This window comes from Plastoroseomonas hellenica (genome assembly GCF_018129085.1).
GTDB classification, from domain to species: Bacteria; Pseudomonadota; Alphaproteobacteria; order Acetobacterales; family Acetobacteraceae; genus Plastoroseomonas; species Plastoroseomonas hellenica.
In genome coordinates, this window is record NZ_JAAGBB010000022.1 from 1 (window position 1) to 110774 (window position 110774).

The 110774-nt window shown below is 69.2% G+C and carries 104 protein-coding genes and 1 tRNA gene; 48 read left to right on the top strand and 57 right to left on the bottom strand.

Annotated features, from left to right (window positions below; all coding sequences use genetic code 11):
• The 4 genes from GXW71_RS18155 to GXW71_RS18170 form a co-directional block, all read left to right on the top strand.
• A partial coding sequence (locus tag GXW71_RS18155) for a tyrosine-type recombinase/integrase (RefSeq protein WP_211853969.1) occupies positions 1-380 on the top strand: 380 nt, incomplete at its 5' end.
• Between the two features lie 62 nt (positions 381-442).
• Positions 443-1399 (top strand): acetyl-CoA carboxylase carboxyltransferase subunit alpha, encoded by a 957-nt coding sequence (locus GXW71_RS18160; RefSeq protein ID WP_211853970.1) that lies wholly within the window; start codon positions 443-445, stop codon positions 1397-1399.
• On the top strand, positions 1396-2943 hold the full coding sequence (locus GXW71_RS18165; RefSeq protein WP_211853971.1) for an MFS transporter: 1548 nt from the start codon (positions 1396-1398) through the stop codon (positions 2941-2943). Before GXW71_RS18160 ends, GXW71_RS18165 begins: the two co-directional genes overlap by 4 nt.
• A gap of 129 nt (positions 2944-3072) precedes the next feature.
• Positions 3073-3513, top strand: a complete 441-nt coding sequence (locus GXW71_RS18170) for a hypothetical protein (protein WP_211853972.1) — start codon at positions 3073-3075, stop codon at positions 3511-3513.
• Between the two features lie 215 nt (positions 3514-3728).
• Here the strand turns inward: GXW71_RS18170 and GXW71_RS18175 are convergent, their stop codons facing one another.
• The 3 genes from GXW71_RS18175 to secA all read right to left on the bottom strand — a co-directional run bounded on the left by GXW71_RS18175 (position 3729) and on the right by secA (position 7833).
• The gene (locus tag GXW71_RS18175) at positions 3729-4181 is read right to left on the bottom strand and encodes a hypothetical protein (protein ID WP_211853973.1); all 453 of its coding nucleotides are present in this window, start codon (positions 4179-4181) and stop codon (positions 3729-3731) included.
• Between the two features lie 104 nt (positions 4182-4285).
• Entirely contained in the window at positions 4286-5101 is an 816-nt protein-coding gene (gene panB / locus GXW71_RS18180; RefSeq protein WP_211853974.1) for a 3-methyl-2-oxobutanoate hydroxymethyltransferase, read from the bottom strand.
• A 14-nt stretch (positions 5102-5115) separates the two neighbouring features.
• Positions 5116-7833 carry a preprotein translocase subunit SecA gene (gene secA / locus GXW71_RS18185; RefSeq protein ID WP_211854079.1) on the bottom strand — a complete coding sequence of 906 codons (2718 nt, stop codon included), beginning with the start codon at positions 7831-7833 and terminating at the stop codon, positions 5116-5118.
• 185 nt (positions 7834-8018) lie between these two features.
• On the opposite strand from secA, the gene GXW71_RS18190 reads away from it, so the two are divergent.
• From GXW71_RS18190 to GXW71_RS18200, 3 genes are all read left to right on the top strand, one after another.
• Entirely contained in the window at positions 8019-8975 is a 957-nt protein-coding gene (locus tag GXW71_RS18190; RefSeq protein ID WP_211853975.1) for a peptidylprolyl isomerase, read from the top strand.
• A gap of 14 nt (positions 8976-8989) precedes the next feature.
• Positions 8990-10228: a bifunctional glutamate N-acetyltransferase/amino-acid acetyltransferase ArgJ gene (argJ, locus tag GXW71_RS18195; RefSeq protein WP_211853976.1), complete on the top strand. Its 1239-nt coding sequence runs from the start codon at positions 8990-8992 to the stop codon at positions 10226-10228.
• A gap of 363 nt (positions 10229-10591) precedes the next feature.
• The gene (locus GXW71_RS18200; RefSeq protein ID WP_211853977.1) at positions 10592-11161 is read left to right on the top strand and encodes a papain-like cysteine protease family protein; all 570 of its coding nucleotides are present in this window, start codon (positions 10592-10594) and stop codon (positions 11159-11161) included.
• Positions 11162-11215: 54 nt separating this feature from the next.
• Here the strand turns inward: GXW71_RS18200 and GXW71_RS18205 are convergent, their stop codons facing one another.
• Both GXW71_RS18205 and GXW71_RS18210 read right to left on the bottom strand, forming a co-directional pair.
• Positions 11216-12508 carry an SMI1/KNR4 family protein gene (locus GXW71_RS18205; RefSeq protein ID WP_211853978.1) on the bottom strand — a complete coding sequence of 431 codons (1293 nt, stop codon included), beginning with the start codon at positions 12506-12508 and terminating at the stop codon, positions 11216-11218.
• 12 nt (positions 12509-12520) lie between these two features.
• Complete coding sequence (locus GXW71_RS18210; protein WP_211853979.1) at positions 12521-13231, bottom strand: NucA/NucB deoxyribonuclease domain-containing protein; 711 nt, start codon at positions 13229-13231, stop codon at positions 12521-12523.
• A 258-nt stretch (positions 13232-13489) separates the two neighbouring features.
• Between GXW71_RS18210 and GXW71_RS18215 the strand changes: the two genes are divergently transcribed.
• The gene (locus GXW71_RS18215; protein ID WP_211853980.1) at positions 13490-14506 is read left to right on the top strand and encodes a bifunctional GNAT family N-acetyltransferase/(deoxy)nucleoside triphosphate pyrophosphohydrolase; all 1017 of its coding nucleotides are present in this window, start codon (positions 13490-13492) and stop codon (positions 14504-14506) included.
• Positions 14507-14518: 12 nt separating this feature from the next.
• Positions 14519-15283: a competence/damage-inducible protein A gene (locus GXW71_RS18220; protein ID WP_211853981.1), complete on the top strand. Its 765-nt coding sequence runs from the start codon at positions 14519-14521 to the stop codon at positions 15281-15283.
• A gap of 244 nt (positions 15284-15527) precedes the next feature.
• On the opposite strand, the gene GXW71_RS18225 is transcribed toward GXW71_RS18220, so the two are convergent.
• The 5 genes from GXW71_RS18225 to GXW71_RS18245 form a co-directional block, all read right to left on the bottom strand.
• Positions 15528-16466: an esterase-like activity of phytase family protein gene (locus tag GXW71_RS18225; protein WP_211853982.1), complete on the bottom strand. Its 939-nt coding sequence runs from the start codon at positions 16464-16466 to the stop codon at positions 15528-15530.
• A gap of 226 nt (positions 16467-16692) precedes the next feature.
• Positions 16693-18564: a cobaltochelatase subunit CobT gene (gene cobT, locus GXW71_RS18230; protein ID WP_211853983.1), complete on the bottom strand. Its 1872-nt coding sequence runs from the start codon at positions 18562-18564 to the stop codon at positions 16693-16695.
• Positions 18565-18720: 156 nt separating this feature from the next.
• A complete protein-coding gene (locus tag GXW71_RS18235) occupies positions 18721-19347 on the bottom strand; it encodes a glutathione S-transferase family protein (protein ID WP_211853984.1) in 627 nt (208 codons plus the stop codon).
• 164 nt (positions 19348-19511) lie between these two features.
• A complete protein-coding gene (gene cobS, locus GXW71_RS18240; RefSeq protein WP_211853985.1) occupies positions 19512-20519 on the bottom strand; it encodes a cobaltochelatase subunit CobS in 1008 nt (335 codons plus the stop codon).
• 55 nt (positions 20520-20574) lie between these two features.
• Positions 20575-21186, bottom strand: a complete 612-nt coding sequence (locus GXW71_RS18245) for a J domain-containing protein (RefSeq protein ID WP_211853986.1) — start codon at positions 21184-21186, stop codon at positions 20575-20577.
• Between the two features lie 89 nt (positions 21187-21275).
• On the opposite strand from GXW71_RS18245, the gene GXW71_RS18250 reads away from it, so the two are divergent.
• Complete coding sequence (locus GXW71_RS18250; protein ID WP_211853987.1) at positions 21276-21560, top strand: BolA family protein; 285 nt, start codon at positions 21276-21278, stop codon at positions 21558-21560.
• A gap of 64 nt (positions 21561-21624) precedes the next feature.
• On the opposite strand, the gene GXW71_RS18255 is transcribed toward GXW71_RS18250, so the two are convergent.
• Positions 21625-21837: a hypothetical protein gene (locus GXW71_RS18255; protein ID WP_211853988.1), complete on the bottom strand. Its 213-nt coding sequence runs from the start codon at positions 21835-21837 to the stop codon at positions 21625-21627.
• 280 nt (positions 21838-22117) lie between these two features.
• Here GXW71_RS18255 and GXW71_RS18260 point away from each other — a divergent pair, with 280 nt between their 5' ends.
• The gene (locus tag GXW71_RS18260) at positions 22118-22564 is read left to right on the top strand and encodes a hypothetical protein (RefSeq protein ID WP_211853989.1); all 447 of its coding nucleotides are present in this window, start codon (positions 22118-22120) and stop codon (positions 22562-22564) included.
• 64 nt (positions 22565-22628) lie between these two features.
• The gene (locus tag GXW71_RS18265; protein ID WP_211853990.1) at positions 22629-23258 is read left to right on the top strand and encodes an aspartate/glutamate racemase family protein; all 630 of its coding nucleotides are present in this window, start codon (positions 22629-22631) and stop codon (positions 23256-23258) included.
• A gap of 167 nt (positions 23259-23425) precedes the next feature.
• Here the strand turns inward: GXW71_RS18265 and GXW71_RS18270 are convergent, their stop codons facing one another.
• Positions 23426-24415: an aldo/keto reductase gene (locus GXW71_RS18270; protein WP_211853991.1), complete on the bottom strand. Its 990-nt coding sequence runs from the start codon at positions 24413-24415 to the stop codon at positions 23426-23428.
• Positions 24416-24529: 114 nt separating this feature from the next.
• Between GXW71_RS18270 and GXW71_RS18275 the strand changes: the two genes are divergently transcribed.
• The 3 genes from GXW71_RS18275 to GXW71_RS18285 all read left to right on the top strand — a co-directional run bounded on the left by GXW71_RS18275 (position 24530) and on the right by GXW71_RS18285 (position 26825).
• Positions 24530-25489 carry a LysR substrate-binding domain-containing protein gene (locus GXW71_RS18275; RefSeq protein WP_211853992.1) on the top strand — a complete coding sequence of 320 codons (960 nt, stop codon included), beginning with the start codon at positions 24530-24532 and terminating at the stop codon, positions 25487-25489.
• A 271-nt stretch (positions 25490-25760) separates the two neighbouring features.
• A complete protein-coding gene (locus GXW71_RS18280) occupies positions 25761-26444 on the top strand; it encodes a hypothetical protein (RefSeq protein WP_211853993.1) in 684 nt (227 codons plus the stop codon).
• A gap of 42 nt (positions 26445-26486) precedes the next feature.
• On the top strand, positions 26487-26825 hold the full coding sequence (locus GXW71_RS18285) for an NTF2 fold immunity protein (RefSeq protein ID WP_211853994.1): 339 nt from the start codon (positions 26487-26489) through the stop codon (positions 26823-26825).
• Between the two features lie 99 nt (positions 26826-26924).
• On the opposite strand, the gene GXW71_RS18290 is transcribed toward GXW71_RS18285, so the two are convergent.
• Together GXW71_RS18290 and GXW71_RS18295 are read right to left on the bottom strand one after the other, a co-directional pair.
• Positions 26925-28151, bottom strand: a complete 1227-nt coding sequence (locus tag GXW71_RS18290; RefSeq protein ID WP_211853995.1) for an MFS transporter — start codon at positions 28149-28151, stop codon at positions 26925-26927.
• Between the two features lie 195 nt (positions 28152-28346).
• Positions 28347-30494, bottom strand: coding sequence for a malate synthase G (locus GXW71_RS18295; RefSeq protein WP_211853996.1), 2148 nt, complete (start codon positions 30492-30494; stop codon positions 28347-28349).
• Between the two features lie 143 nt (positions 30495-30637).
• Here GXW71_RS18295 and GXW71_RS18300 point away from each other — a divergent pair, with 143 nt between their 5' ends.
• The 3 genes from GXW71_RS18300 (at position 30638) to GXW71_RS18310 (ending at position 33616) form a co-directional block, all read left to right on the top strand.
• Complete coding sequence (locus tag GXW71_RS18300) at positions 30638-31429, top strand: GntR family transcriptional regulator (RefSeq protein ID WP_211853997.1); 792 nt, start codon at positions 30638-30640, stop codon at positions 31427-31429.
• A 64-nt stretch (positions 31430-31493) separates the two neighbouring features.
• Positions 31494-33074: a gamma-glutamyltransferase gene (locus tag GXW71_RS18305; RefSeq protein ID WP_211853998.1), complete on the top strand. Its 1581-nt coding sequence runs from the start codon at positions 31494-31496 to the stop codon at positions 33072-33074.
• Between the two features lie 8 nt (positions 33075-33082).
• Positions 33083-33616, top strand: coding sequence for a nucleoside 2-deoxyribosyltransferase (locus tag GXW71_RS18310; protein WP_211881717.1), 534 nt, complete (start codon positions 33083-33085; stop codon positions 33614-33616).
• A 99-nt stretch (positions 33617-33715) separates the two neighbouring features.
• Here GXW71_RS18310 and GXW71_RS18315 read toward each other — a convergent pair whose 3' ends face one another.
• Positions 33716-34675 (bottom strand): Bug family tripartite tricarboxylate transporter substrate binding protein, encoded by a 960-nt coding sequence (locus GXW71_RS18315; protein ID WP_211854000.1) that lies wholly within the window; start codon positions 34673-34675, stop codon positions 33716-33718.
• Between the two features lie 133 nt (positions 34676-34808).
• Between GXW71_RS18315 and GXW71_RS18320 the strand changes: the two genes are divergently transcribed.
• Positions 34809-34982, top strand: a complete 174-nt coding sequence (locus tag GXW71_RS18320) for a hypothetical protein (protein ID WP_211854001.1) — start codon at positions 34809-34811, stop codon at positions 34980-34982.
• 188 nt (positions 34983-35170) lie between these two features.
• Here GXW71_RS18320 and GXW71_RS18325 read toward each other — a convergent pair whose 3' ends face one another.
• Positions 35171-35995 (bottom strand): hypothetical protein, encoded by an 825-nt coding sequence (locus GXW71_RS18325; protein ID WP_211854002.1) that lies wholly within the window; start codon positions 35993-35995, stop codon positions 35171-35173.
• 250 nt (positions 35996-36245) lie between these two features.
• Positions 36246-38117 (bottom strand): ABC-F family ATP-binding cassette domain-containing protein, encoded by a 1872-nt coding sequence (locus GXW71_RS18330; protein WP_211854003.1) that lies wholly within the window; start codon positions 38115-38117, stop codon positions 36246-36248.
• Between the two features lie 167 nt (positions 38118-38284).
• On the opposite strand from GXW71_RS18330, the gene ndk reads away from it, so the two are divergent.
• Complete coding sequence (gene ndk / locus GXW71_RS18335; RefSeq protein WP_211854004.1) at positions 38285-38707, top strand: nucleoside-diphosphate kinase; 423 nt, start codon at positions 38285-38287, stop codon at positions 38705-38707.
• A gap of 77 nt (positions 38708-38784) precedes the next feature.
• Here ndk and GXW71_RS18340 read toward each other — a convergent pair whose 3' ends face one another.
• The 3 genes from GXW71_RS18340 to purM are packed head-to-tail and all read right to left on the bottom strand — an operon-like array spanning position 38785 to position 40717.
• On the bottom strand, positions 38785-38940 hold the full coding sequence (locus tag GXW71_RS18340; RefSeq protein WP_211854005.1) for a hypothetical protein: 156 nt from the start codon (positions 38938-38940) through the stop codon (positions 38785-38787).
• A 53-nt stretch (positions 38941-38993) separates the two neighbouring features.
• Complete coding sequence (gene purN, locus GXW71_RS18345) at positions 38994-39659, bottom strand: phosphoribosylglycinamide formyltransferase (RefSeq protein WP_211854006.1); 666 nt, start codon at positions 39657-39659, stop codon at positions 38994-38996.
• The gene (purM, locus tag GXW71_RS18350; RefSeq protein WP_211854007.1) at positions 39656-40717 is read right to left on the bottom strand and encodes a phosphoribosylformylglycinamidine cyclo-ligase; all 1062 of its coding nucleotides are present in this window, start codon (positions 40715-40717) and stop codon (positions 39656-39658) included. Before purM ends, purN begins: the two co-directional genes overlap by 4 nt.
• Before the next feature lie 52 nt (positions 40718-40769).
• Between purM and GXW71_RS18355 the strand changes: the two genes are divergently transcribed.
• The 6 genes from GXW71_RS18355 to GXW71_RS18380 all read left to right on the top strand — a co-directional run bounded on the left by GXW71_RS18355 (position 40770) and on the right by GXW71_RS18380 (position 47831).
• Positions 40770-41525, top strand: a complete 756-nt coding sequence (locus GXW71_RS18355; protein ID WP_211854008.1) for a hypothetical protein — start codon at positions 40770-40772, stop codon at positions 41523-41525.
• The gene (locus GXW71_RS18360) at positions 41509-42108 is read left to right on the top strand and encodes a CDP-alcohol phosphatidyltransferase family protein (RefSeq protein ID WP_246526685.1); all 600 of its coding nucleotides are present in this window, start codon (positions 41509-41511) and stop codon (positions 42106-42108) included. The genes GXW71_RS18355 and GXW71_RS18360 overlap by 17 nt, the downstream gene beginning before the upstream one ends.
• Positions 42105-43268 (top strand): AI-2E family transporter, encoded by a 1164-nt coding sequence (locus GXW71_RS18365; RefSeq protein WP_246526686.1) that lies wholly within the window; start codon positions 42105-42107, stop codon positions 43266-43268. The genes GXW71_RS18360 and GXW71_RS18365 overlap by 4 nt, the downstream gene beginning before the upstream one ends.
• Positions 43268-43999 carry a P-loop NTPase family protein gene (locus GXW71_RS18370; RefSeq protein WP_211854010.1) on the top strand — a complete coding sequence of 244 codons (732 nt, stop codon included), beginning with the start codon at positions 43268-43270 and terminating at the stop codon, positions 43997-43999. Before GXW71_RS18365 ends, GXW71_RS18370 begins: the two co-directional genes overlap by 1 nt.
• A gap of 117 nt (positions 44000-44116) precedes the next feature.
• Positions 44117-46303, top strand: a complete 2187-nt coding sequence (locus tag GXW71_RS18375; RefSeq protein WP_211854011.1) for an RNA degradosome polyphosphate kinase — start codon at positions 44117-44119, stop codon at positions 46301-46303.
• Positions 46304-46343: 40 nt separating this feature from the next.
• Complete coding sequence (locus tag GXW71_RS18380) at positions 46344-47831, top strand: Ppx/GppA phosphatase family protein (RefSeq protein WP_211854081.1); 1488 nt, start codon at positions 46344-46346, stop codon at positions 47829-47831.
• Positions 47832-48034: 203 nt separating this feature from the next.
• On the opposite strand, the gene rnd is transcribed toward GXW71_RS18380, so the two are convergent.
• Entirely contained in the window at positions 48035-49219 is a 1185-nt protein-coding gene (gene rnd, locus GXW71_RS18385; protein ID WP_211854012.1) for a ribonuclease D, read from the bottom strand.
• A gap of 112 nt (positions 49220-49331) precedes the next feature.
• Here rnd and GXW71_RS18390 point away from each other — a divergent pair, with 112 nt between their 5' ends.
• From GXW71_RS18390 to GXW71_RS18400, 3 genes are all read left to right on the top strand, one after another.
• Positions 49332-50279: an aldo/keto reductase gene (locus tag GXW71_RS18390; RefSeq protein WP_211854013.1), complete on the top strand. Its 948-nt coding sequence runs from the start codon at positions 49332-49334 to the stop codon at positions 50277-50279.
• A gap of 123 nt (positions 50280-50402) precedes the next feature.
• Positions 50403-52205, top strand: coding sequence for an aspartate--tRNA ligase (aspS, locus tag GXW71_RS18395; RefSeq protein ID WP_211854014.1), 1803 nt, complete (start codon positions 50403-50405; stop codon positions 52203-52205).
• A 33-nt stretch (positions 52206-52238) separates the two neighbouring features.
• Positions 52239-53099, top strand: coding sequence for a cell envelope integrity EipB family protein (locus GXW71_RS18400; protein WP_246526687.1), 861 nt, complete (start codon positions 52239-52241; stop codon positions 53097-53099).
• Between the two features lie 27 nt (positions 53100-53126).
• On the opposite strand, the gene GXW71_RS18405 is transcribed toward GXW71_RS18400, so the two are convergent.
• Positions 53127-53948 carry a tetratricopeptide repeat protein gene (locus GXW71_RS18405; RefSeq protein WP_211854015.1) on the bottom strand — a complete coding sequence of 274 codons (822 nt, stop codon included), beginning with the start codon at positions 53946-53948 and terminating at the stop codon, positions 53127-53129.
• Between the two features lie 154 nt (positions 53949-54102).
• Between GXW71_RS18405 and GXW71_RS18410 the strand changes: the two genes are divergently transcribed.
• On the top strand, positions 54103-54981 hold the full coding sequence (locus GXW71_RS18410) for a Rossmann-fold NAD(P)-binding domain-containing protein (protein ID WP_211854016.1): 879 nt from the start codon (positions 54103-54105) through the stop codon (positions 54979-54981).
• On the opposite strand, the gene GXW71_RS18415 is transcribed toward GXW71_RS18410, so the two are convergent.
• From GXW71_RS18415 to trxB, 4 genes are all read right to left on the bottom strand, one after another.
• Positions 54913-55692: an alpha/beta hydrolase gene (locus GXW71_RS18415; protein WP_211854017.1), complete on the bottom strand. Its 780-nt coding sequence runs from the start codon at positions 55690-55692 to the stop codon at positions 54913-54915. The genes GXW71_RS18410 and GXW71_RS18415 overlap by 69 nt on opposite strands.
• Positions 55689-56864 (bottom strand): fumarylacetoacetate hydrolase family protein, encoded by a 1176-nt coding sequence (locus GXW71_RS18420; RefSeq protein ID WP_211854018.1) that lies wholly within the window; start codon positions 56862-56864, stop codon positions 55689-55691. Before GXW71_RS18420 ends, GXW71_RS18415 begins: the two co-directional genes overlap by 4 nt.
• Before the next feature lie 457 nt (positions 56865-57321).
• A complete protein-coding gene (locus tag GXW71_RS18425; protein WP_211854019.1) occupies positions 57322-58215 on the bottom strand; it encodes a LysR family transcriptional regulator in 894 nt (297 codons plus the stop codon).
• 39 nt (positions 58216-58254) lie between these two features.
• Positions 58255-59244, bottom strand: coding sequence for a thioredoxin-disulfide reductase (gene trxB / locus GXW71_RS18430; RefSeq protein WP_211854020.1), 990 nt, complete (start codon positions 59242-59244; stop codon positions 58255-58257).
• A 146-nt stretch (positions 59245-59390) separates the two neighbouring features.
• Between trxB and GXW71_RS18435 the strand changes: the two genes are divergently transcribed.
• Positions 59391-59873 carry an Lrp/AsnC family transcriptional regulator gene (locus GXW71_RS18435; protein WP_211854021.1) on the top strand — a complete coding sequence of 161 codons (483 nt, stop codon included), beginning with the start codon at positions 59391-59393 and terminating at the stop codon, positions 59871-59873.
• On the opposite strand, the gene GXW71_RS18440 is transcribed toward GXW71_RS18435, so the two are convergent.
• The 9 genes from GXW71_RS18440 to carA all read right to left on the bottom strand — a co-directional run bounded on the left by GXW71_RS18440 (position 59870) and on the right by carA (position 68849).
• Positions 59870-61084 (bottom strand): threonine ammonia-lyase, encoded by a 1215-nt coding sequence (locus GXW71_RS18440; RefSeq protein WP_211854083.1) that lies wholly within the window; start codon positions 61082-61084, stop codon positions 59870-59872. The genes GXW71_RS18435 and GXW71_RS18440 overlap by 4 nt on opposite strands.
• A gap of 59 nt (positions 61085-61143) precedes the next feature.
• The gene (gene greA, locus GXW71_RS18445; protein ID WP_211854022.1) at positions 61144-61617 is read right to left on the bottom strand and encodes a transcription elongation factor GreA; all 474 of its coding nucleotides are present in this window, start codon (positions 61615-61617) and stop codon (positions 61144-61146) included.
• Positions 61618-61832: 215 nt separating this feature from the next.
• A complete protein-coding gene (carB, locus tag GXW71_RS18450) occupies positions 61833-65078 on the bottom strand; it encodes a carbamoyl-phosphate synthase large subunit (RefSeq protein WP_211854023.1) in 3246 nt (1081 codons plus the stop codon).
• Between the two features lie 22 nt (positions 65079-65100).
• Entirely contained in the window at positions 65101-65391 is a 291-nt protein-coding gene (locus GXW71_RS18455) for a hypothetical protein (RefSeq protein WP_211854024.1), read from the bottom strand.
• Positions 65388-65651 carry a hypothetical protein gene (locus GXW71_RS18460; protein ID WP_211854025.1) on the bottom strand — a complete coding sequence of 88 codons (264 nt, stop codon included), beginning with the start codon at positions 65649-65651 and terminating at the stop codon, positions 65388-65390. Before GXW71_RS18460 ends, GXW71_RS18455 begins: the two co-directional genes overlap by 4 nt.
• Positions 65651-66283: a LysE family translocator gene (locus GXW71_RS18465; protein ID WP_211854026.1), complete on the bottom strand. Its 633-nt coding sequence runs from the start codon at positions 66281-66283 to the stop codon at positions 65651-65653. The genes GXW71_RS18460 and GXW71_RS18465 overlap by 1 nt, the downstream gene beginning before the upstream one ends.
• Complete coding sequence (locus GXW71_RS18470) at positions 66283-66693, bottom strand: hypothetical protein (protein ID WP_211854027.1); 411 nt, start codon at positions 66691-66693, stop codon at positions 66283-66285. The genes GXW71_RS18465 and GXW71_RS18470 overlap by 1 nt, the downstream gene beginning before the upstream one ends.
• Complete coding sequence (locus GXW71_RS18475) at positions 66690-67448, bottom strand: SDR family NAD(P)-dependent oxidoreductase (protein WP_211854028.1); 759 nt, start codon at positions 67446-67448, stop codon at positions 66690-66692. Before GXW71_RS18475 ends, GXW71_RS18470 begins: the two co-directional genes overlap by 4 nt.
• A 3-nt stretch (positions 67449-67451) precedes the next feature.
• Positions 67452-68849: a glutamine-hydrolyzing carbamoyl-phosphate synthase small subunit gene (gene carA / locus GXW71_RS18480; RefSeq protein WP_211854029.1), complete on the bottom strand. Its 1398-nt coding sequence runs from the start codon at positions 68847-68849 to the stop codon at positions 67452-67454.
• Between the two features lie 221 nt (positions 68850-69070).
• Here carA and GXW71_RS18485 point away from each other — a divergent pair, with 221 nt between their 5' ends.
• The 4 genes from GXW71_RS18485 to GXW71_RS18500 all read left to right on the top strand — a co-directional run bounded on the left by GXW71_RS18485 (position 69071) and on the right by GXW71_RS18500 (position 74047).
• Positions 69071-69532, top strand: coding sequence for a GatB/YqeY domain-containing protein (locus tag GXW71_RS18485; protein WP_211854030.1), 462 nt, complete (start codon positions 69071-69073; stop codon positions 69530-69532).
• A gap of 157 nt (positions 69533-69689) precedes the next feature.
• Entirely contained in the window at positions 69690-71489 is a 1800-nt protein-coding gene (gene dnaG / locus GXW71_RS18490; RefSeq protein WP_211854031.1) for a DNA primase, read from the top strand.
• Between the two features lie 73 nt (positions 71490-71562).
• Entirely contained in the window at positions 71563-73476 is a 1914-nt protein-coding gene (rpoD, locus tag GXW71_RS18495; protein WP_211854032.1) for an RNA polymerase sigma factor RpoD, read from the top strand.
• Position 73477: 1 nt separating this feature from the next.
• On the top strand, positions 73478-74047 hold the full coding sequence (locus GXW71_RS18500; RefSeq protein WP_367617329.1) for a GNAT family N-acetyltransferase: 570 nt from the start codon (positions 73478-73480) through the stop codon (positions 74045-74047).
• Between the two features lie 200 nt (positions 74048-74247).
• Here the strand turns inward: GXW71_RS18500 and GXW71_RS18505 are convergent, their stop codons facing one another.
• The 4 genes from GXW71_RS18505 to ppa all read right to left on the bottom strand — a co-directional run bounded on the left by GXW71_RS18505 (position 74248) and on the right by ppa (position 80002).
• The gene (locus GXW71_RS18505) at positions 74248-74871 is read right to left on the bottom strand and encodes a redoxin domain-containing protein (protein ID WP_211854033.1); all 624 of its coding nucleotides are present in this window, start codon (positions 74869-74871) and stop codon (positions 74248-74250) included.
• Positions 74872-74903: 32 nt separating this feature from the next.
• Complete coding sequence (locus tag GXW71_RS18510) at positions 74904-76964, bottom strand: protein-disulfide reductase DsbD family protein (protein WP_211854034.1); 2061 nt, start codon at positions 76962-76964, stop codon at positions 74904-74906.
• Positions 76965-77224: 260 nt separating this feature from the next.
• Entirely contained in the window at positions 77225-79351 is a 2127-nt protein-coding gene (locus GXW71_RS18515) for a sodium-translocating pyrophosphatase (RefSeq protein WP_211854035.1), read from the bottom strand.
• 120 nt (positions 79352-79471) lie between these two features.
• The gene (gene ppa / locus GXW71_RS18520) at positions 79472-80002 is read right to left on the bottom strand and encodes an inorganic diphosphatase (protein ID WP_211854036.1); all 531 of its coding nucleotides are present in this window, start codon (positions 80000-80002) and stop codon (positions 79472-79474) included.
• Between the two features lie 130 nt (positions 80003-80132).
• On the opposite strand from ppa, the gene GXW71_RS18525 reads away from it, so the two are divergent.
• From GXW71_RS18525 to GXW71_RS18540, 4 genes are all read left to right on the top strand, one after another.
• Positions 80133-81320: an E22 family MetX-like putative esterase gene (locus GXW71_RS18525; protein WP_211854037.1), complete on the top strand. Its 1188-nt coding sequence runs from the start codon at positions 80133-80135 to the stop codon at positions 81318-81320.
• A gap of 43 nt (positions 81321-81363) precedes the next feature.
• Positions 81364-81436 (top strand) — tRNA-Ile (locus tag GXW71_RS18530).
• A gap of 93 nt (positions 81437-81529) precedes the next feature.
• Positions 81530-83209 carry an energy-dependent translational throttle protein EttA gene (gene ettA, locus GXW71_RS18535; RefSeq protein ID WP_211854038.1) on the top strand — a complete coding sequence of 560 codons (1680 nt, stop codon included), beginning with the start codon at positions 81530-81532 and terminating at the stop codon, positions 83207-83209.
• A complete protein-coding gene (locus GXW71_RS18540; protein ID WP_211854039.1) occupies positions 83206-83751 on the top strand; it encodes a GNAT family N-acetyltransferase in 546 nt (181 codons plus the stop codon). Before ettA ends, GXW71_RS18540 begins: the two co-directional genes overlap by 4 nt.
• On the opposite strand, the gene GXW71_RS18545 is transcribed toward GXW71_RS18540, so the two are convergent.
• The 4 genes from GXW71_RS18545 to GXW71_RS18560 all read right to left on the bottom strand — a co-directional run bounded on the left by GXW71_RS18545 (position 83744) and on the right by GXW71_RS18560 (position 86383).
• A complete protein-coding gene (locus GXW71_RS18545; RefSeq protein ID WP_211854040.1) occupies positions 83744-84349 on the bottom strand; it encodes a hypothetical protein in 606 nt (201 codons plus the stop codon). The two genes, GXW71_RS18540 and GXW71_RS18545, sit on opposite strands and share 8 nt — an antisense overlap.
• A 120-nt stretch (positions 84350-84469) precedes the next feature.
• Positions 84470-84907 (bottom strand): cupin domain-containing protein, encoded by a 438-nt coding sequence (locus GXW71_RS18550; protein ID WP_211854041.1) that lies wholly within the window; start codon positions 84905-84907, stop codon positions 84470-84472.
• A 7-nt stretch (positions 84908-84914) separates the two neighbouring features.
• On the bottom strand, positions 84915-85550 hold the full coding sequence (locus tag GXW71_RS18555) for an MlaC/ttg2D family ABC transporter substrate-binding protein (RefSeq protein WP_211854042.1): 636 nt from the start codon (positions 85548-85550) through the stop codon (positions 84915-84917).
• A gap of 35 nt (positions 85551-85585) precedes the next feature.
• Positions 85586-86383, bottom strand: coding sequence for an MlaA family lipoprotein (locus GXW71_RS18560; RefSeq protein WP_211854043.1), 798 nt, complete (start codon positions 86381-86383; stop codon positions 85586-85588).
• 156 nt (positions 86384-86539) lie between these two features.
• Between GXW71_RS18560 and metF the strand changes: the two genes are divergently transcribed.
• A complete protein-coding gene (metF, locus tag GXW71_RS18565) occupies positions 86540-87481 on the top strand; it encodes a methylenetetrahydrofolate reductase [NAD(P)H] (RefSeq protein WP_211854044.1) in 942 nt (313 codons plus the stop codon).
• 14 nt (positions 87482-87495) lie between these two features.
• On the opposite strand, the gene GXW71_RS18570 is transcribed toward metF, so the two are convergent.
• A complete protein-coding gene (locus tag GXW71_RS18570) occupies positions 87496-88017 on the bottom strand; it encodes a hypothetical protein (protein WP_211854045.1) in 522 nt (173 codons plus the stop codon).
• Between the two features lie 58 nt (positions 88018-88075).
• Positions 88076-88537, bottom strand: coding sequence for a hypothetical protein (locus GXW71_RS18575; RefSeq protein ID WP_211854046.1), 462 nt, complete (start codon positions 88535-88537; stop codon positions 88076-88078).
• A gap of 192 nt (positions 88538-88729) precedes the next feature.
• On the opposite strand from GXW71_RS18575, the gene GXW71_RS18580 reads away from it, so the two are divergent.
• Positions 88730-90964, top strand: a complete 2235-nt coding sequence (locus GXW71_RS18580; protein WP_211854047.1) for an ATP-dependent helicase — start codon at positions 88730-88732, stop codon at positions 90962-90964.
• A complete protein-coding gene (locus tag GXW71_RS18585) occupies positions 90964-91881 on the top strand; it encodes a 50S ribosomal protein L11 methyltransferase (RefSeq protein ID WP_211854048.1) in 918 nt (305 codons plus the stop codon). The genes GXW71_RS18580 and GXW71_RS18585 overlap by 1 nt, the downstream gene beginning before the upstream one ends.
• Positions 91882-91922: 41 nt before the next feature.
• Here the strand turns inward: GXW71_RS18585 and GXW71_RS18590 are convergent, their stop codons facing one another.
• The 5 genes from GXW71_RS18590 to GXW71_RS18610 form a co-directional block, all read right to left on the bottom strand.
• Complete coding sequence (locus GXW71_RS18590) at positions 91923-92855, bottom strand: hypothetical protein (protein ID WP_211854049.1); 933 nt, start codon at positions 92853-92855, stop codon at positions 91923-91925.
• The gene (locus tag GXW71_RS18595) at positions 92855-93799 is read right to left on the bottom strand and encodes a hypothetical protein (protein WP_211854050.1); all 945 of its coding nucleotides are present in this window, start codon (positions 93797-93799) and stop codon (positions 92855-92857) included. The genes GXW71_RS18590 and GXW71_RS18595 overlap by 1 nt, the downstream gene beginning before the upstream one ends.
• A 63-nt stretch (positions 93800-93862) precedes the next feature.
• On the bottom strand, positions 93863-95860 hold the full coding sequence (locus GXW71_RS18600; protein WP_211854051.1) for a hypothetical protein: 1998 nt from the start codon (positions 95858-95860) through the stop codon (positions 93863-93865).
• On the bottom strand, positions 95857-96798 hold the full coding sequence (locus GXW71_RS18605; protein WP_211854052.1) for a hypothetical protein: 942 nt from the start codon (positions 96796-96798) through the stop codon (positions 95857-95859). The genes GXW71_RS18600 and GXW71_RS18605 overlap by 4 nt, the downstream gene beginning before the upstream one ends.
• 344 nt (positions 96799-97142) lie before the next feature.
• Positions 97143-99395, bottom strand: coding sequence for a hypothetical protein (locus tag GXW71_RS18610; RefSeq protein WP_211854053.1), 2253 nt, complete (start codon positions 99393-99395; stop codon positions 97143-97145).
• Between the two features lie 214 nt (positions 99396-99609).
• Here GXW71_RS18610 and GXW71_RS18615 point away from each other — a divergent pair, with 214 nt between their 5' ends.
• Both GXW71_RS18615 and GXW71_RS18620 read left to right on the top strand, forming a co-directional pair.
• A complete protein-coding gene (locus tag GXW71_RS18615) occupies positions 99610-99873 on the top strand; it encodes a hypothetical protein (RefSeq protein ID WP_211854054.1) in 264 nt (87 codons plus the stop codon).
• The gene (locus GXW71_RS18620) at positions 99860-100156 is read left to right on the top strand and encodes a SemiSWEET family sugar transporter (RefSeq protein WP_211854055.1); all 297 of its coding nucleotides are present in this window, start codon (positions 99860-99862) and stop codon (positions 100154-100156) included. Before GXW71_RS18615 ends, GXW71_RS18620 begins: the two co-directional genes overlap by 14 nt.
• Positions 100157-100515: 359 nt before the next feature.
• On the opposite strand, the gene GXW71_RS18625 is transcribed toward GXW71_RS18620, so the two are convergent.
• The gene (locus GXW71_RS18625; RefSeq protein WP_211854056.1) at positions 100516-101037 is read right to left on the bottom strand and encodes a CYTH domain-containing protein; all 522 of its coding nucleotides are present in this window, start codon (positions 101035-101037) and stop codon (positions 100516-100518) included.
• A 103-nt stretch (positions 101038-101140) separates the two neighbouring features.
• Positions 101141-101554: a DUF983 domain-containing protein gene (locus GXW71_RS18630; RefSeq protein WP_211854057.1), complete on the bottom strand. Its 414-nt coding sequence runs from the start codon at positions 101552-101554 to the stop codon at positions 101141-101143.
• A gap of 219 nt (positions 101555-101773) precedes the next feature.
• Between GXW71_RS18630 and ligD the strand changes: the two genes are divergently transcribed.
• Both ligD and GXW71_RS18640 read left to right on the top strand, forming a co-directional pair.
• Positions 101774-102865, top strand: a complete 1092-nt coding sequence (gene ligD / locus GXW71_RS18635) for a non-homologous end-joining DNA ligase (protein WP_211854058.1) — start codon at positions 101774-101776, stop codon at positions 102863-102865.
• Entirely contained in the window at positions 102858-103325 is a 468-nt protein-coding gene (locus GXW71_RS18640; RefSeq protein WP_211854059.1) for a hypothetical protein, read from the top strand. The genes ligD and GXW71_RS18640 overlap by 8 nt, the downstream gene beginning before the upstream one ends.
• Positions 103326-103503: 178 nt before the next feature.
• On the opposite strand, the gene GXW71_RS18645 is transcribed toward GXW71_RS18640, so the two are convergent.
• Together GXW71_RS18645 and GXW71_RS18650 are read right to left on the bottom strand one after the other, a co-directional pair.
• Complete coding sequence (locus tag GXW71_RS18645; RefSeq protein WP_211854060.1) at positions 103504-104340, bottom strand: alpha/beta fold hydrolase; 837 nt, start codon at positions 104338-104340, stop codon at positions 103504-103506.
• 102 nt (positions 104341-104442) lie between these two features.
• Complete coding sequence (locus GXW71_RS18650) at positions 104443-105648, bottom strand: M20 aminoacylase family protein (RefSeq protein ID WP_211854061.1); 1206 nt, start codon at positions 105646-105648, stop codon at positions 104443-104445.
• Positions 105649-105730: 82 nt separating this feature from the next.
• Between GXW71_RS18650 and GXW71_RS18655 the strand changes: the two genes are divergently transcribed.
• A complete protein-coding gene (locus GXW71_RS18655; protein ID WP_211854062.1) occupies positions 105731-106528 on the top strand; it encodes an IclR family transcriptional regulator in 798 nt (265 codons plus the stop codon).
• A 390-nt stretch (positions 106529-106918) separates the two neighbouring features.
• Here the strand turns inward: GXW71_RS18655 and GXW71_RS18660 are convergent, their stop codons facing one another.
• On the bottom strand, positions 106919-107782 hold the full coding sequence (locus GXW71_RS18660) for a diacylglycerol/lipid kinase family protein (protein WP_211854063.1): 864 nt from the start codon (positions 107780-107782) through the stop codon (positions 106919-106921).
• 230 nt (positions 107783-108012) lie between these two features.
• Here GXW71_RS18660 and GXW71_RS18665 point away from each other — a divergent pair, with 230 nt between their 5' ends.
• Complete coding sequence (locus GXW71_RS18665; protein WP_211854064.1) at positions 108013-109035, top strand: LLM class flavin-dependent oxidoreductase; 1023 nt, start codon at positions 108013-108015, stop codon at positions 109033-109035.
• Positions 109036-109179: 144 nt separating this feature from the next.
• Here the strand turns inward: GXW71_RS18665 and GXW71_RS18670 are convergent, their stop codons facing one another.
• Both GXW71_RS18670 and GXW71_RS18675 read right to left on the bottom strand, forming a co-directional pair.
• Positions 109180-109797 (bottom strand): hypothetical protein, encoded by a 618-nt coding sequence (locus GXW71_RS18670; RefSeq protein ID WP_211854065.1) that lies wholly within the window; start codon positions 109795-109797, stop codon positions 109180-109182.
• A gap of 3 nt (positions 109798-109800) precedes the next feature.
• Positions 109801-110550, bottom strand: a complete 750-nt coding sequence (locus GXW71_RS18675; RefSeq protein WP_211854066.1) for a DUF899 domain-containing protein — start codon at positions 110548-110550, stop codon at positions 109801-109803.
• Between the last annotated feature and the right edge of the window lie 224 nt (positions 110551-110774).

Sequence of the window (110774 nt, forward strand, 5' to 3'; positions counted from 1 at the left end):
CCCGCAGCCTGGCGCTGGCGGCGCGGGACGAGCGGCTGGCAGCGCGGGAGGGCAAGCCTGGCGCCGCCCGCGGGGCGCGCTGGCTCTTCCCCTCGCGCGCCGCCGCCGGGCACCTGACCCGGCAGGGCCTCGGGCTGCTGCTGAAGGAGGTGGCACTGGCCGCCGGCATCGACCCAGAGCGGGTCAGCCCGCATGTGCTGCGCCATTCCTTCGCCAGCCACCTGCTCGGGCACGGGGCGGATCTCAGGTCGCTGCAGATCCTGCTCGGTCATGCCGACATCGCGACGACCCAGATCTACACCCGGGTGCTGGAGGAGCGGCTGCGCGCCCTGCTCGCGGCGTATCACCCCCTCGCCGAGGGTGGATCCGCGGGTTCCTGAAACAATTGCTGAGTCCCCGCGCCCTTACGTCCAGCCCGGTTTTCGGCTAACCCGCCCCGGCCATGCGCCATTTCCTTGATTTCGAAAAACCGATCGCCGAGCTCGAGGGCAAGATCGAGGAGCTCCGCCGCACCACCGATGCGGGGGGGATCGATGTCGCCGAGGAGGTCGGGCGTCTCCGCGACAAGGCGCACAAGCTGCTGCAGGCGACCTATGCGAAGCTGACCCCCTGGCAGAAGGCGCTGGTCGCCCGCCATCCGGAACGGCCGCACGCCTCCGACTACATCGCGGCGCTGATCGATGGCTTCACGCCGCTGGCCGGCGACCGCGCCTTCGCCGATGACGCGGCGGTGCTGGGCGGCATGGGCCGCTTCCGCGGCCGCGCCGTGATGGTGCTGGGCACCGAGCGCGGCCACGACACCGAAAGCCGCGTGAAGCATAATTTCGGCATGGCGCGGCCGGAGGGCTACCGCAAGGCTCGGCGCCTGATGGAACTCGCGGGGCGCTTCGGCCTGCCGATCCTCTCTTTCGTCGACACCGCCGGCGCCTTTCCGGGGATCGAGGCCGAGGCGCGCGGCCAGGCGGAAGCCATCGCCCGATCGATCGAGGCCGGGCTCGACGCCCCGGTTCCCTTTATCGCGACCGTCATCGGGGAAGGCGGCTCGGGCGGCGCCATCGCGCTCGCTGCCGCCGACCGCATCCTGATGCTGGAGCATGCGATCTATTCGGTGATCTCGCCGGAAGGCTGTGCCTCCATCCTCTGGCGCGACGCGGCGCAGGCACCGACGGCCGCGGAGGCGCTGCGGCTGACCGCCGACGACCTGAAGCGCCTGGCCTTGATCGATGCCGTGGTGCCGGAGCCGCTGGGCGGCGCGCACCGCGACCGCGACCACATGCTGGCCGCCGTCGGCGACCGCATCGCCGAGGTGCTGGAGCCGCTGACCGCGCTCGACGGCGCCACCTTGCGCGCCCGTCGGCGCGAGAAGTTCTTGGAGATGGGGCGAGTCGGGGCGCTGTGACCGAGCCCGATGACCGGAGCGCCGAAGGGCGCGGAGGTCTGAATCGGGCGTCGGAACGCGGGGACGATACGAGCCCCGACACGGCCGAGGCTCGGCATCGCGCCTTCCTGCGCGGCTTTCCCGCCATCGCGCTGGCGATCTTCGTCGCCGCCGTCGACCAGACGGCCGCCGCCACCGCGCTGCCGGCGATCGCCGCCGAATTCGCCGCCGTCGAGCAAGTGTCCTGGGTGATGGTGGCCTATCTGGTCGCCGGCACCTGCGCCGCCCCCGCCTTCGGGCAATTGGGCGATGCCTTCGGGCGACGGCGGCTGCTCTTCGTCGCCCTCGGCATCACGTTCGCGGGCTGCCTGATCAATGCCATGGCGCCGTCGCTGGCCGTGCTGATCGGCGGACGCATCCTGCAGGGGATCGGCGGCGGCGCGCTGCTGACCATCGCCGTCTCCCTGATCGGGGAAGCACTGCCGCCACGGGAACGCGGGCGCTTCCAGGGCCACATCGCCTCGATCTATGCCTCGGCCGCAACCTTCGGGCCGGTGGTCGGCGGCTTCCTGACCCAGCATTTCGGCTGGCGCATGATCTTTCTGGTGCTGCCGCCGCTCGCCCTCCTGGCCATGGCGCTGGCGACGCGCCTGCCGCGCCAGCCCCCTGCGCGCCAGACGCGGCTGCGCTTCGACTGGCTCGGGCTCGGGCTGTTCCTGCTGGTGGTCGCGCCGGCGCTGGTGGCGCTCGACCAGGCACGGCGGATGGATGCCGCGACGCTGCCGCTGGCCGGCGCCCTCGGCTTGCTGGCGGTCGCGGCGCTGGTGGTGCTGATCGCCTGGGAGAAGCGGGCGCCCGACCCGCTGCTGCCGATCGGGCTGCTGACCGAGCCTTCCATCTGGCGCACCAACCTGCTCGGTGCCTGCGTCTTCGGGGCGCTGGTCGGCTCCATCGCCTTCATGCCGATCTTCCTCCAGGCGGTGCGCGGGTTGTCGCCGGCGACCTCCGGGCTGGTGCTGCTGCCGCTCTCGGTCTGTGGCGCGGTGGGTGCCATGTTCGCCGGGCGGATGATGCTGAAGACCGGGCGCAGCATGGTCTGGCCGGGCTTCGGCCTGACCTGGGCGGCGGCCATGCTGGCCGCCATCGCACTCGTCGCCCATGTCGCGCCGATCTGGCTGCTGCCGGTGATGCTGGGGGCGACGGCGGTCGGCTTCGGCACGTCCTTCCCGGTGGCGCAGACCACGGTGCAGGTGGCGGCGGGGGCGGCGCGGCTCGGTGCGGCGGCCGCGTCCGTCCAGCTCTCCCGCAACCTCGGCGCGGCGACCGGAACGGCGCTGCTGGGCGCGGTGCTGTTCGGCGGGCTGGCGCTGGCCGGTGGTGAAGTGGCGACGTTGTTCTCGCGGGTCGTGGCGGCACCTGGGCTGGTGGCGACCTTGCCGGCCGAGGATGCGGCTGGGCTGAAGGCGGCGCTGTCCGCAGCCTTCCGGGCGATGTTCCTGACCGCCGCCGGCTTCTGTGCCGTCGCGGCCGTCCTGTCGACACGGGTGCCGCTCAGGCGGATCTGAGAAGCGGCTCTCGCGTGACAGGATATTATCTCGACTTCGATTTGTCGTCGCGGCAGGATCCGGCGGTTGTTTATTCTGCCAAAAAAATGAAATCAGGAGGCTGGTAGTGGCGTCATTCGGATCGAGGTGGTGGTCGTGAGCTGGGCGGCGTTGGTGGCCCAGCCGAAACCTGCGGAGACGCCGCAGCAGCAAGCTGCACGTCTGAAGGCCGAGGCAGAGAAGAAGTCGGCCGACGCCGCGAAAGCGCTTGACGAGCGTGCAAAGACGCTGTGCGCCTTGGTCCAGGCCCAATGCGGCAGCGCCTCGTCCGGCGGCGTTTCCGGCAACTACAGCGCCTACCAGCTTGAGGTGAAGGGCGAGTGGACACTCGCCGAGATCAAGCTGGCTTTCACCAAGTGGAAGCAGATCTACGTCAATGCCGGGACCCTGGAATCACTCAACGTCCATATGATGGGACCGGCCGCGAAGTGGACTGGCAGTCGCCAGGGAAATTCGCAGGCGAATTTTATCCGCCTGCTTCAGGCCGGGAAGACCTGGTCGGTCAACGTTCACATCAACCACAACGGTTAGAGCAGCTCCCAATCAGGTGGAATCACCCGATCGGGGAAGATGCGCCAGCCGCCAGAGACCATTTGGGAATGGCTGCGGCGAAGGTGTGGCGGGGATTTTTCGTTCCTGCCGTGGCGACTGACGCAGCCGATGCTGGTTGCATCGGCAAGGAAGCCGGTACGGCAGGGGCGGAAAAGGCCCGCCAGACCGACCCGCAGCTATTCCCAAACGGTCTCTCAGTCACCCTGGCATTGCAGCGCCAGCGCGCCGCGCGGCCCGAACTCCGCGTCGATCTGGTCCGGCCGCGTCCAGGCAAGGCTCTCCTCGCCCTGCTCGGTCCGGCCGCCGCGTGCGGTGGGCTGGCCGTAGCGGCGAATCAACCAAGCGCGCAACGCGATGCCGGCCCCGTCGCCATCGGCGCGATAGCTGATGCAGCGCAGCCCGCCCGGGGAGGCAAAGCCGAAGGCGACGGTGAAGCTGGGGCCGGCATCCGTGCGCTGGCTGGCGGTGACGCGATACTCGATCGCCCCGGCCGAGCGGCGCTCCGGCGCCGGCAGCACCCGCGCCGCGCCGCGGGAAGCGGCGATCACCTGCTGCTCCGTCATGCCCCAGCGGGTGTATTCGAAGTGGGCCTGCGCCGGTGCGGTCGCCAAGAGCGCCGCGAGCAGGGCGTAGCTGGCGCGCTTCATGGTTTCTCGCGCAGCCGCCACGCCAACCCTGCGCGAGTCTTTAGTTTCGCGCGCAGCCGCCACACCAACCCTGCGCGCCGAGGCCCGGCCACGAAAGCCGGGCATCAGTAGCAATGCTCCGGGGCGGGAAAGCGCCCCTCCTTCACCGCTGCGACATAAGCGGCGATAGCGGCGTCGATGCTGCCCGCCCCGGCCAGGAAATCCTTGGTGAAGCGCGCGGTCCTGCCCGGATAGACGCCGATCATGTCGTGCAGCACCAGGATCTGCCCAGCGCAATCCGGCCCGGCGCCGATGCCGATGGTCGGCATGCGCGGGCAGGCGGCGGTGATCGCCGCACCGAGCGCCGCCGGCACCATCTCGATGACGCAGAGCGCGGCGCCGGCCTCTTCCAGCGCCTTCGCATCTGCCTCCAGCCGCGCCGCGCCCTCGGGCCTGGCGCCCTGCACGCGGTAGCCGCCGAGCGTGTTCACCGATTGTGGCGTCAGGCCGATATGGGCGCAGACGGGAATGCCGCGCTCCACCAGGAAACGCACCGTCTCCGCCAGCCAGGCGCCGCCTTCGATCTTCACCATATGGGCGCCGGCGGCCATCAGCCGGGCGGCGCTGCGGAAGGCCTGTTCGCGGCTTTCCTGGTAGCTGCCGAAGGGCAGGTCGGCCATCACCATGGCCCGCCTGGTGCCGCGCAGGACGGATGCGGTGTGGTACTCCACCTGCTCCAGCGTCACCGGCAGGGTCGAGCCATGGCCCTGCAGCACGTTGCCCATGGAATCGCCGACCAGGAACAGCTCGACGCCGCTGCGGTCGAGCAGCGCCGCGAAGCTGGAATCATAGCAGGTGAGGGAGGCGATCTTCTCACCCTTCGCGGCCATGCGGGCGAAATCGCCGAGGCGAATCGGCTTGCCGTCCTGCAGGTAGGCCATGCCCCGGCCGCCTCTCAGTTGCGCCCGTGGCAGTGCTTGAACTTCTTGCCGGAGCCGCAGGGGCAGGGCGCGTTGCGCGGCGTGCTGCCCCAGGTCGTGGGATTGTTCGGATCGACCGCCGCGGCCACCGGCCGCGTCGCCACCGGCGCGCCGTAGCCGCCATCCTCCTGCGCCATCTCGTATTCCTGGGTGGCGGGATCGGGATGGCGCATGTCGAGCACACGGACCGGCTCCGGCGTCGGCAACGGCGCTTCGGGGCGAAGCTCGATGCGCATCAGCAGGCTGGTCACCCGTCCCCGCAGGTCGATCAGCATGGTGTTGAACAGCGTGAAGGCTTCGGCCTTGTACTCGTTCAGCGGATCGCGCTGGCCATAGGCGCGGAGGCCGATGCCCTGGCGCAGATGATCGAGCGCCAGCAGATGCTCCTTCCACACCTGGTCGAAGACCTGCAGCAGCAGCGACTTCTCGACCATGCGCATCAGGTCGGGGCCGATATCGGCGGCCTTGGCGGCCATGTGGCGGTCGGCCGCATCCATCAGCCGCTCGCGCACCGCCTCGTCGTCGATGCCTTCCTCGCGCGCCCATTCGGCGACCGGCAGCGAGAGGCCGAGCGTCTCCTGCACCGCGGCTTCCAGCGCCGGCAGGTCCCATTGCTCGGGATAGGCGTTCTCCGGAATGGCACGGGAGACCATTTCCTCGATCGCTTCGCGACGCATCTCGGCGACGGTCTCGGCGACGTCGTCGGCCATCATGAACGCGCGCCGCTGGGCATACACCTCCTTGCGCTGGTCGTTCATGACGTCGTCGTATTTGAGCAGGTTCTTGCGGGTGTCGAAGTTGCGCGCCTCGACCTTCTTCTGCGCCCGCTCCAGCGCCTTGTTGATCCAGGGATGGACGATCGCCTCGCCTTCCTTGAGGCCGAGGCGCTGCAGCATGCCGCCCATGCGGTCGGACCCGAAGATGCGCATCAGGTCGTCTTCCAGCGACAGGAAGAAGCGCGAGGCGCCGGGGTCGCCCTGGCGGCCGGAGCGGCCGCGGAGCTGGTTGTCGATGCGCCGCGACTCGTGCCGCTCGGTGCCGATGACGAAGAGGCCGCCGGCCTCCTTCACCTTCGGGCGCAGCTCCTCGATCTCTGCCTTGTGGCGCGCGAGTGCCGCTTCGTATTCCGGGCTGTCGGCATTGCCGACTTCCTGCCGCGCCAGCATGTCGGCATTGCCGCCGAGCTGGATGTCGGTGCCGCGGCCGGCCATGTTGGTCGCGATGGTGACCGCGCCCGGGCGGCCGGCCTGGGCCACGATGCCGGCTTCCTGCTCATGGTAGCGGGCGTTCAGCACCTGATGCGGCACGCCCTTCTTCTTGAGCAGCGCCGAGATGATCTCCGACTTCTCGATGCTGGTGGTGCCGACCAGGCAGGGCTGGCCGCGCAGCCGCGCCTCGTCGATCAGGGTCGCGACGGCGGCGTATTTCTCCTCCGCCGACCGGTAGACCTCGTCATCGCCGTCGATGCGCGCGACCGGCACGTTGGTCGGGATCTCCACCACTTCCAGCTTGTAGATCTCGGCGAACTCGTCGGCTTCGGTCGATGCCGTGCCAGTCATGCCGGCGAGCTTCGGGAAGAGGCGGAAATAGTTCTGGAAGGTGATGGAGGCGAGCGTCTGGTTTTCCGGTTGGATGGTGACGCCTTCCTTGGCCTCCAGCGCCTGGTGCAGCCCATCCGAATAGCGCCGGCCTTCCATCATGCGGCCGGTGAACTCATCGATGATGACGATCTTGTCCTGGTGGACGATGTATTCGATGTCGCGGTTGAACAGCGCATGCGCGCGCAGCGACTGGTTGACGTGGTGCACCACGGTCACGTTGTGGATGTCGTAGAGGTTGCCCTCCTCGAGGATCCCGGCCTCGCGCAGCATCTCCTCGACGCGCTCGCTGCCGGTCTCGGTGAGCGAGGCGGTGCGCTGCTTCTCGTCCTTCTCGAAGGTCTCGGGGTCGCGCACCAGCTCCTTCATCACCAGGTCGACCTGGCGGTAGAGGTCGGAGGTGTCGTCGGTGGGGCCGGAGATGATCAGCGGCGTCCGCGCCTCGTCGACCAGGATGCTGTCCACCTCGTCGACGATCGCATAGGCGAAGTCGCGCTGGACCATCTCCTCCAGCCGGTACTTCATGTTGTCGCGCAGGTAGTCGAAGCCGAATTCGTTGTTGGTGCCGTAGGTGACGTCGCAGGCATAGGCGGCGCGCCGCTGGTCGTCGTTCAGCCCGTGCACGATCACGCCGGTGGTCAGGCCGAGAAAGCCGTAGATCCGCCCCATCCACTCGCTGTCGCGGGTGGCCAGGTAGTCGTTCACGGTGACGACATGCACGCCCTTGCCGGGAAGTGCGTTGAGATAGACCGGCAGGGTGGCGACCAGGGTCTTGCCTTCGCCGGTCTTCATCTCGGCGATCTTGCCCTCGTGCAGCACCATGCCGCCGATCATCTGGACATCGAAATGGCGCATGCCGAGCACGCGCTTGGCGGCTTCCCGAACGGTCGCGAAGGCTTCCGGCAGCAGGTCGTCCAGCGTCTCGCCCTTGCCAAGGCGGGCGCGGAACTCGGCAGTCTTGCCGCGCAGCGCATCATCGGACAGGGCCTCGAACGTCGCTTCCAAGGCATTGATCGCCGGCACCTGCGCCTGCAGGCGCTTCAGCGCGCGGTCGTTGGTGGTGCCGAAAATGGCGCGGGCAAGGCCCGAGAACATGGTCGAAAGCATGAGGGCTGGGGCTCTCCGGCCGATATGCGGCGCGGCTCGGGCGCGGCCCCGGACAGATAGGCGGGCAGGGGGGCAAGGTCAATTCGGAGGCACCGTGCGCCATGCCCGGATAGGCGCCTTGTCCCTCCGGGCCGCTTCGGCCATGGTCCGCGCGACCCTGACCAGAGGCCCTGATGCGCCTGTTTGTCCCGTCTTCGCTTCCCCGTGCCGCGCTGATGGCCTTCGCCCTGTTGGCCGCGCCGGCGGCGCTGGCCCAGCAGCCGGCGCCAGGCTCGGCCCCGATCCAGCCGGCGCCCCCCCCGGGGGACCCAGTGGTCGCGCGGGTGGATGGGGAGCCGATCACGCTTTCCGAGGTCACCGCCATGGCCCGGACCCTGCCGGAGGAGCTGCGCGGCGCGCCGCCGCAGGTGGTGCTGCCGCTGCTCGTCGACCAGATGGTGACGCAGCGCGCCATCGTCGGCGCCGCCCGCCGCGCCGGGCTCGACCGCGATCCGACGATCCAGGCCCGGATCCGCCGCGCCGAGGACCAGGAGCTGGCCCAGGCCCTGATCGCGCGCGAGATCGCCGGCCGCATCGATGACGCGGCGATCCGCCGCCGCTACGACCGCGATGTCGGCAGCCGCCCTCCGGAGGAGGAGGTGCACGCGCGCCACATCCTGGTGGCGACCGAAGCCGAGGCACGGGAGGCGCTGCGCGAGGTCCAGGGTGGCGCTGATTTCGCCGCGGTGGCGACGCGCCGCAGCACCGGCCCCGGCGCACAGCAGGGCGGCGATCTCGGCTTCTTCAAGCGCGGCGACCTGGTGCCGGAATTCGCCGCGGCCGCCTTCGCCCTGCAGCCGGGGCAGGTTTCGGAGAATCCGGTCCGCACGCCCTTCGGCTGGCATGTGATCCGCGTCGAGGAGCGGCGCACAGCGCCTCCCCAGCCCTTCGAGGAGGCGCGGGACGCCATTCGCCAGCAGTTGTTCGAGGACGAGGTGAACGCGACGGTCGAGCGCATCCGCGGCGCCGCCCGTATCGAACGCTTCAACCTCGATGGCACGGCCGAGCGCCCGACCGACCGGGCCGAGCCGCCGGCGCCCGCGGCGCCCCCCGGCCGGGGTGGCGCCGTTCCCTCCGTCCCCCGCCGCTGAACGAGGTCCGATCGATGGCCGGCAAGGATTTGCCCGTGTCCCCGCTTGCGTTGCCGCTGCCCGAGATGCCGCCGATCGAGGGGGTGCTGCTCGGCTCCGCTGAGGCCGGCATCCGATACAAGGCGCGCGAGGATGTGACCATGATGGTCTTCCCCGCCGGTACCACCGTTGCGGGCGTCTTCACCAAGAACAAGTGCCCGGGCGCGCCGGTCGATTGGTGCCGGGACGCGCTGAAGGGCGGCAAGGCCCGGGCGCTGGTCGTCACCGCCGGCAATTCCAACGTCTTCACCGGCAAGGCCGGGCGTCAGACCTGCGCCGAGACCGCGCGCGCCATGGCGGAACTGGCCGGCTGCAAGCCGCGCGAGGTCTTCCTGGCCTCGACCGGCGTGATCGGCGAGCGGCTGCCGACCGAGAAGCTGACGGCGGCGCTGCCACCCCTGCATGCCAGGCTCCATGCCGATGGCTGGGGCGCGGCCGCGCGGTCCATCATGACCACCGACACCTTCCCGAAGGGCTCGGTCCGCACCGCGAAGATCGGCGACACCACCGTGACCGTCGCCGGCATCGCCAAGGGCAGCGGCATGATCGCGCCCGACATGGCGACCATGCTGAGCTTCCTCGCGACCGATGCGAAGATCCCGGCTGGCGCCCTGCAGGCGCTGCTGAGCAAGGGCGTCGGCCCCAGCTTCAACGCCGTGACGGTCGACAGTGATACCTCGACCTCCGACACGGTGCTGCTCTTCGCGACCGGGGCTGCCAAGCATCCGCGCGTGCCGGCCGATGGCGGCGCGATGCTCAAGGACTTCAAGCGCGCGCTGAACGAGGTGCTGATGGACCTCGCGCTGATGGTCGCGCGCGACGGCGAGGGCGCGCAGAAGCTGATCCGCATCGACGTGACCGGCGCCGTCACTGCGAAGTCCGCCTATCGTATCGGCATGAGCATCGCGAATTCGCCGCTTGTGAAGACCGCGATCGCCGGCGAGGACGCGAATTGGGGCCGCATCGTCATGGCGGTCGGCAAGGCCGGCGAGCCGGCCGATCGCGACCGCCTCTCTGTCGCCGTCGGCGGCACCTGGATGGCGCGGGAGGGCGGTGTGATCCCGGGCTATGACGAGGCGCCGGTGGTCGCGCACATGAAGGGCCGCGAGGTCGAGATCACCGTCGATATCGGCCTTGGCCGCGGCAAGGCCACGGTGTGGACCTGCGACCTGACGCATGGCTACATCGACATCAACGGCAGCTATCGGAGCTGATGGCGGCGCGGGAGGAACTCCGAGGCGCCGTCTCGGGAATGCTGCCCTGAAGGTAAGGCCGCCGACCAGGCCATCGCGACCTCTACCATTGTCATCGTCGCTCCTGACGCGGACCACCCGGTTCCGCGAAGGGCGCCTCGTCGGCGGGATGCGCCGCAGAGGCTGCAAGTAGTAGCGCGCGGTTTTTTGTTTCGAACTGGGTACGTTTCGTATACCGTCACTCCGTCCTCGAGACTATCAGCCGGTGAATCGGGATCGCCGAGCGTGGCGATGACGACGCTGCGCCGACTTTGCGGCGGCGTCTGATCCGGCTTGTTGGTGGGGAGGCCCCGCGCATCCATCGAAGATCGGAAGGGACGGCAAATGAGCGTTTATCTGGACGTACCGTTTGTGTCGCAGCTGGGCTTCGGGAGCGGCGGCAAGCTGAACGACCCGACCGGATGCTGGTACTGCAGCTGTTGCATGATCGCCTACCATTTCGAGGCAGGACCGCGGCTGGGCGTGCCCGAGCTCTACGTGCCGAACGCGGGCCATCTGCCGATTGGCGGTACGGAAGCGACCGACGCGCTGAAAAAGAAGGGCATCAACACCACCAGCGGCGGCGAGGAGATCCTGGCCAAGCGGGAAGGCCTGGAACCCGTCCCGAACCTCGCGACCGACCGCAAGCTCACGGAGCTGGAGATGCTCCTGCGCAACAACGGCCCCATCTATTTCGCCTGGACCAAGACCCACGGCGGCCAGACCTACGGCCACATCTCCGTCCTGATCGGCACCGATGATGGCCCGGGCCAGATCATCTACCATGACCCGGAGAACGCGGCGAACTCCCGCATGACGCTCGCCACCTACAACACCAAGCGGATGCGCGGGACCTACGACATGCTGCGGCGTATCGGTGTGATTTCCAGCACGGTGCGCATCAAGACGACATAGCGCGCCGGCTGGCGACGGCCTTCGGCCATACCGGGCCGATCGCCCGCCGCCGTGTCAGGAATCGCCGTCCCATTGGTGGAGCACGGTGACGCCGGTCTCCTCGCTCGGCCAAAGATGCACGGTGTAGCGATCCTCGCCTTCGAGCCCGTCCTCGCTCAGCGTGCCGAGGCCGGTGAAGACCACCATGGCGCGGAGATTCCCGGGCGGCACCTTGGCCCGCGCCGCGTCGGGCAGGTAGTCGGTGCAGCCGGCGATGGCCAGCTCGCCTTCGGTGCGCAGGCTGCCGAGGACGACATGGTCGGCGGCCGCCATGTCGATGCGCGGCTCCGCATCATGCAGCTCGACACGCACCGGGACGGTCATGTTGCGCGCAGTGGTGACGACCAGCACGCCGTCGGCGCAGGCGATGCGGTCGCGCAGCGCGTCCTCGGTCCAGTCGGTCGGCAGGTCGCCGCCGCCATCCGTGTCGGTCAGGTAGAACTGGTGGTAGTCGGCGAAGAGCTCGGCGTCGAAGAGTACCGTCATCTCGCGGGCTCCTGATAGGCCGCCGGGAGCCACCTCGCTGCCGGATGGGCGGGCCTTGCGCTTCCTCGTGTCGGGCTTCGTATAGTAGTCTTCCGGCTTTCCGAAGATGAGACGGCTCACCTCGGGGTCCATCTTTATGACGCCGCCGGCGGGCAGCTCATACTCGATTTTGTTCCAGTCGAGGGTGCCGGAGATCAGGTTGGGCCAATAGTCGGCGCGTGGATTGAACGGCCGGATCACGTCCCAGAGCTCCTTTGGATCGTATTCTATCTCGCCGGCTTCCTTCCGCCCCTCACGTTCCGTGCGGTAGCGCAGGATGCCGGCATCCTGCGCGGCGCAGACGGAGCGTAGCATGGCCAGTGTGCTGTCGAAGCCGACATAGTGATTGCGCGACAGGGAGCCCAGCGTCATCACCAATGGCATGGCGCCATCCTGCTCGCCACCGGGGTCGAGCTGCAGGCTCAGCGCGGAGGTGGCGTTGAAAACATTGAGCCGACCGACCAAGGGATTGAGCTTCTCCAGACGCATGATCTTGTTGCCGGTAACCAGCGTCTGGGCCGGATACCACTCGAACTCGAAGAAAACGGTCGCTTCCCACATCGGCATCAGGCCTGGCTCGGTGCCATTGTGGTTGTGATAAAGCGCGCGGAAGTCCTCGGGGATGGGCAGGCCGAACTGCTCAAGCTCTAACAGCCCTTCCCGCCCTTTGCGCGAGCGTTTGATGTGCTTGTGGATGCGACGTCCCTGCGCCTCCTGAAAAACCTTCACTCGACGGACGCAGTCCTCCACCTCCTCGAGGAGTTCTCGGCGGATATCAGCCATGCGATCTTCCCGTCACACGATGAAGCAGCGAATGGTCATGCCGCGCTGGAAGCCTTGCGCCATGGCGGCAGCCCGAATGAAACCGCCTTGAATCCAGTTCTCGCGAAGCGGCACGCGATCGACATGCGCGCCTGTCCGGCCGGGCACCTGGGTCACCGCGAAGGGGTACTCTTCCCAGCTGCCGCGTACAGACGTGCCGTCCAGCAACTTGATGTCTCCCGCTCCTGATCGGCCACGCATAGCCGAGCTGCGCCGGCTGCCCGCCCCATCGGGGTCCCATTGCAGGATGTCGCCATAGATCTCCATTCCGACCGCATCGACCTGCGCGATCATCGGCATGATCTCCGACGGGATCAGGATGTATTTCCATTGGTTATCCCGAGCGATCCGGCCGGCATCGGAGACAACGAAGCTGCGCCGGACCTCTGTGAAGCCCCTTAAGAAGACAGCGAGATCGCCACTGTCATAGACCTCACTCTCCATCTTGGCCCAGTCGACCTGGACCTCGTTATAGGCCTCGTAGGCGGCGTAGAGCGTCGTCCCGATCGTGAAGGCCCAGCCGGCATAAGGGACAAATTTCAGCAGGTTCGGCCTGACGAGAGCGGCGCCGGCGCGGGCGATGATCGCCTCTGTCGCCAGCCCCCTCAGCAGCCGGTGCTCGATGGCCTCCACCGTCATCGCGCTCAACGCCGGCCGCCCCAGGAGCGCGATACCGTCGGTCATCCGCCACAGCCCTTCCGTCTTCCACCTCCGGCACGACGAAGCCCTGCGCTGCCTTTGCAAGCGGCGCGGACCGGGTTGTCCGGAACGATCTTGCAATGGCTATGCCGGCCGCCCTGGCAGGCGGCAAATGACAGCTCCCTGAGATCCCATGACAATTCGCTGACGCCGCAGGATTGGCGCCCGACTGCGGGAGAAGGTGGAGATCGAACAGGCCGCGTTGACACGGCGCCGCTTTCGTCCGTTCCTGCCTTTGCCCCCATGACCGACGCTCTATCCCCGGCCGCAGGATTCGCCCCGCTCCGCACCGAACGCTTCACCTTGCGCGCGCTGCGCGCGGAGGATGCGCCGGCGCTGCACCGCCTGGTGAATGACTGGGAGGTGGCGAAGATGCTGGCGCGCGTCCCCTTCCCCTATCCGCGCGGCCTTGCCGAGGAATGGATCGCCTCGACCGCCGTGCAGATGGAAGAGGGCAGCGCCTGGCACCTCGCGATCACCGGCCACGAGGGTGACCGGGAAGTGCTGGTCGGTTGCGTCGGCATCACCAGGGAGCCGAACGGCACGCGCGCCGAGCTCGGCTACTGGGTCGGGCGGCGCTTCTGGGGGCATGGCGCGGCCAGCGAGGCTGCCGGACGCATGCTGCGCTGGGCTTTGGCGAACCTCCCGATCGAGCGCGTGGTGGCGAGCGCGCTGGCCGACAATACCCGCTCCAATGCCGTGCTACGGCGGATCGGCTTTCGCGAGACCGGCACCGGCATGCAGGATTTCGTCTCCCGCGGCGGCGCCATGCCGGTGCGCCTGTTCGAAGCCGGGCGCGAGGATATGGATGCCCCTGCCGCGTTGCCGGCCGCGGCCGCGCCGGAGGCGGCAGCCACCGGCAAGCGCATCCTGCTGGTCGCCGCCTGCGCGCTGATCGACGCCGATGGCCGTGTGCTGCTGGCGCGGCGGCCGGAGGGCAAGCCGCTCGCCGGCCTCTGGGAATTCCCCGGCGGCAAGATGCATGCGGAGGAGACGCCCGAGGCCGCGCTGATCCGTGAGCTGCATGAGGAGCTCGGTATCGACGTCACCGAGGCCTGCCTCGCCCCCTTCGCTTTCGCGAGCCACGGCTATGAGGCCTTCCATCTGCTCATGCCCCTCTATCTCTGCCGGCGCTGGCGCGGCACGGTGACGGGGCGGGAAGGGCAGGCGCTGGCCTGGGTGCGGCCGGAAAAGCTCGCTTCCTACCCGATGCCACCAGCCGATGTGCCGCTGGTCGCGCTGCTGCGCGACTTCCTGTGAGAGGGGAATGACATGGCCAACCCGATCGCCTGCCTTCTCATCATCGGCAATGAGGTGCTCTCGGGGCGCACCCGCGATGCGAACCTGCAGTTCATCGCGACCGGCCTGGGCGAGATCGGCATCCCGCTGCGCGAGGTGCGCGTCATCCCCGATGTGCGGGAGACGATCGTCGCGACGGTCAACGAGGTGCGGGAGAAATTCGACCACGTCTTCACGACCGGCGGCATCGGCCCGACGCATGACGACATCACCAGCGAATGCGTGGCCGAGGCCTTCGGCGTGCCGTGGGAGCCGCATCCCGTGGCCTGGGAACGCCTCGCCTCGCATTACGCGAAGCAGACGCCACCCGGCGACTTCAACCTGGCGCGGCAGCGCATGGCGACCATGCCGCGCGGCGCCACGCTGATCGACAACGCCGTCTCCATCGCGCCCGGCTTCACCATCGGCAATGTGCATGTGATGGCCGGCGTGCCGCGCATCATGCAGGCGATGTTCGCGACCCTGGCGCCGACGCTCTCCGGCGGCCCGCCCATCACTTCCACCGCCGTGCATGCGAAGGGCGCAATGGAAGGCGCGATCGCCGCCGGTCTCGCCGCCATCCAGGCGCGGTTCCCGGCGCTCGATATCGGCTCCTATCCCTATTACCGCATCGATGGCGGCGGCGTCGCGCTGGTGGCCAAGGGCGCCGACCCCGCCCAGGTGGAGGAGGCCGGGCGCGCCATGTTCGCGCTGCTGGCCGAAGCCGGTGCCGATGCTCGGATGGGCGAACCCGAGTAATATATCGTGCCCTCAGGCGCGTCGTGCCAGAGGCACGCCTTCGGCGTGACGCGCGCGCATCCGCGCACGTGGCTTCCGCGCTGTCGGGTGTGCGCCGGGCGCGGCTGATGGTCGCGCGCGGGCCGCATTCGCGGCCTCGGGATATCGCTTCGCTCACCCCGCAGAGATGTGCGGCGGCCCATGGCCGCATGGTACTTGCTCTCCGAAGCCTCTGCAGGATGGGTGGGTGGCCGGTCCGCGTCTTTCAGCCTTCGAGTGCGAAGACCGCGATCAGACCACGCTGGAAGCTGCGCTCATTGTCGTCGGTGACGAGTGTCACGAGCAGCGCGCCGTTGTGGCGGATGGCTGAAACGCCCTCCCAGTTCTCGCGCGGCAGCGCGTCGCTCGTGGAGAAGAGCACCTCGCCCTGCAGCACCGTGTCCGGGCGCGCGGCGGCGAGCGCCGGCGCCGGCACCCGGGTCAGCCGCGCCTCGAAACCGCCGAAGATCGTGAAGCGCCGCTCCAGCACCAGCGCGCCGCCATCGGGCAGGCCGACGGCATCCACCGGCACGAAATCCGGTGCCGGGCGCCAGGCGAGCGCCATCCAGCGCCCCGGCCCACCAAGCCAGGCGGTGGTGGTGCCCGGCGTTCTGGCCGGCAGATCCTCGGCGATCGCGAACCAGCGGCCGTCGGCCAACACGGTCAGGCTTTCCAGCCCCTGGTTGTCGGGGGCCGCGTCCAGCCCCGGCGGTGCCTGGATATAGCCGCCGGGACCGTCGAGGGTCCGATAGGCGCGGATGCGATGCCAGCGCTCGAAGCCGACCAGCCAGGTGCCGTCCGGCAGGCGCGCCAGGCATTCGGCATCGCCCTCCCGCCGGCGCAGCGGCCGCCCGGCGCCGTCGCGCAGCGGTCCCCGCCGGAGATCGGCAAGGCCGACGGGGCGCATGCCGTCCAGCACCAGCCGCGCGCTCATCCAATGGCCGAGATCACTGACCGCGGTCAGCCGCAGATCGGGGGCAAGATGCAGGCCGGAGAGGCCGCCGAAGCCGATCATCGCGCGATCGAGCTCCAGCCCGCCCGTCGCCCCGAAACCGGCCGGCAGCGCGAAGGGCGTCGCGATGGCGGACCCGCTTGTCGTGGCGGCCGCGCAGCCGGCGGGCAGAAGGGCGGAAGCGAAGGCTGCGCCGAGGGCACGGCGCCGCACCAGCGGCATCACGCCAACCGACCGGTCACCCGCCTCTCCTTCGCTTGGGCTCTGTAGGGCTAACACCCCGCGGCCGCAGGCCGCCACCGGAAAGGCCGGACTGCGAGGCGTCAGCCGAAGCAGGCCTAGGCCGCGAATGCGGCCCGCGCGCGACCATCAGCGGCGCCGGGTGCGCCCTGACAGCGCGAAAGCCAAGCGCGCGTATGCGCGCGCCGGCGCTTGAGGCTCAAGCAACGAGCGGCGCACGCTCGGCCGCCGCGCGTTGCCAGGCAGCCTCCGCATCCTCGTCGAAGAGCTCGGCGAGCTTCTTCATCACGGTGCCGCCCAGCTCCTCTGCATCCACGATGGTGACGGCGCGGCGGTAGTAGCGCGTCACGTCGTGGCCAATGCCGATCGCGATGAGCTCCACGATGTCGCGGCCCTCGATATCGGCGATCACCTTGCGCAGGTGGCGCTCCAGGTAGTTGCCGGGATTGACGGAAAGCGTGCTGTCATCGACCGGCGCCCCGTCCGAGATCACCATCAGGATGCGGCGATGCTCGGTCCGCTGCAGCAGGCGCCTGTAGGCCCAGTCCAGCGCCTCGCCGTCGATATTCTCCTTGAGGAGCCCCTCGCGCAGCATCAGGCCGAGATTCTTGCGCGCGCGCCGCCAGGGCGCGTCGGCGGCCTTGTAGACGACGTGGCGCAGGTCGTTCAGCCGGCCGGGGTTGCGCGGCTTGCCTTCCTGCACCCAGCGCTCGCGCGACTGGCCGCCCTTCCAGGCGCGGGTGGTGAAGCCGAGGATCTCGGTCTTCACCGCGCAACGCTCCAACGTGCGCGCCAGGATATCGGAGCACATGGCGGCGACGGTGATGGGTCGGCCGCGCATGGATCCGGAATTGTCGATCAGCAGCGTCACCACGGTGTCGCGGAAATCCGCCTCCCGCTCCCGCTTGTAGGAGAGGGCGAGGGTCGGGTTCGCGACCACGCGCGCGAGGCGGGAGACGTCGAGCGTGCCTTCCTCCAGGTCGAAGTCCCAGGCGCGCTGCTGCTGCGCGAGCAGGCGGCGCTGCAGCCGGTTCGCGAGCTTGGAGACCACGCCCTGCAGATGCGAAAGCTGCTGGTCGAGCTGCTGGCGCAGCCGCGCCAGCTCCTCGGGGTCGCAGAGGTCGTCGGCCTCGATCACTTCGTCGAAGCTGGTCGTGAAGGCGCGGTAGCGGGAAGCGTCGTCGGTATCGACGACCTCGCGGCGCTGCTGCGGGCCGCCGGGCTTGTCGTCGCCCTCTGCCGCGGCACCTTCCTCCTCGGTCTCCTGGGCGTCTTCGTCGGCGGCCTCGCCCTGCATGGCCTCCGGCTGGGCACCGAGCGTCTGGTCGCTTTCCTTCTCCTGGCTTTCGCCCTCGGAGGACTGGTCCTGGACGGGGCTGCTCTGCTCGCCCTCGTCGCCTTCCTCCTGGTCCTCGGATTCGGCCTCCACCTCGGCCTCGGCGAGATCCATGGCGGCCAGCAGCTTGCGCGCGGCGCGGGCGAAATTGGCTTGGTCGTCCTGCGCCGTCGCCATCTCGACCAGCGCCTGCTCGGCGCCTTCGCCGAGCGTGCCGCGCCAGAGGTCGAGCACGCGCTGCGCCGCCATCGGCGCCGGCTGGCCGGACAGCTTCTCCCGCGCCAGCAGGCCGAGTGCCGCCGGGAGCGGCAACTGGTCCTTGCGGGTCATGCGGTCATAGCCCTCGGCCTCGCATTCCTCGGCGAGGCGGGCGCGGAGATTGGCGGCGACGCCGGACATGTGCTGGCTGCCGACGCTCTCGACGCGCACCTGCTCCAGCGCGTCGAAGATCTCCTTCGCCTCGCGCCGGGCCGGGGCGCGGTTGGCGTGGACGCTCTCGTCATGATGGCGGAGCCGGAGTGCGGCGGCGTCGGCGGCACCGCGCAGCTTGGCCATCTCGGCGGGCGGCAGACTGCGGGTCGGCAGCGGCAGCCGCACCCGCTTGCCGGTGACGCCGCCAGGGCCGGGCTGGTAGGTGACCTGCACCTCGGGCGAGGCATGCGCGATGGCGCGCAGCACGCCGGCGGTGGCGCGCTTGAATTCTTCCTGCCGCGTCAGGTCCTGCTTGCCGCTCATACCGGCCAGCCTTCCGGCTGGGCCGGTATGAGAGTCTTTGTTGCGCGCGCGGCCGCCCCGCCAACACCGCGCGCGATACCGCCAAGCCTCTCCACGGCCGGAGCATCCGCGAACGGGTCAGCAATAAGGCTCGGCGGTATCATGGGCGTGGTTCCGTCATGCATCCACCGCCCTGGCACGCGCCAGGGCAGGGCGGGCGTCGAGCGCCGCGAGGGTGCGGGCAGTCGCGGGGGCGGCCGTCGCCTTTCCCCATTGCACGGCCCATTGCAGCATGCCGCCGACCATGATGTCGGCGGCGGAGAAACGCTCCCCGAGCAGATAAGGGCCGGGCGTCAGCGCGGCCTCGATCCGTTCGAGGGCGGTCGCGAAAGACGGCCAGCCGATGGCGCGCGCCGGCGGTTCCTGCGCGCGGGGGAAGGCGAGGTCGGCGAAGGCCGGTTCCAGCACGGCAGCGCCGAAGCCGAGCCAGGTGGCATAGGCCGCGCGCTCCGGCGTGCCCGGTGGCGGCGCCAGCCCAGCCTCGGGCAGCACGTCCGCGACATAGGCGCAGATGGCGACGCTTTCCGTCACCACCGCGTCCCAGGTGCCGTCCGGGCCGCGATCGACCAGCGCCGGCAGCTTCCCGAAAGGGTTCACCGCCAGGAACTCAGGCCGCTTGTGCGTCGCCTGGTCCAGGTCATGCCGCGCCAAGGCGTAGGGCGCCCCCGCTTCCTCCAGCAACCAGAGGATGCGCGCGGAGCGCGATCTCGGCGCGTGGTGCAGCAGGAAGCGCGGCGCGGTCACTCAGAGCCTGTTTCGGAATGGGGTGGTGGTGAGCGGGCGAGGCATTTTTCGTCCCTGTCGTGTCGGGTGACGCAGCCAATGCTGGTTGCATCGGCGAGGAAGCCGGCGCGGCAGGGGCGGAAAAGGACCGCCGGATCGCCGCCGCGCCATTCCGAAACGGGCTCTTACCCGGCCTTCTTCAGCATGCTGCCCGAGGGCAGCTCCTCGTTGAAGCAGCGCTGGTAGTATTCGGCCACCGTCTGCCGCTCCGCCTCATCGCACTTGTTCAGGAAGGACAGGCGGAAGGCGAAGCCGATATCGCCGAAGATCTTGGCATTGTCCGCCCAGGTGATGACGGTGCGCGGCGACATGACGGTGCTGATGTCGCCGGCGATGAAGCCGGCGCGGGTCAGGTCGGCCAGTGCCACCATCGCCTCGATCTGCTTCTTCATCTTGGCGTCGCCCTCGGCGCCGAGCTTGGCCAGCACGATCTCCGTCTCCTGCGCGTGCGGCAGGTAGTTCAGGGTGGCGACAATGTTCCAGCGGTCCATCTGGCCCTGATTGATCTGCTGGGTGCCGTGATAGAGGCCGGTGGTGTCGCCGAGCCCGACCGTATTGGCGGTCGAGAACAGGCGGAACTGCGGGTGCGGGCGGATGACGCGGTTCTGGTCGAGCAAGGTCAGCTTGCCCTCGACCTCCAGTACGCGCTGGATCACGAACATCACGTCCGGGCGGCCGGCGTCATACTCGTCGAACACCAGGGCGCAGGGATGCTGGAGCGCCCAGGGCAGGATGCCCTCACGGAACTCGGTGATCTGCTTGCCGTCCTTCAGGACGATCGCGTCCTTGCCGATCAGGTCGATGCGGCTGATGTGGCTGTCGAGGTTGACGCGGATGCAGGGCCAGTTGAGGCGCGCCGCGACCTGCTCGATATGGGTCGACTTGCCGGTGCCGTGATAGCCTTGGATCATCACGCGGCGGTTGAAGGCGAAGCCGGCGAGAATCGCGAGCGTCGTCTCCTTGTCGAAGCGGTAGGTGGTGTCGAACTCCGGCACATGCTCGGTGCGCGTCGAAAAGGCGGGCACGTCGAGATCGATGTCGACGCCGAAGACCTCGCGCGCATTCACGGTGATGTCCGGGACATCGATCGCCGAGGTGGGACGGATTTCTGCGAGGTTCGCAACCTTGGTCATTGTCGTCCGGTGCTCTTGTTCGAATGATGATCCTAGGGCGGGATTCCGCGTCCGGCTACCCGGCGGCTGGCGCCGGCGAAGCCTCCATCGCGGCACTCCGCGGCATCAGGCGCTTCCGCAGCAGGCTATAGGCACGGTTGATGTCCTTCAGCCGTTCCTCCGCATCCCGGTTGCCGCCATTGGCGTCCGGGTGGAAGCGCTTGGCCAGCTCCTTGTAGCGGGCGCGCAGCGTCGGCTGGTCGAGCGGCCAGGTCAGGTCGAGTACGTCCAGCGCAGCGCGCAGCTCGGGCGGCGTCTCGTCCCGTGCCGGGCGGCGGGGCGCCTGCCCGGCCCCCTCGCGGAACAGCCCGAGCGGATCGCGCAGCAGCGACGGGTCGATCGGGCGGGCGGAGCCGAGGCGGCCAAGCGGCCAGGTCGGGCGCTGCCAGCCGGCATCGGCCCGTATATGCCCCTCGATCTCGTTCGGACCAAGACCCTTGTAGTAGTCCCAGGCCGCATTGTAGGCGCGCACATGCGCCAGGCAGAACCAGCGGTACTCGCGAAGATGCCGGCGATCGACGGGCGCGCGATACTCACCGGGCTCGGGACAATCCGGCTGGTCGCAGGGACGCGGCGGGGTCTCGGGCTCGGCCGTGAAGCTCCGCGTTCGCTCTCCGCGTCTGGCCATGGACCGGTTATGGGCGTGCCGCCGCAGCTCCGCAAGCGGCTGGAGGATGCTGGACAGCCATGCGTGCCCTTGCCAGATGTGGGGGTGACATGAGCACCCGTGCCGAGCGAATCGAAGATGCCCTGCGCGCCGCCTATCCGGGCGCCGCGATCCGCGTCGTGGACGACAGCGATCGCCATGCCGGCCATGCCGGCGCGCGGCCGGGCGGCGAGACGCATTATAACGTCCTGGTGGTGGCGGAGGGTTTCGCGGGCCTGACCCGCGTCGCACGGTCGCGCGCCGTGCATGCGCTGCTGGCCACGGAATTCGCGGGTGGCCTGCATGCCTTGTCGCTGACCTTGCGCACCCCGGAGGAAACGGCCCGGGCCGGCTGACGCCCCGGTCAGGGCTTCAGAACAAGGACGAAAAAGGAAAGGGGCGCTTGCGCGCCCCGGACCGTCACACCCTGAGGTCGAGCAACGACCCGCGTGGCAGGTTCTGTGCCGGGGGCGGGGGCACCGCCTGCAGCGGCCGCTGCGCCGGGTCGACCGGGCGCGCCGTCTGCGCACCATAGGTCGAGGAGGAGTCCCGAACGCCCTGCACACCACCCTGGATGCCGGCGTTGCGCGAGACCTCCGTGGTGAAGGCCGCGAGGCTGTTGAGGCTGATCATGTCGAGGATCATGAGCCCCAAGGGTGAAGAATTCGTCAACGCGCCGCCCCGGCGCCGTGTCGTGTGGCGCGGCAGCGAACGGGGTGGGGGCACCGGACGAATGCGCATGGCGACAGCATCGGGCAATTGGTTGTTAACACTCTAGCAACCATTGCGTGCAGCTTGTCCGGCCTTATTGCCCGGTATTCCCGCTGGCCCCGGCAGCCAAATCCCGCGACCGGGCGTTTCCCGCCGGCCCCGGCTTGCTCTATGGATGGGGCAACCCGGACGGAGGCACCGAATGAAGCGGTTCTGGCAGATGGCGATTCTGGCCCTGCCCCTGTTGGCGACCGGCGCCGATGCGCAGCAGGCCGGCGGCCCGCCGCATGCCTGGCTTTTTGGCTCCTGGACCGGCGGCACCAACCTGGCGAGCGACACCGGGCCCGCCTGTTTCGGGCAGCCGACGGTGATCTTCACCCGCGATGTCGTGATGCGGGCCGCGGTGCTCGATGTCGGCTATCGCCAGCGCGCGATCGAAACGGTCGCCGGGCGGGCGAACGGGGTCGAGATCCGGCTGGTCCCGGCGGCGCCGACCGGCGCGATCGCCGCCCGGCTGCCGCCCGATATCGGCTTCGGCTGCAGCGGCAACCCGAATCTGCTGGTCGTGGAGCGGCGCGGCGACAACGAGATCACCTTCCCCGGCTGCAACGACTTCCCGCTGACCCTCAAGCGCTGCGGGGTGCCGTGACCCCGCCCGATGATCGGAGCGCCGAAGGGCGCGGAGATCTGAATCGGGCGGGCAAGGGCAAGTCATGCGGATCGCCCTGATCCACGCGCTGCGCCACTCGCCGCCGGCGATCGAGGCCGCCTTCGCGCGGCTCTGGCCAGAGCCGACCCTGATGAACCTGCTGGACGACAGCCTCTCGGCCGACCTGGCGCGGGACGGGGCGCTGACATCAGCGATGTTCGACCGTTTCCTGGCGCTGTCCCGCTATGCGGTCGGAACCGGCACGGACGGCATCCTCTTTACCTGCTCCGCCTTTGGGCCCTGCATCGACGCCGTGGCGCGCGAGTTCCCGAAGATCCCGGTGCTGAAGCCGAACGAAGCCATGATCGAGGAGGCCGAGGGCGCCGGGCGCCGCATCGGCCTGCTCGCGACCTTCGCCGGCACGCTCAGGACCATGCCGGAGGAGTTCCCGGCCGGCACGACGGTGGTGACCAAGCTTGCGGAAGGCGCGCTCGCCGCGCTCGATGCCGGCGACGTCGCGGCGCATGACCGGCTGGCGGCCGAGGCTGCCAGGGACCTCGCGGATTGCGACGCCATCGCCCTCGGTCAGTTCAGCCTCGCCCGCGCCGCCCCGCAGGTGGAGCAGGCCACCGGGAAACGGGTTTTGACGACACCGGACAGCGCAGTATTGAAGCTGAAGAGTCTTTTGAGTTAGGCCTCAGACGCCGGCGCCGGCATCCGCCGGCTTGGCTTGCGCGCCGTCAGGTCGCATTGACGACATCGGTCGGTCGCGCGCGGGGCCGCGTTCGCGGCCCCGGGGTATCGCTTCGCTCACCCCGCAGGAACGGGGGGCGGCCTGCGGCCGCGTTCGTGGGGCGGATTTCAGCCCTTCTCGCTGTCGAGATGGGCCATCTGGGCGGCGGCGTAGCGCTCGCCGGCGGCCGAACCCTTTGGCACCGCCGCTTCGATCGCCGCGATATCGGCCGGTGCAAGCGCCGCCTCGAAAGCGCCGAGCGTCTCCGCGAGCTGGTCGCGCCGCCGGGCGCCTGCCAGGGTCACGATGTCCTGCCCTTGCGCCGCGACCCAGGCGAGGGCCGCCTGTGCGACCGTCAGGCCGCGCGCCTTGGCGACCGCGGCCAGCGCCTCCACCAGCGCCAGGTTGCGCGCCAGGTTCTCGCCCTGGAAGCGCGGGCTGTGGGCGCGGAAATCACCGGCGCCGGCCGGCCTGTAGTGGCCGCTGAGCAAGCCCCGCGACAAGGCGCCATAGGCGGTGATGCCGATGCCGAGCGCGCGGCAGGTCGGCAGGACCGCATCCTCGATGCCGCGCGAGATCAGGGAATATTCGATCTGCAGGTCGGTGATCGGGTGCACGGCGGCGGCGCGGCGGAGCGTTTCCGACCCCACTTCTGACAGGCCGATATGGCGGATCATGCCGGCCTTCACCATCTCGGCCATCGCGCCCACCGTCTCCTCGATCGGCACCGCCGGATCGAGCCGGGCCGGGCGGTAGATGTCAATGTGATCGACGCCGAGCCGCACCAGCGAATAGGCCAGGGCGGTCTTCATCGCCGCCGGCCGCGCGTCGAAGCCGATCCAGCCGCCGGCTGGGTCGCGCTGCGCGCCGAACTTCACGCTGATCACCACCCGGTCGCGCGGGCGGCCCTTCAGCGCCTCCGCGATCAGGAGCTCATTGTGGCCCATGCCGTAGAAATCGCCGGTGTCGAGCAGGGTAACCCCCGCCTCCAGCGCCGCATGGATGGTGGCGATGCTCTCGGCGCGTTCGGCGGCGCCATACATCCCCGACATGCCCATGCAGCCGAGGCCGAGGGCGGATACCTGCGGGCCGGTGCGGCCCAGCTTGCGCTGCTGCATCTGTCTCTCCTGCCGCCGCCATGCGGCGCCTTGTTGCGGTGCGCCCTATCTGCGCCCGACCAGGCTGTGCGATAATCCGCTCATCACGGAACGCCCTGTTCGGATTGGCGCACAATGCCGGAGCCTGACCTCGCCGACCTCCAGGCCTTCGCCGCTGTAGCGGCAGCGCGCAGCTTCCGCGGTGCGGCCTATCGCCGCGGCCTCTCCGCTTCGGCGCTCAGCGAGGCGGTGCGGCGGCTGGAGGCGCGGCTCGGCCTGCGCCTCCTGAACCGCACCACCCGCAGCGTGACGCCGACCGAGGCCGGCCAGCGCCTGCTCGACCGCCTGGCGCCGGCGCTCCGCGAGGTGACGGAGGCGCTGGATGCCGTGAACAGCCTGCGCGACAGCCCGACCGGCACGCTGCGGCTGAACGTGCCGGGCATCGTGGCCCGCGTCGTGCTGCCGCCGATCATCGGCCCCTTCCTCCGCCGCCACCCCGGCATCGCAGTCGAGATCCAGGCCGAGGACAGTTTCATCGACGTGCTCGCCGAGGGCTTCGACGCCGGCGTCCGCTACGACGAGCGGCTGGAGCGGGACATGATCGCCGTGCCGATCGGCCCCCGCACGCAGCGCTTCGTCGCCGCGGCCGCCCCGGCCTACCTCGCCGCGCGCGGCCTGCCCGAGCACCCGAACGACCTGCTGGCGCATGACTGCATCCGCCACCGCTTCCACGGCGGCGCCATGGCCATCTGGGAATTCGAGCGCGAAGGCGAGACCGTGAAGATCAGCCCCGAGGGCCGGCTGACCAGCAACGCCCCCGACCTGCAGATCGCGGCCGCCACACAAGGGCTCGGCATCATCGCCAGCTTCGAGGAATTCCTCGCTCCCGCCCTCGCCGCCGGCGCCCTGGTCCCCGTCCTGGAACCCTGGTGGCAACGCTTTTCCGGCCCCTTCCTCTACTTCCCGAGCCGCCGCCACATGCCAGGCCCGCTCCGCGCCTTCGTGGATTTCCTGCGGGATGGTTCTACCGTAGCGACGCCGCTGGTGGGTTCCGACCGGGGAGGGGACATTCCTCGGCTCTCTTTGTCCACCTGAGGAGGGGGCGACTGGGAAGGGCACCGAGCAGGTCGATCCAGGGGCGCTTGTTTTCGCGCTACCCGTACTCCGCAGCGCGAGAATGGCGAATGTTGCCAGTGCACGCATTCGGATGTTATTGAATTCAGAAATTAATTTGCAATATATTCGGCACATCGCAGGAAATTTATCGACATACTCTTGGATATTTCAGAAAAGAATATCTTTGTTTCTGGATCGCGGCGGCCGAGTTGTGGGATCCACTCAGCCATTCCGGAATGAGGCATCACGAATGATTCTGACAACCGGCATAGCTGAGATCAGCCGGATGTTCCGGCAGCGATTCCTGCCCGGCACCACCGTCCACGTGCTGCCGGGCAATTCGGATCGCATCGCGCAGGCGGCAAGAATGGCGGGGATGAATATTGCGTTCCGGGCCGCCTCGCTCTGGCCGTTCCCCGATCTGATTGATGGTCTCTCCCGCAGGGGTACCCCAGGTGTCGAGCTTGTAGGGCGCGACGAAATCGCCCAGCACAACGCCGTCCGCGACTTTCTCGTTACCGGCATCCGGTCTGCGCCCGGCGGGGCAGCGATCATCGAGGTCCCGCTTCGGGCAACGATGAGCGCGTTGCGCGCGGATGCAGATATCGTCGCGCGCAGCCCGCGTCTTCCCGGCGCGGCGGGGCAGGTCTTCTTCGAAGTCAAGACGGGCAGATTTTCGGAGATCCGGCCCAATCAAGGCTATGTATACTCGCTCGCTTTGATCGGCCAGCACGTGAGGAGTGAACATCCCGGTCTGCAGACGGTCGGCCTCGTGCCGGGTGCGCCATTGCCGCCGATGGACTTCATCCTGGCCCATACCGATCCGCGCGATCGGGACATAAGGTTCGCACTCATTCTTGCATCGCAGGTGGCGCGCGAACAGTCGCTGGCGCAAATCATGGCGCATGTCGAGGCGGTGCGGTCGGCTCCTTAGGATATTCCCGCGTTGCGAAGCACCGGGCTTGGAGGATCAACCATGGCGCTGTTCCCGAACCTCAGCGGAGCCAGCCAGTGGGAAGCCTGGATGGGCACCAACTTCCAACTGCTCGACACGCCGGAGAAGGCGATCGATTTCGCGGAGACCGTCGTGCGCGTGGCTTATGGTCCTGAGCAGGTGGCGCAGGAGCGCCCGTTCGTTGCTGAGGATCTGGGTGACAAATGGAGAGTGCACGGCGAGAACCGGGGTTTGCATGCGCTACCGTTCTTCGCGGTGTCGTCGATTGTCACACTGGTCAAGAAGACCGGTGTCATCGTCGATTTTCAGCTCTCTATGCCTTTGGGCCCGGGCCTCCAAAGGCGACTGAGAAATGAGTAATCTGATGTGACCGTCGGCTCCCGGGGGCTCCTAAAGGGTGTCAACCGCACGGCTTTAAGTGAAGGGGGCCGGGGAATGTCTCCACTCCCCGCGGCACCACTACTCCGCGGGAACCGCGAGGGGCCGCGGCGTGGGGTCGCGCACGGGCAGGTGGATCAGGGCGGCGAAGGCGGAGGCCAGGATGCCGATGATCCACATCTGGTCGTAGCTGCCGGTGCGGTCGAAGACGAGGCCGCCGACCCAGGCGCCGGCGAAGCCGCCCACCTGGTGGCCGAGGAAGACCAGGCCGAAGATCGTCGCCAGCCAGCGGGTGCCGAAGTTGCGCGCCACCAGCGCCACGGTCGGCGGCACGGTGGAGAGCCAGAGCAGGCCCATCAGGGCGCTGAAGACCAGCACGGTGGCCGTGGTCTTCTCGGCGAAGAAGAAAGCGGTCATCAGCACGCCGCGCGTGGCGTAGATCGCGACCAGCAGCTCCCGCCGCCGCCATTTCTGCGACAGCTCGCCCGAGATCAGGGACCCTGCGACGTTGAACAGCCCGATCAGGCTGATGGCGCCGGCGCCCACGTAGAGCGGCAGGCCGCAGAGATGCACGAAGCCCGGCAGGTGCACGGTCAGGAAGCTGACATGCAGGCCGCAGACGAAGAAGCCGAAGAACAGGCACCAGAAGGTGCCGGAGCGCATGGCGCGGGACAGCGCGTGGCTGGCGGTCTCGTTGTCGGCGACGCCGACTTTGGAGGCGGCCGGGGCGTCGGTGAGCGGCAGCGCGAGGGGGATCATGACCAGCGTCAGCCCGGCCAGGAAGAGCAGCGCGCCCTGCCAGCCGAGCAGGCCGATCGCCTGCGCCGCGATCGGCACCACCAGGAACTGCCCGAAGCTGCTGCCGGCGGTGCCGAGCCCGACCGCGCGGCCGCGCAGGTTCTCGGGCAGCAGGCGGGTGAGGGAAGCGATGACCACCGGCATCCCGGCCGCCGAGACGGCGATCCCCATGCCGAGCCCGGCGAAGAGGGTGAAGAGCGCCAGATTGTCGGTCAGCGCCATGCCGAGCGTCGCGAGGCCATAGAGCACCGCGCCGCCCATGATCACCGCGCGGCCGCCAATGCGGTCGGCGATCTGCCCGCAGACCGGCTGCGCGACGCCGTTGACCAGCACCTGGAGCGCGAGCGCGAAGGCGTAGTCGGAGCGGCCCCAGGCATGCGCCTCGGTCATCGGTGCGAGGAACAGGCCGAAGCTCTGGCGTATGCCCATCGCGAGCGCCGCCGCCAGGACGGCGCAGCCGATGAGCAGGCCAGCGGGGACAGCGAGGCTACGGGTGGAGGTGCCGCTCATATCCGACTCCCGGACTTGGAGACCGAGAGTGTCATCCGGGGCGGCCGCCCACCATGGCGCCCGGCGCAGGTCTCCCCGCGCCGGCCATGCGTCAGGCGCGGAGCGCCTTGGCCCCGGTCAGGCGCGAAGCGCCTTGGCCCCGGTCAGGCGCGAAGCGCCTTGGCCCCGGTCAGGCGCGAAGCGCCTTGGCCCCGGTCAGGCGCGAAGCGCCTTGGCCTCCCGACGCCGCGCCGTCAGCACGAACTCGGTATAGCCGTTGGGCTGCTCGCGGCCCTTCAGCACCAGGTCGCAGGCGGCCTTGAAGGCAGGGCCATCGAAGCCCGGGGCCATCGGGGTGTAGAGCGGGTCGCCGGCGTTCTGGCGGTCGACCACGGCGGCCATGCGCTTCATCGTCTCCATCACCTGCGCCTCGGTGCAGATGCCGTGGCGCAGCCAGTTGGCGATGTGCTGGCTGCTGATGCGCAAGGTCGCGCGGTCCTCCATCAGCCCGACATCGTTGATATCAGGCACCTTGGAGCAGCCGACGCCCTGGTCGATCCAGCGCACGACATAACCGAGGATGCCCTGGGCGTTGTTGTCGAGCTCCGCCTGCACGTCGGGCGCCGCCCAGTTGGTGTTCTCCGCGAGCGGCAGGGTCAGGATGTCGGAGAGCTTGGCCCGCTTGCCGCCCTTCTGCAGCGCGTCCTGCACCGCCGCGACATCGACCTGGTGGTAGTGGAGCGCGTGCAGCGTGGCGGCGGTGGGGGAGGGCACCCAGGCGGTGTTGGCGCCGGCCTTCGGATGGCCGACCTTCTGCTCGAGCATCGCCTTCATCGCATCGGGTGCCGCCCACATGCCCTTGCCGATCTGGGCGCGGCCGCGCAGGCCGCAGATCAGGCCGGTGTCGACGTTCGACTCTTCATAGGCCTTGATCCATGCGGTGCCGCGGATGTCGTTCTTGCGGATCACCGCGCCGGCTTCCATGCAGGTGTGGATCTCGTCGCCGGTGCGGTCGAGGAAGCCGGTGTTGATGAACACCACGCGGTCCTTCGCCGCCTGGATGCAGGCCTTGAGGTTGACCGTCGTGCGGCGCTCCTCGTCCATGATGCCCATCTTGAGCGTCGCGCGCGGCAGGCCGAGCGCATCTTCGACGCGGGCGAAGAGCTGGTCCGCCCAGGCCACTTCCTCCGGCCCATGCATCTTCGGCTTCACGATATAGACGCTGCCGGCGCGCGAGTTCAGCCGCTTGCCCCGGATGTCATGCAGCGCGATCGCTGAGGTGATCAGCGCGTCCAGGATCGTCTCCGGCACCTCGGCACCGTCGAGCGTCGCCGCGTCGGTCATCATGTGGTGGCCGACATTGCGCACCAGCATCAGCGACCGGCCATGCAGCGTCAGCCCGCCGCCGCTCGGGCGATGATAGATGCGGTCGGGGTTGAGGCGGCGGGTGATGGTCTTGCCCCCCTTCTCCAGCTCCGCTGTCAGATCGCCCTTCATCAGGCCGAGCCAGGCGCGGTAGACCGCGACCTTGTCCTCGGCATCCACGGCGGCGACGGAATCCTCGCAGTCCATGATGGTAGTGATCGCCGATTCCAGGATCACGTCGGCGATGCCTGCCGCATCCGTCCTGCCGATCGGATGGTCGCGGTCGAACCGGATCTCGAGATGCAGCCCGTTGTTGACGAAGAGCAGCGAGGCGGGCGCATGCGTCTCCCCGGTGTAACCGACGCATTGGCCGGAGCGGGCGAGGCCCGTCGCGCTGCCATCCTTCAGCGAGACGGAGAGCGCGCCCCCCTCCAGCCGGTAGCCTGTCGCTTCCGCGTGGCTGCCCTTGGCGAGCGGCACGGCGCCGTCCAGCACCGCGCGTGCGCGGGCGATCACCAGCGCACCACGCGCCGCATCGAAGCCGCGGGCGGTGGAAGGCGGCGCCAGCGCATCGGTGCCGTAGAGCGCGTCGTAGAGGCTGCCCCAGCGCGCATTCGCGGCATTCAGCGCGTAGCGCGGGTTGGAGACGGGCACGACGAGCTGCGGTCCGGCGATGGACGCGATCTCCGGATCCACATCGGTGGTGCCGACGTGGAAATCCGCGGGCTCCGGCAGCAGGTAGCCGATGCGCTCCAGCATCGCCTTGTATGCGGCGGCATCGACGGGGCGCGCCGGATGGGCGCGGTGCCAGGCATCGATTTCACCCTGCAGCGCATCACGCTTGCCGAGCAAAGCGGCATTCGCTGGCGCTAGGTCGCGCAGGATGGCCTCCATGGCGGGCCAGAAACGCGCCGGCTCGACGCCCGTTCCTGGCAGGGCCTCGGTCTCGATGAAGGCGCGCAGGCTCGGCGCGACTGTGAGGCCCTTGCTGACGGCCATGGCTTGTTCTCCCAGGCTGACGATGTCCTGTTCCCTTATGCGCATTCGCCGGGCAAGCAAAGGGTGGGTCGGGTGAGAATGGTTGACCCGGTGGGCAACTGACATAGACTCGCAGTCGAACGGGATCGACGAGACGTAACCTGATGTCGCGCACGCCTACGGCCGGCATCCAGCCGGAAAGAGCTGTCCAGGCGGATGCGTCGCTATCATTGCGGAAGCCGTCGCGCACCCTCGTCGATCAGGCCGCCGATTCCATCGTCGCGGCCGCGGCGCGTGGCGCCTTCCTGCCCGGCGACCGGCTGGTGGAGGCCGAGATCGCGCGGGATCTCGGCATCAGCCGCGTGCCGGTGCGCGAGGCGCTGCGGCTCCTGGAAAGCCAGGGCATCGTTGTATCCACGCCTTACAAGGGCGTGCGGCTGATGGCGGTGACCAACGATGCGGCCGGCGGGTTTGCGCGCATGCGGATCGCGCTGGAGGCGCTGGCGGTGCGCGAATGCGTGGAACGCGGGCCGGCCGCCGGCATCGTGGGCATGCGCGCCGCCAACGGCGCGCTGCGCATCGCGGCCCGGCGCCGGGACCGCTCCTCGCTGATCATGGCCGACCATGATTTTCATGCGGCGCTGTTCCAGTCCTCCGGCAATCCGGCGCTGATCAATGTCTGGCGCGGCCTGTCCGGCCAGATGGCCGTGCTCTGGGGGCTGGTGTATGGCAACGTGGTGCCCACGGCGATCCTGATCGAGGAGCATCAGGCGGTGCTGGAGGCGATCGAGCGCCGCGACGCGGATCGGGCGGCGGCGGCGGTGGCCTCGCATCTCGAGCGCCTGCCGGGCATCGACTACGAATCGGCGCTGCAGGCCCGGCTGGCGGAGCGATCGCCGGAAGCGCGCCGGCCGGAGCAGGTGCTGAGGCCGCAACGCGCGACCCGGCGGCGCTAGCCACCCTTGCTCCTTCGGTCGGTTGGGCGGAGCATGGCGGGAGTTTCGGAACGGACGTCCTGCCATGACCCTCGCCTTCACCCCCGCGCCGCATACCACTCAGCACTGGCAGGTCACGAAGCCGGCGGCGCGCGGGGCGCGGGGCATGGTCGCATCCCAGGCGCGCGGCGCGGCCGAGGCCGGCGTCGCGATCCTCGAAGCCGGCGGCAACGCCGCCGATGCGGCGGTCGCCACCGCTTTTTCCCTGGCGGCGCTGGAGCCCTGGAACAGCGGCCTCGGCGGCATCGGCTTCGCCCAGGTCATGGCCCCGGGCGGCCAGGCGGAGACGCTGGATTTCGGCCCGGTCTCGCCGCGCGGCCTGAAGCCTTCAGCCTATCCGATGACCGGCACCATGAAGCTCGACCTTTTCCCCTGGCCGGAGGTGAAGGGCGACGTCAACGTCCATGGCCCGCTGAGCTTCGTGATCCCTTCGGCCGTCGCCGGCTATGCCGCGCTCCATAAGCGCTTCGGCAAGCTGCCGATCGCCGATGTGCTGGCGCCGGCCGTCGCCTATGCGAAGCGTGGCCTGGCGCAGGACTGGTTCACCACGCTGAAGGTCGCGAGTTCGGCCTCCGTGTTGCGGCTCTATCCGGAGAGTGCGCGGATCTACCTGCCGAACGGGTTGCCGCCGGTCGGGCCCTATCAAGGCAGCCCGGGTTTCTTCCGGCTCGGCAACCTGGCGCAGACGCTGGAGCGGCTGCAGCAGGCGGGGCTCGAGGATTTCTACAAGGGCGACGTCGCTGCCAGCATCGCCGCCGACGTCGCGGACATGGAGGGCTTCGTCGGCCTCGATGACCTCCGCGATTGCGCGGCGCGATTCCTGCCGGCGCTGGAGGCGGACTGGCGCGGCCGCCGCCTGTTCCTGGCGAACGGCCTGACCGCGGCGCCGACCTTGAAGCGGGTACTGTCCGGGATGCGCGACGCCGATTTCGGCGGCGGCGCGCCGTCGACCGCCTGGTATGCGCAACTCGCGCGCGAACTCCGCGCCGCCTATGCGGAGCGGCTGGCCGGCCTTGGCGATGCGGAGCCGCAGGCGGCGGAGAGCTGCACCACGCATCTGACGGTCGTCGACCGCGACGGCATGATGATCGCGATGACGACGACGCTGCTCTCCTCAATGGGCAGCCGCGTGGTGCTGCCGCGCTCGGGCGTGCTGATGAACAACGGCGTCATGTGGTTCGATCCGCGGCCGGAGGCGGCGAATGCCATCGCGCCATCCAAGCGCCCGCTCTGCAACATGTGCCCGGTGATCGTCGCGGAAGGCGACAAGCCGGTCATCGCCGGCGGTGCCTCCGGCGGCCGGCGCATCATGGCCTCGGTCTTCCAGATGCTCGCCTTCACCGCCGATTTCGGCATGGACCCGGAAGCCGCCGCGCATCACCCGCGCCTCGACGTGAGCGGGCCGGAGGGCGTGACCGCCGACCGCCGCCTGTCGGCCGAAACGCTGGCGGCGCTCGCCGCGGATGCCCAAGTCACGGAGGTGGAGCATGCCACCATGCCCGTGAACTTCGCCTGCCCGAACCTGATCCGGGTGCTGCCGGACGGCACGCGCGTCGGCATCTCCGACGCCATGTCGCCGTGGAGCGCCGCACTCGCCGAAGCATGACGGCGCGCATGATCCGCGCCTACCTCGCCGGGCCCGACGTCTTCCTGCCGGATGCCGCCGCGCATGCGGCGCGGAAGCTCGCGATCTGCGCCCGCCACGGCATCGAGGGGCTGTCACCGCTGAACGAGGACATCGCGACGCTCGCCGCGATGCCGGAGGCGGAGGCCTGGCGCGCCATCTTCGCCAAGGATCTCGCGATGATGGGGGCGGCCGACATCATCATCGCCAACCTGACGCCGTTCCGCGGCGCCTCGGCCGATGCCGGCACGCTGATCGAGCTCGGCTGGTTCCTCGGCCGCAGCAAGCCGGCCTTCGGCTATTCGAACAGCGCACAGCCCTTTGCCGCCCGCAGCGCCGCGCAGATCGCGGCGATCCCGGATCCGATGCCGGGCCTGACCGTGGGCGGTTTTGGACTGCCCGACAATCTGATGATCGCGGGCGCTGTCAGCGCCTTCGTGACGCCGCCGGATGGCCGCGACCGCGCTTTCGATTCGCTCGAGATTTTCGAGGCCTGCGTGGTGCGGGCTGCGGATCGCCTCTAGAGCACGATGCGTTCGCTTCCGCTCACGCACCATGCTCTAGCACTTTGTTTGATCGCGTGATTCAGACTTTTCAGCGATTCCGCCTCAAGCCATCACGCTCTAGTCGTCGATCCTGACGCCGGTCAGCGCGACCATCTCGTTCCAGCGTGCCACCTCCGCACGCTGGAAGGCGGCGAATTCGGCGGGCGGCAGGGCGGAGACGGTGAAGCCCGCCATTGCCAGCCGCTGCGCGATCGCGGCTTCGCCGAGCGCGCCAAGCGCCGCCGCGGCGAAGCGCGCCACCGCGGCCTCGGGCGTGCCACGCGGGGCGAAGAGGCCGAACCAGGCATCGACCGCCATGAAGGGGACATTCGCTTCCACTGCGGTCGGCACCTGCGGGAAGTCGGGCAGCCGCGCTGGCGCGCCGATCTCGAGCGCACGCAGGCGTCCGTCCTGGACCAGCGGCGCGACGGAGGGGAAGGTCGCGACATAGAAATCGACGACGCCCGCAACCGTGTCGGTCGCTGCCGGCGCGGCGCCGCGATAGGGCACATGCGTCGCATCCATGCCGGATTGCCGCACGAAGGTTTCGGCGATCACGTGGCTTGCGGACCCGGCCTGCGACGATGCGTAGGACAGCTTGCCGCCGTCGCGCCCCGCCGCGATCAGCCCCGCGATGTCGCGCGCCCGGTGGTTCGCCGGCACCACAAGGGCATGGTGGACGGTCGCGAGCTTGGCGACCGGCACGAAGCTGTCGATCACGTGGTACGGCAGGCGGGCCATCATCGCCTGGTTGCTGGCATGGGTCTGGTTGTGCCCGAGCACGAAGGTCAGCCCGTCCGGCGCCGCCCGCGCCGCCGCTTCGGTGCCGATCACGCCGCCGGCGCCGGCGCGGTTGTCCACGACCACCGGCTGGCCGAGCACCGGCGCCGCACGCTCCGCGATGGCTCGGGCCAGGATGTCGGTCGGGCCGCCCGGTGGCGCGGGGACGATGATGCGTATGGGGCGTCCATCCTGCGCCCGAGCGCGGCCCGCGATCAGACCGGCACCGGAACCAAGAATCAGGCGGCGAGTGAACATCGGATGCATTCCTCCACCGCCGCTCTCGCAATCCGGCGCCTGCCGGTCAAGTGCGTGCGAGGAAGGACGACTTCCGGTTGCGGACCTACAACCAATTCGGGCTAGGATGGACTTTCCGCAGTGGAGAACGGCAATGCCCGAGCCGATTATCCCGAAGGACAGCGAAGCCACCATAGAACGCCCGCCCGAGGCGCCGCGGCCCCCGGTCGAGCCCTGGACCGGCCGGGCGCTTTGGCCGACCTTCATGCGGCGCACCCTGCCGGCGGACTTGCTGAACGACCCGAAGCTGACCGACCGGATGCAATAGCGAAGCAGATCGCCGAAGGGCGGCATCGCCCGAAGGCGTGAATCTGTTCGCAAAACATACGGGCGAAGCAGGTCGCCGAAGGGCGGCATCGCCCGAAGGCGCGAATCTGTTCGCAAAACATGCGGGCGAAGCAGATCGCCGGAGGGCGGAATCGCCCGAAGGCGTGAATCTGTTCGCGGGTCTGCTGCTCAGCCCAGCTCCAGCCGCAGCCCGATCGCCTCCGCCTTGGACCGGCTGATGCACCAGAGATTGCCTGGCGAGCTGCGATCCCAGGCGATGCCCTGGCCTTCGCCCGGCATCGGCACGGTCTCGACCAGCTCCAGCACCGAACCGGCCCGCGGCAGCCGCAGCCGGTAGACCTCCGTATGGTCGTGGCCGGTGCACCAGAGCAGCCCGTCCGGGCCCCAGGACCCGCCCGAGACGCTCATCGGCTCGGCCCGCCGCAGCACCGCCTGCGGGAAGACCCAGGCCTGCTCCTGCCGGAAGCGGTCGTCGAGCTTCACGAGCGTGGTCCACCAGGTATGGCCATAGGGCCGCTGGCTCGCGCCGAAGACGCGGCTGTAATTCGCGAAGACTGCCCACCAGGCATCCGCGTGCCGGTCGAGCCAGGTCAGGCTGCCCAACTGGATGCCGAAGCTATGGGTACCGACATGGGACAGGTCGCTGGTGTCGAAGATCTCGATGGAACTCGTCATCGGCTCCTGCGGGTAGTTGGAATGCGCGCCGTAGAGCCGGCCGTCCAGGCAGATCCCGCCATCGAGATGGATCACCGGCCCGTCGCGCGGCCCTTCCCAGCGCGCGACCTCCCGCCCGGTGGCCTTGTCCAGCTTGGCGATGCCGCGGTCGGTCACCGGGTAGACGAAGCCCTGGTCCACCGCGATGCCCTGACGTGCGAAGGGGGAGGGGAAGCGGGCGATCTCGATGAAGCGATGGCGCGGCGTCGCCGGCGCCTGGGCGCTGGCGGATCCTGCGAGCGCGAGCCCGCCGAGGGCCAACAGGGTGCGGCGTTGCATGGGGTTCCTCTCCCGAACGCGGCTTGCATGCCGCTGAGGGAAGGAAAGCCCACCGGCGCCCGCCTGGCGACCCCGCATCCCCACCCGCGGCCGCAGGCCGCCACCGGAAGGGCCGGGCTGCGAGGCGTGAGCCGATGCAGACCGAGGCCGCGAATGCGGCCCGCGCGCGACCGACCGCTGTCGACGATGCTGCCCTGACAGCGCGCAAGCCAAGCACGCGGATGCGTGCGCCGGCGCTTGAGGCCGAATATCAAACCACTTCCAGCTTCTCGCTCAGCTCCAGCCACTCCGCTTCCAGCAGCGCCGTCTGATGCGTGATCGCGGCGCGGCGGGTATTGGCCCAGGCGATGTCCTTCGGCTTGAACCGCGCATAGGTCTCGGTATCGCCGAGCTTCGCCTCGATCAGCGCCGCTTCCTTGCCCAGCTTGTCGAGTGTGGCCTCGATCTCCTTCAGCCGCTGCCGCAGCGGCGCCTGGCTGGCGCGGCTGTCGGCGCGGTCCCGTCGCTGCCCGGCACGGCCCGCGCCTTCCTCGCGCGACCCCGATCCTGACGCCGCCCGCGCCCGCTCCCCAAGCAGCGCCCGGTATTCGTCGAGGTCGCCTTCGAATTGCGTCACCGTGCCATCGGCGACCAGCCACAGCCGATCGGCGATCAGCTCCACCAGATGCGGGTCGTGGGTGATCAGCAGCACCGCGCCGGCGAATTCCGCCAGCGCCTTGGTCAGCGCTTCGCGTGCATCGATGTCGAGGTGGTTGGTCGGCTCGTCCAGGATCAGCAACTGCGGCGCGTCCCGCGTCGCCAGCGCCAGCAGCAGCCGTGCCTTCTCGCCGCCCGAGCAGGAGCCCACGGTGGTCGTCGCCCGGTCCTGGTCCAGCCCGAACCGCGCGAGCTGCGCCCGGCACTGGGTCTCGCTCGCCTTCGGCAGCGCCGCCTGCATGTGGCTGAGCGGCGTGCCCGAGAGGTCGAGTGCCTCGGTCTGGTGCTGCGCGAAATAGCCGACCCGCAGGCGGTTGGAGCGGTGGATCTCGCCCGCGATCGGCTCCATCCGCCCCGCCAGAAGTTTGGCGAGCGTGGACTTGCCGTTGCCGTTCGAGCCCAGCAGCGCGATGCGGTCGTCCTGGTCGACGCGCAGGTTGAGCCCGCTCAGCACCGCGCGGCCGTCATAGCCGGCCGAGGCGCGGGTGAGCTGCAGGATCGGCGGCGCCAGGGTTTCCGGCTCCGGGAAGGCGAAGCGGGTGACCGTGTCCTCGACCACCGCCTCGATCGGCGGCATGCGTTCCAGTGCCTTCAGCCGGCTCTGCGCCTGGCGGGCCTTGGTGGCCTTGGCGCGGAAGCGGTCGACGAAGCCCTGGATGCGGGCCCGCTCGGCGGTCAGCCGCGCATTGGCGGCGACCGTCTGCGCCAGGCGCTCCGCCCGTACCCGCACGAAGCGCTCGAAGCCGCCGGTGTAGAGGGTGATCTTGCGCTGATCGAGATGGGCGATGGAATCCACCGCCCGATCGAGGAGGCCGCGATCATGCGAGACCAGGATCACCGCGCCCGGGAAGCGTGCCAGCCAGCCTTCGAGCCAGAGCGCGGCTTCGAGGTCGAGGTGGTTGGTCGGCTCGTCGAGCAGCAGCAGGTCGGGCTCCAGGAACAGCGCCTGGGCGAGTGCCACGCGCATGCGCCAGCCGCCGGAGAATTCCGAGATCGGACGCGCCTGCGCCGCCGCGTCGAAGCCGAGCCCGGCCAGGATGGCCCCGGCGCGGGCCGGGGCGCTGTCCGCGCGGATCGCGATCAGCCGCTCATGCACCTCCGCGAGCCTGGCGCCGTCGGCGCTCTCACTCTCCGCCAGCAGGCTGGCGCGTTCAGTGTCGGCGCCGAGCACCACCTCCGCGATGCTCTGCGGCCCCGCCGGCGCTTCCTGCGCCACATGGCCCATGCGGGCGCGGGAGGAGAGGCGGATCTCGCCGCCATCGGGCTGGATCTCGTTGGTGATGGCCTTGAGCAGGGTCGATTTGCCGGCGCCGTTCTTGCCGACCAGGCCGATCTTGTGCCCGTCATCGACCTGCAACGACGCGCCGTCGAGCAGCACCCGGCCGGCGATGCGGATCGTGATGTCACGGAGGGTGAGGACAGTCATGCGGCGCTATCTAGGGCAGGGAGGCGCATCTGTCATTTGGCGGGGATCCAGCGGACCGGGGCGGCCGGTTTCCGCGGGCCGGCCGGGCGGGAAAGCGCCACATCGGGGTTGCGCTGCGCCCGCTTCCCGCCTATGCGCCCGGCCAGCCAGCACCAGGAAGCACGATCATGGCCACCGAGCGCACCTTCAGCATCATCAAGCCGGACGCGACCCGCCGGAACCTCACGGGCAAGATCAACGCGGTCTTCGAGGCGAATGGCCTGGCCATCGTCGCGCAGAAGCGCATCCAGATGACCCGGGCCCAGGCCGAGGAATTCTACGGCGTCCACCGCGCCCGCCCCTTCTTCAACGACCTGGTGGGCTTCATGATCTCCGGCCCGGTCGTGGTGCAGGTGCTGGAAGGCGAGAACGCGGTGGCGAAGAACCGCGAGCTGATGGGCGCCACCAACCCGGCCAATGCCGCCGAGGGCACCATCCGCAAGCTCTTCGCCGAGAGCATCGAGGCGAACAGCGTCCACGGCTCCGACAGCGCCGAGAATGCGGCGATCGAGATCGCCTATTTCTTCGCCGGCTCCGAGATCGTCGGCTGACACTTCGTTCGGGGGCCATCAGGCCATGAAAAAGCCCTCCGCGCATGGCGCGGAGGGCTTTTTCACAGGCGCTATGCTCAGCCCCAGATCAGGTAGATCAGCACCAGCAGCACGATGACGGCGCCGATGCCCCATTGCGAGGCCTTGGTGAAGGAAGCCCACATGCGGGCGCGGTCGGCCGCGATCGCCGCATTGTCCGTCGTGCCACCCCACTCGAATGTCGGATCGGCCATCGCTGCCCCCAAAGCCTTGCTGGTTCGTCGCTGGCGGTTCTAGGGAAGCCCGTTCAGCCGGGCAAGGGGTTCGCGAGCGCGCCGGATGCGTCCGGCACCGCGATGCGCGCGACATCGCCCTCCAGCCTGACCCGCCCGGCCGCCAGCCAGGCGAGTGCGGCCGGAAACAGCCGGTGCTCCTGCTCCAGCACCCGCGCGGCCAGCGCCGCCTCGGTATCGCCGGCCAGCACCGGCACCGCAGCCTGGGCCAGGATCGGGCCCTCATCCACCCCGGCGCTGACCAGGTGCACCGTGCAGCCATGCAGGCGCACCCCGGCGGCGAGCGCACGGGCATGGGTATCGAGCCCCGGGAAGGCCGGCAGCAGGGCAGGATGGATGTTGAGCATCCGCCCTTCCCATTGGCGGACGAACCATGGCGTCAGGACGCGCAGGAAACCGGCGAGTGCGACCAGTGCGATGTCGTGCCTGATGATCTCGGCCTGCATCGCACGCTCGAAGCCCTCGCGGTCACCCTTGAAGCTGCGGCTTTCGACTGTTGCGGTCGGGATGCCGGCCTCGGCGGCGCGGGCGAGCCCGGCGGCGTCGGCACGGTTCGACAGCACCAGCGCGATCTCCGCCGGGTAGCCCGGCGCGCGGGCTGCCTCGATCAGCGCCGCCATGTTCGAACCGCGGCCGGAGATCAGGACCGCGGTGCGGACGCGCCCGGCTGGTGTGTTCATCCGCGCGGCCAGCCCGCCGGCAGGTTGTCGATGCGGATCGAGGCCGGGCCGGACGCCGCGTCCAGGCGGCCGATGACGGACACCGTCTCGCCGGCCGCCGCCAGCATCGCGGCCGCCTCCTCCGCCTTTTCCGGGGCCACCACGCAGACCATGCCGATGCCGCAGTTGAAAACCCGCAGCATCTCCTCCGGCGCGACGTTGCCCATGCGGGCCAACCAGGCGAAGACCGGCGGCACCGTCCAGGCCTTCGCGTCCAGCACCGCCTGCACGCCTTCCGGCAGCACCCGCGGCAGGTTGCCCGGGAGGCCACCGCCGGTGATATGCGCGGCCGCCTTGAGCAGGCCCGCGCGGTGCAGCGCCAGCAGCGGCTTCACATAGATGCGCGTCGGCGCCAGCAGCGCCTGGCCGACGCTCTGCCCCGCGGCGAAGGGCGCCGGATCGCCGAAGCCGGCGTTGCCGGCCGCCAGGATGCGCCGCACCAGGGAGAAGCCATTGGAATGCACGCCGCTGCTGGCGAGGCCGAGCAGCATGTCGCCCGGCGCGACGCCCGCCGGCAGCAGCGCGCCGCGCTCCGCGGCACCCACCGAAAAGCCCGCCAGATCATAATCCTCGGCGGCATACATGCCCGGCATCTCCGCGGTCTCGCCGCCCACCAGGGCGCAACCGGCCTGGGTGCAGCCTTCCGCAATGCCCGCGATCACGTCGCGCGCCTGCTCGACGCGCAGCTTGCCGGTGGCGAAATAATCCAGGAAGAACAGCGGCTCGGCGCCCTGCACCACCAGGTCGTTCACGCACATGGCGACCAGGTCGATGCCAACAGCGGTGTGGATCCCGGCCTCGATCGCGACGCGCAGCTTGGTGCCGACCCCATCGGTCGAGGAGACCAGCACCGGATCGGTGAAGCCCGCGGCCTTCAGGTCGAACAGTGCGCCGAAGCCACCAAGGCCGCCCATCACACCGGTGCGGCCGGTCGCTTTTGCCAATGGCTTGATCGCCTCGACCAGCGCATCCCCGGCGTCGATATCGACGCCGGCGTCGCGGTAGGTGAGACTGGTCATGACGGGCTCCGATACGCTATGGGCTGAGGCCCGAGAGAGGGGAGACGCAGCGATGCGGGGCTTGGCCCAGCGCAACAGGTCCTGGTTCACCCCCGGATCGGGCGCAAACCACCATGGCGCGCGGCGCAGCGCAATCCCGATCCTATTGGCCCTGATGCTCGGCCTGAGCGGGGCGGCGCGGGCCCAGGATGCGCCGGTGGAGTATTCCCAGCGCGGCGTTCCCGCCGAAGCCAGCGCCGAGAACGGCGTGATCGCCCGCGACCGCGCCCTGGCCTCGGCGCGCCGCATTGCCTGGGACCGGCTGGCCGGCGCGCTCGGCGGCGGCGCCCGGTCCATCTCCGACGGCGCGCTCGAGGGGATGGTCGAATCGATCGTCATCGAGCAGGAGCGCACGGCGCCCACCCGCTACACTGGTCGCGTGACCGTGAACTTCAGCCGGTCCCGCGTGCAGGCGGCACTCGGCACGGCCGATCCCGGCGCCGCCGGTGGCGGTACGGCCGGCGGCGCGACCGCCGGCCTCAATACGCCCGCCGTGGCTTCCGTGATCGCGGTCGCGCGCTATGGCGGCATGTCGGAATGGCTGGAACTGCGCCGGCGCCTGGCGACCGCGCCGCAGATCGCGCGCATCGACGTGGTGGCGATCGCGACCGATCGTGCCCGGCTCCGTCTGTCGCTGCGCGCCCCCGCCCCGGCGGCGGCGGAGCAACTGGCGCAGTCCGGCATCATCCTTGCTCCCCAAATCGGCGGGCCGCAGGTCGGGGCGTCGGCCGCCGATGCCTGGCGCGTGGGCCTTGCCGGCCGCTCCTGATCGCGATGCTGCGCCGGAGGCCCAGCAGGGCGCCCTGCAGGGCGGCGTCTTCACGCTGCCCAACATCATCACCCTGGCCCGGCTCTGCGCCGTGCCCACGGCCGTGTGGCTGATCCTGCAGCATCGCCTCGACATCGCCTTCCTGGTCTTCGTGGGCGCCGGCATCTCGGACGCGATCGACGGCTGGCTGGCGCGGGTGCGCAACGCGCGCTCGGTGCTCGGCGCGATCCTCGATCCGGTGGCGGACAAGACCCTGCTGGTCTCGGTCTATGTCACGCTGGCGGCGATCGGCGCGCTGCCGGACTGGCTGGCGATCCTGGTGGTGTTCCGGGACGTGCTGATCGTCGGCGGCTACCTCGTGCTCTGGCTCGCCGGGCTCAGGGTCCATATCCGCCCGCTGCTGGTCAGCAAGATCAACACGGCGACGCAGATCACCCTGGCGGCGCTGGCCCTCGGGCTGCTGGGCTTCGGGCTTTCGGCGCCGGGGCTGCTCGACGCCATGGTCTGGCTGGTGGCGACGACGACGCTCGGCTCTGGCGCCGCCTATGTCGTCGCGGCGGCACGGCAGGGGACAGCGCCATGACGCTGCCCGCCGTGCGGCCGCCATCGCCTGCCGCGCCGCCACCACCCGGGCGCGGCAGCTTCCCGCCGCCATCCGCCCCGCGCACTGCGACGCGCAACCAGCGCCTGGCGCTGATCCTGGGCTTCCTCGGCGGCCTCGTCTTCGCGCTCTGGCTGTTCCAATCGATCCTGACGCCTTTCGTGCTGGCCGCCGTCATCGCCTATTTCCTCGATCCGCCGACCTCGCACCTGGCACGCCTCGGCGTGCCGCGCGGGCTGGCCGCGGGGCTGCTCATCCTGCTGTTCGCGACCGTCGTGCTGCTGGCGCTGCTGCTGCTCTATCCGCTGCTGATCGCGCAGATCGGCGTGCTGGTGAACCAGTTGCCCACCTATGTCGCCGGGATCGGCACCGCGCTCCGCGACGTGCTGACATCCATCGAGCAGGCGCTCGGGCCGGAGCTGGTGGATGGCCGCCTCCGGGAACTCGCGGTCGGGCAGGCGGCCGCCTTCCTCTCCTATCTCGGCGGCTCCGCGACCCGGCTGATCGGCGGCGGCTTCGCGGTGTTCAGCATCTTCATGCTGGCGATCGTCACGCCGATCGTCGCCTTCTACATGCTGCGCGACTGGCCCGGCATGATGGCGCGGATCGAGAGCTGGCTGCCGCGTCGGTCGAGCGCCACCCTGCGCGCACTCGGGCGCGACATGGACCGCGTGCTCTCGGCCTGGCTGCGCGGGCAGCTCATCTGCTGCGCCATCCTGGCGCTGATCTATGGCGTCGGCCTGCAGCTCGTCGGGCTGGAGCTCGGGCTGACCGTCGGGCTGCTCAGCGGCGTGCTCTCCTTCATCCCCTATGTCGGCTCGCTCACCGGCTTCATGGCGGCGGTGCTGCTGGCGATCGGGCAGTTCGGCCATTGGAACGGCGTGCTCTGGGTGGTCAGCGTCTTCGTCGTGGGCCAGATCGTGGAAGGCTACATCATCTATCCGCGCCTGCTCGGCGATCGGGTGGAACTGCATGCGGTCTGGGTGATCTTCGCGCTTTTCGCCGGCGGCGTCGCCTTCGGCTTCGTCGGCGTGCTGCTGGCGGTGCCGATCGCGGCGGCGATCGGCGTGGTCGCGCGCTACTGGCTCAGGCGCTACCTGGAGAGCCCGCTCTACCTCGATCCGCCGAGGACGGGACTCTGATGGGCGCGCGCCAACTCGCGCTGGCGCTGCCGGTGCCGGTGTCCCGCCATCGCGCCGACCTGATCGAGGATTCCTCGAACGCCGAGGCGCTCGCCTGGCTCGACCGTCCCGGCGACTGGCCGCTCGGGCGCTTCGCCATTCACGGGCCGGCGGGCGTCGGCAAGTCGCACATGCTGGCGGCGGTGGCCGATGCCTGGGGCTGGGCGATGCTGGACGCGACGGCTTTACGTGGCATGCCGGAACTGCCTGGTGCCGGCGTGGTGCTGGACGATGCCGATTGCGTGGCCGAAGAAGCGGCGCTGTTCCACCTCATCAACCTCTGCGCCGAGCGCGGCGCCGGCCTGCTGATGGCCGGGCGCCAGGCGCCCGCGCGTTGGCCGGTCGCCCTGCCGGACCTGAAGTCCCGATTGCGCGCCACCGCCGCCGCCGGGATCGGCCCGCCTTCCGATGCGCTGCTCGGGGCGCTATTGGCAAAGCTCTTCGCCGACCGGCAGCTCCGCGTGGCGCCCGACCTGCAAGCCTGGCTGCTCACCCGCCTGCCGCGGGAAGCGGCAGCGCTGGCCGAGGCCGTGGCACGGCTCGACCGCGCGGCGCTGGCCGCACGGGTGCCGGTGACGCGGGTGCTGGCGCGCGCCGTGCTCGGGGACTGGGACGGTTTCAGAGGCGCTGCAAATGACGGTTTCGAGGCATCCGCTTCCGGTGCCTCGCCTGCCCTCCCGGCCCTGCTGTAGTGTCCGGCCAACTGGACGGCTCCGCTTCGCGTTACCGTTCCAGCCTTCTATTTGGCGAGCATCTTCACCCATTCGCGTGATTCCACCCGAACGGGACCTGCTCTAGGGAGAGCCAGTATGGACGCGCAGACCACGACCCTTCCGGCGATCGCGCCCGACAGTCCTGACCGTTTCATCAACCGCGAGCTCTCCTGGCTCGCCTTCAACGGCCGCGTGCTGGAGGAGGCGGCGAATACGCGTCATCCGTTGCTGGAACGGCTGCGCTTCATCTCGATCTCCGCCTCCAACCTCGATGAGTTCTATTCGGTGCGCGTCGCCGGCCTGGTCGGGCAGGAACGCGCGGGCCTCACCAAGGTCTCGCCCGATGGCCGCACCCCGGGCCAGCAGCTCGCCGCCATCCACGCCGAGGCGGAGATCCTGATCGAGGAGCAGCAGCGGAGCTGGACCGAGCTCAGCGCCCAGCTCCGCACCGCCGGCATCGCCGTCGTGCAGCCGGAGGAGCTGGCGCAGGCCGATCGCGACTGGCTGCAGGACTTCTTTATGGAGCGCGTCTTCCCGGTGCTGACGCCGCTCGCCGTCGATCCCGCGCATCCCTTCCCCTTCATCTCGAACCTGGCGCTCTGCCTGGTGTTCAAGCTGGTGCGGGAGGAGGATGGCGGCACCATGCGCGCGCTGTTGCCGCTGCCGCCGCAGATCGAGCGCTTCATCCGCCTGCCGGCCGACCCCGCCGCCGACGTCACGCGCGGCCAGCCGGCGATCCGCTTCGTGATCCTGGAAGACCTGATCGGCCTGTTCCTGGACCGCCTCTTCCCCGGCTTCCTCGCCGCCGAGCAAGGCCAGTTCCGGCTGATCCGCGACACCGACGTCGAGTTCGAGGAAGAGGCCGAGGACCTGGTCCGCAGCTACGAGAGCGCGCTGAAGCGCCGCCGCCGTGGCCTCCCGATCCGCCTCTCGGTCACCGCCGACACGCCGCACGACGTGCTCGCCTTCGTCTCCGAGGAGCTGGACGCCGACCGCGCCAATGTGTTCGCGGTCGACGGCCTGCTCGGCGTCGCTGACCTCAAGCAGCTCATCGTCGATGACCGGCCCGACCTGCTGTTCACGCCCTATACGCCGCGCTTCCCGGAGCGGATCCTGGATTTCGGCGGCGACTGCTTCGCCGCGATCCGCGCCAAGGACATCATCGTCCACCACCCCTATGAGAGCTTCGACGTGGTGGTGCAGTTCCTGCGCCAGGCGGCGCGCGACCCGAGCGTGGTGGCGATCAAGCAGACGCTCTATCGCACCACCCGCGACAGCCCGATCGTCAAGGCGCTGATCGAGGCGGCGGAGATGGGCCAGAGCGTGACCGCGATGGTCGAGCTGAAGGCGCGCTTCGACGAGGAGCGCAACATCGCGCTGGCGCGGGAGCTGGAAGCGGCCGGCGTGCAGGTCGTCTATGGCTTCGTCGAGCTGAAGACCCACGCCAAGGTCTCGCTGGTGGTGCGGCGGGAAGGTGCTGCACTGCGCAGCTACGCGCATTTCGGCACCGGCAATTACCATCCGGTGACGGCGCGCATCTATACCGACCTGTCCTTCTTCACGACCGACCCGGCGCTGACCCGCGATGCGCAGAAGCTGTTCAACTACATGACCGGCTATGCGCGGCCGGAGACGATGCAGGCGCTCGCCTTCGCGCCGCTGACCATCCGCCCGACGTTGCTGGCGCTGATCGAGCGCGAGATCGCCTTCGCGGGCGAAGGCAAGGCTGCGGCGATCTGGCTGAAGATGAACAGCCTGGTCGACGAGGCGCTGATCGACGCGCTGTATCGCGCCGGCCAGGCCGGCGTGAAGGTCGAGTGCATCGTGCGCGGCATCTGCTGCCTGCGGCCGCGCGTGCCCGGCCTCTCCGAGAACATCCATGTGAAGTCGATCGTCGGGCGCTTCCTGGAGCACAGCCGCGTCTACGCCTTCGGCAACGGCAACAAGCTGCCCAATCGCCGGGCGAAGGTTTACATCTCCTCGGCCGATTGGATGGCGCGCAACATGGATTGGCGCGTCGAAACCCTGGTGCCGATCGAGAATGCCACCGTGCACGCCCAGGTGCTGGACCAGATCATGGCGGTGAACCTGAAGGACACCATGCAGAGCTGGGAACTGGGCGCCGACGGCACCTATCGCCGCCTGGAAGCGGGGGCCGACCCGGTCTCCGCCCATGAGTACTTCATGACCAACCCCTCCCTCTCGGGCCGCGGCAGCGCGCTGAGCCGCGCACCGCGCACCGCGGCGCGGCGCGGTCGCCAGGACCGGGTGAACCAGGACTGACGTGGCGCCGAAGAAGCACAAGAACCAGCCCGCGCCGACGATGCCGGCGCAGCCCGACAATGCGCGCTGCGGGATCGTCGATCTCGGCTCCAACTCCGTGCGCCTCGTGGTCTTCGAGGGGCGCGGTCGCAACCCGGTCGCGATCTTCAACGAGAAGGCGGTGCTGGGCCTCGGCCGCGGTCTGCAGGCCTCCAGCCGGTTGAACGAGGAGGCGATCGAGCAGGCGCTGACGGTCATGCAGCGCTACTACGCCGTTGGCCAGGCGATGGGCGCCAACCCGTTGCAGGTGCTGGCGACGGCGGCGGTCCGGGATGCGGAGAATGGCGGCGAATTCGTGAAGGGATTGCAAGCCCGGCTGCCGGGCGTGCCGATTCGCGTCCTGAGCGGCGATGACGAAGCCCGGTTCTCGGCTGCCGGCGTGCTGCTGGGCTTCCCCGAGGCGGACGGCATCCTGGGCGATCTCGGTGGCGGCTCGCTCGAACTCGTGGAGCTGAAGCACGGCCGGGTCGGCCATACCGCCAGCCTGCCGATCGGCGCCATCCGCCTGGCCGAGCGCGCCAATGGCGAGGTGGTGCGAGCCCGCGCGGTGGTCGAGAAGGAGCTCTCGACCGTGCCCTGGCTGAAGAAGGGCGAGGGGCGCGATCTCTATCTGGTCGGCGGCGCCTGGCGCGCGCTGGCGCGGATGCATATCGCGCAGACCGCCTATCCGCTGTTCATCGTCCATCACTACGGGCTGCGGCGGGAGGAGGCGCGCGACCTCTCCGGCGTGGTGATGGCCGCGACCCGGCGCACGCTGGAACGCATGGCGGGCGCCCCGGCCAAGCGCCTCGGCGACCTCCCCTTCGCCGCCGTGGTGCTGCGCCGGCTGCTGCGCGCGACCGGCGCCACCCGGGTGGTGTTCAGCGCCAATGGGCTGCGCGAGGGCTGGTATGCCGGGCTGCTGGGCGAGGCGACGCGGGGACAGGATCCGCTGCTCGCCGCCGCCTCCGACCTGGCGGCGCGCTTCGGCCGCGATGCGCGCCTGCCGCCGGCACTCTTCGACTGGACCGATGCATTGTTCCCTGAGGAATCGGAGGCCGAGCAGGCACTGCGCGAAGCGGCTTGCTGGGTTTCGGACACCGGCAGCCACGACCATCCGGACTACCGCGCCGAGCAGGCCTTCCTTCGTGTGCTACGTCAGCCCGGCGTCGGGCTCGATCACCACGCGCGCGCCTTCCTCGCACTCGTGGTCGCGCTGCGCTACGAGGCGGAGGCGGATGCGCCTTACCTGCCGACCGGGCGCCTGCTGCTCGACAGTCGCGCGATGCGGCGGGCGGAGGTGCTGGGGGCGGCGCTGCGCCTGGCCTATACGCTCTCGGGCGGCACGCCGGAGCTCCTGCGCGGGACCGAGCTCACGCGGCGCGGCGGCCAGCTCGTGCTGCGGCTGGTGCATGGCGGCGGCGTCTTCGCCGGCGAGAGCGTGCAGCGCCGGATCGAAGCCCTGGCCGCAGCGCTCGGCATGGAATCGGTCGTCGAGGTCACGAAGTAGAACGGGCGGCGCAAACCAACCCACATTCCCGCGGCCGCAGGCCGCCGCCCATCCCTGCGGGGCGAGCGCAGCGATGCCCCGGGGCCGCGAATGCGGCCCCGCGCGCGACCGTCAGTCGAGCCGGGCGTGACCTGACAGCGCGTAAGCCAAGGCCGCGGATGCGGCCGCCGGCGCTTGAGGCGCAAAAAGACTCAGGCGGGCTTTCAGCCCGCCTGGATCAGCTTGATCCGCTTGCCTTCGACGCCAAGCGCCAGCTTGCCGCCCTTGAGCGCCAGCGCGGCTTCCCCGAAGACGGTGCGGCGCCAGCCATGCAGGGCCGGCACCTCGGCATCGCCTGCGGCCAGCCGGTCCAGGTCCTCGGAATTAGCCAGCAGCTTCGGGGCGACGTCATGCTCCTCGCTCTTGGCGGCGAGCAGCACCTTCAGCAGCGCGACCAGCGCGGGGGAGGGCGGCGGGCCGCTCCGCTCCCGCGCCGGTTCCGGCAATGCGTCGTCCGGTACTTCGCGGCCGGCGGCGACGGCGGCGAGCAGGGTGACGCCGGACTTGCCCTTGGCGAAGCCCTCGCTGATGCCGCGGGCGCGCGCCAAGCTGGCCGCATCGGCCGGCATGGTCGCCGCGATCTCCAGCAGCGTCTCGTCCTTCACCAGCCGCTGGCGGGGGATGTTGATGCGCTGCGCCTCGCGCTCCCGCCAGGCGGCCAGCACCTGCAGCATGCCGAGGAAGCGTCGGTTGGTGGTGCGCGGCCGCAGCCGCTCCCAGGCGGTGTCCGGATCCTGGCGATAGGTGGCGGGATCATGCAGCGCCGCCATCTCCTCGGCGACCCAAGCGTCCCGCCCCTCGCGTGCCAGCTTGTCGCGCAGCGCCACATAGATGCGGCGCAGATGGGTGACGTCGGCCGCGGCATAGGCAATCTGGCTGGCCGAGAGCGGCCGCGCCGACCAGTCGGAGAAGCGGTGCGCCTTGTCGATCTGGGCATTGGCCAGCGCGCGGCAGAGCGCGTCGTAGCTCACCTGGTCGCCGAAGCCCGCGACCATGGCGGCGACCTGGGTGTCGAACATCGGCGTAGGGACGGCGCCGTATTTCAGCAGGAAGATCTCGATGTCCTGCCGGGCCGCGTGGAAGACCTTCACGACGGCCGGGTCGGCCAGCAAGCCGCCGAGCGGGGCCAGATCAAGCCCGGGTGCCAAGGCGTCGACCACCGCCACATCCTCCGTGCCGGCGAGTTGGACGACGCAGAGCTCGGGCCAATAGGTCCGCTCGCGCATGAATTCCGTGTCGACGGTGACGAAGGGCTCGGTCCGGAGCCGTTCACAAAGCGCGGCGAGGTCTTCGGAGCGGGTGATCAAGGCCGGGGTGGGGTCGGTCCGGGCAGCGTGGCGGCTGGTCATGGACGGCCCTTGTATCCGTGGGCGGCGGGCAGGGCCACCCCGCAGGTGCCTGGGCTGGGCCGCGTCCCTGTCCTGGCGCAGACTGGGGGAAAGGCAGGAAAGGGATGGCGAGATGGAGACGCGCGAACTGGGCCGCTCGGGGCTCAAGGTCCCGCCGGTGGTCTTCGGCGGCAATGTGCTCGGCTGGACGGTGGACGAGGCGGCGAGCTTCCGGCTGCTCGATGCCTGCGTGGAGGCGGGGCTGAACGCCATCGACACGGCGGATGTCTATTCGGCCTGGGCGCCGGGCAACAAGGGTGGCGAGTCGGAGAGCGTGATCGGCGCCTGGCTGAAGCGGCGCGGCCGCCGGCAGGACGTGCTGATCCTGACCAAGGTCGGGATGGAGATCCCGGGCCGCGGCAAGGGGCTCTCGGCCGCCTGGATCGCGACGGCGGTCGAGGACAGCCTGCGCCGGCTCGGGACGGAGGTGATCGACCTCTACCAGGCCCATCGCGACGACCCGACAGTGCCGCTGGAGGAGACGCTCGGCGCCTTCGCCCGGCTGGTCGAGCAGGGCAAGGTGCGCGCCATTGCCGCCTCCAACTACACCGCGCCCCGGCTGCAGGAGGCGCTGGAGACCAGCGCACGGCTCGGCCTGCCGCGGTTCGAAAGCCTGCAGCCGCACTACAACCTGATGGAGCGCGGCATCGAGGCGGAGCTGGTGCCCCTCTGCCGGGAGCAGGGGCTGGGCGTGATTCCCTACTATTCACTCGCTTCCGGCTTCCTGACCGGCAAGTACCGCGGTGCCGCCGATGCGTCGAAGAGCGTCCGTGGCAAGGGTATCGCGGACAAGTACCTGAACGCGAAGGGGGAGGCGGTGCTGGCGGCGCTGGATGCGGCGGCGGCCCGGCTCCGCGCGACGCCGGCCCAGGTGGCGCTCGCCTGGTTGATCGCGAAACCCGGCATCACCGCCCCGATCGCCAGCGCGACCAGCGTCGAACAACTGGCCGACCTCGCCAAGGCGGCGGTGCTGCGGCTGGACGCCGAGGCCGTCGCGGCTCTCGACGCCGCGAGCGCCTGAGGCGGCCGGCAGGGCGAATCGGAATTTCGGGTGGGGCTGTCAGCGTCGAGGGTGTTGACAGAGCCGCCGCCCGACGGCCCTGTGCGCCCCCGAACGCGACCATCCCAGGACCGAGCCCCTCTCATGCACGCCTATCGCACCCACACCTGCGCCGCGCTGCGCGCCACCGATGCCGGCGCGACCGTCCGCCTGTCCGGCTGGGTGCACCGCAAGCGCGACCATGGTGGCCTGCTCTTTCTCGACCTGCGCGATCACTACGGCTTGACCCAATGCGTGGTCGCCCAGGGCTCGCCCCTGCTGGCGGAGCTCGAGGCTATCAGGGCGGAAAGCGTGGTGACCCTAACGGGCGAGGTGGTGAGGCGCGAGCCCGGCACCGTCAACGACAAGCTGCCGACCGGCGAGATCGAGCTCCGGGTGCGGGAGATGGCGGTGCAGTCGGCGGCCGAGGTGCTGCCGATCCAGGTTGCCGGCGACCAGGAATTCCCCGAGGAGCTGCGCCTCAAATACCGCTTCATTGACCTTCGGCGGGAGAAGCAGCACCGCAACATGATGCTGCGCGCCGGCGTCATCGCCTCGATCCGCCGCCGCATGATCGAGCAGGGTTTTACGGAGTTCCAGACGCCGATCCTGACCGCGTCCTCCCCCGAGGGCGCGCGGGACTTCCTGGTGCCGTCGCGCAACCATCCCGGCACCTTCTACGCGCTGCCGCAGGCGCCGCAGCAGTTCAAGCAGCTCGCGATGGTCGCGGGCTTCGACCGCTATTTCCAGATCGCCCCCTGCTTCCGCGACGAGGCGAGCCGCGCCGACCGGTCCCCGGGTGAGTTCTATCAGCTCGATTTCGAGATGAGCTTCGTCACCCAGGAAGACGTCTTCGCAGCGCTCGAGCCGGTGATGCAGGGCATCTTCGAGGAGTTCGGCCAGGGCCGGACGGTGACGCAGGCACCGTTCCCGCGCATCGCCTATGACACGGCCATGCTGGAATACGGCTCCGACAAGCCGGACCTGCGCAACCCGCTGAAGATCACCGACGTGACCGCGCATTTCGCCGATTCGGGCTTCGGCCTCTTCGCGAAGATCGCGGCTTCGGGCGGCATCGTGCGCGCCATTCCGGCGCCGGGGGCGGCCGGCAACCCGCGCGGCTTCTTCGACAAGCTGAACGACTGGGCGCGCACCGAGGGTGCCGGCGGCCTCGGCTACATCCAGTTCGCCGCCGACGGGCCCAAGGGCCCGATCGCCAAGAACCTGGAGACCGACCGTGTGGAGGCGATCCGCGCCGCCTGCGGCCTCAAGCCGGGCGATGCCGTCTTCTTCGTCGCCGGCAAGGCGGACGAGACCCCGAAATTCGCCGGCAAGGTGCGGACGAAGCTCGGTGAGGAGCTCGGGCTGATCGCGCAGGGCGAGTTCCGCTTCTGCTGGATCGTCGATTTCCCGATGTACGAGCTGAACGAGGAGACCAAGCAGGTCGATTTCAGCCACAACCCCTTCAGCATGCCGCAGGGCGGGCTGGAGGCGCTGAACACCATGGACCCGCTGGAGATCAAGGCGTTCCAGTACGACATCGTCTGCAATGGCATCGAACTGTCCTCGGGGGCCATCCGCAACCACCGGCCGGACATCATGATCCGCGCCTTCGAGATCGCCGGTTACACGGCGGCGGATGTCGAAGCCCGGTTCGGCGGCATGCTGAACGCCTTCCGCTACGGCGCGCCGCCGCATGGCGGCTCCGCCCCCGGCATCGACCGCATGGTCATGCTGCTGGCCGACGAGCCGAACATTCGGGAGGTCATCCTGTTCCCGCTGAACCAGCAGGGCCAGGACCTGATGATGGGCGCGCCGGCGGCCGTCGACCCGGCGCGGCTTAAGGAGTTGTCCATCAAGCTCGATATCGCGCCGCCGAAGGGTGCAGCGGGGCCGAAGACACCCTAAGTTCACCGAACAACCCTTTCGGGGAATCACAGGATGCGGCTGCGCCCTGCATTGACGCTTTGCCTTGCGCTCGCCGGCGCGCCCGCTTTCGCCCAGACGGCGGCGGCGCCGCAGCCCGCCGCCCCGCCGCCAGTCGCGGCCGGGGCGCCGATCGAGGCGCGGCATATGGTCTCCCACCGCGCCGCCTATCGCCTGACGCTCGACCGCGCGCGGGAGAATTCCGACGTGGCCCGCGCCGAGGGCGCCATGCTGTTCGAAGTGGTGGATGCCTGCGACGGCTGGGCCACCCGGCAGCGGCTGACGCTGACGCTCACCGACCGCGACGGCAACCAAATCGAGAGCGTCTCCGACTACAACACCTATGAGAGCCGGGACGGCACCCGGCTCCGCTTCTCGCTGACCCAGACCTCGCAGGGCGCAGTGACCAGCCGCACTCAGGGCGAGGCGGAGGTGACGCCGCAGGGCGGCACCATCCGCTACCAGCAGCCGACGACGCGGGAAGAGGCGCTGCCACCCGGCACGCTGCTGCCGATGGCGCACACTATCGCGGCGCTGAACGCGGTGCGCGCCGGCAACCGCATCCTCGCGGTGCCGCTCTTTGACGGGACCAGCGCCGAAGGGCCGCAGGACACCACCACGGTGATGGCGCCCTGGACCGCCGCCCAGCCGCAGGACCGTTTCCCGGCGCTGGCGCAGCTCGGCAGCGCGCGCATGCGCATCGCCTTCTTCGATCGCGATGCCGGCCAGCAGGGCGGCGGCGCCGGCACGCCCGACTACGAGGTCAGCCTGCGCTATTACGAGAACGGCATCGCCGACGAGCTGAAGATGGATTTCGGCGAATTCGTCGTGGACGGCCGGATGGCGGAGCTGGCGCTGCTGCCGTCACCCTGCTGATCCGGGGTTGACCGCCGCCGCCTGGGCTCAGCGCCGGAGCGGCCCCGCCTCGTTCAAGGCCAGGTTCTGCGCGGCGAGGTCGGCGGTCGCGCTGTCCGGCGCCAGTTCCAGTGCCCGCGACCAATCGGCCCTGGCACCTTCGCCATCGCCGCGGAGCTGGCGGATGATGCCGCGTTCTAGCAGCGCCTCCGCATTCTCAGGCTCCAGCGCTAGCGCGCGCTCGATGTCCTGGGCCGCGAGCTCCACGCGATCGAGCTGGCGCCGGGTCGCGGCGCGCAGCACCCAGGCCTCGGCCCGGGTGGGCTCGAGGCGCACCGCGCGGTCGAGATCCGCCAGTGCTTCCGTGTGGCGGCCTTGCGCGGCCGCGGCCACCGCGCGGTCCATGAGCAGCCAGGTGTCGTCGGGGATCAGCTCCAGCGCCCTGGACGCGGCCGTATAGGCCCGCACCGGATTCTCTGCCAGCAGCCAAGCCTGGGTCGCCTGCCCGAAGACCGCGGCCCGTGCCGCCGGCCCGGCCTGGCTGCGGCCGGCGACCACCTCGAGCGCCTCTGCCGCCTGCTCGGTCTCGCCGAGGCCGAGCTGCGCCAAGGCCGCGCAATGCTCGGCGCCCTCGCCGCCGCCCTCCCGCCGCCATTGCTCGGCATGGGTCAGGGCGTCCTGGGCATCGGTCGCCAGCAGCGCCAGGCAGCGGTCATATTCGGGGCTGTCCACCAGGCGCGGCGGTTCGGGCGGCGTCGGCAACGCCTCCTCGGCAGGGCCGTCGCCGGGACCGAAGGCAAACCACGCGGCACCGGCCGAAGCCAGTGCGATCGCGGCGGCGCCGAAAAGGGCAGGGGGGGAGAGCCGCATTTCCCGGCCACCTTATCGGAAAATCCCGGAGCGGGGAATCACGGCACGGAGTATGGCTGGGGCCTGGGATAGAGCATTTGTTTTGCGAGCAGATTCACGCCTCCGGGCGATTCCGCCCTCCAGCGATCTGCTCTAACGTGCGGGTGGGGGCACCATGCGTGAGCTTCTGGTGATCGGGCTCGGCTACGCCGGGCAGGCGGTGGCATGCCGCGCGGCGTCGGAGGGCTGGTCGGTGGCCGGCACGAAGCGGCAGCCGGGGCCCTTGCCGCCCCTGGCAGGGGTGCAGGTGCTAGCCTTCGCCGAGGCCGGCGCGGCCATCGCCCGCGCGTCCCACCTGTTGGTCACCGCGCAGCCGGGGGAGGGGGGCGACCCGGTGATCGCCGCGCATGGCCCGGCGATCACGGCGGCGCTGGCCGCCGGCAGCCTCGGCTGGATCGGCTATGTCTCGACCACCGGGGTCTATGGCGACCGCGGCGGCGACTGGGTCGATGAAGCGACCCCGCCGGCCCCCGGCCAGCCCCGCACCCGCCGCCGACTGGAGGCGGAGGAGGCATGGCGCGCCATGGCGGAAGGGCGTGCCGCGCTGGATATCCTGCGGACGGGCGGCATCTATGGCCCGCGCAATTCCGTCTTCGATGAGCTGCGCGCCGGCACCGCGCGGCATGTGGTCAAGCCCGGGCACCTGTTCAGCCGCATCCACCGTGACGACATCGCGCGCGCCTGCTGCGCCGCCATGATCCAGGCACGGCCGCCCGGCGCGCGGGTGCTGCACCTGGTGGACGATGTGCCGGTGGAGAGCGCGGTGGTGGTGAAAGCCGCCGCCGCCATGCTCGGCATCGCGCCGCCGCCGCCGATCGCCTTCGAGCAGGCGCTGCCGAAGATGACCGAGATGGCCCGCAGCTTCTGGAGCGAGAACCGCCGGGTGGCCAATGCCGCCACCAAGGCGGCGCTCGGCATCCAATGGCTATACCCGAGTTGGCGGGAGGGTCTGGCCGCCATCCTCGCCGAGGAGCGCCGCGACACAGCGCTCTAGCAAGGTGATGTCCTGCGGCCGCGACAGCCGGTGGTCGCCATCCTTGATCAAGGTCAGCCGCACATCCTCGCCCGCGATCGCGTCGACAAGGCGGAGGGCGTGCCGCCAGGGCACGTCCGGATCCTGCATGCCCTGCAGAATCCGCACCGGCGCCGCGATGGCGATGCCGGCGTCGAGCAGCAGGTGCCGGTCGCCCTCCTCGATCAGCCGCCGGGTGATCGGGTAGGGATCACCGTATTCGGAGGGGCGCAGGATCATGCCGTCGCGGAGCAGCGCCGCGCGCTCGGCCTCGGAGAACTCCGGCCACATCAGCGCGCGGGTAAAGTCGGGCGCCGGCGCGATGCCGACCAGGGCGCGCAAACGCTCCGGAAGCCGCCGCGCCAGCAGCAGCGCGATCCAGCCGCCCATGGAGGAGCCGACCAGGATTTGCGGCCCGTCGGTCAGGCGCTCGATCAGGAAACCCGCATCCTCGGCCCAGTCGCCGATGCTGCCATCCTCGAAGCGGCCGCCGGAGGCGCCATGGCCGCTGTAGTCGAGGCGAAGGAAGGGCGTGCCGCGCGCGGCACAGAAGCCGGCCAGCGCTTCCGCCTTGGTGCCGGTCATGTCGCTGCGGAAGCCGCCCAGGAACACCACGCCGGGACCTTGTCCCGGCTGGCGGCGCCAGGCGAGCGGGATGCCAGACACCCGCTCCGTCGCGCCGCTCTCGGTCATGCGCGGGGCAGGCCGCGCCGCGCCAGGCTGGCCATCAGGGCGCCGGCGCCGAAGCGCCAGGGCGGGCAGGCATCGGTGCGGTCCACCTGGTTCGACAGCGCGCCGAGACGCGGCGTGCGGATGGTCACCACGTCGCCCGGCTTGTGGGAGAAGCCCATGCCCGGCGCGCCGCGATCCTTGGTCGGCGAAAAGGGTGTGCCGAGATAGAGCACGACGCCGTCCGGGTACTGGTGGTGCGGGCCGATGAGCTGGCCGACCAGCTCCGTCGGGTCACGGCTGATCGACCCGATCGCGCCCTGCTCCTCCAGCGCGAAGCCGTCATCGCCGCGGATGGTCAGGGTGATCGCGGCGCGGCGGATGTCCTCCAGCGTGAAGTCTTCGTCGAACAGGCGGATCAGCGGGCCGAGCGCCGCCGAGGCGTTGTTGTCCTTGGCGCGGCCGAGCAGCAGGGCGGAGCGGCCTTCCACGTCGCGGAGGTTCACGTCATTGCCGAGCGTCGCACCGATGATGGCGCCGCGGCTGTTCACCACCATCACCGCCTCCGGCTCCGGGTTGGACCAGTGCGAAGTGGGATGCACGCCGACCTTGGCGCCGGTGCCAACGGTCGCCATGGCTGGGCATTTGGTGAAGATCTCGGCATCCGGCCCGATACCGACCTCGAGGTACTGGCTCCACCAGCCCTTCTCCTGCAGCACCGCCTTCACCCGCTCCGCCTCGGCGCTGCCGGGGCGGATATTCGCGAGGTCATCGCCGATGATGGCGCGCACCTCGGCACGGATCGCCTCGGCGCGGGAGGCATCGCCGCGGCAGCGCTCCTCGATCACCCGCTCCAGCATGGAGCGCACATAGGTCACGCCGCTGGCTTTCACCGCCTGCAGGTCGATCGGCGAAAGCAGATGCGCCTGGCCGGGTCGTCCAGCGCCATGGGCGGAGGCCGCAAGCAGTGCCGGGACGTCGAGCGCAACCGGCACGCCACGCTTGGCGATCGCCGCCACCGGATCCTCGCTCTCGAACCAGGCGCTGGCGGTGCCGAAGACCGGCGTCATGTCGAAGGCCGCGCCGTTGCGAAAGCCGATGACGCGCGGCCCGTCCTCGCCCTCGATTCGCGCGGCGTAATGCCCCTGCGGCCAATCCGCCGGTAGATGCGTCGCGTCGATCTGGAACTCCGGCATTGGCGTCTCCCCCCTCAATCCACCGAAGGCTGGCCGGCCTCGCCGCACCTGCCAAGACCCTCCTTTGCCAAGGCTTCGGAGGGCGAGGGCCACGCGGCCGCAGGCCGCCCCTGGAAAGGCCGGGCTGCGAGGCGGCAGCCGATGCAGACCGAGGCCGCGAATGCGGCCCGCGCGCAACCGACCGCTGCCGACAGTGCATCGCAGACAGCGCGAAAGCCAAGCAGCCGGAGGCTGCGCCGGCGTTTGAGGCAAACAAAAAGAAAGGCCTGAAAAACCGAAGGTTTTTCAGGCCTAGTCAAACAGGGAGGCTTAACGTCTGGGAGACGTGGGTCCGAGGGACCCATTCCGATTAAGTCGATCGGAATTTCCAAACCATACGCCTTTGGCTCCTGGCGTGGTGCCGAATGTCCGCGCCGCCGCCATGCGGCCACCGCATGGCGAAACGGTTATCCTCGCGTTATCGCGAGGCCTCGGCGAGTTCGGAGACCAGGAAGTCGCGAAAGACGCCGACGCGCTTGGAGTGCCGCATCTCCTCCGGGTAGACGAAATAGGCCTCGATGCGCGGCGCCTTGAGGTCGGCCAGGACCTCGATCAGGTCCAGCAGCTCGTTGCCCATGTAGTCCGGCAAGGCGGCGAGGCCGAGGCCGCTGCGCACCGCCTGCAGCATGCCCGGCAGGCTGTTCACCTCGATCGAGGCGCGGCGCGGCGCGCCGGGGCGTCGCCCCGCCTCGGCCAGCCAGTTCACGCTTTCGATGGGCGGACGGTAGTCGCCGTAGATGATCAGGCGATGCTGGTCGAGATCCTCGACCCGGGTCGGGATTCCCGCGGTCTTCAGGTAATCGGCGCTGCCGCAGACCTTCCAGCCGAAGGTCGCGATATGGCGCTGAATCAGGTCCGGCTGGCGGGGCGGGTGCATGCGGATCGCCACATCGGCCTCACGCATCGCGAGGTCGAGATCGGCGTCGTCCAGCAGCAGCGTGACCGTCACTTCCGGATGGATGTTCAGGAAGCGCCGCAGCCGGGGTGCCAGCCAGGTGGCGCCGAAGCCGGTCGTGGTCGTGACCTTGAGCCGCCCGGCCGGTCGTTCCCGGCTTTCGGTCAGCAGCGCCTCGGTCATCGCCAGCTTGGCGAAGACCTCCCTGACCGTGCGGTTCAGCGTCTCGCCCTGCTCGGTCAGGATCAGGCCGCGCGCGTGGCGGTGGAACAGGGGCACGTTGAGTGCCTCCTCCAGGGCCTGGATCTGCCGGCTGACGGCGGATTGGCTGAGATTCAGCGTCTCACCGGCATGGGTGAAGCTTCCGGCTTCTGCCACGGCGTGAAAGACCCGAAGCTTGTCCCAGTCGAGCGGCATGCCGTTCGTCCTTCCCCGGCGGAGCGGCCCGCCGACTCGTTACTTGGCAGCGATGGCCGGCGAATCGGTCGCCGACTCGGTCTCTGCATTCATAAGGAACTTCTCCGCTTCCAGGGCTGCCATGCAACCAGTTCCAGCAGCGGTCACGGCTTGGCGATAGACTTTGTCCTGCACATCGCCCGCGGCGAAGACGCCGGGGACGCTGGTGCGGGGGGTGCCGGGCACGGTTTCGATGTAGCCCTCGGCATCCATCGCGAGCTGGCCGCTGAATAGGGCGGTCGCCGGATCATGCCCGATCGCGACGAAGGCGCCGTCCACCGCGAGCTCGCTGACCGCGCCGGTCTTCAGGTTCCGCAGCGCCAGCGCTCGGAGCGTCGCGATGCGCCCGCCTTCCGCCGGCAGCATCTCCTGCACCACGCTGTCCCAGAGGATGGCGATATTCGGCCGCGCCATCAGCCGCTGCTGCATGATCCGCTCGGCGCGGAAGCTGTCGCGGCGGTGGATGAGCGTGACATGGGCTGCGAGATTGGAGAGATAGAGCGCTTCCTCCACCGCCGTGTTGCCGCCGCCGATCACCGCGACCCGCTTGCCGCGGTAGAAGAAGCCGTCGCAGGTGGCGCAGGCGGAGACGCCGAAGCCGGAGAGCTGCTTCTCACCGGGGACCCCGAGCCAGCGGGCCTGGGCGCCGGTCGCGATCACCAGCGATTCCGCGAGATAGACCTGGCCCGAATCGCCGGTCGCACGGAAGGGCCGCGCCGACAGGTCGACCGCGGTGACCACATCCTGCTGGATGCGGGCGCCGCAATGTTCGACCTGCTTCGCCATCTGCTCCATGAGCCAGGGCCCCTGGATGGGATCGGCGAAGCCCGGATAGTTCTCGACTTCCGTGGTGATGGTGAGCTGTCCGCCCGGCTGGAGCCCGGCGACCAGCAACGGGTCCAGCCCGGCGCGTGCGGCGTAGATGGCGGCAGTGTAGCCGGCGGGGCCGGCGCCCAGGATCAGAAGGCGCGTGCGGATCGGGTCGGACACGGGAGGGAGACTCGCTCTGACGGTCAACAGGGGATCACAGCATATCGGTCGGCGCGGGATGCATCGCAACCTGTGCCTTGATGCGGCCACGCGAAGCAATGATATTACACGAGGGACCCGCCACGAGACACGAAGCACACGCTCTGATGAAGCCCACTGAACGCGCCAATACGTTGGACACCGTGGACCGCCAGATCCTGACGGAACTCCAGCGCGACGGCCGCATCACCAATGTGGAGCTGGCGCGGCGGGTGGAGCTGTCGGCCCCCCCTTGCCTCCGACGGGTCCGCCGCCTGGAGGAGACCGGGGTGGTGCGCGGCTACCATGCCGATATCGACCCGGTGGCGCTCGGCTGGGAGATCACCTTCTTCGCGCTCGTCGGGCTGGAGACCCAGAAGCAGACGGTGCTCGATGCCTTCGAGGCGGAGGTGACGACCTGGCCCGAAGTTAGGGAATGTCACATGATCCGTGGCGGCGGCGATTTCCTGCTGCGCCTGGTCGCCCGCGACACCGCGCATGAGAATTCGCTGACCGCGCGCCTCACTGGCGGCACCCAGGTGATGAAGGTGCAGACCCTGCAGACCATCCGCACCGCCAAGGACGCGCCCGGCGTGCCGGTGGAGGGCTAACCCCTCCTGACGACATAATCCCCAGCCTCGAGCGCTGCCACGATGGCATTGCCTTGCGGGGTGTCGCGCACTTCGACCATCAGCTCGAGTTCGGCGGTCTGCACCGAGGGCGAGGCAAAGAGGCGCTGGTGACTGACCTCGATGACATTGCCCCCGGCCGCGGCGACCCGCGTCGCGATATCGGCCAGCACGCCCGGCCGGTCCGGGATGTCGAGATGGAGCCGCAGGATGCGGCCGTCGCGCAGCAGGTTGCGCAGCAGGACATTGGCCAGGATGCGCGCATCGATATTGCCGCCGCAGACCGGCAGGCCGACGGCGCGTCCGGCGAAGCGGTCGGGATAGGCGAGCACGGCGGCCAGCGCCGCGGCGCCGGCGCCTTCCGCCACCACCTTCGCACCTTCGGCGAGCAGCGCGATCGCCTGCTCCACCGCGCGCTCCGGCACCACCAGCACCTCGATACCCATGTCGCGGAGCATGGCGTAGGGCGTCTCGCCTACGTCGCGCACGGCGATGCCTTCGGCGATGGTGGGGCCGCCGACCGCGACCGGCTTGCCGGCCAGCCGCTGCGCCATCGCCGGGTAGAACTCCACCTCGACGCCGACCACCTCGATGCCGGGCTTCAGCCCGCGCGCCGCGACGGCGCAGCCGGCCAGCAGGCCGCCGCCGCCGACCGGGATCGCCAGCACCTCGAGCTCAGGCGCGTCCTCCAGCATCTCCAGCGCCATGGTGGCCTGGCCGGCGATGACGCCGAGGTCGTCGTAAGGGTGGACGAAGGTCAGGCCTTCGCGCAGCGCCAGATCATGCGCATGCGCCGCCGCTTCGGCGAGCGTCTCGCCCACCAGCACGACGCGGGCGCCCCAGCCTTCGGTGCGGACCACCTTGGTCGCCGGGGTGAATTTCGGCATCACGATGGTGGCCGCGATGCCGAGCAGCGCGGCGTGGCGCGCCACGGCCTGGGCATGGTTGCCGGCCGACATGGCGATGACGCCGGCTGCCCGTTCCCGCGCCGAGAGCAGCGCCAGGCGGTTGGCCGCGCCCCGTTCCTTGAAGGCGCCGGTCGCCTGTAGGTTGTCGAGCTTCAGATGCACCCGTGCCCCGGCCGCGCGGGAGACCGCATCGCTCAGGACGGTGGGCGTCCGGATCACCTGCCCGGCGATGCGTGCGGCGGCCGCCCGCACATCGGCCAGCGTCACGGTCGCGGCCGTGCGCATCGTGCCGCCCGGCCCGCTCAGCCCGGCATGCACGTCGGCAGTCCGGTCATCGGGCAGGCTCACGCGAAGCGGACGGCAGTGATCTCGACGGAACGGGCGCCGCCCGGCGCCGGTACCTCGACGCTGTCGCCGACCTTCTTGCCGAGCAGCGCCTTGGCGAGCGGGGAGGAGATGGAGATCGACCCGTTCTTCATGTCGGCCTCATAGGCGCCGACGATGCGGTAGGTCTTCTCGTCGTCACCCTCTTCGTCGAGGATCGTCACATGCGCGCCGAAGCGGACCTGCTTGCCGGACAGCTTCGCGACATCGATCACCTCGACCGACGGGATGATGCTCTCGAGTTCCGCGATGCGGCCCTCGATGAAGGACTGACGCTCCCGCGCGGCATGATATTCGGCATTCTCGGAGAGGTCGCCATGCGCCCGCGCTTCCGCGATGGCGCGGATCACGGCCGGTCGCTCCTCAGCCTTGAGTACCTTCAGTTCCTCTTCCAGCCGGGCCAGACCTTCAGCGGTCATGGGGAACTTCTGCACGGCGCGCCAATCCCTCGTAAGTCTGATGTTGTTGCGGAGCCGGCTCAGACACCAAACCCCGGGGCGTGGTCACCCCGGGGCGCGGCGTTTGGCCGATAGAGTGTGATGGCTTCAGGCTTCATCGGCCGAAAAGCCTGAATCACACGATCAAACCAAGTGCCCGGGCCATTATGGCCCAGGTCGCGCGGAGGAGCCTTTCGGACCCCCCGTGCGTATCAGAACGACTGTGCAAAATAGGCCTGGAGGGGCGCCACATCAAGGGTTCCGGCTTTCAGTGCCGCGATCGCGTGCACCGCGGCCCGGGCGCCGGCGACCGTCGTGTAATGCGGCACCCCATGGGTCAGGGCGTTGCGGCGGATATTGAAGCTGTCCGCCACGCTCTGCCCACCGCCCGTGGTGTTGATGACGAGCTGGATTTCGCCGGATTTGATGGCATCCACGCAATGTGGGCGGCCTTCCAGCACCTTGTTGACCACCGTGCATTCGATCCCGGCCTCCCGCAGGCGGCCGGCGGTGCCGCGGGTTGCCATGACCCGGAAGCCCATTTCGGTCAGGCGGCGGGCGAGGGAGACCGCGGCCGCCTTGTCGCCGTCCTTGACCGAAACGAAGGCGGTGCCGGCCTCCGGCAGTTTCACGCCGGCGCCGAGCTGGGACTTCAGGAAGGCCCGTTCGAAGGAGACGTCGAGGCCCATCACCTCACCGGTCGACTTCATCTCCGGCCCCAGAATCACGTCCACGTTCGGGAAGCGGTTGAAGGGGAAGACCGCCTCCTTCACCGCGACGTGGCGGCTGATGGCGTCGTCGTCGAGTTTGAAGGATTTCAGGCTCGCGCCCGCCATCACCTGGGCGCCGATCTTGGCGACCGCGACGCCGGTCGCCTTGGCGACGAAGGGCACGGTGCGCGACGCGCGGGGATTGACCTCCAGCACGTAGATCTCGCCGTCCTTCACCGCGTATTGCACGTTCATCAGGCCCTTGACCTTCAGCGCGCGGGCCATCGCCTCGGTTTCGGCCTTGAGCTCGGTGACGATCGCCGGCGGCAGCGAATAGGGGGGCAGGGAGCAGGCGCTGTCGCCGGAATGGATGCCGGCTTCCTCGATATGCTCCATGACGCCGGCGACGTAGACGATCCCGGCCTCGTCGGCGATGCAGTCGACATCGACCTCGATCGCATCCGCCAGGTACTGGTCGATCAGGATCGGGTTCTCGCCGGAGACGCGCACCGCCTCCTTGCCGAAGCGGAGGAGCTGCTCGCGGTTGTGCGCGATCTCCATGGCGCGGCCGCCGAGCACGTAGGATGGGCGCACCACGACCGGATAGCCGATGCGCTCCGCCTCATGGACCGCTTCGTCCAGGTTGCGGGCGATGCCGTTCTGCGGCTGCTTGAGGCCGAGGCCCTTCAGCAGGATCTGGAAGCGCTCGCGATCCTCGGCGATGTCGATCGCCTCGGCGCTGGTGCCGAGGATCGGGATCCCTGCCTTGTGCAGCGCCTGGGAGAGCTTGAGCGGCGTTTGCCCGCCATACTGCACGATGCAGCCGAGCAGCGTTCCCTTCGCCTGTTCCTTGCGGATCAGCGCGATCACGTCCTCGCCGGTCAGAGGCTCGAAATAGAGCCGGTCGGAGGTGTCGTAGTCGGTGCTGACCGTCTCCGGGTTGCAGTTGACCATGATGGTCTCGAACCCGGCCTCGCGCAGCGCATAGGCGGCATGGACGCAGCAATAGTCGAACTCGATGCCCTGCCCGATGCGGTTGGGGCCGCCGCCGAGGATGATGATCTTCTCGCGCTCCGTCGGTCGCGATTCGCAGACCGGCTCACCGAAGCCACCCTCGTAGGTCGAGTACATATAGGGCGTGTCGGAGGCGAATTCGGCGGCGCAGGTGTCGATGCGCTTGTAGACCGGCCGCACGCCGAGCCGCTCCCGGGCCGCGGCGACATCGGCCTCCACCGCGCCGATCAGCTTCGCGAGCCGCGTGTCGGAAAAGCCCATGGCCTTCAGGCGGCGCATGCCCACGACGTCCTTCGGCAATCCGGCCTCGGTCACACGTTGCTCCGCGAGGACGATCTTCTCGATCTCGCGCAGGAACCAGGGGTCGAACTTCGACGCCTCGTGGATCTCGGCCAGCGGCACGCCGGCGCGGATCGCCTGGGCCGCGACCAGCAGTCGGTCGGGCGTCGGGCTGGTCAGCGCGGCGTGGTAGGCCTGCGGTGAGCCATCGCCCGGCACCTCCACCTCGTCGAGGCCGGTGAGCCCCGTCTCCAGCCCGCGCAGCCCCTTCTGCAGGGCCTCGTTGAAGGACCGGCCGATCGCCATGGTCTCGCCGACCGACTTCATGGAGGTGGTGAGCGTCGCCGGCGTGCCGGGGAATTTTTCAAACGTGAAGCGCGGGATCTTCACCACGACATAGTCGATGGTGGGTTCGAAGCTAGCGGGCGTGACGCGGGTGATGTCGTTCGCCAGCTCGTCCAGCGTGTAGCCGATGGCGAGCTTGGCCGCGATCTTGGCGATCGGGAAGCCGGTCGCCTTGGATGCGAGTGCCGAGGAGCGCGAGACGCGCGGGTTCATCTCGATGATGACCATGCGGCCATCGGCCGGGTTCACGCCGAACTGCACGTTCGATCCGCCGGTATCGACGCCGATCTCGCGCAGGCAGGCGATGGAGGCGTCCCGCATGCGCTGGTATTCGCGGTCGGTGAGCGTCAGCGCCGGGGCGACGGTGATGCTGTCGCCGGTATGCACGCCCATCGGGTCCAGGTTCTCGATGGAGCAGACGATGATGCAGTTGTCCGCGCGGTCGCGGACCACCTCCATCTCGAATTCCTTCCAGCCGAGCACGCTCTCCTCGATCAGCACCTCGCTGGTCATGGAGGCTGCGAGGCCGGCGCCGACGATCTGCTCGAACTCCTCGCGGTTGTAGGCGATGCCGCCGCCGGTGCCGCCGAGCGTGAAGGAGGGACGGATGACGCAGGGCAGCTTGACGATTTCGATCGCGGCCCGCGCTTCCTCCATCGTATGCGCGATCTCGCTCTTCGGGCTCTCGATGCCGATCTTGGCCATCGCGTCGCGGAATTTTTGCCGATCCTCGGCCTTGTCGATCACCTCGGCCTTGGCGCCGATCAGCTCGCAGCCGTATTTCTCGAGCACGCCGGCTTCCGCGAGCTTGAGCGCGGTGTTGAGCGCGGTCTGCCCGCCCATGGTCGGCAGCAGCGCATCCGGGCGCTCCTTTGCGATGATCTTCTCGACCATCTCGACGGTGATCGGCTCGATATAGGTCGCGTCCGCGAGGCCCGGATCGGTCATGATCGTGGCGGGGTTCGAATTCACCAGGATCACGCGGTAGCCTTCGGCGCGCAGCGCCTTGCAGGCCTGGGCGCCGGAATAGTCGAACTCGCAGGCCTGGCCGATCACGATGGGGCCGGCGCCGATGATCAGGATGGACTGGATGTCGGTGCGCTTCGGCATGGTGGCCTCGTGGGCTGGGGCGTCAGCCGCGCCGGCGGGTGCCAAGCACCCAGAGCAGCAGCAGAGCCAGGATGGGAAAGGTGATGGCGAAGGCGAAGGGCGGCGACAGCATCAGGAGGTGAATCGCTTCGGCATCCGGCCGGATGCGCCGGCTCTCGATGGCGACGAAGGCGAAGCCCGCGAGCATCGCGAGCAGCGGTGCGATCACCGCCGCCGCGACGCGTGGCGTCACCCGCGCGAGTCCCGCGAAGGCCAGGACCGAGAACGCGAACTGCGCCACCACGACCAGGGCGAGGAGGAAGATCGCACTCATCCCGCGCCACCAGGCCGGACGCCGCGCGCGACGAAGGGCAGCGCGACGAGATGGGTGAAGGACCAGAAGGCCAGCAGCGCCAGCACCGGGCCGAGCCCCAGCAGGCGAGAGGCGATGAGATGCGCGATGGCGGAGAGCGCCATGATCACCGGCACCGCCTCGATGCGCGCCGGGCGCAGTGCGGAGAGCGCCAGCCGGCCGGTCGCGAAGGCGTAGAGCGCGCCCACGGGCACCAGCGCCAGCATCAGCCAGAGCGACATCAGCGCCGCCCCTCGGTTACCAGCCGCACGGCGAGCAAGGCCAGCACGGCGCCGAGCAGCCAGCGCTGCGCCGCCATCCAGCCGGGGCGCTCGCCCAGGAAGCGGGAGACCCCGGCGGCGCCCCAGACCAGGACGGCATCGAACAGCGTGCAGACCGCGATCTGAATGCCGCCGAGGATGATGCCCTGCGCCAGCACGTCGCCGCGCGCGGGATCGATGAATTGCGGCAGCACCGCCACGTAGAAGAGCGCGACCTTGGGGTTCAGCGCGGCGGTCGCCATGCCGACGGCGAAGAGGCGCGGCGCCGGCTCCCGCGGCAGGTGGCGCGGGGCGAAGATCGGGTCGCCGCCGGGCCGCAGGCATTGCCAGGCCAGCCAGGCCAGATAGAGCGCGCCGCCGATGCGCAGCGCGTCCCAGGCGAACGGGATCGCGAAGAGCGCCGCGGTGATGCCAGCCGCCGCGCAGAGCATGATGACGAGCGAGCCGAACTGGCAGCCGGCCATCGACACCACACCCGCCCCAGTGCCCTGCGCGAGCGAGCGCGAGACGAGATAGAGCATGTTCGGCCCTGGCGTCGCCGCCAGGCCGAAGGAGAGGGCGGCGAAGACCAGCAGCGTCTCGGCGGCCGGCATCAGCGGAATTCCTCGTCGCGGGGCACCGCGCGCAGCCAGGTGCGCAGCCGCCAGAAGGCGTCGCCCAGCACCGTCGCGCCGCCGCTCGTGTAGGCGATGCGGGCGACCAGCGGCAGCGCCACCGCATCGGCCTCCCAGCGCGGCGGGCCTTCGACCGCGTTCAGCATTGCGAGCGCGACCACGCCCTCGATCTGGCCATCGGCATCACGCAGCACCGCCATGCCGGGCGCGTCGCCGGATTGGCCGGGCATCGCGAAGAACAGGCGGCCGCGGCAGATCTCCAGCCGGTGCCGGGTGTCCGGGCTGACGGAGCGCAGGACCGGCGTCGCGCAATCGACCGGGGCCGAGGTCGCGGCGGCGCCGACCAGGAACAGGCCGGCGGCGGCGAGGCCGAGGAGGGCCGCCTTCACCCGTGCACCGAGAACCCGCCATCCACCGGGATGGCAACGCCGGTGATGAAGGCGCTGGCATCGCTGCCGAGGAAGGCGGCGATCCCCTCGAAATCCTTGGGATCGCCCCAGCGCTTCGTGGGTGTCCGGCGCAGCACGTCCTCATGCAGGGTCGGCATGTCGCCGCGCGCCTTCTGGGTCAGCGCTGTGTCGATCCAGCCCGGCAGCAGCACATTGACGGTGATGCCGTCCGCCGCCCAGGCGACGGCCAGCGACTTCGTCATCTGCACGACGCCGCCCTTGGACGCGCCATAGGCGGCGTGGAACGGCAGGCCGAAGATCGACAGCATGGAGCCGTTGTTGATCACCCGCCCATGCCCGCTGGCCTTGAGATGCGGATAGGCCGCCTGCGAGGCGAGCATGGCGCTGGTGAGGTTGGTGGCGAGCACGGTGTGCCAGTCCTCCAGCCGGTACTCCTCCGGCCGGCGACGGATATTGGTGCCGGCGTTGTTCACGAGGATGTCGAGCCCGCCGAGCATCTTGACGGTCTCGGCGACCATCGCCTTCACCGCCTCGGGGTCCGTCAGGTCCGCGATGACAGCCTCGGCCTCAGCGCCGAGGGCACGGAGTTCCGCCAGGGCTGCCTCGTTCTTGGCCGCATCGCGGCCGGCGATCATGACCGCCGCACCCGCCTTCGCGAGCCCGCGCGCCATGCCAAGCCCGATGCCGCCATTGCCGCCGGTGACGAGCGCCACGCGCCCGCTGAGATCGAACATCGTCTACCTCCCCTTGTGCTTCTCGATGAGATCAACGAAGCGGTGGAAAAGGTAGTGGCTATCGGTCGGCCCCGGCGAGGCCTCCGGGTGGTACTGCACCGAGAAAGCCGGGTGCGCGTCGCTGGCGATCCCCTCGTTCGACCCATCGAACAGCGAGACATGCGTCACATGCGCGGTCGGCGGCAGGGTTTCCGGATCGACCGCGAAACCGTGGTTCTGGGAGGTGATCTCGACCTTGCCGGTGGCCAGATCCTTCACCGGCTGGTTGGCGCCGCGATGGCCGCGGTCGAGCTTGTAGGTTTTCGCGCCGAGCGCCAGGCCCAGGAGCTGATGGCCGAGGCAGATGCCGAAGACCGGCACCTGCTTCTCCAGCACGCCTCGGATTGCCGGCACCGCGTATTCGCCGGTCGCCGCCGGGTCGCCCGGGCCGTTCGAGAGGAAGACGCCGTCCGGCTCATGCCGCAGGATCTCCTCGGCGGTCGCCGTCGCCGGCACCACGGTGACGTCGAGGCCGGCGGAGGCGAGGCAGCGCAGGATGTTGCGTTTCGCGCCATAGTCGACGGCCACGACCTTGTGCCTCGGCGCTTCCTGCCGGGCAAAGCCACCCCCCGCGGAGCGGGCAAGCTCGGGCGTCCAGGCCCATTCCATCTCGTCCCAATGGTAGGACTGACGGGTGGTCACCTCCTTCGCGAGGTCCATGCCCTCGAGCCCCGGCCAGGCCTGGGCCTGGGCGATCAGCGCCGGGATGTCGAAGCGGCCATCGGCGGGGAAGCTCAGCACGCCATTGGGCGCGCCGCCGTCGCGGATGCGGACCGTCAAGGCGCGGGTGTCGATGCCGGCCAGACCGGCGATGCCGTGCGACTTCAGCCAGTCATCCAGATGCCGGAGGGCCCGCCAATTGGAGGGCTCGGTGATCGGCTGCTTCACCACGAGGCCGCGGGCGGCCGGGGTCGCTGCTTCCATATCCTCCGCATTGGCGCCGACATTGCCGATATGGGGGAAGGTGAAGGTGATGATCTGCCCGGCATAGGAGGGATCGGTCAGCGTCTCCTGATAGCCGGTCAGGCCGGTGTTGAAGCAGATCTCGGCGACCTCGGTCGCGTAGGCGCCGAAACCCTCCCCCCAGAAGACGCTGCCATCGGCGAGGACGAGCACCGCGGTCGCGCCCTGGGGCGGGGTGGCGGCGGACGGGGTATCGGCCATGAGGGGCTCCGGGAGAGGGGCATTGCCGGGAAGATCGGAGAAGGGCAGGCCGGTGGCGGCCAGGATGGCGGGCCAGTGCTTGGCCGGTATGGCCTTAGCCTGGCGCCATTTCCGGATGGCCTCGGTGCCGACGCCGCAGCGTGTCGCTGCGGCTTCGGGCCCGCCCAGCAGGGCGATGATGTCTTCCACGCTGCGCATGGTCGACACTATCTGGGAAATTACTTCCCAGGTCCAGCGCGATCCGATGGGTGGCCCGGGAATTGATTTCCCACTTCCCAGCGACCTATATCGTAAACGGGTCGGTCTGTTGACCGGCCCGAGGCCGCGAATGCGGCCCGCGCGGAGTCGCGCGAAGCCAAGGGCGGCGGATGCCGCCCGCCCGGCGTTTGAGGGCTACTGACGTTAAGGAGACTGCCGTCATGGATCTGCGCCCCCGTTTCACCGAGGCCCTGAAGGCGTCGATGCTCGCCAAGGATGCCGCGCGGACCTCCACCATCCGCATGATCCTCGCCAAGCTGAAGGACACCGACATCGCCGCCCGCAAGGCGCCGACCGATCCTGGCGTGCCGGACGAGCAGATCGCTGCCATGCTGCGCGGCATGGCCAAATCCCGCCGCGAAGCGGTCGAGCTCTATCGCCAGGGCAACCGTCCGGAGCTCGCGGAGAAGGAGGAGGCCGAGATCGCAGTGATCGAAAGCTTCCTGCCGGCGCAGATGGATGAGGCCGCGACCGCCGCCGCGGTCGATGCCGCCATCGCGGAGGCTGGCGCGGCCTCGATCAAGGACATGGGCAAGGTGATGGCTGTGCTGCGCGCGAGACACGCGGCGGAAATGGACATGGCCAAGGCCGGGCCGCTGGTGAAGGCGAAGCTCGGGGGGTGATCATGCAAAGCGGGCCGGTTTGCTCAACCGGCCCGAGGCCGCGAAGGCGGCCCGCCGGTAGTCCGGCGAAGCCAAGCCGCGCGGATGCGCGGCGCCCGGCGTTTGAGGGGCGGTGCGCGTGCCAACGCGCGCCGCCGTTGATATAAGGAGCGCTCCCATGGCGCTTTCCCCCTCATTCCTGGATGAACTCCGTCTCCGCACCCCGTTGCCCGGCCTGATCGGGCGGCGGGCGCGGCTTACGCGGTCGGGGCGCAACTGGAAGGCCTGCTGCCCTTTCCACAACGAGAAGTCGCCCTCCTTCTACGTCTATGACGACCACTACCATTGCTTCGGCTGCGGTGCGCATGGCGACGCGGTCAGCTTCGTCATGCAGAGCGAGGGCGCCGGCTTCATGGAGGCGGTGGAGCGTCTGGCCGCCGAGGCCGGGCTCGATGTCCCGAAGCCGACGCCGGAAGCCGCCGCACGGGACCGCCGGGCGCGCGACCTGCATGCGGTGATGGCGGCAGCGCAGGAGGCCTTTACCCGCCGCCTGCACCTGCCGGAGGGCCGCCCGGCGCTCGACTACCTGCAGCGGCGGGGCCTGACGCCGGAGACGATCCGCGCCTTCGGCCTCGGCTGGGCCTCTGGCACGCGGGGCGCCATCGCCGCCGACCTGAAGCCGGAAGGCGTCGAGACGGCGCAGCTCCTGGAGGCCGGGCTGGTCAGGGAAGGCGAGGGCGGCGAGGCGCCGCGCGACTTTTTCTTCGGCCGGGTCATCTTCCCGATCCGCGACCGGCGCGGCCGGGTGATCGCCTTCGGCGGCCGCACCCTCGGCGATGCGCAGCCCAAATACGTGAACAGCCCGGAGACGCCGCTATTCTCCAAGCGCCGCGCCCTGTTCGGCCTGGACGGCGCGAAGGAAGCTGCCTTCCGCGGCGCGCGGGTGATCGCGGTCGAAGGCTACATGGACGTGATCGCGCTGCACCAGGCGGGCTTCGGGGCCGCGGTCGCCCCGCTCGGCACCGCGCTCACCGCCGAGCAGATGCAGGAGCTCTGGCGCCTGACGCCGGAACCGGTCCTGTGCTTCGACGGCGATGCCGCCGGTGCCCGCGCCGCGGCGCGGGCGGCGGAGCTGGCGCTGACCCAGCTCGCGCCCGAGCGCACGCTGCGCCTGGCCACCCTGCCGGCCGGCGAGGATCCGGATACGCTGGTGGGCAAGGGCGGGCCGGCTGCCTTTCAGGCGGTGCTGGATGCCGCGCAGCCGCTGTCGGAGGCGCTGTTCACGCTGATCGCGGGCGGCCGGCCGCCGCAGACGCCGGAAGCCCGTGCGGCGCTGCGCCATCGCCTGGCGGCGGCGGCGGCCACCATTCCGGACAAGGCGCTGGCGTCCGAGTATCGCAGCATGTTGCTCGACCGCTTCTTCACCGCGCGCGCCCGTCCCGGCCAGAAGCCGAAGCCGCCTCGCATCGCCCGCGCCGCGCCGGATCCCGGCCAGGCGCGGAGCGAGGGCGCGCGCTGCGCGCTCGCGATCCTGATCCGCCATCCCTGGCTGCTGCCGCAGGTGGAGGAGGCGTTGGCGCTGCTCGATTTGCCCGAAGGCCCGGCCACGCGGCTCCGCAACGCCCTCTTCGCATGGCTTTCCGGTATTGAGACGCTTGACTCCGCTGCCCTGATCGACCACCTCGCCCACACTGGGGAAAGCGACGCGCTGGCCTGGGCGATGCGGCCCGAGGGCCTCCCGCAGGCAGCGCAAGCCGAGGCCCAGCCGAAGGAGGCCGAGGAAGGGTGGTGGCACTTCTTCCTGCTCCTGCGCGGGGAGGCGGATCTGATCGAGGACCAGCGCGCGGCGGAGCGGGACTGGATCGCGACCAACGACCCCGGCGCGGCGCTACGGCTGCAGCGGCTGACGGAGGCGATCGCCGCACAGCGGCGGGGCGAGATCGAGGCCGTGGCGGATACCGCCGCGACTTCCCCATAGGGTAGAGGCATCAGCGCGCGGACCGCCGGCATTCCCGGTGGGCCAGCCGCGCATTGAACGGAGCGGGCGAGGCATGGCGGCAAGCAAGGTGGCGGCGGGCGGTGACACGGCCGAGACGCGCGAGGAAGCGGTCGAGGGCGTGCTGCTCGACACCCAGTCGGCGGCCGTGAAGAAGCTCATCGGTCGCGGCAAGGAGCGCGGCTACGTCACGGTGGACGAGCTGAACGCGGCGCTGCCCTCCGAGCAGGTCTCCTCCGAGCTGATCGAGGACACCATGGCGATGCTGTCCGACATCGGCATCAACGTGGTCGAGTCCGAGGAGACCGAGGAAGGCGAGACCGCGGTCGCCAAGCCCGAGAAGAAGGACGACGAGGAGGAGGAGAGCGGCGGCAACGTCGACGAGGAAAGCCTCGGCCGCACCGACGACCCGGTCCGCATGTACCTGCGCGAGATGGGCAGCGTCGAGCTGCTGTCCCGCGAGGGCGAGATCGCGATCGCCAAGCGTATCGAGGCCGGCCGGGACATGATGATCGGCGGGCTCTGTGAGAGCCCGCTGACCTTCCAGGCCATCCTCCGCTGGCATGACGCGGTCAAGGAAGGCCGCATGCTGCTGCGCGACGTCATCGATCTGGAGGCGACGCAATCCGCGAACAGCCCGGACGGCACCGCCGCCGCCGCCGAGGAGGAATTCGAGGAAGGCGAAGAGGGGGAGGGCATGGGCCTCTCGCTCTCGGCGCTCGAGGAGAAGCTGAAGCCCGAGGCGCTGGCCGCCTTCGAGGCGATCGAGAGCGTCTACGGCAAGCTGCACAAGATGACCGCCAAGCGCATGGAGGCCTATGCCTCCGGCGAGGAATACGCGGCGCGCGGCGAGAAGACCTATGAGAAGCAGCGCCGCGAGCTGGTGGCGCTGGTGGAGAAGGTGCACCTCCACAACAACCGCATCGAGGAGCTGGTCGACCAGCTCAAGGGCCTGAACCGCAAGCTGGTGGGCCTCGAGGGCCAGGTGATGCGGCTGGCCGATGGCGCCAAGGTGAAGCGCGACGAGTTCCTGGCCCAATGGAAGGGCGCCGAGCTCGACCCCACCTGGTTCGAGCGGCTGGCCAAGCTGCCGGCCAAGGGCTGGAAGACCTTCGTCGCCAAGCACACGGACGATGTCGAGCAGATCCGCGGCAGGATCATGCTGGTCGCGCAGGAGACCGGGCTGCCGGTCGCCGAGTTCAAGCGCGTCTACACCACGGTCAGCCGCGGCGAGCGCGACATGACCCAGGCGAAGAAGGAGATGATCGAGGCGAACCTCCGCCTCGTGATCTCCATCGCCAAGAAATACACCAACCGCGGCCTGCAGTTCCTGGACCTGATCCAGGAAGGCAACATCGGCCTGATGAAGGCCGTCGACAAATTCGAGTACCGCCGCGGCTACAAGTTCTCGACCTATGCCACCTGGTGGATCCGCCAGGCGATCACCCGCTCGATCGCCGACCAGGCGCGGACCATCCGCATTCCGGTGCACATGATCGAGACGATCAACAAGCTGGTGCGCACCAGCCGCCAGATGCTGCACGAGATCGGCCGCGAGCCGCAGCCGGAGGAACTGGCCGAGAAGCTTGGCATGCCGCTCGAGAAGGTGCGGAAGGTCTTGAAGATCGCCAAGGAGCCGATCTCCCTCGAGACGCCGATCGGCGACGAGGAGGACAGCCATCTCGGCGACTTCATCGAGGACAAGAACGCGATCATCCCGCTCGATGCCGCGATCCAGTCCAACCTGCGCGAGGCGACGACCCGGGTGCTCGCCAGCCTGACGCCGCGCGAGGAGCGCGTGCTGCGCATGCGCTTCGGCATCGGCATGAACACCGACCACACGCTGGAAGAGGTCGGCCAGCAGTTCAACGTGACGCGCGAGCGCATCCGTCAGATCGAGGCCAAGGCGCTGCGCAAGCTGAAACACCCGAGCCGGTCTCGGAAGCTGCGGTCCTTCCTGGACAACTGAGGTGGACGCGCTGCGTGAGGCGGTGATGGAGGTCGCCGTCGACGTCACCTTCCTGCGCATGGCATCGGCGCCGGCGGAAGCCGGGCCGGCGCTGCCGCCGGCGGCGCGGGTGGTGCGGCTCAATCATTGCTCGGCCCAGTTCTACCGCTACCTCTACGACACGGTCGGCGCGCCCTGGCTCTGGTGGATGCGCCGGACCGTGGAGCTCGGGGAGCTGCAGCACGCGATCGCGCCGCCCCGCGTCTCGATCCATGTGCTCTATGTCGGCGGCGAGCCGGTCGGCTTCTACGAGCTGGAGCGGCGCCTGCCGGAGAGCATGAACCTCAGCTATTTCGGGCTGGTGCCCTGGGCGATCGGCAAGGGCGTGGGCAAGCCCTTCCTCCGCCACGCCATCGACGCGGCCTGGGCGGAGGCGCCGCGGCAGATGACGGTGAACACCTGCACCGCCGACCATCCCCGGGCGCTGCCCAACTACATCGCCGCCGGCTTCACGCCGCTGCGCACGCTTCGGGAAATCTGGCCAGTGCCGCTGCGCCTCGGCCTCAAGGTTCCCGAACACCTTTGTTCATGACCTCAGGCGCCGGCGGCCGCATCCGCGGCCTTGGCTAGCGCGCTGTCAGGGCGTGCCCAGCGCGACGGTTGGTCGCGCGCGGGCCGCATTCGCGGCCTCGGGGCATCGGCTTCGCCTCGCCACCGCAGGAATGGGTGGCGGCCTGCGGCCGCGGTTTGGTGGGAGCGCCGGGGGTTTAAGGCGACTCCGACGCTTGGGGATCAAGCATCCACATACTTGATAGCGCACCCGTAGGGTGGGGTGCTGGCGCGGGTGACCTGGCGGCCTTCGGTGATGGCCAGGAAGGCGTCGCGGAAATAGGGCTCGGCGCGGGCCACGTCCTCGATCCGGGTGGAGCGGATCGAATCGATGCCGCCCATGTAGCGCAGCACGCCATCGGCGGAGATGACGAACATCTGCGGCGTCGTCGTCGCCTGATAGGCGCGGGCGGCGGCGCTGCGGTGATCGAGCAGCACCGCGGTCGGCGCGGCGTTGCGGCTCGCGGTCAGCTCCTTCGCCTGCGGGCCGGTCACATGGCCCTGCTCGCCGGCCGGAGAGGAGGCGATCGAGAGCCACACCGCGTTGCGCCCGGCGGCCAGGCGCTGCAGCGTCTGCATGTTGGTGCTGCCGTAGTGCTTCCGCACATAGGGGCATTCGTGATTGGTCCATTCCAGGACCACGACGCGGCCGCGGAAATCCGCGAGGCGCCTGATGTCGCCATCCTGGTCGGGGAGGGCGATGTCGGGTGCCGCGGTGCCGATCGCGGGCGATGCGCCGGCGAGGCGGGGCGTGAGAGCGAGGGTCCCGGCGGCCATGAGGGCGGCGCGGCGGCTGATGATCGTCATGTCGCTTCTCCTCAGTGGTGTGTTGGAAGGGGTCAGCTGTTGTTGGGCGCGGAGAGGGCCTGCCGCACGATCCCTTCGGTCAAGATCTGCGGCAGCACGCGCGGCGCGCCGCCGCCCGCGGGGTAGAAGAGATAGAGCGGCACGCCGTCGCGCCCATGCGCGCGCAGCAGCGCCGTGATCGCGGGATCGCCCCGGGTCCAGTCGCCGACCAGATAGGCGACGTTCTGGGCAGCGAAGCTCTCGCGCACCGCATCGGTGCGCAGCGCCACGCGCTCATTCACCTTGCAACTGATGCACCAGGCGGCGGTGAGGTTGACAAAGACCGGCCGGCCTTCGGCCCGGAGCGCCGCGACCCGCGCCTCCGACCAGGCCTCGCCCGCATCCTCGGCAGCGGCCTGGGCTGCGGGTGGCACGGCGCCGAGGCCGGGCAGCAGCGCCAGGGCGGCGATCACCGCGACGCCGGCGGCCACCCGCCCGAAGCGCCAGCCCTGCGCCTGCGCGACACCGAGTGCCCAGGCACCGAAGCCGATCAGCAGCGCGCCGGAGAGCGCGGCGAAGACGCCGCCGGGCCCGGCCTGCTCCGCCAGCACCCAGACCAGCCAGGCGGCGGCGGCGTACATCGGGAAGGCGAGGGCCTGCTTCAGCCGCTCCATCCAGAGCCCGGGCTTCGGCAGCACCCGCGCCGCGCCGGGGAACAGGCCGAGCAGGGCATAGGGCGCGGCCATGCCGAGCCCCATGGCCGCGAAGACGGTCAGCGCCTCCGCCGGCGCCATGGCCAGCGCCGCGCCGATCGCGGCGGCCATGAAGGGCGCCGTGCAGGGGGTGGCGACCAGCACCGCCAGCACGCCGGTGAAGAAGGAGCCCGCATGGCCGCCCCGCGCCGCGAGACCGCTGCCGGCCGAGACCGGCCCGCCCAAGGCGAAGACGCCGGAGAGGTTGAGCCCGACCGCCAGCATCAGCCAGGCCATGCCGGCGACGAAGACCGGGCTCGTGAACTGGAAGCCCCAGCCGGCCGCGCCGCCCGCGAAGCGCAGCCCGATCAGCAACCCGCCGAGTGCCAGGAAGGACAGCACGACGCCCGCCGTGTAGCTCGCCGCATGCGCCCTGACTGCGCCCCGCGCCGCGCCCGAGAGCCGCGCCAGCGACACCGCCTTCATGGCGAGGATCGGGAAGACGCAGGGCATCAGGTTCAGGATCAGGCCGCCCAGCGCCGCGAAGAGCGCGGCCTGCCAGAGCGGCAGCCCGCCGCCGGCCGCCGGCACCGCGCCCGGCACCGCCCCGACGGTATAGGCGCCGCGCACCCCGGCGGCATCGGTGATGGCGACGATGCCCTCGATCCGCACCGGCAACGCCTCGGCATTGCCGCGCGCGAGCGCCAGGGTCAGCGCCCCGTCGCGGACCGCGAGGGCCTGCGGCGCGGCATTCTCGATCACACCCCAGTCGGCGGGGAAGAAGAAGGCGTCACGCACCGCGCCCGGTTCGATGCCCGGTCCCGCGACTTCCAGCACGCCCTGCCGGCCTTCGAAGCCGATCCGCGCCGTGAAGGGCGCGGCGCGCGGCTCGGCGGCTTCGGCGGCGGTGAAGAGGGCGGCGGTGGCGGCATCCGGACGTGGCGCCGCCTCTACGGGCAGGTCGACGCGGAAGCTGCCTTCCTCGGGGATGCAGATGCGCTCGCAGACCAGCCAATTGGCGTCCGCGGTGAAGGAGAAGGTGTCGCCGGGGCGGAGCGTCGCCGGCGGGGTCACCGGGATGGTGAAGACGGCCTCGTTCTCGTAGCCGAAATTCACCAGCGGCCCGAAGGGGATGCGCTGCGGCGCCGGGAAGCGCATCGGCTCCGCGCTGGCGCCGTCGGGGAGGGCGAGCGTGACCTCGGGCGGCTGCCCGGCATCGCCCGGGTTGGTCCAGTAGGTGTGCCAGCCCGGTGCCAGCCTCTGGCGCAGCGCGATGCGGAAGGGGACGCCCGGAGCAATCGCCGCCGGCTCTGTGATCATGGTGACTGTCGCACGGGGCGAGGTGACGGCCACCGTCTCCAGCGCCCGCGCCGGCAGCGCGGCGAGCAGCGTCAGCAGCAGGGGCGTGAGCAGGCGCAACATGAACAAAAGGAAATATGCCCTTCCGGCCGGATGCAAGGGTTCGCAACAAAGAAAGGCCGGCGGATCCCTCCGCCGGCCTTCTTCTATAGCACGCCAACCACCCGCGGCCGCAGGCCGCCACCGGAAAGGCCGGACCGCGAGGCGTCAGCCGATGCGGCCCGCGCGCGACCGACCTTGCGCCGGGCGCGCCCCGACAGCGCGGAAGCCAAGGGGCGCGGATGCGCCCCGCCCGGCGTCTGAGGGCAGACAAAAAACTGCTGTTAGCTATGCGCCAGCATGGCTAGCAGGAGCAAAGCCACAATATTCGTGATCTTGATCATCGGGTTCACCGCCGGGCCGGCGGTGTCCTTGTAGGGGTCGCCTACCGTGTCGCCGGTGACCGCCGCCTTGTGGGCGTCCGATCCCTTGCCGCCATGGTGGCCGTCTTCGATGTACTTCTTGGCGTTGTCCCAGGCGCCGCCGCCGGTGGTCATCGAGACCGCGACGAAGAATCCGGTGACGATCACGCCGAGCAGCATGGCGCCGAGCGAGGAGAAGGCGGCTGCCTTCCCGGCGATGGCGTTCACCCCGAAATAGACCACCAGCGGCGCCAGCACCGGCAGCAGGGAGGGGATGATCATCTCCTTGATCGCGGCCTTGGTGAGCATGTCGACCGCGCGGCCGTAATCGGGCTTGTCGGTGCCCTGCATGATGCCGGGCTTCTCCCGGAACTGCCGCCGCACCTCTTCCACCACGGCCATGGCCGCGCGGCCGACCGCGGTCATCGCCATGCCGCCGAACAGGAAGGGCAGCAGTCCCCCGAACAGCAGCCCGACCACGACATAGGGATCGGCCAGCGAGAAGGTCAGGTTCCCCATGCCCGCGAAATACGGGTAGGTCGCCGCATTGGCCGCGAAGTAGTTCAGGTCCTGGGTATAAGCCGCGAACAGCACCAGCGCGCCGAGGCCGGCCGAGCCGATCGCATAGCCCTTGGTCACCGCCTTGGTGGTGTTGCCGACCGCGTCCAGCGCGTCGGTGGTCTGGCGGATCTCCTTGGGCAGCCCCGCCATCTCGGCGATGCCGCCGGCATTGTCGGTGACCGGGCCGAAGGCATCGAGCGCCACCACGAAGCCGGCCAGCGCCAGCATGGTGGTGACCGCGACGGCGATGCCGTAGAGCCCCGCCAGGTTGTAGGTCACCAGCACGCCCGTGATGATGATGAGCGCCGGCACCGCCGTGCTCTCCATGCTGACCGCGAGGCCCCGGATCACATTGGTGCCGTGCCCGGTCACCGAGCTCTCGGCGATTGCCTGCACCGGGCGGTAGTTGGTGCCGGTGTAGTATTCGGTGATCCAGACGATCGCCGCCGTGACGGCCAGGCCGACGACGCCGCACCAGAACAGCGCCATGGCGCCGAAGGTGACGCCGCCCGCGGTGATCGGGCCGGTGCCCCACATCAGGAAGGTCAGCGGCAGCAGGGCCGCGAGCGACAGCAGCCCGGTCACCACGAAGCCGCGATACATGGCGCCCATGATCGACTGGTTGGCCGGCAGCTTCACGAAATAGGTGCCGACGATCGAGGTGACGACGCAGACCGCGCCGATCGCCAGCGGATAGAGCATGCCCTCCGCCATCCGCTGCTCGGATCCTGCGAAGGTGATCGCGGCCAGCACCATGGTGGCGACCATGGTCACCGCATAGGTCTCGAACAGGTCGGCCGCCATGCCGGCGCAGTCGCCGACATTGTCGCCCACGTTGTCGGCGATGGTGGCGGGGTTGCGGGGGTCGTCCTCGGGGATGCCGGCCTCGACCTTGCCGACCATGTCGCCGCCGACATCGGCGCCCTTGGTGAAGATGCCGCCGCCGAGGCGGGCGAAGATCGAGATCAGGGAGGCGCCGAAGCCCAGCGCCACCAGCGCGTCGATGACGACGCGGCTGTTGATCGGATGGCCGCCGATGACCACCAGGATGAAGAAGTAGACGGTGACGCCGAGCAACGCGAGACCGGCGACCAGCATGCCGGTGATGGCGCCCGACTTGAAGGCGACGTCGAGGCCGGCCGCCAGCGAGCCGAGCGCCGCCTGGGCGGTGCGCACATTGGCGCGGACCGAGACGTTCATGCCGATGAAGCCGGCGGCCGCCGACAGCACGGCACCGATCAGGAAGCCGATGGCGACGGTGATGCCGAGCCGCCAGGCGATCAGCACGACCAGCACCACGCCGACCAGGCCGATCGTGATGTATTGCCGCTTCAGATAGGCCTGGGCGCCTTCCTGGATCGCCTGGGCGATCTCCTGCATGCGCGCCGAGCCGGCGTCGCGCCCGAGCACATCCTTGGCGGTGAGCACGCCATAGACGATGGAGAGCGCGCCGAGCGCGATCGCCACCAGCAACCACAAGGTCAGCAAGACGGTATTCTCCCCCTCAATTTTTCCGGGCCGGCCGTGGCGGAGGACATGCGTCCTTCCGCCGGACCCGGTTGAGGGGAAGCCTAGGCAGGCTTCCGCATAGCGCGCAACCGGCTCAGATCACTCAGCCTTTGCCCGCTCCACAGCCTCGGTGATCAGGCGGCGGGCCTCGGCGGCGTCGCCCCAGCCCAGGACCTTCACCCATTTACCGGGCTCCAGGTCCTTGTAGTGCTCGAAGAAGTGCTTGATCTGATCGAGGGTGATCTGCGGCAGGTCGGTCACCGTCTTCACGGAATCATAGCGCTTGGTCAGCTTGCTGGACGGCACCGCGATGATCTTCTCGTCCATGCCGCCATCGTCTTCCATGCGCAGCACGCCGACCGGCCGGGCATTGATCACCGCACCCGGCAGGATCGGGCGGGTATTGGCGATCAGCACGTCGATCGGGTCGCCATCCTCGGAGAGGGTATGCGGCACGAAGCCGTAATTCCCGGGGTAGCGCATCGGCGTGTAGAGGAAGCGGTCCACGAACAGCGTGCCGGAGGCCTTGTCGAGCTCGTACTTGATCGGCTCGCCGCCGATCGGGACCTCGATCACGACGTTCACGTCCTCCGGCGGGTTCTTGCCGATGGGGATGGCGTCGAGGCGCATGGGATGGCTCCAGTCCGGTAAGGTATGCTGCGCCGCCGCATAGCAGCGGGCCCGCCATGGCGCAATTTCCCGGCGGCCCGCCCGGTCTGATAGGCTCCGTATCGAAACAAGCTTTCTGGGGGAGAGTTCCATGAAATTGCGCCTGACGGTGCTCGCGCTCGCCGCGGCGCTGCTTCTGCCGGCCGTATTTCCAGGCCAGGGGCCGCGGGCGCAGGAGCCGGTGCAGAAGCAGGTCTTCGAAGCCGGCAGCTACCGCACCCGCGGCGGCGGGACCATCGCCAATACCCGCGTCGGCTACCAGACCGCGGGCCGGCTGAACGAGGCGCGGGACAACGCCATCCTCATCACCCATTTCTTCAGCGGCAACAGCCACGCCTTCGGGCGGCTCGGCGGTCCGCAGGGGCCGGTCGGCTACTGGGATGCGATCATCGGGCCGGGCCGGGCCATCGACACCGACCGCTACTTCGTCATCTCCTCCGACACGCTCGTGAACCTGAACGTGCCGGACCCGAACACCGTCACGACCGGGCCCGCGACCCTCGATTCGGCGACGGGCCGGCCTTACGGCCTGACCTTCCCGGTGGTCTCGATGCGCGACTTCGTGGAGGTGCAGAAGCGCCTTCTCGACCATCTCGGCGTCAGGCGGCTGGCGCTGGTCGCCGGCGGGTCGATGGGGGCGCTCCAGGCCATGGAATGGGCTGCCGCCTATCCGGAGATGGTGGCGCGCGTCATGCCGGTGATCGCGCATGACATCGATCCCTGGAACCTCGCCTGGCTCGACGTCTGGGAAGCGCCGATCCGGATGGATCCGAACTGGCGCCAGGGCGATTACTACGCCCAAGGCCGACAGCCGCCGCTGGCGGGGCTGGCGGAGGCGCTCCGGATCGTCACCCTGCAGTCGCGGGACCGGCAATGGGCGCGTGGCCTCGGCATGCGCCCAGCCGAGGGCAACGACCCCGCGCGCAACCTGCTGGACCGCTTCGCCATCGAGAAATGGCTGGACGACGCGGCCACGGCCCGGGCGCGGACCTCGGACGCCAACTCCTTCCTCTATTTGGTGCGGGCGAACCAGCTCTTCTTCAACGAGTATGACAGCCCGGAGGCCGCTTTCCGCCGCAGCCAGGCGCGCTGGCTGGTGGTGCCGACCGCCAATGACCGCGTCTTCCCGATCGAGGGTGTCAGGGAGATGGTGGAGACGCTCCGCCGCGTCGGCCGCCCCGTCGCGGTCGCGGAGGTGGCGGGGCCGCTCGGCCATCTGAACGGGGTCGCGAACATGGGCCCGCTCTCCGACCGCATCCGAGCGTTTCTGGCGGAGTAATCCGCTTGCCGCCTTGTGATTCGCGCGGCAAGGAGAGGGGGACGGGCCTGTAGCTCAATGGTCAGAGCGGACCGCTCATAACGGTTTGGTTGCAGGTTCGAGTCCTGCCGGGCCCATGCCCCGCCGCTTTCCCGGCGCCTGTCACGCTTGTCGCCTCGCGCCCCGGCGCTTAGAACGCGGCGAACCCCCGCATCGCAGGTCCCTCCGCCATGGCCGCCTACCAGTACGCCTATGTGATGAAAGATCTCACCAAGTCCTATCCGGGCGGGCGCGAGGTCTTCAAAGGCATCACCCTCTCCTTCCTGCCGGATGTGAAGATCGGCGTGCTCGGCCCGAACGGCGCCGGCAAATCGACGCTGATGCGCATCATGGCGGGGCAGGACAAGGAATTCGGCGGCGAGGCCTGGGCGGCCGAAGGCGTGCGCGTCGGCTACCTGCCGCAGGAGCCGCATCTCGACCCGGAGAAGACCGTCGGCGAGAACGTCATGGAGGCCTTCGCCGATCTGCTGGGCTGGCTCGCGCGCTTCAACGCCATCTCGGAAGCCTTCGCCAACGAGATGTCGGAGGACGAGATGAATGCCCTGCTCGCCGAGCAGGCGGAGCTGCAGGAGAAGATCGACGCGGCGAATGGCTGGGAGCTGGAGCGCACCGTCGACATCGCGCTCGATGCGCTGCGCTGCCCGCCCTTCGACAGCCCCGTCACCACGCTTTCGGGCGGCGAGCGCCGGCGCGTCGCGCTCTGCAAGCTGCTGCTCGAGAAGCCGGAGATGCTGCTGCTCGACGAGCCGACCAACCACCTCGATGCCGAAAGCGTCGCCTGGCTGGAGAAGACGCTGCGCGGCTATCGCGGCGCGGTGCTGATCGTCACCCACGACCGCTACTTCCTCGACAACGTGACCAACTGGATCCTGGAGGTCGATCGCGGCCGCGGCATCCCCTATGAGGGCAATTACTCCGCCTACCTGAACGCCAAGCGCAAGCGCCTGGCGCAGGAGGAAAAGGAGGAGAGCACCCGCCAGCGCCAGCTCGCCGAGGAGCAGGAATGGATCGGCCGCAGCCCGGCCGCCCGCCAGGCCAAGAGCAAGGCGCGCATCCAGGCCTATGAGGAGCTGCTGACCAAGAGCCAGGACAGGGCGCCCGACCCGACCGAGATCCAGATCCCGCCGGCGCCCCGCCTCGGCAATACCGTCATCGTGGCGGACGGCATCCGCAAGGGCTACGGCAACCGGCTGCTGATCGACGACCTGTCCTTCAAGCTGCCGCCCGGCGGCATCGTCGGCGTCATCGGCCCGAACGGCGCCGGCAAGTCGACGCTGTTCAAGATGATCACCGGCGTGGAGACGCCGGATGGCGGCACCATGACGATCGGCGATTCGGTCGAGCTCGGCTATGTCGACCAGAGCCGCGACAGCCTGGATGACACCAAGACCGTCTGGCAGGAAATCTCCGACGGCATGGACCTGATCACCATGGGCAAGCGCCAGGTGCCGTCGCGCGCCTATTGCGCCGCCTTCAACTTCAAGGGCGGCGACCAGCAGAAGCCGGTCGGCGTGCTCTCGGGCGGCGAGCGCAACCGCGTGCACCTGGCCAAGATGCTGAAGAAGCCGCACAACGTGCTGCTGCTCGACGAGCCGACCAACGATCTCGACGTCGACACGCTGCGCGCGCTGGAAGAGGCGCTGCAGGACTTCGCCGGCTGCGCCGTCATCATCTCGCACGACCGCTGGTTCCTCGATCGCCTGGCGACCCACATCCTCTCCTTCGAGGGCGACAGCCATGTCGAGTGGTTCGAGGGCAACTTCGAGGCCTATGAGGCCGACAAGCGACGCCGTCTCGGTGCGGCGGCGGACCAGCCGCACCGGATCAAGTACCGGCCCTTGCAGAGATGAGCGGAGGCGGTCTGCCCGGCGCCCATGCGGGGCCGGGCCGCATCCTGCGCACCGCGCGGCTGATGCTGCTGCCGCCGGGGCAGGAGAACCTGGCCGACCTCATCCGCCTGAAGGCCGATGTGCGCGTCTTCGACCTCATGCTGCACGGCGTGCGCACGCCGGACCGCACGCGGGAGGAGCTGGAGGACGACATCGATTTCTGGGCGGTGCGCGGCTATGGCACCTGGTGCGTCTTCCTGCGCGATGCCGGCGATTTCCTTGGCATCTGCGGGCTGATGGAACGGCCGGACGGGCGCGGCGTCGCGCTGCGCTATGCGCTCTGGCCCGAATGCCGCGGCCACGGCTATGCGCGGGAGGCGGCGCGCGCCGCGCTCGATTTCGGGCATCGCGCCGGCCTGCCGCGCATCATCGCGGTGGCGCGGGACAGCAACATCGCCTCGGTCGAGGTATTGACCGATATCGGCATGACCCCGGCCGGCGAATTCCAGAACCAGGGCAACCGCATGCTGGTTTTCGAGAGCCGCGGCCCGGCGATCAGATAAGCTGCTTCGCGAAGACGATGGTCGAGGTCCCGGGGGTGATGCCCTGCACATAGAGCGACCAGCCGTCGCCGCGGCGCACGCCCAGGATATTGACGTGGTGCAGGCCTTCGTAGTCGACGCGGGTGTAGAAGCGCACTGCGCCGGCGTCATTGGTGAAGGGGGCGTTCGCGGTGGTGAGCGTCACGCCAAGGTCCAGGCCGCGATTGGTGCCCGCGGGCAGCACGGCGCGCGTCGGCTCGATATGGGCGCAGTGCATGTTCCGCTTGTCGGTGGAATACATGAAGGCGCAGCTCGTCAGCATGCCCGTCACCATGATGTCCTCGCCGACATTGGGCAGTTGCAGCCCGTCGATGCCCGCAGCCAGTGTGTCGCGGTTGCGCATCGGGACGCTGACGGCGCGGAAGGCGTGGCTGTTGGCCTGCGGCAGGCCATCGCTGATGCGGAATATATCGTGCTGGTCAGCCTGGGCGCGGGCATCCTGCGCGATGGTGAAATTGCCGACGCCAGTGGTCTTGGAACCGATGGTGATGACGGTCGTCCACAGGAAGCGTTGGGTGGTGGGACCGCGGATAAAGCCCAGGACTTCGGACGGCGACATCGCTGCTCTCCCGTTTGAGAAACGGAACGTCCTACGCGCGGAGCGGGAGAGCAAGCGAAATTGCACAGCTCAAAGTTGTCACACTGACCTGACGGTAACCGTCATTCACAGGCCGGCCGGTCAGGCGGCGCCGATATACTTGATCCCGTGCTCGGCCGCGATGCGCATCAGCGTCTCGATATCGTCCGGCGCCTCGCCGGTCGGCGGCGCCGTGGTGCCGATCGCGCGGAAGAAGCGCAGCACCGAGACGTCCATGATCGCCAGCATCACCGCCGGCGCGGAGCGGATGTTGCGGTAGCAATGCGGGGCGTCGGGCTCGACATGGAACATGTCGCCCGGGCCCGCGACGCATTCGCCGTCATCATCGCGGAAGCGGACCTCGCCCTGCAGCACCCGGAAGATCTCGGCGCTGGCATGGCTGTGCAGCGGCACCCCGCTGGAAGGTGGCACTGTGATTTCCACCATGTGCCAGTCGGTGCCGGGGATCGCGCCGCGCAGCACGACGCTGTCGCCCAGCAGGTAGATGGTCTCGGCCTCGCGGGCGGTGAGGAGGGCCATGGCGAGCTCAGCGTCCCTCGCGCGCGGCGAGCTGCGCGATCTGCTGGCGCATGGCGGTGAGCAGCGAGCCCACCTGTCCGCCATTGCGCTGGATGACCGATGAATATTCGCTGCGCGTGGTCAGCCGCAGCGAGGTGCCTTCGGCGATCACGTCCACGACCTTGAGCTGCCCGCCGCCCAGATCCGCCACTCGCCAGTCGAGCGAGAAGCTCGGGCTGTTCGGACGCTCGACGATGGTGTTGACGAGCACGTCCTCCTCCGTCCGCTGCTGGCTGCGGCCCATGGTGAAGCGTACGCCCTGGTATTCCCCGAAGCGAGCCGAGAGGTTGCGGATGATGATCTCATCGAACAGGCGAAGATAGTCCTGCTGCTCCTGCGGGCTCGCGGTGCGCCAGTAGCGGCCGAGGATGAAGCGGCCGGTGCCTTCGATGTCGATGGTCCGGCGCAGCACGGCGGCCACCCGCTCGCGGCGCTGGGCGACGCTCATCCCGGTGTTGTTCAGGGCGCTCACCAGCTCCTGACCGGCGGTCTCGATAAGGCTGGCGGCGCGGGCGGTATCGACCGTCTGCGCCAGCGCGGTGCCCCGGAACAGGGCGGGAAGGGCGAGCACAGTGGCCGCCAGGATCAGGTCGCGTCGGGTCATGCCGTGCATGATGGGTTCGTTCGTACCGTGTTTCATCAGGGGCGGGGCTGGAATCCGAAGCCGCGGCCGAGGCCCGAAGGGCCGCCCTCGGCGCCGGCATCGGCGTCCCGGTTGCGGATCTGCGCGGAACGGCGCTGGCGATAGCCGGAGCGGATGGTGGCATAGGGGTCGAGGGAGCCCTGCCGCAGCCCATCGACGGTCTCGATCAGCCCTTCGCGTGTATCCAGGACCGTCAGCCCGACCCGGGTCCAGTTCAGCGCGTCGACGATCGTGCCCTGCCCGAAATAACCGACGGGGTCGGCGGCGAAATCGACCCCGGTGCCGGCCAGGTCACGCGGGTTTGAGGGGCCGAGCAGAGGGATGAAGAGATAGGGCCCTTCGCCGACGCCCCAGACGGCGAGCGTCTGGCCGAAATCCTCGGTATGCCCCGGGACCCCCCAGGTGCGGCTGAGATCGAACACGCCGCCTAGCCCGAGCACCGTATTGACCATGAGGCGGCCGAGCGTGATGCGCGCGCGATCGCCTTCGCCCTGCAGCAGGTCGTTGAGCAGGGTCACGGGGCTGCGCAGATTGGCCAGCGCATTGCCGATTCCGGTGCGCACCGGCCCCGGCACCACGGCGCGGTAGCCGCGCGCCGCCGGTTCCAGCACCGCGCGGTCGATCGCGTCATGCACCTCGTAGGAGACGCGGTTCGTGGGCTCCAGCGGGTCGTTGTTCTGTTCGTACTCGGCGACCGCCTCCCGATCGGAGGGGTCAGGCCGGGTCGCGCAGGCGCCGAGCAGCAGGAGGAGGGACAGGCCGAGGGCCTGCCAAGGGGAGGGAGGGCAGCGCATGGACCGCTCGCATAGCATCTTTCTGGACCGAGGGAATGTATCGCGTCGTTTCGGTGTATTAGCAGGCGGACCTGACATGGGCCTGACGAGCAGCCTTGCAACGGCGGCGCGAAAGCGCCACTCACGGGGCATTGTCGCCCGAGCCGGTGGAACGCCATGGACCTGCCCAGCCACGATCATGCTCCCGGTACCCTGCAGCGCTGGCTGACCGGCCCGCGCGTCCCCGGGCTGCCGAACCTGGCCGAGCTGCCGCCGCCGCGCCTTTCCTTCGAATTCTTCCCCCCGAAGACCGAGAAGCTGGAGGAGCAGCTCTGGGCCTGCATCCGCCGGCTGGAGCCGCTGGCGCCGCGCTTCGTCTCCGTCACCTATGGCGCCGGCGGCACCACCCAGGCGCGCACCCATGCGACCGTCTCCCGCATCGTCGCCGAGACCAGCCTGACCCCGGCCGCGCACCTCACCTGCGTCGGCGCCACCCGGGCCGAGGTGGACGAGGTCGCGCGCGGCTATTGGGCGGCGGGCGTGCGCCATATCGTCGCGCTGCGCGGCGATCCGCCGGCGGGGCAGACCGTCTACGAACCGCATCCCGGCGGCTACGACTATGCCGCGGACCTGGTCGAGGGGCTGAAGCGGATCGGTGATTTCGAGATCTCGGTCGCCGCCTTTCCCGAGACGCATCCGACGGCGCTGTCGGCCGAGCAGGACCTCGACAACCTGAAGCGCAAGATCGATGCCGGCGCGACCCGGGCGATCACCCAATACTTCTTCGACACCGAGACCTATCTGCGCTTCCTCGACCGCTGCGGCGCGGCCGGCATCACGGTGCCGATCGTGCCGGGCATCATGCCGGTCACGAACTTCGTCCAGGTCAAGCGCTTCTCCGCCATGTGCGGGGCCAGCGTTCCGGACTGGATGGGCAAGCTCTTCGAAGGCCTGGACGAGGATCTGGAAACCCGTCGCATGGTTTCCGTCGTGGTCGCGGCCGAGCAGGTGCGGCTGCTGCAGGCGAATGGCGTCGACGAGTTCCACTTCTACACGCTGAACCGCCCCGACCTCGTCTACGCCATCGCGCATCTGCTGGGGGCACGGGCGGCGCGGTAGCGCCGCCCCGTCACTCACAGCCCCTGATAGGCCGTGAGGTCCTTCAGGTAGGTGGCGGAATCAGGGGCATAGGGCGTGCGGGCGCCGATCACGCGCACCGTCAGGATCGGCGCCGGGTTTTGCTTCGTGCCGCCGGCGAGGCGGTAGATCTCCCACAGCGCCTCTGCCGAATCCGTGAGCTGCCCGCCATAGATCCAGCCGATGCCGACGCAGCCGAGCAGGTCCGAGGGAACCTTCGCGCGGTGGAACAGGATCCCCGCGCGCTTCATCTTGGGCGGCTTTTCCTTGCTGTCGGGGTCCGGCACCATCTGCTTGTGCCAGGGGTTCACGACGGGGCCGCGCTTCGCGTCGATGTACATGCTGGAATTCGGATAGGTGCCGGCGTCGAGGGCGACCTTGCCCAGGCGTTCGAACCCTTCCCAGTAATGGCCGGCGATGTCGATGATGCCGCAACGCGCATGGTGGGTCGCGTTGCCGCTCTTCTCCTCGACATAGGTGCCGGAGCGTTCCCAGGTGATGACCTTGGCTGCCGACATGGCCTGCACTCCCGCGTTGGGATGGGAGCGGCAGCGTCGCGCCGGCGGGACGCGCAAGTCAATTCTTTTCCGAAACTAAATGCGGGGAAGAGCCGACCTCCGCCTTGATCTCCAGGATCAGGGCGATGAAGCCCCGCGCCGTGAGAGGAGGCTGTTCGACTTCGGCAGACCTGTCCTCACTTGGCCGCCCCAGCCTTTCGCCGAGCCAGGAGAGCAGCCGCCCGACACGCAGGGGATCGCGTCGCGCGAGCGGGCGGCTGATGCCCAGGGGATCGAACGCGAAGGCGATCACCCGCGCCAGGATGGCTGAAAGCGGAACACCGCCCTCTGCATCCGAGGCGAAGAACCGTGCATAGGGAAAGCGGGGCAACTCCCTGTCCGGGAGGCCGAGCAGGCGGAAGGCGTCGACGATCAGGTATTCGGCGTCCTCGTCATCGAAGCCGCCCGGACCGTTGATCCGAGCGTCTGGGGAGAAGGGCTTCCGCAGGTCGCCGAACCGCTCATGGATCAGCGCCAGCAACCTGGCCTCATCCGATGCTGCGCCTGACGGATCCATGCACTGGCCTGCCGCGTCATCTCCGCGACGATCAGGACGCGCCGCACAGGCCGTGTCAGCCTTCCCGTCGTCATTTCGGCGCGAGCCGGGCATAGGCCGGCCGCAGCAGGAAGGGCGGTGGGACTGGCAGTTGGATGTGTTCGCGGGGTGTTCTATATGGCGCCGGTGTCCGCGCCAAACCTCCCCCAGCCCGATTACCTGTCCCGCCTGAACCCGGAGCAGCGTGCCGCGGTCGAAGCGGTGGACGGGCCGCTGCTGGTGTTGGCCGGCGCCGGCACCGGCAAGACCCGGGTGCTGACCACCCGCTTCGCCCATATCCTGATGAGCGGCCGCGCCCGGCCCTGGCAGGTGCTGGCCGTCACCTTCACCAACAAGGCGGCGCGGGAGATGCGCGAACGCGTCTCCGCCATCCTCGGCCAGCCGGCCGAGGGCCTCTGGCTCGGCACCTTCCATGCGCTCTGCGCGCGCATGCTGCGCCGGCATGCGGCGCTGGTGGGGTTGCAGACCAACTTCACCATCCTCGATGCCGACGACCAGCTCCGCCTGCTGAAGCAGGTGATGGAGGCGGCGCGGATCGACGCCAAGCGCTGGCCGCCCAACGGCACCATGGGCGTGATCCAGCGCTGGAAGGATCGCGGCCTGACGCCGGAGCGGGTGACCGCCGCCGAGGACAGCGACTGGGCGAATGGCGCGGCGCGCGCCCTCTATGCCGCCTATCAGCGCCGCCTGGTCGAGCTGAACGCCGCGGATTTCGGCGACCTGCTGCTGCATGTCACGGAGATCCTGCGCACCAACCCCGACGTGCTGGCGGAATACCATCGCGGCTTCCGCTACATCCTGGTCGACGAGTACCAGGACACCAACCTGGTGCAGTATCTCTGGCTGCGCCTGCTGGCGCAGCGGCCGGAGCCGCTGCCGCGCAACATCTGCTGCGTCGGCGACGACGACCAGTCGATCTATTCCTGGCGCGGCGCCGAGATCGAGAACATCCTCCGCTTCGAGAAGGATTTCCCGGGCGCCCAGGTCGTGCGCCTCGAAAGCAATTACCGCTCGACCAAGCCCATCCTCGCCGCCGCCTCCGCGCTGATCGCGCATAACAGCGGCCGCCTCGGCAAGACCTTGCGTCCCGGCCGCCAGGATGCGGAAGGCGAGCGCGTGCAGGTCCTCTCCCTCTGGGACAGCGAGGAGGAGGCGCGCGCCGTCGCCGGCCGCATCGAGCAGGCGCGGCGCGACGGCATGCCGCTGCGCGAGATCGCGATCCTGGTCCGTGCCGGCTTCCAGACCCGCGCCTTCGAGGAGCGGATGATCGCCCTCGGCATCCCCTATCGCGTGGTCGGCGGCGCCAAGTTCTACGAGCGCGCCGAGATCCGCGACGCCATGGCCTATCTGCGGGTGCTCAACCAGCCCGCCGACGACCTCGCCTTCGAGCGCATCGTGAACACGCCGAAGCGCGGCCTCGGCGACACCGCGCTGCGCGCCATGCACGAGATCGCGCGGCGAGAGGCGGTGCCGCTTTCGACAGCCGCGCATCTGATGGTCGAACGCGGCGAGGCGCTGCGCGGCAAGGCCCGCCAGGCGCTGATGGAGCTGATGCAGGGCTTCGACCGCTGGCGCGCCGCGCTGCCGACCGAAGGCCATGTCGTCACCACCGCGACCCTGCTCGACGAGAGCGGCTACACCGAGATGTGGAAGCAGGACCGTTCCCCCGAGGCGCCCGGGCGCCTCGAGAACCTGAAGGAGCTGGTCCGCGCGCTGTCGGAATTCGAGAGCCTGGCCGGCTTCCTCGACCACGTCGCTCTCGTCATGGAGAATGACGAGAATGCGGAAGGCGATCGCTGCAGCCTGATGACCTTGCACGCCGCCAAGGGGTTAGAATTCGACATGGTCTTCCTGCCGGGCTGGGAGGAAGGCCTGTTCCCGTCCCAGCGGAGCCTCGACGAAGGCGGCGAGAAGGCCTTGGAGGAGGAGCGGCGGCTCGCCTATGTCGGCCTGACGCGGGCGCGCCGCATCGCGATTGTCAGCCATGCCGCGAACCGGCGCATCTACGCGAACTGGACCAGCTCCATCCCCTCCCGCTTCCTCGATGAGCTGCCGGAGGCGCATGTGACGCGCGCCGGCGGCGCAGCGCAGGAGCGGTCCCGCATGGTCAGCGCGCCCTCGGTCTTCACCGCCGGCCCGCTCGCTTCGCGCCGGGCGAGGGTGATCGAGGCCGGGGCCTGGGAAGTGCAGGCGCGGCCGGCGCGGAGCGACGCCTTCGCCGTCGGCGATCGCATCTTCCATCAGAAATTCGGCTATGGGCGGATCACCGGCGTGGACGACGACAAGCTCGACATCGATTTCGAGAAGGCGGGCAGCAAGCGCGTGCTCGACCGCTTCGTGGAGCGCGGCTGATGCGCGCGAGCGCGGCCGGCCCCGGCCTCTCCTTCCGTCACGCCCTGCCGCTCGAGACCGTCGCCGTCGAGGGCCTGCCCGAGCATGCGGTTCCCGCTTTCGAGGCGGCCTTCGAGACGGTCTGCACCACGGTGGGGTACTTCCGGGAAGAGCCGGCCGAGACCTGGCGCGTCGAGGGCGTGCGCGAGCAGGGGGCCGATGACGAGGAGCTGGCCGGCGCACTGGCGCTGGCCGCGCTCGTCTCCGGCATCGAAGCGCCGCCGCTGCTGCGCACCGATACCGAAGCCGAGGGTTGGCTCGCGCGTACCGTGACGGCCTTCCCGGAACAGCCGGTCGGCCGCCGCTTCCTGGTGCGGCCGACGCATCTGCCTGATACCACCACCTATGGCCGGCATGTGCTGCGCCTCGACGCCGGGCTGGCGTTCGGCAGTGGCGAGCATGCCTCCACCCAGGGATGCCTCCGCGCCCTCGAAGCCGTGGCGCACCGCCGTCCCCGCCGCATCCTCGATCTCGGCAGCGGCTCCGGCATTCTCGCCCTCGCCGCGATCGGGCTGTTGAAGCGGCGCGTGATTGCGACCGACATCGAGCCCTGGAGCGTGCGCATCTGCGCGGAGAATGCGCGCCTCAACGCCGTGCCGCATCTGATGCGCGCGATCCTCGCCGATGGCTGGCGCAACCCGGATGTCCGCGCACCCGGGCCTTACGACCTGATCTTCGCCAACATCCTGGCGCGGCCGCTCTGCGCCATGGCGAAGCACCTGGCCGCCAACCTGGCGCCTGATGGCACCGCGATCCTGGCGGGGCTGCTTGGCAGCCAGGCGCGGATGGTGCTGGCCGCGCATCGACGGCGGGGGCTGGTGCTGGAGCGGCGCATTGATGTGGGGGCGTGGACGACGCTGGTGCTGCGGCGGAGGTAGCTTCCGCCGCAGCGCGACCGCGGGGTGAACTGTTCCAATGTTTATCGATAGATTGTCAAGTTTGGGTACTGCTCGGCCAGTGACCTCGCCTGCTGCACCCATTGCAAGCCCCAGTTCAGATAGTGGTCCGCAAGGTTGAACACCGTTCCGACCGAGTTCGGTGCGAAGCACCGGAAGCTGTAACCCTTCGCATCCTCCGACCAGGAGCCAAAACACGGCGTATCGCCAAGGTAGTGCGCAAGGGTGTTGAGTTCGTCCGCGCTCACCTTCCGCTCGCCAATGATGAAGAGTTCACGCGACATCTGAAGGTGCAGCAACAATCCGCCGCCAAGAAGAGGACAGTCGTCGACCGGGCTCAAGGAAAGCTTTCCACTGGCTATCGGGAGCCGCCAGATGCCAGCTTCCAGCGAACCAAGAAGATGGGCGTGATCGAAGTGGAGTTGCTCCATATCTGAATCAGACCACACGCTCGGAGTTCGGCGCGGCGGCTGCCGATGGAACTCCCCGCGCAGCATGTCGCGGAAGGATCGTCGCGAGGTTTGCCGTAACCCTTCCAGCAGAAAGGTCCCCGAATACAGCAACGCAGTTGCCGTGACGGCACCGAGCACCGGCATCGTGGTTGGATGGATGAGCGCCTGAGACCAGATTTTCTTGCCTTGGGTGTCAATGGCACCAAGCATCGAAAGGCGATTCGCGTCCTGACGGCGGCGCGCGATCATGACCTGCTGATCCTTCGGTAGGGCCACAACGACACGCACGCGGTATTCGGGTGTCGGAAGGTGTTGCGAACGTAGAGTGCGATGCACCAGCAGCTTCGCCGGGAGCGGCGCTTCGGGAACTTCGAAGAGGCGCGGCTCCACTGCTAACGTGGGATCATCATCGACCTCGACCAGCGATGCGTGATGACGCTCGAGGCAGCGGCGCAGCTCCAGCAGGAATTGCTCAACCAGACCGCGTGAGTTGGTGTCACTCATCAAGCGGTGTCTCGCTGGAGATGGAGACCGACACCAGGCAACCAGAGATCCCCCGCGATCCAGTTTACTCTGTCGGCCATCTCGAGCGCGAGCATCCTCACTTCACCTGCATCGGCCTCATCAGTTGGCCAGAACATCCCGTAGACGAGCCGTGTGCCAAGCTCGCGCTTTCCCCAGGCCCCGAGCCTTGGCCAGAATCTCTCCTGCTGATGTTCGAGCGTGTTCAGCTTCGTGCACCACATAGTCAGGAGTTCCGACGGAGGCTGCCGCGGCGGCATGATGGTGACGCAGTAGCCTACCCCCGCAACGGGATGCTGAACGTCGGTGCGGATGCTGATCAACGCGGTTTCCGCCTCGGGATCCACGATGCGCGTCGTGGCGCCAGAAGTCAGCGGCGCCTCGAATACCAGAGAAGCCGGCCCGGCGGTTGCCGGGAGCCCAAACTGTTGCTCCAGATAGTGGGCGACTTTCTCCAACCCCTCTGAAGGAAGCCGCGTCGCCCAGTGCCGGGGAACCCTGAACATCTTCCGTGACGCCAGGCAGTGCTCCAGCGAGAGATCCATCAGCCCGATGGCGATGCCGAAGGCTCGCTGGTCGCTGAGCGCATTGAGCAGACGCCGAGCCTGCCAGTCCGGTTCCAGGAAGCCGTTGTCGATAGGATAGGTCGCACGGCATCCGGTGCTATGAGCATCGCGGAAGAAGGATCCAAAGACCGCGCGGCGATTGAGCCAGGCGATGCCGTCATCGTCGAAATCGGGCACAACCCCAGGCGTGAAGCGGCTTTCGACCATGGCGATGGAGGTCAGGCGACTATCCGCGCCACTGCTGGCATGAAAGGTGAGCGTCGTGGTGCCTATGTCGGCGCTATGGCGATATCCGCCGGCAAATGGCTCGATATCCTGGCGCCCAGCCAGCGCCTCGGCGACGAAGTCGGCGACTTCCATCACGCTGCACCTATATTCCGGGTAGATGCGAGCATCGCCGGGCTGTCTCCAGTCTGCGGAGCATCACGTTCCTCCGAAGATCTGACGGTAGGATCGAGCCAACACCTCTGCACCGGTGGCGCGCTTGATGCTCCAGCCCACCCAATGATGGTCGAAGCCGGTCACGGGCTGTAGGATATTCGGCAGAAAGCTCTGGAAACTGCAGCCATCCGCGTCATCCACCCATGCGCCGAAGGTAGGTTCCTCGCCGGTGAGGAACTCAACGCCGTTGAGCTGCATCGCAGTGACTGGATGGCCGTCGATAGTGAGAACGGCACGCGGCAGGTGAAGCTGCGACAATAGGCCGCCACCGAAGTGGGGATGATCATCGATCGAGGTCAGCGACAATGTCGCGACTTCCACGCCAACAGGCAGGCGCAGTGTCCAGCTTCGCTCTCCCAGCGACGACGACCCGTGACGCGCGTTGTCGACATGGAGGCGCTCCAGCTCCCTGCTCGTCCAGGCGCTTGGCGAGTGAGGCGTTGGTTGCGCTTCCTGCTGCCGCGTGAATAGGCGACGCAAGGCGGTGAACGGGGTGGGTTTCTGAGCGGATCGCAGGAATTCCAGAACGGACGGAGCAGCCTGCATCATTGCGACTGCGGTCATCGCCGCGAGTGGCTTCAGGTTGTCGTGCCGGATGATCCCGTGGACGGCGAGGCTTACAGCCCCGGCCGTGACGATGCCGAGGGTTGCGAACTGGTTCGGGTCGCGACCGCTCCGGGTCAGCAGCTTACCGGCCTCCGCCGGCAGCATGATCTTTGCCACCATGTGGCATTCCGTCTCGAGAATTCCATCCATATCCGATGGCGGGGGTACCACGAGCGTCATGGAGTGCTCGGCGTTGGGCACCGCAAAGTTGCGCGCAGTCGGATTGTTGCTCGGGACCTCCTTGAGGGAAGCGCCGAAGAACTCCTGAAGCCAGAAGCGCAGCTCCGCCAGGAAAAACGCGACCAGATGCCCTTCGGGAAACGTCGCGCCGGCCTCTCCCGCAGCTGGTGAGGAGGGAAACCGGAATCCGGGAACGAAGCCTGGTCCTTGCCGCTCGCCTGGTCGCAATTCTTCTGCGCTGTCGCTGTGTCCGTGATGCCAAAGACGGCTATCGGACGTGTCTTCCTCGGCAGCCGGCTCAGCGCCAAGCCAGGTGGCGTGAGCAGTCTGCGCGATGCGAATCGCGCCGGCTGCGCGCCGAAGGCTCCAACTCGCCCAATGCTCCTCGAACTCCGGAAGCTGCTGCAGACTGTTCGGCAGGAAGGAGAGGAAACAGTAGCCGTTGGCGTCGGTCGTCCAGGCGCCGAAGGCCGGCTCCTCGGTTGCCAGCATTGTCTCCGTGTTGAGGTCGGGCACGGGCACCGCGACGCCGTCGACGATGAAGAGCTCCGCCGGGACACTGACCCGCGAAAGCAGCCCACCACCGAAATACGGATGGTGGTCCTCAATGGTCAGTGACAAGGACATGGGGCCGAGCGTCTGTCGCCATTCGCCGGGTGCCAGGGAGCACCCGATGCGGTGGCCGAGGTCGAAGTGCAACTGCGCGAGATCCAAATCCGACCAGGCGCTCGGGGAGGCGGGGGCGGAAGGCGCCTCCGGCTCCTGCCTCCGCTGCAGATGATCAAGGACCGACGGGCCTGTATGCAGCAGCGATGTGGCCAGGATGCCGGCCAAGGTTCCGGGTGAGCTCGGCTCGATGAGCATCGAGGAGGAAACGCTCCGACCGTGACGGTGGATGGCGCCGAGCGTCGCGAAACCGTCCAGGCCCGGATCGCGGCGCAGCAGCTCTTCCTCCGCGCCCGCTGGCAGCTTCGTACTCGCGATCACCCGATACTCGCCGAAGGGAAGCAAGGACGACCGCGGTGTGGGAAACAGCGTCAGCGACGTCTCGAGGCTGGCTTCAGGCACGGCGAAACGGCGCAGACCGGATGCCGCGCGCGGGACTTCTTGCAGCGAGGCGCTCGCCGTTGAAAGGGCCCGACGCAGCTCTGCCAGGAAGCTCTCGACGAGGTCGGTATCGGAAGAGAGGCTCATTCGGCTTCATTCAATGGCATCAGCCCAGTGCCCGGTTCCCAATGCGTGTCCCGGATCCATTCGGCGCGCCAGATCATCCATCGCGCGATCCGATCGAGCATCGTCGCGCTCCCTTCTTCCGCCGGGATGAACAATCCATAGACGATCTCCGCCCCGCCACCGCCGCCCCGCAACGCCCAGGCACCGAGGCCTGGCGGGAAGTCCGGTATCTCACGGTCCAGCTCGTTCAGGACTGCGCACCATGCATCCCCCGGTTGCCAAAGTGGCAAAGGCGGCAGGGTCAGTGTCGCGAGATAGCCGGTGCCCGCCAGCGGATGTTCGATGCCCGTGGTGATGTTGATCACCGCGTCATCGCCACCCTGCAACATGCCCAAGCCATCCAGTGCCACCGGGATGTAGAGCCAACCGGGGTGAGCGCGCGCGACCTGGCCCTCCTCCTCCAATCTCCGGGCAACCCCCTCGAATGCCGTATCGGCAAGCGGCGTCGCCCACTGGCGTGGAGGGTCCAGATCGTCACGTGCGGCAAGGAACTCCGCCTTCGACACTTCGGCCCTGGCCGTAACGAAGCCAAGCAGGCCCTGCAACCGGAAGGCCGTGACCAAATACTCTGCGATCCACCCGGCATCCTGTTCCTGCTCGCGCAGCGGGAAAGCCAGCCGGCAGCCGAGCTGCCCATCCATCAGGAAGAAGGCGCCATGCACGCTCCGCCGGTTGAGGCGTGCGATCCGTTCCGCGCTGAAATCAGGCGTCAAGTCCGGAGTGAAGCGCGACTCGATGGTGGCGACCGTCACAGGGGCTGATGAACCAGCTTCCGTCCGGAAGATGAGCTCCGTCACGATGGCCTCGTCGGCCATCGCCTGGTGAAAGCCGGTTTCGGTCTTCTGAGTGCCGTCGAACGATAGCAGATGTTCCTCAACGAGCTGGATGACGTCCTTCAAGGCCTGTCACTCCCACCGCCGCGTCCTTTGCGCGGCAGTAGATTTTCATCCAGAGAGCTTACCAGCAGGTTCAGGAGAACAAGATCCTGGTCCAGGATAGGGCATGACCCAAGCGATTGCGTCCATCTGTGTGTGCAGCCCAGGGGCATGACTTTTCACCGCGGATTCACTCCAAATGACGGCGCCCGGCGCGCCATCCAGTTTCGGCAGCAGATCCAGTATGGAACATACCGGGAACTTCCGTTGAAGGAAATCCTCTGTCTCGATCGAAGTCGGATATCTGCTCGTGCTTGCCCAGGGCAAGCACGAGACAACGACACTGCCCTGACGTAAGGCGTGGCCGCTCATCGCGGCGCGGTTTGCGGCCTCTCCGGCTCCGGGCTCGGTAAGCCTGCCAGGGCCCCCGATCCGGCGGTTGCAGCGAGGAGGGGCAGTGGGATCTCGTTGCGCCAGTATCTATGCGCGGCCTCGGTCGGTGAGATCCGGAGGGCGTGGGCGGCCCGCGCGAAGCGCTCATTCAGGACGCCAACCTGCGTCAGATGCGGGCTTGCCAGACCGGTATCCGCGCCGAAACGGAACCACAGCAACGCATCTGTCTGCGCTGGGGTGAGACCCAGCCGCTCCGCCGTCTGAGTCAGAATATCATGATAGAAGGTATATTCGCTCGGCACGTGCAGTCCATTGACGCGCTGACTACGCGGGCCCCTGACGAGTACCTCGCGAAGCTGTTCAGCGGTCATGCCGCCTCCGCCATTCCGATAGGCGGCACGGTAGCTTTGATAGCCTGCTTCCGTGGCGAAGGACGCGCGGGGCAGGGCGCCCGGAGCGACCTCGTTGAACATCATGCTGATGTAGCGGACCTTATTCGAGTCGATCGGTACCGCGGTACTGTCGCCGGTAAGGGCAGACCGGTAGGTGAGCAGCTTCGGGTGGCGTGACAGCGTCCAACCGCTTCCCAGCGCCCTTTGCACCAGGGGCGAATGCCGGCTAGGCATGATGTTGAAGCCGGCTGTCAGTTCGTCAGCCATCGCCTCGCTGTCGATCGGCCGGCCGGCACCGAATCGGTTTCCGTAGAGAGCGGCACTGCGCTGGCCGGCCCGCGTGTTGGTGACCGGGCTGGTCGCGGCAAGAAGCGCGGCTTCCTGCTCCAGGCGGTCCCTCGCGGCATGCGGAGACAGGCCCGCGTCAAGTATGGAGTCATAGGCCGGCCGCATGTTGTAGTGCTCCGCCAGTCGCGCCGCACTGATCTGTTCGGTCGTGGCGCCAGGCACATGCTCGCCCCGCGCCAGACGCACAACGACGGGGTCGAGAGCCTCCGCGAGGCGGTCGACGACCTGATTCACATGCGGCCGCAGGACCGCGAGATCGCCGCGGCCGCTCAACCTGTGGCCATGCGGTAACCATAGCCCGGGCGCGAGATTATCGAGACGTGTCGCATCCAGATCGCGTCCCATGATCTGCGGTACGTTGAGTGCGTCCCATGGCATCGGCTGACGAAGGGCACCCGGCTGGTCCGGCAGTGGCGGGCGTCGATGGGCCGGTGTCGCCGTCCACTCCGCCAAGTATTCCGTCACGATTCTTGAATCCCGTGCCGCCTGCGGAAGCGCCAGCCCAGGCACTCGTGGGATGAAGACCGCAGAACTCGGCCGCACCAGCCTCTCCCACGCCTGCTGCGCGGTCATGCGCGGCTGACCCGTGCTGGACCCGATAATGATGGCGGGCGCGGCGAGGGAGTTGGGTACTGACGACGGCGCAGCCGGGCTGGTCGGCGCGCCGGCCAGTGCCGTTGGTGTCGTCGCATCGGCAGGCATATCCGCAGGAGGGTGCACAGCGTCGTCGCCATTGCTGCGTGGCGCCGGGGCTGTGTCATTGGCTGCAGTTTGTTGGGCGCGAGCCGTCGTCCTCTCCGACTGCCCAGCCTGCTGCACAGCAACGCCTGCCGCGGTGTCTTGTCCATGCCCTGCAGAACGCGCTGTGGCTGCCGCCGCACTGCCGGCGCGGTTGCGCATGAGGACAAGAGGAAGTGCACCGCCCAGGGCGCCGCCCAGGAGCGAGGCCGCCAAATCCGCGGCGGCGCTGTCCGGCGCGACTTCACGCGCCACGCCGCCCGCGAAGCCGGCTGCGGCCGCACCTGTGGCCTGCGCGGTCGGGGCAGTGGTGAGCGTCTGGCCGATGAGTGGGATGATCTCACCAGCTCCGCGCACGAGCGTCTGGCCGGCCCCATACATCGTGGCGGCGCCGGCCAGTTCCTGGACGACGCGTCCTGTGATGCGCTCCTGCGCGGTCTCGGCGCGCGGGAGGCCGAGCCGATCCAGAATTTCCGCGACCACTTCCCCCTGAGGTCGAAAGAGCGGCTGCCGCTGTTGATCGGTGATGAGACCCGAGAGCGGCGGGGCGGGCCTGAGCGCATCGTAGAGCCGGTTCACCGGATAGGCTGCGGCGTCAGCCAAGGCCACCGGCAGCCCCAATAGCCCCTCGATGACATTGCGAGTGCCGAGCCCGAGAGGCCGGAGGGGACCGCCCCGATGCTCGGGATCCATCGTGGGTCTATGACGATCGTCCCGCACGGCGTCGGGATCGGACACGGGATTGCTCATCATATCTCCCAGGGGCTGAACCCGTTCGGCTATCCAGAGCGCAGGGGAGAGGGGCAAGCGGCAAGAACGAAAGGCGCACAAGATTCACCGCCGACGCATGGGTACCGGACCATGCTCGTGCTGCAGTGGAACTTGTCGGGGAACTGGAACTGTCCGTCAGCGCAGTACCGGTGAAGCGGGTTAGTTGACGTGCATTGAGAAGAAGCAGAGGCGCATGGAGCGCGCCGAGATCGGCGACGCCGAAGCGCCGCGCGACGGCGGCGGAGGTGAGAGGGATGAGCTCAACGAAGCCCATCACCGCCGCAAAAAACCATGCTGCCCCGCTCGCTCGGCATCATGTGGCGAAGAGGGCGAGGGCTATCGCGCGAACCAGGGAGATCAGGAACTGCGCCGCGTGCGATGCGTTCTCGCCGAGTGGCCGGGGCGAAGCCCGGCGAATCCGCTCTTGCCGGGGACCTCGCGCGATGGACTTCGTTGAGATCATCGGAGGGCTGGCGGCCCTCTGCTCGGTCACCAGCTTCGCGCCACAGGCAATCAAGATCATCCGCAGCGGTGACACGGAAGGCCTGTCGGTCGCGATGTACGCCTTGACCGTTCTCGGCTTCAGCCTGTGGCTTCTCTATGGCGTGCTCCAGGGGCAATGGCCCTTGATGGTCACCAACGGGTGTTGCCTGGCGCTGTCGCTACTGATCCTGATCATGCTGCTCTTTCCCGCGGCGCGTCGGCGTGCGCGCGCAGTTGCAGAGTCCGGGACGCGCTGACCTCTCGGGTCAGGCTGTCCCCATGCTGATCACGGCTCGGTCAGGAAGGCTTCCGGCCGCTTTTCCGGCCGTCGCACGCAGCAGCCGCGTTGGCTCGTGACCAAGGTCTCTGCGTCCGCTCCGCCGGCAGTGCTACTCGCGCGGCATTGCGGAGGTCGAAGGCGTGCTTAAGCAAATTGTCCTGGTTTCGATCGGCGCTGGTGGGTTGCTGCTGGGAGCGTTCCACCCGCCGGCGGAAAAGCCGGTCAAGGCGACTATCCTGGCCCTCGCTTTCCTCATGGGCCTATGGCGCCTGTTCACGTGATCGGTCGGAGAAGGTTCCCGCGCGCCATGAGCGGCTGCGGCGACCGAAGGCCGGCCTAGCCGCCCGGAAGCGGCGGCGGAAGCGAGGGCGACCCGGCCCCGCCAGCGGCGCGGCCAACGAGGTCCGCATGGTGCTTGAGCAGGGTGGCCTTGCGGTAGCGGGGGTCGTCCGTCACTTCCGCGCCAACCCATGGCGGAAGCGCAATCTGCTGCTCCGCATCGGAAAGCTCGACCTCTGCGAACTCGATCCCGGCCAGGGGCCCCTGGTGGATGTCGATCGACCAACGCAGCCCACCATGGGGCACGGTGTGGCGAAGCTTGTCGATGTGGGGCAACTCGCAAAGCGAGAACATCTCTTCCGCGTCCCGCAGGGGAATCTCGTATTCGAACTCGGCGCGGCTGATGCCGATGCGCGGTCCCTTGACCGTGACCCAAGCCCGATCGCCCGACTGCCGGACACGGACTTTGCCGCCGCCGAACCTGGCCAGAAGACCGTCCTTCAGCAGGCGCGTCTCAACCACCCCGGCTTTCCAGCCGTCGCTCGCGAGCAGGAATTTTCGCTCGATCTCCAAGGGCACGCGACAATACTCCTGGGTTCGAGGGGTCCAGGATCCAGTTCCGGGAAACGTCACCCGGCCGCCTGGGATGCCGGTACTCCATGCCAGCGGCCGGGCGTGCCTCTCAAGGGCCAGCGGGTGGGCGGCGCTCATGCAGCGGCATGAGCGTCGCGGGATAATTGAGCCTGAACAACCAGCCGACCGTGGCACCCTTGATCGGGCGCAGCGCGGCCATGCTGAGCAGGGTGAAGAGCGGCAGCCACACCGCCATGTGCAGCCACATCGGCGGCTGATAGGCCTTTTCGATCCAGAACACGATGGGCACCAGCAGATGCCCGACCAGGAAGATCGTGAAATAGGGCGGCGCGTCATCGGCCCGCAGCTCCCCCAGCGGCGCGTGACAGACGGCGCATTCGGGCACGATCTTCAAGTAGCCGGCGAAGACGCGACCCTCGCCGCAATTCGGGCACCGGTTGCTCGCCCCTCTGGTCACGACCGTGCCCAGGGAGGGCGGCGGAGGCACAGGCTGTGCGGGCATGGGGGCACCTTCTCGCCAGCTACAGGAGCGTCCTCCGGAACCGATGGTTGCCCGAAGGGGGCAGGGCTGCCTCTTCTGTGACTTCCCGCGGCAAACAGGAAGTTTCGGGGTGACGGCCGCGCCCTAGCGAAGCGCGTCGGCTGCTGTCAGGTCCAGCCATGCCGCCGCAAACCTATAGGCACGGACCGCGTTGAATCGCCTTCGCATCGGAGGCGGTTGATGGCCAGGGCACCGGGCAAACCGAGGACCACGCTCAAGCGGGTTGCCCGCCGCATGGCGGACCCTGCCCCGCGCCGCATCGGCCTCAGCAAGCAGCTTGGCGCCGAACCCGCGCCTATGCCGGGGTTCATAGAGCCGGCGCTGGCATCCTTGGTGGCGGACGCACCGAAGGGCGAGCGGTGGGTGCACGAGATCAAGTTCGACGGATACCGGGTGCAGGCCTGCATCAGGGACGGGAGCGTGAGGCTCCTCACCCGGGGCGGCCTGGACTGGACCGAAAAGTTCGGCGATCAGCTTTCCCATGCCCTGACGGGATTGCCGGTTGAACAGGCCATCATCGATGGCGAGCTGGTCGCCGAAAACGAGCTCGGGGCATCCGACTTCTCGGCCCTGCAGAATGCCCTGAAAGCCGGGAACACCGGGCGGCTCCTCTACTACGCCTTCGATCTTCTCTATCTCGACGGACACGACCTGAGGCAGCTACCGCTGAGCCGCCGGCGCGATCTACTCGGCGACCTGCTTCTCGAGCCGGCGGACCCCGTTCGCTTCAGCGAGCACTTCGAGGCCAGCGGCGATGTGGTGAAACGCCACGCGTGCCAGCTCAAGTTCGAAGGCATCATCTCCAAATCCCTCGACGACCCGTACCGCTCAGGACGGGCAGGCATTTGGCTGAAAGTGAAGTGCAGCAGCCGGCAGGAATTCGTCGTGGCCGGCTATGTACCCTCGACCGCATCGGGCACGGCGATCGGCTCGCTGGTGCTGGGTGCCTTCATGGGCGAAAGGCTGCAGCATGTCGGCCGGGTCGGGACCGGCTTCACACAGGCAACGGCGCGCGACCTCTACGAACGACTGGAGGCACGGCGTGCCGCGACCAGCCCGTTTGCAGGCCGGCTCACAGTAGCCGCGCGCAAGGGCGTGCGCTTCGTGCGCCCGGAACTGGTCGCCGAAATCGAATTTCGCGGCTGGAGCAGCGACGGGCTGCTACGGCACGCCTCCTTTCGGGGGCTGCGAGAGGATAAGCCCGCAGGCGAGGTGGCGATCGAGGTTCCGAAACGCGGACCGGAGCAGCCCGAGGTGACGGGCCGTGGCTGAAGGCGCTCGCCGGTTCCTGATGTCGCCAGCGATCGATCGCGCCATGAGAGAGATTGGCCCGGACGGCAACATCGTCGAGGCCGCTCCTGTCTGGTGGTGGCAACTTCCTGATGGCGCGCTCCAGTCCGAACTGCGGATGGTCTGCGCCAGAAACGCGCTGACGGTGATTGCCGCCGGCAGCCGGGCACCGACGGTGCGCGTGGCGATCGTGGACGTTCTCGCCGCCTACGCGCTCGCAATGGACAGGCAGCCGCTTGCGCGCCGGCACCGTGGCCAGATCAGGTTGCAGACGTTGTTGGACTGGGCGCTCGTCCATCCGGATCGCGACCTTCAGAAGGTCGCCGCGGATTTGTGGCGGGAGGTTCTCAAACACCATCGCCCCGAGTGGGAGGCGGAGGCGCGGCGGCTCATGGCCAATTGGAACGACCCGGCATCGCCGCTGCGTGACCTGAGGCGGTGACTGCAGGGGGCCACGGAGAAGACGGCCGGAGCTTTTCGGTTGCGTGTCCGATTGAGATTCCCCCGTTATCCACAGGAATTGCAGCCCACGATCGCGAGAGCCCCGGGATCCGCCGACCATTGGACCCGCTGCATGCCTCGGGAAGCACCGGCGTCCCGAGGCAGATCGACCGCGGCTGTCAGCCGCGGATGAAGGCCAGCAGGTCCGGGTTCACGACATCCGCGTTGACGGTGCAGAGCCCGTGGGAGAACCCCGGATAGACCTTCAGCGTCGCGCCCTTCACGAGCTTCGCCGACAGCGGCGCCGAATCCGCGAAGGGCACGATCTGGTCGTCATCGCCATGCATGACTAGTGTCGGCACCGTCACGGCCTTCAGGTCTTCCGTGAAGTCGGTCTCGGAAAAGGCCTTGATGCCGTCGTAATGCGCCTTGGCGCCGCCCATCATGCCCTGGCGCCACCAATTCTCGATCACCGCCGGGGAAGGCTGCGCGCCCGGCCGGTTGAAGCCGTAGAAGGGGCCGCTCGGCACATCCAGGAAGAACTGCGCGCGATTGGCGGCGAGTGCCGCGCGGAAGCCGTCGAACACCTCCATCGGCAGGCCGCCGGGATTGGCCTCCGTCTTCAGCATGAGCGGCGGCACGGCGCCGATCAGCACCAGCTTGGCGACGCGGCCCTGCGGCTGGCCATGCCGCACCGTGTAGTGCAGCGCCTCGCCGCCGCCGGTGGAATGGCCGACATGCACCGCGTTGCGCAGATCGAGCGTCTGCACCACCGCCGCGGCATCGGCCGCGTAGTGGTCCATGTCATGGCCATCACCCACCTGGGTCGATCGGCCATGGCCGCGGCGGTCATGCGCGACCACGCGGAAGCCCTGATGCAGGAAGAACAGCATCTGCGTATCCCAGTCATCGGCGCTCAGCGGCCAGCCGTGATGGAAGACGATGGGCTGGGCGTCCTTCGGACCCCAGTCCTTGTAGAAGATCTCGAGTCCATCACTCGTCGTGGCGAAGGGCATGACGGTTCTCCTGACCTGCTTGTGGCACGTTGCGGAAGCTCGGGCGCGAGAGGGGCGCCCTTGGGCAGCCGCGCGGCCGATCGCCGCGCGGTATTCGCTAGGCTATCCGGCGCGCTGTTCGGGCAGCGGCGCGCGGTCGCGAAGCTCGTCCTGGACGATCTGCACCAGGCAGCCGGCGCCGATCGGCAGCAGGTCGTCGTTGAAGTCGTAGCGGCCATTGTGCACCGGCACCGCGCTGCCCTCGGCCTCGCCCGCCTGTCCCAGCAGCAGGAAGGCGCCCGGCGCCTCCTGCAGCATGTAGGAGAAATCCTCGCCGGCGGTCAGCGACGGGAAGTCGCCGCGGATCGCCTCCGCTCCCAGCAGCTTCGCCGCTGCTTCCGCCGCCAGCGCGGCCTCCTGCGGCGTGTTGATGGTGGGCGGGTAGGATCGCCGGTAGTCCAGCTCGACCTCCAGCCCATGCGCGGCGGCGGTGCCGGCCACGGCCTGGCGGAACAGCGCCTCCAAGTGGGCCCGCATCTCCGGCGTCAGCGTGCGGATCGTGCCGCGCATCTCGACGCTTTCGGGGATCACGATATCGGAGGTCCCGGCATGGAACTGCGCGACGCTCAGCACCGCCGTGCCATGCGGGTCGACGCGCCGGCTGACCAGGGATTGCAGCGCGGCATAGAGCTGGGTCGCGCCCGGCAGCGGGTCAATCCCCCGATGCGGCTCGGCGCCATGACTGCTGCGCCCCAGCAGCCGGATCGCAAAATAGTCCACCGCGGCCAGCACCGTTCCCGGCCGGATCGCGGCGACACCCAGCGGCAATTGCGGCAGGTTGTGCAGGCCATAGACGGCATCGCAGGGGAAGCGGCGGAACAGCCCGTCCTGCACCATCGCGAGCGCCCCGGTCAGGCCCTCCTCGGCCGGCTGGAAGATGAAGTGGACGACGCCCGCGAAGTCGCGCGTCTCCGCCAGGTGCTTCGCGGCGCCGAGCAGCATGGCCGTGTGCCCGTCATGGCCGCAGGCATGCATCACGCCCGGGCGCGTGCTGCGATGGGCGAAGTCGTTGGTCTCGGGCATGGGCAGCGCATCCATGTCGGCGCGCAGGCCGATCCGGCGGTTCCCCGCGTGCCGGCCTTGCAGCACGCCGACCACGCCCGTGCGGCCGATGCCCGCATGCACCTCGATCCCCCAGGATGCCAGCTTCTCCGCGACCAGCCCGCTGGTGCGGACCTCCTCGAAGCCGAGCTCGGGATGCGCGTGGATGTCGCGGCGCCAGGCGGTCATCTCAGGGGAGAGGGCGGCGATCCGGTCAGGGACGGGCACAGCAGGCATCCTCGCTGAGAAGCGGCGGAGCCTAGGGAGGACCGGCTTGATGTGTCAAGCAGCGACATTGTAGTGTCATGGAATGACATCATCGGCCGAGCTGCCCGAGCTGAAATCCGGCGTGCCGCTGGTCCGTGCCCTGGACCGCGGGCTAGCCCTGCTCGCGGCCTTCACGCCGGAACAGCCGCGGCAGACCCTGACCGAGCTGGCGCGCGCGGCGCAGCTCGACAAGGGCACCGCGCGGCGGCTGTTGCAGACGCTCCTGCTGGCCGGCTGGGTGCGCCATGAGGCGGGCACCGGATGCTACGCGCTCACCACGCGGCTCCTGGCCATGGCCGCGGCGGTGGAGACGGGCGGTGCGCTGCGCGCGGCGGGAAGCGATGCGCTGCACGATCTGGCGCGGCGGACCGGGGCGACCGCCTTCCTCTGGATGGCCGAGGACGGGATGGCGCTCTGCCTCGCGCGGGCGGTGGCGCCGCAGCCAAATGTGGATGCGGTCTGGTTCTCGGTCGGCGCGCGGGCACCGATGAATTGCGGGGCGGGGCCGAGGGTGCTGCTCGCCGGCCTCACGCCGCGGGAGCGGGAGCGGGCGCTCGCGCTGCCGCTGTCGGTCCGGACGCCGGCGAGCCAGACGAACCCTGCACACCTGCGGCGCGACGCGGAGGCCATCGCGGCCCGCGGCTGGGAGCTCGCGCGCGACGATTTCGTCATCGGGCTGGCCGGGCTCGGCGTGCCGATCCTGGGAAAGGACGGCGCGATGCTCGGCGCATTGAGCCTGTCCGGGATGACGTCGCTCTTCGGCGACCCCGACGCGCCCGATCATCTCGCCCTGCTGCGCAGCACCGCGGCCGCGATCGGGCGCCAGATCGGGGCGGGCTGAGCCTCGGCGCCCGGGACAGCCTCAACCCGATGTGCCGTCCGCGCGTTTTCCTCGCATCGCCGGACAGCAAACACGCAGCCGGCCCCTTGCCGGTGAACATCATGACCGACCGCTCAGCCAACTCCGTCGCGCAGACACCCGATCCGGTGCCGGAGATGCCGCCGCCGACACCGGAAAAGCCGCGGCCCGCTGATCCCGCCGACCCGCAGCCGGTGCCACCACGCGAGGTGCCGCCAGCGTCACCGCCAGGTCCGGAGGTCGATCCGGGTTCGCCGCCCGCGCCGGAGATCCCGCCGCTCCCCGTGCCTGGCCCGGAAATTCCGCCGAGCTCTCCGCCGGGGCCGATGATGCCGCCACTGCGCGATGCCGCGGGCAGCTCTGCCGATTCGGCTAAGGCAGCGCCTTCGGAATATGGACGGCGACCGGCTGCTTCCGCAGCCGAAGCCGGAAAGGCTCCAGTGGCTCCATGAGCTTGTCGTCGACGCGCACCGGGTGGTCGGCGGGATCGACCTCGATGCGCCGAACGGCGGCGGTCTGCATCGGGCAGCGCCCGGGGTGCGGGTCCTCCAGCCATGCCAGCATCGCGTCGCAACGGTCCGGCGGCAGCCAGGCGGCGATGATCTGGTCTGGCGACCGCTCGGCACGCAGCACGAGCGGAAGGTTCGGCCCGATGAGCGCGATGTTCATCGCCTCGAAGGCCAGGATCGGGCCCTCGAGCCGAGCGCCGTCGAGCTTGATGGTGCTGCGCATGGGCAAGGCCTCCGAGAGCGAGGCGATGACGTGCGATCGCCCGGTCTCGCGCTTCTTCTGCCGGTCCAGATGGTCGCCGGAACGCGAGGCCAGCGCGGCGATGGCTCCAAGTCCCACTGCCTCGACAAAGGCCCTGACGCCGCTCCGCGCCGTCAGCTTGCCGAGATAGAGCGGCTGCGTGCCGAATGCCGACAGCCCGCGCAGGATCTTCGCGGCATGGCCGTAGACGCCCAGCGAACGGGCGATGTTGTTCGCACCCCCTGTCGGCAGGATCATGAGCGAGGCCTTCTCCCGGTCGATCGACCGCGCTGCCCTGGCGATCGTGCCATCCCCGCCGATGGCAACCACGATGCCGGAGGCCTGCTGCAGCGCCTCTCGGGACTCAGGATCCTTCGCCGGCAGGTAGACCGGTTCCAGTTCCAACTCTTCGCAAAGCGCCAGCACCCTCTCGGCGGGCCATTCCTCCTCGCCTGCAGTCGCATTGTGAAAGATCGTTATCTGCATGGAACCTCAAGCTGGCGGCGGCCGGAAAGTTGCGCCGGCTTCCAGGCGCAGACCGGCCGCCCATTCATGCGCGCATGATGCTCCGGGGGCATGACCATCATCGGCGCCGGTGATTGGGCGCGATGCGGCCCAGGCCCCATATCCCCATGCAACCACGGCCCATCGATCACCTCGGGGCCGCTCCACTCTCCCTGGCGGGTGTCGTCCCGCCCATCTGGATCAAACCCATCATGAAGAAGATCGGCTTCCTCTCCTTCGGCCACTGGACGCCCGCGCCCCAATCCGGAACCCGCTCCGCCGCCGATGCGCTTCTGCAGTCCATCGACCTCGCCGTCGCGGCGGAGGAACTGGGCGCGGATGGCGCCTATGTCCGCGTCCACCACTTCGCCCGCCAGCTCGCCTCGCCCTTTCCCCTCCTCGCCGCCATGGGTGCCAAGACCAGCCGCATCGAACTCGGCACCGCCGTCATAGACATGCGCTACGAGAACCCGCTCTACATGGCCGAGGATGCCGGCGCCGCGGACCTGATCAGCGGCGGCCGTCTCCAGCTCGGCCTCAGCCGCGGCTCGCCCGAGCAGGTGATCGATGGCTGGCGCCATTTCGGCTACGCCCCGGCCGAGGGCGAGACCGACGCGGAGATGGGCCGCCGCCACGCCAGCGTCTTTCTGGAGACGCTGCGCGGCCAGGGCTTCGCCCAGCCGAACCCGCGCCCGATGTTCCCCAACCCGCCGGGCCTGCTGCGGCTGGAGCCGCATTCGGAAGGCCTGCGGGATCGCATCTGGTGGGGCTCCGGCTCCAACGCCACGGCGGTCTGGGCCGCCCAGCAGGGCCTGAACCTGCAGAGCTCCACGCTCAAGGACGACGAAACCGGCGAGCCCTTCCACATCCAGCAGGCGGCGCAGATCCGCGCCTATCGCGCGGCCTGGAAGGCAGCCGGCCACGCCCGCACGCCCCGCGTCTCGGTCAGCCGCAGCATCTTCCCGCTGCTCGACGACCGCGACCGCGCCTATTTCGGGCGCAGCGGCAAGGAACAGGACCAGGTCGGCTTCATCGACGAGAAGACCCGCGCCATCTTCGGCCGCAGCTATGCCGCGGATCCCGAGGTGCTGGTCGGGCAGCTCCGCGCCGATGAGGCGATCGCCGAGGCGGACACCCTGCTGCTGACCATCCCGAACCAGCTCGGTGTCGAATACTGCGCCCATGTCATCGAGGGCATCCTGAAGCACGTCGCCCCCGCGCTGGGCTGGCGCTGATCCCATCCGCTCCGGCCTTCGGGAACGGGCGATATTCCGTTCCCGCGAGCCCGTCGCCGGACGCCACCTGACGGCATGCCTGGGGAAGCACCGCCACCCCCGAGGCAGACCCGCCGGACCATCTCCCTGCGCACCTCTCGGCTCCTAGGCCTCGCGATTCCGCTCGCCCATCCAAAGGAGCCGGGGGTGCCCCCAGCGGGCCCACTGAATCGCTTCCTCGGATCCGCCCAAGGGGTCCTTGAACGACATCATCCTGAAGCTCTGCCGCTCGCCGGCGACCTCGCGCCACGCCGCGAGATACAAGCCGCGGAACTGCTCGCCTTCTTCATACTTCGCGTAGAGAGCGCCGTCCGGCTCCGGGGTTGCACCGGTGTCTCCGGGGCATGGGTGCAGATCGATGCCCAGCTCCGCCGAACCGGCCGCATCCAGCAAAGGCCAGGTCAGCTCGTCGGCGCCCCAGAAGCGCCCAAGTGTCTCGGCCTCCAAGCTGACGACGCCGGTCTCGCGCGATTCAGAAAAGACGATCCCCTGAAGCCAGCCCTCGGCGCCCACACGAAACACCACGGGCGTACCATGGAGCACCTGCTTGAACGAAGTGACCACCTGAACGGCGCTGACGGGGATGAAATCGGGGAGCGGCACGATCGCCTCCTGGTTGGAAGGCTGAATTCGCCGAGCCGGCTTTCGTTGCCGCGACGTCGCCGACACGGGCAAAAATCTTCGAGGGGTGGGCGACGCGCCGGCATCGGCGGCGTCGCCCACCGATCACACCTTGCCGTTCGCGTCGCGGTTCCGGAAGGCGGCCTCGCCGGCATCCGACACCGCGACCCATTGGGGGTCGGGGCGGGCTTCGGCGGCGTAGCTGTCGTGCCAGTTCCACCACTTGTAGGGCGGGGTCTGGGGATAGCCCTCCGGCGAATCCTCCCATGCCTCCTGGCGGCCGAGCGGCGTGATGTCGAGGTAGCTCCAGGTGTTCCCCATCGCCTCGTCGCCGCGGTTGTTGATGAAGTAGGTGCGGAACAGCTTGTCGCCCTGGCGGATGAACACGTTGTGGCCGTGCCACTCATCCACGCCGAAATCGGCGTCGAAGCTGTCGGTGATGGTGTACCAGGGCATCTCCCAACCCATCCGCGCCTTGAGGCGCGCGATGTCCTGCTGCGGGGCGCGGGAGGCGAAGGCGAGCGTGGTGTCGCGGGCGTTCAGATGCGCGACGTGCGCGACCTGATCGGCCACCATCGAACAGCCACGGCAGGCATGGTCGGGCCAGCCGAACACACCGGGTTCGAAGAAGGCGCGGTAGACGATGAGCTGCCGGCGCCCTTCGAAGAGGTCGAGCAGGCTCGCCTTGCCGTTCGGCCCTTCGAATGCATAAGCCTTCTCGACGGCCATCCACGGCATCCGCCGGCGTTCGGCGGCCAGCGCGTCGCGCGCGCGGGTCTGGGCCTTCTCCTTCACGAGCAGCTCCTGCCATGCGGCTTCCCAGGCCGCCCGCGGCAGAACCGGCGGCGTGCGCATGGCGGGCTGTTCGGCTTTTTTCTGATCGCTCCGAGGTGACTTGGTCATGGTCGTTGCAACCTCCGATCTGGACGAGCACCTGAGGCCTTCCGGCTGAAGCATGACGCCGTCGCTATCGGCCGCTCGTCGTTGGACAGGCGCCAACTTGGCGCAGGCGGAGCGGGTGGTGGGAGTGACAAGTGTGGCGGGATTGCGATGCCTCGCTGGTCATGGCTGCCGAGCGC

Excerpts from the sequence above, each read along its gene's own strand:
- GXW71_RS18160 (WP_211853970.1), top strand. The coding sequence starts at position 443 with ATGCGCCATTTCCTTGATTTCGAAAAACCGATCGCCGAGCTCGAGGGC.
- GXW71_RS18175 (WP_211853973.1), bottom strand. The coding sequence starts at position 4,181 with ATGAAGCGCGCCAGCTACGCCCTGCTCGCGGCGCTCTTGGCGACCGCA.
- panB (WP_211853974.1), bottom strand. The coding sequence starts at position 5,101 with ATGGCCTACCTGCAGGACGGCAAGCCGATTCGCCTCGGCGATTTCGCC.
- secA (WP_211854079.1), bottom strand. The coding sequence starts at position 7,833 with ATGTTCTCGGGCCTTGCCCGCGCCATTTTCGGCACCACCAACGACCGC.
- GXW71_RS18190 (WP_211853975.1), top strand. The coding sequence starts at position 8,019 with ATGCGCCTGTTTGTCCCGTCTTCGCTTCCCCGTGCCGCGCTGATGGCC.
- argJ (WP_211853976.1), top strand. The coding sequence starts at position 8,990 with ATGGCCGGCAAGGATTTGCCCGTGTCCCCGCTTGCGTTGCCGCTGCCC.
- GXW71_RS18200 (WP_211853977.1), top strand. The coding sequence starts at position 10,592 with ATGAGCGTTTATCTGGACGTACCGTTTGTGTCGCAGCTGGGCTTCGGG.
- GXW71_RS18205 (WP_211853978.1), bottom strand. The coding sequence starts at position 12,508 with ATGGCTGATATCCGCCGAGAACTCCTCGAGGAGGTGGAGGACTGCGTC.
- GXW71_RS18210 (WP_211853979.1), bottom strand. The coding sequence starts at position 13,231 with ATGACCGACGGTATCGCGCTCCTGGGGCGGCCGGCGTTGAGCGCGATG.
- GXW71_RS18215 (WP_211853980.1), top strand. The coding sequence starts at position 13,490 with ATGACCGACGCTCTATCCCCGGCCGCAGGATTCGCCCCGCTCCGCACC.
- GXW71_RS18220 (WP_211853981.1), top strand. The coding sequence starts at position 14,519 with ATGGCCAACCCGATCGCCTGCCTTCTCATCATCGGCAATGAGGTGCTC.
- cobT (WP_211853983.1), bottom strand. The coding sequence starts at position 18,564 with ATGAGCGGCAAGCAGGACCTGACGCGGCAGGAAGAATTCAAGCGCGCC.
- cobS (WP_211853985.1), bottom strand. The coding sequence starts at position 20,519 with ATGACCAAGGTTGCGAACCTCGCAGAAATCCGTCCCACCTCGGCGATC.
- GXW71_RS18245 (WP_211853986.1), bottom strand. The coding sequence starts at position 21,186 with ATGGCCAGACGCGGAGAGCGAACGCGGAGCTTCACGGCCGAGCCCGAG.
- GXW71_RS18250 (WP_211853987.1), top strand. The coding sequence starts at position 21,276 with ATGAGCACCCGTGCCGAGCGAATCGAAGATGCCCTGCGCGCCGCCTAT.
- GXW71_RS18255 (WP_211853988.1), bottom strand. The coding sequence starts at position 21,837 with ATGATCAGCCTCAACAGCCTCGCGGCCTTCACCACGGAGGTCTCGCGC.
- GXW71_RS18260 (WP_211853989.1), top strand. The coding sequence starts at position 22,118 with ATGAAGCGGTTCTGGCAGATGGCGATTCTGGCCCTGCCCCTGTTGGCG.
- GXW71_RS18265 (WP_211853990.1), top strand. The coding sequence starts at position 22,629 with ATGCGGATCGCCCTGATCCACGCGCTGCGCCACTCGCCGCCGGCGATC.
- GXW71_RS18270 (WP_211853991.1), bottom strand. The coding sequence starts at position 24,415 with ATGCAGCAGCGCAAGCTGGGCCGCACCGGCCCGCAGGTATCCGCCCTC.
- GXW71_RS18275 (WP_211853992.1), top strand. The coding sequence starts at position 24,530 with ATGCCGGAGCCTGACCTCGCCGACCTCCAGGCCTTCGCCGCTGTAGCG.
- GXW71_RS18280 (WP_211853993.1), top strand. The coding sequence starts at position 25,761 with ATGATTCTGACAACCGGCATAGCTGAGATCAGCCGGATGTTCCGGCAG.
- GXW71_RS18285 (WP_211853994.1), top strand. The coding sequence starts at position 26,487 with ATGGCGCTGTTCCCGAACCTCAGCGGAGCCAGCCAGTGGGAAGCCTGG.
- GXW71_RS18290 (WP_211853995.1), bottom strand. The coding sequence starts at position 28,151 with ATGAGCGGCACCTCCACCCGTAGCCTCGCTGTCCCCGCTGGCCTGCTC.
- GXW71_RS18295 (WP_211853996.1), bottom strand. The coding sequence starts at position 30,494 with ATGGCCGTCAGCAAGGGCCTCACAGTCGCGCCGAGCCTGCGCGCCTTC.
- GXW71_RS18300 (WP_211853997.1), top strand. The coding sequence starts at position 30,638 with ATGTCGCGCACGCCTACGGCCGGCATCCAGCCGGAAAGAGCTGTCCAG.
- GXW71_RS18305 (WP_211853998.1), top strand. The coding sequence starts at position 31,494 with ATGACCCTCGCCTTCACCCCCGCGCCGCATACCACTCAGCACTGGCAG.
- GXW71_RS18310 (WP_211881717.1), top strand. The coding sequence starts at position 33,083 with ATGATCCGCGCCTACCTCGCCGGGCCCGACGTCTTCCTGCCGGATGCC.
- GXW71_RS18315 (WP_211854000.1), bottom strand. The coding sequence starts at position 34,675 with ATGTTCACTCGCCGCCTGATTCTTGGTTCCGGTGCCGGTCTGATCGCG.
- GXW71_RS18320 (WP_211854001.1), top strand. The coding sequence starts at position 34,809 with ATGCCCGAGCCGATTATCCCGAAGGACAGCGAAGCCACCATAGAACGC.
- GXW71_RS18325 (WP_211854002.1), bottom strand. The coding sequence starts at position 35,995 with ATGCAACGCCGCACCCTGTTGGCCCTCGGCGGGCTCGCGCTCGCAGGA.
- GXW71_RS18330 (WP_211854003.1), bottom strand. The coding sequence starts at position 38,117 with ATGACTGTCCTCACCCTCCGTGACATCACGATCCGCATCGCCGGCCGG.
- ndk (WP_211854004.1), top strand. The coding sequence starts at position 38,285 with ATGGCCACCGAGCGCACCTTCAGCATCATCAAGCCGGACGCGACCCGC.
- GXW71_RS18340 (WP_211854005.1), bottom strand. The coding sequence starts at position 38,940 with ATGGCCGATCCGACATTCGAGTGGGGTGGCACGACGGACAATGCGGCG.
- purN (WP_211854006.1), bottom strand. The coding sequence starts at position 39,659 with ATGAACACACCAGCCGGGCGCGTCCGCACCGCGGTCCTGATCTCCGGC.
- purM (WP_211854007.1), bottom strand. The coding sequence starts at position 40,717 with ATGACCAGTCTCACCTACCGCGACGCCGGCGTCGATATCGACGCCGGG.
- GXW71_RS18355 (WP_211854008.1), top strand. The coding sequence starts at position 40,770 with ATGCGGGGCTTGGCCCAGCGCAACAGGTCCTGGTTCACCCCCGGATCG.
- GXW71_RS18365 (WP_246526686.1), top strand. The coding sequence starts at position 42,105 with ATGACGCTGCCCGCCGTGCGGCCGCCATCGCCTGCCGCGCCGCCACCA.
- GXW71_RS18370 (WP_211854010.1), top strand. The coding sequence starts at position 43,268 with ATGGGCGCGCGCCAACTCGCGCTGGCGCTGCCGGTGCCGGTGTCCCGC.
- GXW71_RS18375 (WP_211854011.1), top strand. The coding sequence starts at position 44,117 with ATGGACGCGCAGACCACGACCCTTCCGGCGATCGCGCCCGACAGTCCT.
- GXW71_RS18380 (WP_211854081.1), top strand. The coding sequence starts at position 46,344 with ATGCCGGCGCAGCCCGACAATGCGCGCTGCGGGATCGTCGATCTCGGC.
- rnd (WP_211854012.1), bottom strand. The coding sequence starts at position 49,219 with ATGACCAGCCGCCACGCTGCCCGGACCGACCCCACCCCGGCCTTGATC.
- GXW71_RS18390 (WP_211854013.1), top strand. The coding sequence starts at position 49,332 with ATGGAGACGCGCGAACTGGGCCGCTCGGGGCTCAAGGTCCCGCCGGTG.
- aspS (WP_211854014.1), top strand. The coding sequence starts at position 50,403 with ATGCACGCCTATCGCACCCACACCTGCGCCGCGCTGCGCGCCACCGAT.
- GXW71_RS18400 (WP_246526687.1), top strand. The coding sequence starts at position 52,239 with ATGCGGCTGCGCCCTGCATTGACGCTTTGCCTTGCGCTCGCCGGCGCG.
- GXW71_RS18405 (WP_211854015.1), bottom strand. The coding sequence starts at position 53,948 with ATGCGGCTCTCCCCCCCTGCCCTTTTCGGCGCCGCCGCGATCGCACTG.
- GXW71_RS18410 (WP_211854016.1), top strand. The coding sequence starts at position 54,103 with ATGCGTGAGCTTCTGGTGATCGGGCTCGGCTACGCCGGGCAGGCGGTG.
- GXW71_RS18415 (WP_211854017.1), bottom strand. The coding sequence starts at position 55,692 with ATGACCGAGAGCGGCGCGACGGAGCGGGTGTCTGGCATCCCGCTCGCC.
- GXW71_RS18420 (WP_211854018.1), bottom strand. The coding sequence starts at position 56,864 with ATGCCGGAGTTCCAGATCGACGCGACGCATCTACCGGCGGATTGGCCG.
- GXW71_RS18425 (WP_211854019.1), bottom strand. The coding sequence starts at position 58,215 with ATGCCGCTCGACTGGGACAAGCTTCGGGTCTTTCACGCCGTGGCAGAA.
- GXW71_RS18435 (WP_211854021.1), top strand. The coding sequence starts at position 59,391 with ATGAAGCCCACTGAACGCGCCAATACGTTGGACACCGTGGACCGCCAG.
- GXW71_RS18440 (WP_211854083.1), bottom strand. The coding sequence starts at position 61,084 with ATGCGCACGGCCGCGACCGTGACGCTGGCCGATGTGCGGGCGGCCGCC.
- carB (WP_211854023.1), bottom strand. The coding sequence starts at position 65,078 with ATGCCGAAGCGCACCGACATCCAGTCCATCCTGATCATCGGCGCCGGC.
- GXW71_RS18455 (WP_211854024.1), bottom strand. The coding sequence starts at position 65,391 with ATGAGTGCGATCTTCCTCCTCGCCCTGGTCGTGGTGGCGCAGTTCGCG.
- GXW71_RS18460 (WP_211854025.1), bottom strand. The coding sequence starts at position 65,651 with ATGTCGCTCTGGCTGATGCTGGCGCTGGTGCCCGTGGGCGCGCTCTAC.
- GXW71_RS18465 (WP_211854026.1), bottom strand. The coding sequence starts at position 66,283 with ATGCCGGCCGCCGAGACGCTGCTGGTCTTCGCCGCCCTCTCCTTCGGC.
- GXW71_RS18475 (WP_211854028.1), bottom strand. The coding sequence starts at position 67,448 with ATGTTCGATCTCAGCGGGCGCGTGGCGCTCGTCACCGGCGGCAATGGC.
- carA (WP_211854029.1), bottom strand. The coding sequence starts at position 68,849 with ATGCGCAGCGTGGAAGACATCATCGCCCTGCTGGGCGGGCCCGAAGCC.
- GXW71_RS18485 (WP_211854030.1), top strand. The coding sequence starts at position 69,071 with ATGGATCTGCGCCCCCGTTTCACCGAGGCCCTGAAGGCGTCGATGCTC.
- dnaG (WP_211854031.1), top strand. The coding sequence starts at position 69,690 with ATGGCGCTTTCCCCCTCATTCCTGGATGAACTCCGTCTCCGCACCCCG.
- rpoD (WP_211854032.1), top strand. The coding sequence starts at position 71,563 with ATGGCGGCAAGCAAGGTGGCGGCGGGCGGTGACACGGCCGAGACGCGC.
- GXW71_RS18505 (WP_211854033.1), bottom strand. The coding sequence starts at position 74,871 with ATGACGATCATCAGCCGCCGCGCCGCCCTCATGGCCGCCGGGACCCTC.
- GXW71_RS18510 (WP_211854034.1), bottom strand. The coding sequence starts at position 76,964 with ATGTTGCGCCTGCTCACGCCCCTGCTGCTGACGCTGCTCGCCGCGCTG.
- ppa (WP_211854036.1), bottom strand. The coding sequence starts at position 80,002 with ATGCGCCTCGACGCCATCCCCATCGGCAAGAACCCGCCGGAGGACGTG.
- GXW71_RS18525 (WP_211854037.1), top strand. The coding sequence starts at position 80,133 with ATGAAATTGCGCCTGACGGTGCTCGCGCTCGCCGCGGCGCTGCTTCTG.
- ettA (WP_211854038.1), top strand. The coding sequence starts at position 81,530 with ATGGCCGCCTACCAGTACGCCTATGTGATGAAAGATCTCACCAAGTCC.
- GXW71_RS18540 (WP_211854039.1), top strand. The coding sequence starts at position 83,206 with ATGAGCGGAGGCGGTCTGCCCGGCGCCCATGCGGGGCCGGGCCGCATC.
- GXW71_RS18545 (WP_211854040.1), bottom strand. The coding sequence starts at position 84,349 with ATGTCGCCGTCCGAAGTCCTGGGCTTTATCCGCGGTCCCACCACCCAA.
- GXW71_RS18550 (WP_211854041.1), bottom strand. The coding sequence starts at position 84,907 with ATGGCCCTCCTCACCGCCCGCGAGGCCGAGACCATCTACCTGCTGGGC.
- GXW71_RS18555 (WP_211854042.1), bottom strand. The coding sequence starts at position 85,550 with ATGACCCGACGCGACCTGATCCTGGCGGCCACTGTGCTCGCCCTTCCC.
- GXW71_RS18560 (WP_211854043.1), bottom strand. The coding sequence starts at position 86,383 with ATGCGCTGCCCTCCCTCCCCTTGGCAGGCCCTCGGCCTGTCCCTCCTC.
- metF (WP_211854044.1), top strand. The coding sequence starts at position 86,540 with ATGGACCTGCCCAGCCACGATCATGCTCCCGGTACCCTGCAGCGCTGG.
- GXW71_RS18570 (WP_211854045.1), bottom strand. The coding sequence starts at position 88,017 with ATGTCGGCAGCCAAGGTCATCACCTGGGAACGCTCCGGCACCTATGTC.
- GXW71_RS18580 (WP_211854047.1), top strand. The coding sequence starts at position 88,730 with ATGGCGCCGGTGTCCGCGCCAAACCTCCCCCAGCCCGATTACCTGTCC.
- GXW71_RS18585 (WP_211854048.1), top strand. The coding sequence starts at position 90,964 with ATGCGCGCGAGCGCGGCCGGCCCCGGCCTCTCCTTCCGTCACGCCCTG.
- GXW71_RS18590 (WP_211854049.1), bottom strand. The coding sequence starts at position 92,855 with ATGAGTGACACCAACTCACGCGGTCTGGTTGAGCAATTCCTGCTGGAG.
- GXW71_RS18595 (WP_211854050.1), bottom strand. The coding sequence starts at position 93,799 with ATGGAAGTCGCCGACTTCGTCGCCGAGGCGCTGGCTGGGCGCCAGGAT.
- GXW71_RS18600 (WP_211854051.1), bottom strand. The coding sequence starts at position 95,860 with ATGAGCCTCTCTTCCGATACCGACCTCGTCGAGAGCTTCCTGGCAGAG.
- GXW71_RS18610 (WP_211854053.1), bottom strand. The coding sequence starts at position 99,395 with ATGAGCAATCCCGTGTCCGATCCCGACGCCGTGCGGGACGATCGTCAT.
- GXW71_RS18615 (WP_211854054.1), top strand. The coding sequence starts at position 99,610 with ATGGAGCGCGCCGAGATCGGCGACGCCGAAGCGCCGCGCGACGGCGGC.
- GXW71_RS18620 (WP_211854055.1), top strand. The coding sequence starts at position 99,860 with ATGGACTTCGTTGAGATCATCGGAGGGCTGGCGGCCCTCTGCTCGGTC.
- GXW71_RS18630 (WP_211854057.1), bottom strand. The coding sequence starts at position 101,554 with ATGCCCGCACAGCCTGTGCCTCCGCCGCCCTCCCTGGGCACGGTCGTG.
- ligD (WP_211854058.1), top strand. The coding sequence starts at position 101,774 with ATGGCCAGGGCACCGGGCAAACCGAGGACCACGCTCAAGCGGGTTGCC.
- GXW71_RS18645 (WP_211854060.1), bottom strand. The coding sequence starts at position 104,340 with ATGCCCTTCGCCACGACGAGTGATGGACTCGAGATCTTCTACAAGGAC.
- GXW71_RS18655 (WP_211854062.1), top strand. The coding sequence starts at position 105,731 with ATGACATCATCGGCCGAGCTGCCCGAGCTGAAATCCGGCGTGCCGCTG.
- GXW71_RS18660 (WP_211854063.1), bottom strand. The coding sequence starts at position 107,782 with ATGCAGATAACGATCTTTCACAATGCGACTGCAGGCGAGGAGGAATGG.
- GXW71_RS18665 (WP_211854064.1), top strand. The coding sequence starts at position 108,013 with ATGAAGAAGATCGGCTTCCTCTCCTTCGGCCACTGGACGCCCGCGCCC.
- GXW71_RS18675 (WP_211854066.1), bottom strand. The coding sequence starts at position 110,550 with ATGCGCACGCCGCCGGTTCTGCCGCGGGCGGCCTGGGAAGCCGCATGG.